Origin of the sequence: Janthinobacterium kochi (genome assembly GCF_051380715.1) — a bacterium.
Lineage (GTDB): Bacteria > Pseudomonadota > Gammaproteobacteria > Burkholderiales > Burkholderiaceae_D > Janthinobacterium.
The window spans coordinates 1-110834 of record NZ_JBNYXO010000013.1 but is presented as its reverse complement, the minus strand read 5'-3'; the positions used below and the strand labels follow the sequence as shown (position 1 = coordinate 110834).

The following is a 110834-nucleotide window of genomic DNA, read 5'->3' as shown; positions in this document are numbered from 1 at the left end:
CACGTGGGGCGGCGCCACTGGCGCAGTTTGCGCTTGCGCCATGCCCGCTGAAAACAGGGAACATCCGAACAATATTGCGCTTGCCAACTTGTGCATGGGGGACTTTCATGGCGAACCGCTCGCCGGGCTGACACGGGGCGTGCCGCCGGCAAGCTTATGTCAACCATGGCAAATTGGCAATCCCCCATTGGAACTAGATAGCAGCAAACTCAGGCAGCCAGGGCCTCGATCGAAGCGCGGCCCTTGGCGATCGCGCTGGCGACGGCCTCCTCACCCATGGCCACGCCTTCGGCTTGCACAAACGCGATGTCGGTGATGCCGATGAAGCCCAGCGCCGTGCGCAGATAGGTGCTCAGGTAGTCATACGCGGCGCCCGGACCTGTGCTGTAGACGCCACCGCTGGCCGTGAAAATAAGCGCTTTCTTGCCCGTGGCCAGGCCGACGGGGCCGGTGGCCGTGTACTGGAAAGTACGACCTGCGCGCGCCACGTGGTCAATCCACGCCTTCAGGGTCGATGGCACGGAAAAGTTGTACATGGGCGCGGCCAGCACCAGCACGTCGGCGGCCAGCAATTCATCGACCAGGGTATCGGACAATTGCACGGCAGCTGCCGCCTGCGCGCTGCGCTGTTCGGCCGGCGTGAAGAAGGCGGCCATCACCTCTTCCGTCAAGTGCGGCACCGGTTGCGCGGCCAGGTCGCGTTCGACGACGCTGGCGCCTTGCGCGGCCAGTTTCGTCACGAATTCGCCGGACAATTGGCGCGACAGGGAACCGCTGTTGCGCACGCTGCTATTGATGTACAAGACCTTGCTCATGAAGTACTCCTGTGGAAATGGATGAGGGGATGGGCCACGTTGCAGCCCTTGCACACAGCATAGTTCGGTTCTATCATCGATAAAACCGTATAAATATCAATGGTTAGCATCGAATTTTTAGATAAGGAGTTGCCATGAGAGAACCGGGCCAGCCTTCGCTCGACCAATTGCGCGTGTTCGTCGCCGTCATCGACGCAGGCGGCTTTGCCCACGCGGCGCGCCAGCTGCACCGCACGCAGTCAGTGATCAGCTACACCATCGCCAACCTGGAAGAACAACTGAATGTGGTGCTGCTCGACCGCGGCAAGCGCAAGCCCACCCTGACGGATGCGGGCAAGGCCCTGCTGGCCGATGCGCGCGCCGTGGCCCTGAAGGTGGACGGCATGCGCGCGCGCGCCAAGGCGCTGGCTGGCGGGCTGGAAGCGGAGGTATCGGTGGTGGTCGATGTGATGTTTCCCACCTGTGTGCTGGTGCGCGTTCTGGAGGCGTTCCAGGCGCAGTTCCCCACCGTCGCCCTGCGTCTGCGCATCGAAGCCATGGGCGCCGTGGCGCAGCTGGTGATGGATGGCAGCTGCCACATCGGCCTCGGTGGCTGGATGACGGCCACGGCCAGCGTCTTCGAGCGCCTGGCCGTGGGCCACGTGCGCCTGATTCCCGTGGCCGCGCCCAGCCACGCGCTGGCGCAGCTGGCAGGGCCGATTGCCTCGAGCGTGGCGCGCGAACACGTGCAGCTGGTGCTCAGCGACCGCAGCGACCTGACGCAAGGCCAGGATTTCGGCGTGCTGGGATTGCGCAACTGGCGCCTGGGCGACCTCGGTTCCAAGCACGCCTTGCTGCGTGCGGGCCTGGGCTGGGGCAACATGCCAGAAGCGATGGTGCGCGAGGATCTGGCGGCAGGACGGCTGGTGCACCTGCCGCTGGCCGTCGACAAGGGCGAGAATTATCCGATTTACCTGATCCAGCGCGCCGACACGCCGCCGGGCCAGGCGGGCAAGTGGCTGACGGAGCGCTTTGGGGAGCAGTTACCGCTGCTGGAACAGGTCTTCTAGAAGCGCGCGCGGGCAGGTATCATGCGCGCATACATTGATAAGGAACCACCATGGCCGGCATCGACGACTTCGTCAACAAACAAAAACCTGGCGCGCGCTTCGTCATCACGGCGCAGATGCTGCGCATGACGCCGCAGCAGTTCGACTCGCTGGCGCAGGAATGGATGGAAGACGGCGGCCCCGGCTTCGACGTGGCAGGCATCCCGCACCGGGTGGTCGTCGACGGGCAGTTTTATATCGGCCGGATCACCGTGCAGCGGCACGGCGAGCCGGCCTAAGGGCTAGTGGTCTAATCGACGCCCAGCACGTGCAGGCGCCGGCGCAGGCGCACCACTTCTTCCGACAAATCAACCACCAGCGCGGCCAGTTCGGCATTCGCGTCGAACACGGATTCGATTTCGTGCAGGCGGCGCGCGCGCACCAGGTCCAGGCTGGTGAAGCGCCAGGCCGTCAATTGCCCCGCTGGCGGGCCATCCTGCAGCAACACGCCCGTCTGCACGTGCTGCACCACCCAGTCCGGCTCCACGGCGCAGGCGCGCGCCAGTTCCTCCAGGCTCAGGGCACGATCTTCGAGCAATTCGCCAATTACCTTGTTTGTCATGATTTACCCTCCCAGCTTCTGGCGCGGATTGAAAGCCATCTCGCGCGCCATGGTTGCATACAGTTCGCGCGCCTTGTCGTCGTTTGCCGGCGGCAGCACCACTTCCAGCAGCAGATACAGGTCGCCCGGCTGGGCGGCGGGAATGCCACGCCCCTTCAGGCGCAGCTTGCGCCCCGTCTGCGAATTGGGCGGCACGCTGACTGCCACCGTGCCCGATGGCGTAGGCACGGCAATTTCGCCGCCCAGCGCCGCCTCCCATGGCGTGACGGGCACCGTCTCGAACACGTCGCGCCCTTCCACCTTGTAGCGTACATCGGGCTGGAAGCGTATTTCCAGATACAGGTCGCCGGCTGGCGCGCCGCCGCTGCCAGGATGGCCCTGGCCCTTCATGCGCAGCTGCTGCCCCTCCGTGACGCCTTTCGGTATCGTCACTTCCAGGGTGCGCTCGCGCGTCACCACATGGCCTCGCGCATCCGCTTCGGGCACGCGCATGACGATGTGGCGCTTGGCGCCCTGGTAGCTGTCGTGCAAATCGATGGTGATGGCGGCGTGGCTGTCCTCGCCCTGCATCTGGAAACTGCCGCCGGCGCGGCGGCGCCCGCCCACGTGGGCAAACAGGTCGGCAAAGAAGTCGCTGTCGTCGGCGCCCGACGATTCGTAGCCCGAACCCCAGTCCGGCGGCGGCCGGAACGGCTGCCCTTGGGCGCCCTGGTTACGCCCAAGTTCATCGTAAGCGGCGCGCTTCTCCGCGTCGCCCAGCACGCCGTAGGCCTCATTCAGGGCCTTGGTGCGCTTGTCGGCGTCCGCTTCCTTGCTCACGTCGGGGTGGTATTTGCGTACCAGCTTGCGGTACGCCTTCTTGATCTCGGCCTCGGTCGCCGTCTTTTCGACGCCAAGCTCCTTGTAGTAGTCCTTGTATTCCACCGTGCTTGCTCCCCATGGTTGAACTGCCTATGGGAAGAGTACACGAATTAGGCGGTGGACAGCGTATGCACAATACAACGCTGCCTGGCGGCAGAATCAGCGCACGCGGCGCAGCGAGGAAATGCGACGGTCGAGGCCACCGTGCAGGCGGTCGTAGCTGCCTGGCCCCATCACCACGCAGCGGCCACGGAAGTTGGCATCGACGCAAAATTCCCAGCGGCCGTAATTGACGATGAGCGACTCGGCGCGGTCGTTGAAGCCATAGCGGCTCAAGTCATGCACTTCGCGGTCCAGGCGCACGGGTCGGCCGCGCATGCCGGCGTCAGGAAACATCAGCACGGCGCCATTCATGTCGGGCCGGTGACCGCCGCCATGGCCTGGATAACCGGGATGAGGACGCTCCGGACGCGGCGGGTAGGGACGGTGATCGGGGCGGTGGTCGCCACCGCCATGGCCCGGGCGGCCCACTTCGCGCACCGAGGAAACGGCGTCGTTCATGCCCGGCATGCTGTCGTAGCGGCCAGGCTGCAGCACGCGGCAGTTGCCCCGGTAATTGGCGTCCTTGCACACTTCCCAGGTGCCCGCGCGCACGATGATGCTGGAGGTCTTGTCGTTAAATCCCATGCGCGACAAGTCGCCCGTGTCGGAACGCAGGGCGACCGGGCGACCGCGGAAACCGGCGTCCTGGAACAAGGTGATTTCGCCCGCGGATGCGGCAAGGGGGGCGAGGAAGGTGGCGGCGCACAGCAGCGCTGGCCGGAAAGATCGAACCATGACAACTCCAATACTGATAACATTTTCGCCAGTGTAGTGCAGGCGGCAGGCGGCGAGTGTAACAAAGGGCAAGCAAATGTCAGCGCACGGCCGCGAATGTAAAAACCGCCTGGCGGGATCAACCCGGCAGGCGGCCTGTCAGCATGTGTGCTGGAGAAAATCAGCGCACGCGGCGCAGCGAGGAAATCTGGTTTTCCATGCTGTTCAGGCGACCGTATTCGCCCGGTCCGATCACTTCGCAGCGGCCACGGAAGTTCGAATCGCTGCACACTTCCCATTGGCCTTCGTTGACGACGATGGACGAGGCGCGGTCATTGAAGTTGTAGCGCACCAGGTCTTCCGCATTGCGGTCCAGCGCCAGCGGCTCGCCGCGCATGCCTGCTTCGGGGAACAGCAGGACAGCGCCGCGTTGCTGGTACTGCGGCTGCTGGTACTGCGGATATTGCGGCTGCTGGTATGGCTGATCGTACTGCTGCTGGCGCCGCGCTTCGCGCTCGTCAACCATGCGTGCCGACGAGACGCGCCCATCGAGGCCGCGTCCCAGGTCGTCGTGGCGGCCGGGCCCGAAGATGTGGCACACGCCGTTATAGTTCGCGTCGCTGCACAGCTGCCAGTAGCCGTTGTGGATGACGATGCTGGTGGTGCGGTCGTTGAAACCGATGCTGACGAAATCGTCCGTATCGCGGTTCAGGCGCGCCGAGCCGCCATTCTGTCCCGCGCCCGAATACACCTCCAGGCTGCCGCCACGGCCATAGCCGCCATGGCCACGATCCGGATCGCGTCCCGGACGTCCCGGATTGTAGCCATCGCCGCGGCCCGACTCACGCACCGAGCTGATGGCGTCGTTCATGTCCGGCATCGAGCGGTATTCGCCCGGCCCCAGGGTCTTGCATCTGCCGCGAAAGCCGGCATCGGTACACACATCCCAGGTCCCTGAACGCACCAGGATGCTCGACACCTTGTCATTGAAGCCAAAGCGCGTCAGCTCGTCCGTCGTCTCGCGCAGGTTCACCGCGCGGCCACGGAAATCAACGTCTTCGAACAAGGTGATATCGCCCGCATGGGCGGCCGCATGGGCCCCCAGCGACAGCAGCAAGGTCGCCGCGCATGCCAGCGTGTGTTTGAAAGGGCCCGTCATGATTAACTCCATTCTTCATTCTTTGGTGATGATTTGCCTGGCCAAAACGCCAGGATGCCATTGTAACAAGTGCTCACCCGCGCGGAAGGTCGCCGGCGCTTTCCAAGGTCGATCAAGACAAATGCATGATCGACATGACAACTGATGCCAGTGTAACCATCCGCAGAAAAAACGGTGTAACAAAGTATGGGAAAAGCACAATAAATTGTTACCAAAAGCAATAGCCGGCCCACGCAAGTGCCGGCCACTCTTGCCAGCCTGGCGTCAGCGTACTTCGCGCACCGACGAGATGCGGTTGCTCAGGCGCTCCAGGCTCGCGTACTGGCCGGGACCCAGCGTGCGGCAACGGCCGCGGAAATCCACGTCCTCGCACGCTTCCCAGCGGCCCGAGCGCACACGGATGCTTTGCGCCGTGTCGTTGAAACGGACACTTTCCAGGTCGGCGACGGCGTCGCGCACGGTCTGCGAGCGGCCGTGATAATCGTCGCGCGAATACAGGGTCAGTTCGCCGGCGCCGGCCAGTTCGGCCGTCATGGCGGCGCCCAGCAACAGGGCGCAGTTCAAGGCTTTCTTCAACATGGTCTTACTCCATAGTCAGGATGATGCGGTGTGACTATTTGGTCATTTTGCCAGAGAGCGCGCAGTCTATCCGCGACTGGCTGTCTTAGCTGTAACAAATGATTACCGCGCCCGGGCTCCAGGGATGCCTCGGCGGACAAGCATGGCGAATGCCGGTAGAATCTTGTGTTTAGTTAAGCTTGCCGCCCATGCCACACACTACCTCGTTCACCCTGCCCGCCGTCCGTACCGAAATTTCTTCGCTGTGGAAGCTGGCCTGGCCTATCCTGATCGGCCAGCTGGCCACCGTCGGCATGGGTGCGGCCGACGTGGCGATGACGGGGCATACGAATCCCGAGGAACTGGCCGCCGTGTCGCTGGGCGCGGCCATCTGGTCCATCGTGCTGGTCACCGTGAGCGGCATCATGATGGCGATCAATACGCTGGTGGCGCATGAAATCGGCGCCGCGCGCCACGACCAGGTGCCGCACATCGTGCGCCAGTCGTTGTGGAAGGCGCTGCTGGTAGGCCTGGTGGCTTGCCTGCTGACGAACATGGCGGCGCTGGTATTCGACCACCTGATGCTCGAACCGGCCGTAGCAGCCAAGGCCAAGCTGTTCGTGCACATCATCAGCTGCGCCCTGCCGCCGTTCGCCGCCTACCGTGCGCTGTACGGCTACAGCACCAGCATCAACCAGACCAAGCCCGTGATGATCATCGCGCTGGCCGCGCTGGCGCTGAACATTTTCGTCAACTACCTGCTGATCTACGGCCATTGGGGCATGCCGAAGATGGGCGGCGTGGGCTGCGCCGTGGCTACCACCTGCTGCGTGTGGATGATGCTGCTGGCCATGCTGGCCTGGATCAGGATCGCGCCCGCCTACCACGCCACGTACCCGTTCACCCACTGGGAATGGCCGCAGCTGTCGTCCATCGGCCCTATGCTGCGCCTGGGCCTGCCCATCGGCGTGACCTACTTTGCCGAAGTGAGCGCCTTTGGCGTCATCAGCCTGCTGGTGGCGCGCTTCGGCGTGATCCAGGTGTCGGCGCACCAGATTGCCCTGAATTTCTCGTCCGTCGTTTTCATGGTGCCGCTCACCTTCGGCATCGCGCTGGTCACGCGCGTGGGCCATGCTGTGGGCGAAGCCAATCTGCGCCGCGCGCGTTTCATTTCATGGGTGGGCGTGGCCATGTCGCTGACGGCGGCCATCGTCTCGGCCACCGTCATCACCGTCTTCCGCCACCAGATCGCGCAAGCCTACACGTCCGACCCGCAGGTGCAGGCGCTGTGTGCGCAGCTGCTGCTGTTCGCCGCCCTGTTCCAGCTGTCCGACGCCACGCAGGTGGCGACTTCCTGCGCCATTCGCGGCTACAAGGTGACGCGCCAGCCGATGCTGATCCAGCTGCTGGCCTTCTGGGGCTTCTCGCTGCCGATCGGCTACGTGCTGGGCCTCGCGCCGCAAGGCTTCATCTGGTCGCCGGCCGAGCCGATGGCCGCTGCCGGTTTCTGGATCGGCCTGGTCACGGGCTTGACGGTGGCCGCTGTGCTGCTGACCTGGTACTTGAACCGTTTGTCGCTGCAGCGCCTGCGCGCGGCGCATTGAACACAGCGCATTGAACACAAGGCGGCGCACAATTTATGCGTGCCGCCCTTGCTGCTTCACCATACAAAGCATCACCGCCCCACTCTTTCCGCCAAAGTAAACAAGGCAATTGCCGGATTATTCCGTGGCTGGCCCTATCGCATTAAATGTCTTGCTCTGGTATCGTTTGCTGTCAAGCATCTTTCTTGACCATCCATTTACAATCACCGAGACATCCATGCGTTTTATACTTTGTTTTCTGGCCGCGATGGCCAGCGTTCCCGCATCGGCTGAAAAGCTGACCCTGGAACGCATCCATGCCGATCCGGCGCTGGCCGGCCCCGGCGTGCGCAACCTGAAGGTCTCGCCCGACGGCGAGCGCGTCACGTTCCTGCGCGGCCGCGCCGATAATCAGTTCCAGCTCGACCTGTGGGAATTCAAGCTGAAGGACAAGAGCACGCACCGCCTGGTCGACTCGAAGGCGCTGGTGCCGAATGAAACGATTTCGCCCGAAGAGCAGGCGCGCCGCGAACGCGAGCGCACGGCCAGCCTGAACGGCATTCTCAGCTACAGCTGGTCGCCAGACGGCAAGCAGCTGCTGGTGCCGCTGGCCGGCAATCTGTACCTGGTCGACGCAGCCCACCCGGACAAGGCGCGCCTGGTCGCCAAGGGCAATGTGCTGGACCCGAAAATCTCGCCGAAAGGCCGCTACGTCTCGTTTGTGCGCGATCAAAACATCTATGTGATCGACCTCAAGACGAACAAGGAACGCCAGCTGACCACCGATGGCAAGGGCACCATCCGCAACGGCGAAGCCGAATTCGTGGCGCAGGAAGAAATGGGCCAGCGTACCGGCTACTACTGGGCACCCGACGATTCCGCCATCGCGTATAAACGCTACGACGAAGCACCCGTGCCCGTCGTGCGCCGCTTTGAAATCTTCGCCGACCGCACCGACGTCGTCGAACAGCGCTACCCTGCCGCCGGCGACCCGAACGTGCTGGTGCAGCTGCTGATCGTCTCGCCGGAAACGGGCGCACAGCGCCAGGTGGACCTGGGCACGAACCCGGACATCTACCTGGTGCGCGCCGACTGGAGCTTTGATGGCAAGTCGCTGGTGTACCAGCGCCAGTCGCGCGACCAGAAGACCCTCGACCTGGTCGCGGTCGACGCGGCCACCCTGGTGCAGCGCACCCTGCTGACGGAAACGTCCAAGACCTGGGTCAGCATCCATGACGACCTGCGCTTCCTGTCGAACGGCACCTTCCTCTGGTCGTCCGAACGCACGGGCCGCAACCATCTGTACCTATACGACATGAGCGGCAAGCTGCTGCACCCGGTCACTTCGGGCGAATGGGGCATCGACAGCGTGCTGGCCGTGAACCAGAAGACGGGCAAGGTCTATGTGTCGTCGAACCGCGACGCGGTGATCGACAAGCAGACCTACGCCCTGGCCCTGGATGGCAGCACGGCCGACAAGCCGCAGCGCGTGACGAAAGCCGATGGCTGGCACGACACGACGTTCTCGCGCAATGGCGAAGTGTTTGTCGACACGTACTCCGACCCGGCCACGCCGCCGCAAGTGAGCATTCGCCGTCCGGACGGTTCGATGGTGGGCTGGCTGGAAGAAAATGCGCTCAACGCCAGCCACCCGTACGCGAAATACAAGGCGGACCATCTGCCGACGGAGTACGGCACCCTGAAAGCCAACGATGGCCAGACGCTGCATTATTCCATCGTCAAGCCGTCGAACTTCGACGCGACCAAACGCTATCCCGTCTACCTGTCGACGTATGGCGGCCCGCACTCGCAGCACGTGGCGCGCCGCTGGGGCAACAACTTCGACCAGTACATGGCGCAGCAAGGCTTTGTCGTCTTCCGCCTGGATAACCGGGGCTCGTCGCGCCGCGAGCGCGCGTTCACGGACGCCATCTATCACAATCTGGGCGCGGCCGAAGTGGCCGATCAACTGGTCGGCATCGACTGGCTGGGCAAGCAAAGCTTCGTTGACGCGAAGCGCATCGGCGTGTTCGGCTGGAGCTACGGCGGCTTCATGACCTTGCGCCTGCTGTCGGCAGCATCAAGCAAGATCGCCATGGGCGTCTCGGTGGCACCCGTCACCGACTGGTCGCTGTATGACACCCACTACACGGAGCAATTCCTCGGCATGCCGAAGGAAAACGTGGATGGCTACAAGGCCAGTACCGTGTTCGCCCACCTCGACGGCTTGAAGTCGCCGCTGCTGCTGGTGCACGGCATGGCCGACGATAACGTCTTGTTCAGCAACAGCACGCGCTTGATCGACGCCCTCGTCAACCGCGGCGTGCAGTTCGACCTGATGACGTATCCGGGCGCCAAGCACGGCATCTCGTCGCGCGCAGGCCAGCGCCACGTGTACAAGAAAATTGAGCTGTTCTTCAAGCAGAACCTGATGAAGCCAGCACAGTAAGCTTGCGCTGCATCCAATAAAAAACCGCCGCCTGTCTTGCGACAGGCGGCGGTTTTTATTTTGTACTGCACTTAATGCGATCAAGCACAGTAACGACATCTGACAGGACCGTAGCGAGCGGAAGCCACGTGGCCGAGAAGCGGAACTGTGCTCTAGCACAGTGAGCATCGCAGGCCGCAAGTCGCGACGCGCAGTAGGTCTTGTCAGGTGTCTGCCATTATGGCTTGCGCGTGATGGTCTCGACTGCATCCTTGACGTCGCCAACCTTCTTCTGCACTTTGCCTTCAACCTGGTTTGCCAGGCCCTTGGCTTGCTGTTCTTCGCTACCGACGACTTTGCCAGCGGTTTCCTGGATTTTACCGCCGACTTCCTTCAGTTTACCTTCGACTTGATCTTTGTTCATGATGGATCCTCACTGTAGTTGGTACATCTGTTGTCCAGCCCACAAGGGCCGGTACTGCGGCTCACACGCTGTTGCAAACTGCTTGCTGCGTGTCGATGTGTCCATAGTACGCAGCGGGGATCAAAGGCTCTGTACGGTTCCTAACACAGCGCCGACATCCTCGATTAGGCGACCGCGCCCTTGCGCCAGACGGTGGCCAGCCACGGCTGCTGTTCGCGCGGCAAACCCGGCGGGCGGTAGTACTGGTCGAGCAGGGTAAAACCGGCCGCCTGCACGTACGCGGCCCACGTCTGTTCGTCATGGTAGCTGCCATAGCGCGCGCCATTCCAGCCTTCCTGGTTCTGCCCGCGCGGGTTCGAGCTGAACAGCACGCCGCCCTCCTTCAGGCACGCGTGCAAAGCACTTAGCACGTTAGGCAAGGCGGCGCTGGGCACGTGGAACAGCACGGCATTGGCGAACACGCCGTCGAAGTGCGCGGCAGGTAAATCGAGGTCAACGAAATCCTGCTGCCACACGGTGCAGCCGCTGTAGGCGCGCGCCATCTCGACAAAACGGGGGCAGCCATCGACGCCCGTGGCGTGGTGGCCCATGGCCGTGAACGCCTTCAAATCGCGGCCTGGTCCGCAACCGAGATCGAGGATCGCCAACGGCGCCGGCCTGCCGATAGCCCCCAGCAGCGCGCTGATGTTCTGGCTGACGTCGTGGTCGCGCGTGCCTTCAAAAAACTGCTCGGCGCTGGCGTCGTAATGGGCCAGGGTGCGATAGGTGATGGCGTGGATGGGGTCTTGCTGATCTTGCGGCGGGGTCGGCTTCATGGCGGTCCTATCAATATGTTCCGCCATTTTACGGTGCCGGCGCGCTGCGCGCCGGCACCGTCACCATCTGCTACCAGACGCGCACGCGCTGTTCCGGCGCCAGGTACAGCTGCTGCCCCGGCTGGACGTCGAAGGCTGGATACCAGGCGTCGAGGTTGCGCACGGCGGCGGCGCGGTATTGCGCCGGCGCATGCCCATCCGTGAGGATTTGCTGGCGCGCCGCCGCTTCGCGCGCCTTGCTGCGCCAGCTGACGCCGTAGCCCGTGAAGAAATCGCGGTCCGCGCCCGGCTGCACCGGCTTGCCTTGCTGCGACAGGGTGAATGCGTCATGCGCGGCCGCAACGCCGGCCAGGTCGGCCAGGTTTTCGCTCAGGGTCAGCTGGCCATTCACGGCCAGGTCGGGAAACGGCTTGTAGGCGGAGAACTGCGCCACCAGCTGTTTGGATGCTGTCTGGAAATGCGCCAGGTCGGCCGGCGTCCACCAGTCGCGCAGCTTGCCCTGGGCGTCGAACTGGGCGCCCTGGTCGTCAAAACTGTGGCTGATTTCGTGGCCGATGGTGGCGCCGATGCCGCCATAATTGGCCGCATCGGACGCTTGCGGGTCGAAAAACGGCGGCTGCAAGATGGCGGCGGGGAAATTGAGCGCATTTTGCAGCGGCAAGTTGACGGCGTTGACCAGCTGTGCCGGCATGGCCCAGGCCTTGCGGTCGGGCGACTGGCTCAGCTTGGCCAGTTCCTGGCGATAGTGAAACTGTTCCGCCCGCTGCACATTGCCCAGCGCGTCGCCGCGCACCACGCGCAAGCCCGCATAGCTGGTCCAGCGTTCCGGATAGCCCACGCCCACATACAGGGTCTTGAGTTTTTCCTGCGCCTGCGCCTTGGTAGCCGGCGCCATCCAGTCCAGCTTGTCGATGCGGCGCGAGAAGGCGGCGACGATATTCGTCACCATGTCCTGCACGCGGGCTTTCGATTCCGGCGGGAAATAACGCTCCACGTACAGCTTGCCGACGGCGTCGCTCAGGGCCGCGTTCGTCGCGGCCAGCGCGCGCTTGCTGCGCAGCGACTGCTGCGGTGTACCGCTGAGGGCGCTGCCATAGAAGGCAAAGCGCTGGTCGGCGGCCGCCTTCGGCAAGGTGGTGCTGAAATGGTTGATCGCGTGGAAGGCGAGGAAATCTTTCCAGGCGGCCAGCGGCACGCTCGCCACCAGCGCCGCGCTACCCGTCATGGCCGTCGGATGCCAGACGATGAAGTCCGTCTGCGTGCCCAGCCCTGCCGCCTGGAAGAAGGCTTGCCAGTCCAGTCCTGGCGCCTTGCTGGCGAAGTCGGCGGCGCGCCACGCGTTGTTGCCCTTGGCGACATCGGCCGAATCCTCACGGCTGGCGTGACTGGCGGCAATTTGCTGCTCCAGCGCAAACACGCGCGCGGCGCGGGCCGGCGCATCGCTGTAGCCGGCCTGCTTGAGCATGGCGGCGATATGCGCCTGGTAGCCCGTGCGCAAGCCCTGCATGCGGGCGCTGTCGGCCTGGTAGAACGCGCGGTCGGGCAAGCCCAGTCCGCCCTGCAGCAAATAGGCCACATTGCGCGTGGTGTCGTTCAAGTCTTGCGCCACCCACAGGCCGAACAGGTTTTCCGTATAAAAATTGGTGGCGTTGAGCGGGTCGACATCGGCGCGCAAGCTCTCGCCCAGCGCGCGGGCCAGCCCTGCCTGGTCGCGGATGCCACTAATCTTTGTCAACAAGGGCTTGATCGGCGCCCAGCCTTTCGCTTCGATAGCAGGTTCATCCATCCAGGAGCTGTAAAAATCGCTGACCTGGCGCGCGGAGGCATCCGTCTGTGGCGCCGCCGCCAAGCCTTCGACGAGGCCGATGATGCGCTCGTTGGTCGCGTTGGCAAGCATGGCGAACGCGCCCCAGCTGCTGCGGTCGGCGGGGATCTCCGTACTGCGCAACCAGTCGCCATTCACGTAGTCATAGAAGTCGTCGCCGGGCAAGACCCTGGCGGCAGCGGGGACAGAGGCGCTGGCGGCCGCTGGCTGGGCATGCGCCTGGACCGGTACATAGGCCACGGTGGCGCCGGCCAGGACGAGAGCGATGGCAGCCCGGACTGGCGTCCGGGACCAGGAAAAACGCAAACCGTGCATGGCGATCCTTTCGATGAAAATAGCCAAAATCATAGCCTGAAATCATACCTTTTTCGGGCAAAAAAACGTCCCCTCACTTTTTTGCATACAGACAAACAGTCGGCCTATAGTTGCACGGCCCCCGTGCCGCGCGTATGCCAAGGAGATTGCCATGCAACTCGAAGCGCTGTTCCAGCAACCCCACGCCCTGCCTGCCGCCCCGAGGATCGTCGATGAACTGGTGCGCAGTTTCGGCAACCCCGCCATGGCCACCGAAGACATCGCGCGCCAGCTGGGAGCGGACCCGGTGCTGAGCGCCAAGCTGCTGCGGCTGGCCAACTCGGCCTATTACCACGTCTCGCGCAGCATCGGCACCGTCGAAGACGCCGTGCTGATGCTCGGTTTTGTTACCGTGCGCCCCCTCGTTATCAGCTCGGGCCTGGTCAGCGGCTACAAGACCGTGCCCGGCCTGAATCTGCCGCAGTTCTGGCGCTACAGCCTGCACAGCGCCGTGTCGGCCCGCTGGATCGCCAGGCACACGGGCGACAAGCAGGACCTGGCATTCACCATCGGCATGATGCATGCAATCGGCCAACTGGTGATCCATGCCGCCATGCCCGAGCAAGCCATGCAGCTCGACAAGATCGCGCCGCCGCTCGATGCGCGCCGGCTCGATGCGGACTGAAAGAACTCGTTAAATAATGACAAGTGCCGGCATCGTCGCTTCCAGCGTCCATGCGGGTTTGCGGGCAACGCCGGCGACCGGCAAAAAATCCTCACATTATTTTCACTTTTTTTCAAAAATACCCTCAAGTTCCCGATCAGCACGCCGTTAATCTAGACAAGCGGTAATCCATTCACTAGTTACGGGTGTGCTCATGACCTCCAACGACGTTCTCTCGATGTATGAAAATATTGCAGGAATGACCAATAAAATGGTTGTGGCCGCACGTTCGAGCAACTGGGATGGCTTGGATACCCTGGAAAACCAGTGCGCCAGCGCTGCCAGTACGACCATGACGGGCAGCGTACCGGCCCTGGCCGGCGCCTCGCGCCTGCGCAAGATCGATTTGCTCAAGCAGATCCTGGCCAATGACCGCGAAATCCGCGCGATTACGGAACCGTGGATGACGCAGCTGTCGAATGCCATGCCAGGATCGCGCGCCCGCATGTAAGTCAGCATGTAAGTGAATAAGCAAGCTTGCAGCACCAGAAACACCAAAAGCACCCAGTGGTGCTTTTTTTACGTCTGCCGCCGCGCCAGGGAGCGCGGCATCTGCGGCGCCCAGGAAGCAAGGAGGGGAATTTGGAAGGCGAACCCCAGGTATCTCCTGGCGCCGCCTCACTGCCGGTTGCATCCGGCGTTCGCGAGCACATCGTCGGCATCGCAAACCGCTTCCAGACCCAGGCGTTTATGCAACGCTACACCTGTTTGCCGCGCCACACTATCGTTGGTGACTGCGCCAGGCTGGGACTGTTTTGTCGTAGAGCAAGTCCACTAAATTAATCATATCACCATCTTTGAAAAATAGGCAACACGATAGACAGGGATTTTTCTGTCTTTTTTGAATATCTTTTTTTATATCAAATTTTTAGTGCAGCCTTGCAGCACCATTAACGCGAGAACGGCTCCGGTTCCGGCTCGGCCGCTTCACCCTCCAGCGCTTCCGTCAGCACCGGCACATCCTTCTTCTTGCGGCCGAACGGTTTGCGCAGCAAGACCCAGTATTTCGACGGCGCACCCGGCCCCGCAGCTTGCTTGCGCTTGCGCACGACATACACGATGAGCGCCGTCAGCAGCAGGAAGATCAGCGTGCCAACACCCAGCCATAGCAAGCCGTTGCCGCCCGCTTTGGTTTCCTTGTCAGCCGCTGGCGCCGCGTGCAGGGGCTTGGGCTTGGCATGGGGCACTTCCGCCACGGCAGGCGCTGCGGCAGGAGGAACGGCAGCGGTCGCAGCGACGGGCAACGCCAGCGCCTTTTGCAAGACGCCGATCTTGCCTTCCAATTCACCGAGCTTTTCATTCAGGGCCACGTTTTTCTGGTCCAGCGCCACACACTCTGCCGCCTGCTCCATGTTGGCCTGCGGCGCACAAGCGGCCACGGGCGCCATGGCGCGGCGCAACGGCGGCGGACGCAATGCAGGAGCAGCCGGCATGGGCGCGGCGGGCGGCGGCACAAACACGCGCGCCGGGCGCACCAGGCCCTCGGCGCGCGCGCGGGCCGCCAGCGCGGCGGCATCGAGCGGCGGCGCGCCGGGCGCAACGCGCGACGGCGGCAGTGGCTGCACCAGCGGCACAGGCGCCGGAATAGCAGGCCTGACTGGCGCACTGGCGGCGGCGGGCGGTGCCGGCGTCAGCCACAGCGTACCGAGGCGCACGATGGCGCCACTGCCATTGCCCAATAACAAATACAAATGCACATGACCGGCCTGGATCGCTTGCCGGGTAGTCACGCGCACATAGTGCCGCCCACCCCGTTCCAGCGGGCTGATCGTCAAGGTTTGCAGGGCCGGGTCCATGCCGATGCCGCCGCCCCGGTACACATCGGGCGAGGCCAGGCGCACGGCCACGCCGCCGGCCTCTTCGGGAGTCAGGGCCGTCAGTTCGATCTCGGCCAGCAAGGGCTGCCCCACATGCGACAGCACCGCCATCTCGCCTAGTTCGGCCGCCATCACGGGCGGCAAGGCCAGGCTGGCGGCGGCGCACGCGATCAGGGACCAACGGGGAACAACGCTGCTTTGCATGGACTGATCGCTTTGATAACAAGATAAGAAGGGGAACTCGTCTGTCTTTAACGGCAGGAAATCGCAAAAATATAGATGGGTCATGGCGAAAATGATGCAATACAGCATCATCCTGTGTCTTTTTGACGTCTGGAGTACACTCGATCCACCTCCATCGATGAAAGGGATGCCATGAGCAGCAGAATCGAACGCGACAGTTTCGGCCCGATCGACGTACCCGCCGACCGGCTTTGGGGAGCGCAGACGCAGCGCTCGCTTGAGCACTTCCATATCTCCACGGAAAAGATGCCGCCCGAACTGATCGCCGCCCTGGCCACCGTCAAGCGCGCGGCAGCCCACGTCAACCTGGACTTGGGATTACTGGATGGCAAGAAAGCCATCGCCATCACGCAAGCGGCCGACGAAGTGCTGGCTGGCAAGCATGACGCAGAATTCCCGCTGGCCGTCTGGCAGACGGGCTCGGGCACGCAAAGCAATATGAACATGAATGAAGTGCTGGCCAACCGCGGTTCCGAGCTGATCGGCGGCTTGCGGGGCGCCGAGCGCCTGCTGCACCCGAACGACGACGTCAACCTGGGCCAGTCCTCGAACGACATCTTTCCGACCGCCATCCATGTGGCGGCTGCCCTGGCTGTCGCCAACACGGTCTTGCCGCCGCTGCGCCAGCTGCGCGCCACGCTCGACGCCAAGGCCACGGAGTTTGCCGACATCGTCAAGATCGGCCGCACGCATTTGCAGGATGCCACGCCACTGACCCTGGGCCAGGAGTTTTCCGGCTATGTGGCACAGCTGGACTTCGCCGAGCACATCATCACGGCAGCGTTGCCGCCGCTGCTGCAGCTGGCCGCCGGCGGCACGGCCGTGGGAACCGGATTGAATGCCCACGTGGAATTTGCCGGCCGCATCGCTCTTGAACTGGCGCGCCTGACGAGTCAGCCGTTCGAGACGGCCAGCAACAAGTTTGCTGCCCTGGCCGCCCACGATGCGCTGGTGGCCGCCCATGGCGCGCTGAAAACCCTGGCCACGGCCCTGATGAAAATCGCCAACGACGTGCGCTGGATGGCGTCCGGGCCGCGTTCCGGCCTCGGTGAAATCACGATACCTGAAAACGAGCCGGGCAGCTCCATCATGCCGGGCAAGGTCAATCCTACCCAGTGCGAAGCGCTGACCATGCTGTGCTGCCAGGTATTCGGCAACGATGTCGCCATCACGGTGGGCGGCGCCTCGGGCAATTTCGAGCTGAACGTCTTCAAACCCCTGATCGCGCACAATTTCCTGCAAAGCGCGCGCCTGCTGGGCGACGGCATGCGCAGCTTCGACGCGCATTGTGCGCACGGCATCGCGCCGAACCGTGGTCGCATCGCCGAACTGATGGAACGTTCCCTGATGCTGGTCACGGCGCTGGCGCCGCACATCGGCTACGACAAGGCGGCGCAAATCGCCAAGCAGGCCCAGCACGAAGGCACGACCTTGAAGGAAGCCGCGCTGGCCCTGGGCTTTGTGACGGAAGAGCAATTCAATGCATGGATCGTGCCCCTGGAGATGACGCGGCCCAATAAAATCTGACTTCCACCCTGCATCCCTGGCGGCTTCAGCTAAACTATGGATTAGTTGAGGTCGTCATCAAGTGTTTAAAACACATTATTGCAATAAGGGATACAATGCAAAAAGTAAGCTTTGATTTAACATCCGAGTTCGTCGAGCTGAACCAGCTATTGAAGTTGGTCGGCTTGTGCGACAGCGGTGGCGCAGGCAAGGTCATGGTCGATAGCGGCGTGGTGAAGGTCGATGGCAAGAAGGAATTGCGCAAGACCGCCAAGATCCGCGCCGGCCAGGTCGTCAGCGTGGGCGATATTCGTATCACGGTCGTCGCTCCAGTCTGACCCGGTATGGGGCGCGAAAGCAGCCCCATGCGTCCAGCCAGCATGCCTGCCAGCCCGGCTGCCCGGATGAAGCTGCAACATGTCGTTATTGTCAGATAAATATCGATTGCAGAAGGGAAGCGCCATGGACCATCCCGAACAAGGTACGCGCAGCCAGGAACGCCTGATCGGCGACTTGCGCCAGGTGATAGAAAACGCGGAAGAATTACTGCGTAACACAGACAAATACACTAGCAGCTTGTACCAGAGCGCGCGTGCCAGGCTGGAACTGGCCCTCGTCGCGGCCACTGCCGAACTGGCCCGCTTTGAAGAAGAACAAGTGACGCGCATGATGGACGCCACCCTGGCCGCGAATGCCCTGTACCGCGATCAGACGGGCGAAGCGCGCTTGCTGCGGGCCTTCGAATAAAGCGTCACGCCGCCAGCACCGCATGCGCCAGCCACTGGCGCAAGTGTGCCGCCAGGTCAAATGCCGGGTCCCGCTCGAACGCCGCATCGAGCGCGGCGCCAAACGTTTGTCCTTGCTGCAACGCCAGCAAGGCCGCGTGCGCGGCCGCATCCACTAGCAGCACCTGCGCCTTCCAGCGCGGCCGGCATACGAGCGCCCAGCTCGCCACCTGCATCTCTTGCGGAAACCTCCCCTGCCCTTCACCTTCCTGATGCGCCTGCCACAGGGCCGCCACTTGCCAGCGCGACGCCAGCAAGGCGCAAGCGGGATGCAAGGCAAAACGGCGCGTTTCCAGCTGATCGGGATGCAAGGCGGCCAGCGCCTCGGGCACCAGGCCCTGCGCATCGGGCGCGTAATGGGCCAGGTGCACGCCCCATTCCAGGCGCGCCATGTCTGGCAGGTAGGGTAACTCGTCCACGGGCGGGAAGGCAGCGAGAAAATCGGCGAAACGGGCGCCAAACTGGTTCAAATCGGCGCTATCTGACGGATACTGACGACCGTAGGCGCGCGCCAGGCCGCCAAAAAAATCCTCGCCCACCAGCGCCAGCACGACGGGATAAGCCTGGCCCAGGGTGTGGCGCCAGGTGGCGCTCAAGTTGCCGCGGTACAGTGAAAAACGCTGCGGCACCGCCTCTCCCACAAACGATGGCAGGACTGCCGCCCCTTGCGCGGGATCCAACAAGGCCGTGGCAAACGCTTGCTGCTGCTGCGCCAGTGCTTCGGCGGGAGCGGCAGGAACGGTCGGCGACGGCGCCCTTCCCTGCCACGGCGCCTGTGACGCATGGCGCGCCAGCATGGCCTGTGCCTTGTCCGCCTCGCCCAGCAAGATATCGAGCGGCGGCAAATACGTATCCCATTCGACCAGGGTGGGCACGGCGCCAAAGCGCAGCAGCGCGGCCGCATACAAGTCCCAGACAGGATCGGCGACGGCGGCGCCATGGTGGTCGATCACGGCGTGCGGCGCCACCAGATGGCCGCCCAGGTGCAGCTCGCCAACGCTGCCCGGCGCGATACTTTGCAGGGCGAGCAGGGCATCTTCACCGTGGTTGCACTGGTTCACATACAGGTTATTAATATCGAGCAACAACCCGCAGCCGCTGCGGCGCGCCAGTTCCGCCAGGAATTGCGCCTCGCTCATGGCATCGTCGGCAAAACGCAGATAAGTGGAGACATTTTCCAGCAAAATCGGCCTTTTCAGCACATCCTGCACACGGCCCACCCTTGCGCACAGCAAGTCCAGGGCCGCGCCATTCAAGGGCAGTGGCAACAGATCATTGAGTTGCTGCTGCATCACGGCGCCCCAGCACAGGTGTTCCGACACGAGAGCCGGCTCAATGCGCTCGACTATGGCGCGCACGCGCTGCAAATGCGCCTCGGAAAACCCGTGCGCCGATCCGAGACCCAGGCCCACGCCATGCAGGCTGATGGGGTAATCCTGGCGCAGGGTCTGCAACACATGACTATCCCAGCCCGACGGCTGCAGATAATTTTCGGTATGCACTTCCAGCCAGCCCACGCGAGGCCGGCGCGCCAGGAAGTCGCGGTAGTGCGCGGCGCGCAAGCCGACGCCGGCAAGCGCTCGAAGTGGCTGCGGCATGGGCAAGCGGCGAGAGCTTACGGCTGGGTGGCCGGTTTGGTGGCCTTGCCGGCCTTGATGGGCTTGACGGAGCCGCCCGCCTGCTCGCACGTGCCCTTGGCAACATAGGTCCATTCCGTGGGCAAGTTGTCCGCCTCCGCCTGGCCCGCGCAGGAATGCGCGCCATCGGACGAGGCGCAATCGTTCTGCCCTGCCTTGGCCACGCCATAGCATTTTTCCTTGTCGCCAGGGGCGGGACCATCGTGCGCGGCCGCGTTGACGGAGGTACCGGCGCAGATGCCCGCGAGGGCAGCGGCGATGAGAGCTTGACGTTTGTTCATGAGAAATCCTCTTGCATGGGTCAAAGTAATGGCACGCCCCGGGTTGCACCATGGGCAACGCGAGGTAATGGGCACCATTTTACTGAATCGGCCGCGCCATGGCGAACCATGGTCAGTTAATCAACTTGTCAGGGGGCGGGAAGGAAGGCGAAAGGAAGGCTGGAAGACAGCAGACAAAAACGCCCACTCGCCACCGTCGATGACGGTGCTGTGGGCGTAAATGTGGCGAGCGCCGGACTGGCGCTGCGGGACTACTCAGGCGGTCGTGTTGATGCGGTTACCGAGGTGAGCCGGCAGACTCGGCGCCGACTGTACCGGTGGCAGCGCTGCCAGCAAGGCAGTGGCAGTCGAGCTTTGGATATCCTGGGCTTTTTTCAGGACAGTCAAGCCGACGGCTTGCCGCGTGCCTGTCTCCGCCATCGTGGTTGACAGTTGAGCAATGCTTCCGACGTCCATACGTTTCTCCAATGAGGTTCTACCAGTATTAACGGATGGCCGCAGCAAACCTTTAACTTATTTTTCCAGCTTATTTTCCAACTGCAGCAGCAGCCAGGCCAGCACCTGCTCGCGCGCATTCAAGTCCAGCCATTGCACGCCCTCGCGCAAGTCGGCCGGCGCCGGGCTGTCGGAGGCGACGGCGATCACCTGCGGGTCATGCGGATACAGGGGCGCCTGCCCCACTTCCGGGCGGAACACTTCCAGCTTGGGGATGGGGTCCGTCTTGAAGCCTTCCACCAGGGTCAGGTCTGCCGGCCCCATGCGAGCCAATTGCTGTGCCAGGCTCGGCTCGGGAGCGCCGCGCAGCTCATGCACGATGGCAAAGCGATACGGCGACGCCACCAGCACTTCCGCCGCCCCGGCCAGGCGCAAGCGGGCGCTGTCTTTTTGCGGCGGCTCCAGCGCCAGGTCATGGTGGCTGTGCTTGACCAGGTTGACGCGCAAGCCGCGCGCCGCCATTTCCTTCACCACAAACTCCAGCAGGGTCGTCTTGCCGCTACCGGAACGGCCGATCACACCCAGTACCGGGTGGGCGGGCATCGCATCGTACATGGTCACTCCTTGATTGAGAAGCAGTGATTATACGCAGCCCCACCGGCGCCAGCGCCTTGTATTGCCCAGCTCATCACACAGGTCAAGCGCCGCCGGGCTTCCCCCCATTCCTGGCGCCGGCAGGCGCCGGCTTGCCGCCCTGCCACCGGCGCCTGCCCGCCGGCTTCGGCACTGTCGCGCCCGTCGTTTTGCCCGCTGTCTTGCTATTCACCGCCTGCGCATTCCTGGCCGTGCGCGCCAATTGCCGGTGGGCGGCGATTGTGCCCGCCTCGGCATCGGACTGGGAGGGGATGGCGACAGCGACCGCCAGCTCGCCAGCCAGCGCCAGCGGGGCGAAATCCTGCGCCCGCACATCCGCTTCCCATGCGGCGCGCTGCGCCAGCACAGCAGCGGGCACGGCGGGCGCTGCGCGCGCTTGCGCCAGGGTCAGCACGGCGCCCAGGCCGCTGGCGGCCGCCACGCGCGCGCCCATCTGGGGCAAGGCGCCATCGGCGGCGCGGCAAAAGCGCTGCAAGATGGTCTTGATGATTGACGTGTGGTCGAGCACCTCGTGGCTGACGCTGCCTGGCGCGATCAGCGGCGACACCAGCAACATGGGCACGCGCACGCCGTACTGGCGAAACGCGGGCTCGTCGTCCACAGCGGCAGGCGGCGGCACATGATCGAAAAAGCCGCCGTGTTCGTCATAACTGAGGATCAGCAAGGTGCGCGCCCAAGCCGGTCCACGCGACAGGGCCTGGTAGACCTGCGCCGCCAGTGCCTGGCCGGCGCGGATATCGGCCGGCGGATGGTCGTCATTATCAAAGAAATGCGGATCGATCCAGCTGACCGAGGGCAAGGAGCCCGCCAGCGCATCGCCGATGAATCCATAGCGGCGTGCGAAAGAGCCGAAAGGCTCGTAAAACTCGGACGAGCGGTAATGGTCGTCCGTCAGCGCCAGGCTCCAGGGTTTCCAGGCGGAATAAAATTTCCAGCTGACCATGGCATGCTCGAGGTGGCGCACGAAGGACTTATTCGCATACAGGGGCACGCGCTTGCTATCCTTGCTGCCGGCCGCCTTGCCGCTGACCGCATACAGGCGGTTGGGCCAGGTGGCGCCCGGTACGGAGCTGTAGCAGCGGTCGCAGACGCAGAACTGCTGCGCCAGGAAATCATACATGGGCAAGTCGGCCCCATTGTAGTACCCCATCACCAGGTCGATGTCGGGGTCGCCCGGATGCGTTTGCGCATAGTCGTCGATGAAGCCGCCGTTATTGTTTTGCAATTGCTGCGCCACCGACAGGCCAGTATGCGACGGATCTTGCTGGGGGCCGAAGGCCGTGCGCCGCAAATGGTGCACGGGGTAGGTCACGCCCGCGTGCACGTTGGCATGGCTGGCCTGCAAGCCATCGATGTCGGTGCGCCCGCCTTCCAGACTCAGGTAGCCAAGCATGTGGTCGAACGAGCGGTTTTCCATCATCAGCACGACGATATGGTCGATACGCGCCAGATTTTCCGGCACATCCATATCAAGCGCACCCTCACCAGCAGTTGCGGCAGCAATCATCGGAACTCCCCGGCCGCGCACACGGACGCAGCGACTCTGGTTCGACCAGGCCAGGCCGGGTTGGTTCAGCGACTGCGGCCCGGCCTTGATGCGCAACAACTCAGTACGGCACGCGGTAGCGGTAGCCCTTGAAGCTGAAGATGGCCGCCTTCGGCTGCAACTTTTCCAGCACCAGGCCCGGTGCCAGTTCCTCGCCTTCATGGCGTAGGACCTTGTCGATCAGCAACAGGCGGTCGGCCGGATTCTTCGAATAGATATAGCCGCCGATGGCAATGGCGGGGATTTGCCGCTGTATCGGCTCGGGCAAGTCGCGCATGCCGGGTACGCTTTCCTCGGCGGCGGGCGTGGGCGGCACTGCAGGCGCCGGGGCCACAACGGGCGGCGGCGCGGCCTGGCCGGGCGTCTCCTGCTTCGGTTCCGCCACGGGCCTGGCATGATGCACAGGCGCGGCGGTGGCCGCTGGCGGCACGAAGGCCGCCACAGGCGCGGGTGCGACCGCCGCTGGCGGGGCAGCCACGGGCAAGGGCGCGGGCACGGCCTGGGCCAGCACGGCAGGGACGACAGCAGCGGCAGCAGGCGCAGCCGCGCCCGCCTGCCAAGGCTGCCACAGCAGCAGCGCCGCAGCCACGGCCACGGCGACGCCGCCCAGCGCCAGCCAGACTGGCGCGCGCCGCGCAGCAGAGGACGCCGCGCCATCGTGCAGCTGCACTTGCGGCGCGTGGATCGACGGCAACTCGCCCAGTTGGCGCTCGGCCTGCGATTTTTTCAGTGCTTCAAGTATGTAGGACATCTTATTTCCCCGCCACCATCGCCGTCGCAGCGGACGCTGCCACGGCAGGAGCTGCGCTGCTCAGGCGCGGCTCCGCGTTGTCACCCAGTTGCATCAGGCGTATGTACGTTTTCGGTCCCGCCAGGCCATCGGCCCGCAAGTTCTGGCTTTGCTGGAACGCGCGCAGCTTGCCTTGCATCTCGGCATCGAGCGGCAGGTTGGCGGACGGTGCCGGCAAACCCCGCTGCTGCGCCAGGCGCTGCGCCAGCCAGTCCACGTCGGCGCCGCGGGCACCCAGCGGCACCTCGTCGCGCCAGGCGCGCGGGGCGCGCCAGAAAGTGGTAAAACTGCCATCGCTGCGCTGCGCCAGCTCGGCCAGCGGCAGGCTTTGAGGCTTACCATCGAGCATCAGCGTGGCGGTCTCGCCCTGCAGCCGCGTCAGCAGCGCCAGCCGTTCCGCCCCTTGCGCATCGCGCAAGGCCAGCATGGCGGGACGGTCCAGCACGCGCAGTTCGGCGATGCCGCTCCGGCTGTGCAGGCAACGCAGGCCGGCGCGCGCGCCCGCCTGGCAAGCGTCGCCGACCGGCAACTGCTCGCCCCACAAGGCGGCCAGCTGGCGCAGCACGGCGTTGCGGTCCGGCACGCTGGCGGGCGCGGACGTCGATGCGGCGGCGGCCACCGCTGCAGACGCCGCCGGCACGGAGGGTGCCAAGGCCGGTGCGACGGCCGCCGGTACAGGCATACTGGCGTGCGGCATGAAATGCCAGGCCAGTGCGGCCGTGACCACGGCGCCGGCCAGCACGCCGACCGCCACATGCGGCCAGCGCAGGCCCCGTCCGGCAGCCGGCTTCCCCTCTTCCGCAAACACTTCCTCGGCGGCACGGCGCAATATCTGGCGCGTCACCTGCGGCTGGTTTTCCACATAGGCGCCCAGCAGCGCGCGGTCGCACAGCAGGTTGATGCGGCGCGGCACGCCATGGCTCAAGGCGTGAATTTGCGCCATCAAACGGGGCGCGAACGGCGTCTGCGCCGTGCTGCCTGCGACGGCCAGGCGGTGGCGGATATAGCTGGCCGTTTCCTCGGCCGTCAGCGAGCCCAGGTGATAACGGGCAATCACGCGCTGCGCCAGCTGCTCGAGTTCCGGCCGGGCCAGCATGGCGCGCAATTCCGGCTGGCCGATCAGGATGATCTGCAGCAGCTTGCGCTCGCTCGTCTCCAGGTTCGTCAGCAAACGCAGCTGCTCCAGCACGGCGGCGGACAGGTTTTGCGCTTCATCAATGATCAGCACATTGTTCTTGCCCTGCGCATGGCTGGCCAGCAGGTGTGCATTGATGGCGTCAACATAACCTTTCACGCTGGCCACGCCAGGCGCCATGGCGATGCGGAATTCCTCGCAAATCGACAGCAGTAATTCCTCGACGGACAGTTTCGGATTGAAGATATACGCCAGCTGGCAGTTTTCCGGAATCTGTTCCATGAAGCAGCGGCAGACGGTGGTCTTGCCGGCGCCGATTTCTCCCGTCAGCAGCACGAAGCCGCCGCCGCTGCCCACGCCATACAGCAGGTGCGCCAGCGCTTCGCGGTGGCGTTCGCTCATGAACAGGTAGCGCGGATCGGGGGCGATCGAGAACGGCGATTGCTTGAGCTGGAAATAATGCGTGTACATGGAGACCCTGCGGATGAAACGATCAAAATGCGCGGCGGCAAGCCGAACCCCTCATCGGGTGCGGGCGGGCGGCAACGGCTTGTATTTGGCGCAATACACTTTCGCCTTGCTACGGAAGTAGACGATTTTACTGCCAGGCATGGAGCCGCGGACGGGAAAGGCGGAATTGTCGAGCTTATTGAAACGCAGGCCCGAGGCGCTGCGGATGGCCGGCTCCAGCTTTTCCGGCGTCGCGTCCGCCACCACGCCCATGAAGACGAGGGGACTGGTATCGTCGCTGACGATCACGTCGGTAATCGGCGCGCCCCACAGGCTGGCGTCCGTGCGGAACCAGTAGGCGCCCCCTTCATGCTTGTAGGCAGGACCGAAGGCCGTCAGCAAATAGGCATAAAAGGCCTTGTTGTCGATCTGGTCGATGCACAGCACGGCATTGCCCACCACTTGCCCGAACGTGGACGGCGCTGCCTTTTGCTGCGCCAGCACGCCAGACACGGGAACACTTAAGGCCAGCAGGGCGAACGCCGCCATCAGGGCCGGCGCACGCCACGGGCGCATCAATGCACGACGCACGCGCATGATCAGCGCTTGCGCTCTTCTTTCTTGACCTTCTTGGCTTCCTTCTTTTCCTTCATGCTCTTGGCCGGTTCCTTCTTGGCTTCCTTCTTGCTGTCCTGTGCCTTGCTCATCATTTACTCCATACCTGGGCGAAAATGCCTTGGCCATTATGACACTCCCCCATGAAAATGCCACCGTAAAAGCAAAACGGCCGCACAAGGCGGCCGTTCCAGTCGCACGTCAGTGCCAGATCAATGCAGGCACAGGCGGCGGCGCGTCTTTTCGATCAGTGCTGCATCGTAGGGATACAGGTTCTCGATAAAGAACAATTCCGTTTCGGCCTCGTCTTCCAGACACATTTCAATCATGACCGGGCCATCGCTTTCGCGGCCCAGGAAATCCTTCGGCCAGCGGTTCTTGCGGTGCGTGCGCATCATTTCCATGCCCAGCGCAGCCAGCGGCGCCGACACGCCGGCGGCCAGCGCCTCTTGCTGCCAGTCGTCCCAGTACTCGCTCTTTGCTGCCTTGTCGTTCATCATGCTCTTCCAACTCAGGTGTAAAAGGCGGACTTTACTCTTCATGGCGTCCCTTGCCAAGCATGCATACAAGCAATAGCGCAACACCAGACATAGACCACTCGGAAAAAATTGGCATTAAACAAGGCCAATTTCAATACCATTCACCATACAGAAAAAATCCTTTAGTAACAAACACTTGCAATCAATCCATCGGGCATGGCGCGACATCGATCAAGGCATTTATCAATACCACTTAAATACCTGTTGACAAGCCATTGAGGCGACAATATAGTGCCTTCAGCTTTTTCGCCGCCCGACAAATAAAAGAACCGAGACAGGCGCAATCAACCATATGCGGGACTGCACAACATGATCGAATACACAATCGGCGTCGACGGCGGGGGCAGCGGCACCCGTGTACGCCTGGCGCGCCTCGATGGCTTAGAACTGGCACAGGGACAAAGCGGCCCTTCCGGCCTGGGACTGGGCATCGAACGGGCCTGGACGTCCGTGGCGCATGCCGTCACCCTGGCCTTTCGCGCCGCCGGCCTGGAACAGCCATCGCTGCAGCGCATGGCCATCGGCCTGGGCCTGGCCGGCGTGCACAACAAACAGTGGGCCGCCAGCTTCGTCGAACACAATCCCGGCTATGCCTTTGTCGCACTCGAATCGGATGCCCTGACCACCCTGCTGGGCGCGCACGCGGGCCTGCCGGGGGCCATTGTCGCCATCGGCACCGGCAGCGTGGGCGAAGTGCTGCACGCGGACGGCAGCCGTCACGAAGTGGGCGGCTGGGGCTTCCCCTCCGGCGACGAAGCGGGCGGCGCCTGGATCGGCATGCGCGCCATCAACCACGCGCAGCAGGTGGTCGACGGGCGCGTGCCCGGCAGCGCCTTCGCCACGGCCGTCATCGACGCCTGCGGCGGCCAGCGCAACGCCATGCAAGTGTGGCTGGCAGCCGCCAGTCAGACCAACTTCGCGCAACTGGCGCGGCTGGTGCTCGAACACGCGGCCAGCAATGTCGTGGCGCGCACCATCCTGGTCGACGCGGGCAAGCAGATCGCCCTGATCGCCAGGGCGCTCGACCCGGCCGGCACCTTGCCCGTGGCCCTGTGCGGCGGCCTGGCGGCACCGTTGTCGGCCTACCTGCCGGCGGAACTATTGCAACTGGTCGTGCCGGCACAGGGCGATTCGGCGGCAGGCGGCCTGCGCCTGATACGCAAGCACTTGCAGGAGCAATGACCATGCTGGCCAAACTGTCTGCCTTCAAACCCAATCCGGCCAGCGACACGCCACTCTACATGCAGCTGGCGAACATGCTGTCGGACGGCATCGCCAGCGGCGACTGGCGCGCCAACCAGGCCTTGCCTTCCGAGCGCGTGCTGTCGGACATCCTCGAGATTTCCCGCGTCACGGCGCGCAAGGCCATCGACATGCTGTGCGACCGGGGCATGCTGACGCGCAAGCGCGGCTCGGGCACCTACATCACGCCCAAGCTGGAGCAACCGCTGTCGCGCCTGACGAGCTTTTCGGAAGAACTGCGCCAGCGGGGCTTCACGGCCGGCTCGCGCTGGCTGCAGCGCGATATCGGCGCGGCCGCGCCGCTGGAATTGCTGTCGCTGGGCCTGTCGCCGCACATGCCGGTGGCGCGTTTGCGCCGCCTGCGCACGGCCGATGACGTGGTGATGGCGATCGAAACGACCACCATCCCCGCCCTGTACATGCCGGATCCGCAGCAGGTGACCGATTCGCTGTACGGCTACCTGGAGTCGCGCGGCACCATCCCGATGCGCGCGCTGCAGCATATCCGCGCCGTCAACGCCACGGTGGAACAGGCCAAGCTGGCCAATATCAAGACGGGTGAAGCCATGCTGCACATCACCCGTGTCAGTTATCTCGACAACGGCGCAGCGGTGGAACTGACCCACTCGTATTGCCGCAGTGATTATTATGAATTCGTAGCGGAGTCGCGCAGATGAGCAGCACTATCAAAGGCAATATCCTTACCCCCGGCGGCTGGATCCACGGCGCCATCGCCTTCGGCGAGCGCGTCGACAGCATCACGGGCAATTCCCTCCACCCGTCGAGCAACAGCGACGATTATATTTTGCCCGGTTTTATCGACCTGCACGTGCATGGCGGCGCAGGCAAGGACATCATGGAAGGCGGCGACGCCGTCTACACCATCGCGGCCATCCACGCGCGCCATGGCACTACCAGCCTGCTGGCCACCACCATGACGGCGCCGCCGGAAGATATCGACATGGCCCTGACGGCCATCGGCATCGCCGCCAACCACCGCCGCCCGAACACGGCGCGCGTGCTGGGTGCCCACCTTGAAGGCCCGTACATCAATTCCGGCAAGCTCGGGGCGCAGCCCAACTATGCGCGCGCCGCCACGCTGTCCGAAATCGAGCGCCTGCAAACCCTGGCCAAGCTGCGCGTCATCACCGTGGCGCCGGAAATCGCGGGCCACCTGGATCTGGTGCGCGCCCTGGCCGACGCTGGCGTGCGCGTGCAGATCGGCCACACGCTCGGTTCGTACGAGGACGGCGTGGCCGCGCTGGAACACGGCGCCATGGGTTTCACGCATTTGTTCAACGCCATGAGCGGCCTGCACCACCGCGAACCGGGCATGGTCGGCGCCGCCCTGGCGCACGCCGAATACGCGGAACTGATACCCGACCTGCTGCACGTGCATCCGGGCGCCATCAAGGTAGCCCTGCGCGCCATCCCGCGCCTGTACTGCGTCACCGATTCGACCGCTGCCACCGGCATGCCGGACGGTGAATACATGCTGGGCCGCCACGCCGTGCAGAAATGCATGGGCGGCGTGCGCCTGCCCGACGGCACCCTGGCGGGCAGCACCCTGACTCTGGACCAGGCGCTGCGCAACCTGGTGGGACTGGGACTGGACCTGGCCGACGCGTCCAAGCGCGTCTCGACCAACGCCGCCGATTACCTGGGCCTGGAAGAACGCGGCCGGCTGGCCCCTGGTACTTACGCCGATCTGGTGGTACTCGATCGCGATCTCAAACTCAAAGCTGTGTATATAGAAGGAGAAATCTGTGACCTCAATGATGCTTAAAGAAGCCGTTTCCGCCGCCGAATGCGTCGCCCTGCAACTGGCCAGCGACACGGAACGCTACGCGGAACTGGGCCGCAAATTGAGGAGCACCTCGTTCTCGACCGCGCTGACCATCGCGCGCGGCAGCTCGGACCACGCCTGCAACTACGTCGCCTACCTGATCATGGCGCGCCTGGGCCGTGTCGTCGCGTCCCTGCCGATGTCGCTGGTGACCCTGAACAAGTCGCCGCTGGTGACGCGCGACACCCTGGCCATCTCGATTTCGCAATCGGGACAGAGCCCGGACGTGGTCGAACCGATCCGCTACTTCCGCGACGGCGGCGCCACTACCGTGGCCCTCGTCAACGACATCGATTCACCGCTGGCGCACGCCGCCGAGTGGGCCATGCCCCTGCGCGCCGGCAAGGAACAAAGCGTCGCCGCCACCAAAAGCTTCATCACCAGCCTGGTCGCCGGCGCGCGCATGGTGGCCCAGTGGCAGAACGACCCCGAACTGCAGGCGGGCCTGGAAGCGCTGCCTGAAGCGCTGCTCGAAGCGACCCGCGTCGACTGGTCGCCGGCGATTGACGTGCTGGCGCCGGCGCGCAACATCATGGTCGTGGGACGCGGCATCAGCTTCCCCGTGGCGCTGGAAGCGGCGCTGAAATTCAAGGAAACCTCGGCCCTGCAGGCGGAAGCCTTCAGCGGCGCCGAAATCAAGCACGGCCCGATGGCCCTGATCGAAGACGGCTACCCGCTGCTCATTTTCGCCACGCGCGGCCCGACCCAGGCCGGCCTGCTGCAGCTGGCGACGGAAATGCGCGGCCGCGGCGCCAAGGTCTTGCTGGCGGCGCCAAGCGATGTGGCCGAGCGCGACCTGACGCTGCCCGTGGCGGCCACGCCGGACCTCGATCCTATCGTTGCCATCCAGTCCTTCTACGTGATGGCGGCAAAACTGTCGGCCGCGCGCGGCATGGACCCGGATGCGCCGCGTCACTTGAGCAAGGTCACCAAAACGAATTAACAGGCAGTACCCGGCAGCTGCGCCCCCGGCACGGGGCGTGACTGCCGGTAGCGGAACAAGAATATAAGCGACGGCAAGGGCATGTACCCGCGCCGCGGACTCATGGACATTGGAGCGCCACGCTCCAGGATAAAAATGACGATCAAGAGACTGTTGGCAGTGTTTGCCTGCGCGGGCCTGCTCGCGCCACAGGCATGGGCGGCCGAAAAAATCGAATTCTGGACCTTCAGCATGAAGCCCAAGTTCACGCCGTATTTCAATGCGGTGGTGGCGCGCTATGAGGCGCAGAATCCCGGCGTCAAAATCGAATGGATAGACTTCCCGTGGGACGTCATCCAGACCAAGCTGGTCACGCGCATCGTGGCCGGCACGCCGCCCGCGCTGGTCAGCCTGAACGTGCCCTGGGCCGACGAATTTGCGCGCGACGGCTTGCTCACGCCCGTCGATGGCCTGATCGCGCAAGCGCGCGCCAGCTACATCCCCAGTGCCCTGGAAGACCTGCGCTTCAAGGGCCGTACCTATGGCTTCCCCATGTACAGCAATGTCGCGGTGATCGCCTTCAATACCGCCATCTTCAAACAGGCGGGACTCACGCGCGGCCCCGCCAGCCTCGATGAACAGCTGGCGTTCGCGCGCCAGATCGCGCAACGCACGGGCAAGGCCGGCATCGCTCCCGCCCTGTCGAAGATCGACGGCCTGTTCATGCAGCAGGGCCTGGGCGTGATCGTCAACAACCGCGCGGTCTTCAATTCGCCGCAGCACGTGGCGCTGGTGCAAAAGCTGGCCGACACCTATAAAGTGGGCGGCCTGCTGAAGGAAAGCCTGTTCGCCGAAGATAACTTCCCGGCCGTCATCGACGCCTACAAGGGCGGCCGCCTGGGCATGCTGCTGGCGCCGCCCACGGCCATGCAGCGCATCCGCGGCGACGCGAAGGACATCTACGCCATCACCGACGTGGCGCCCGCGCCGCTGGGCCCCACCGGCATCGCCGACGGCGGCTGGCTCGTGCACTTCGCCATCCCGAAAGGCGTACCGGCGCGCCAGCTGCCCTCAGTCGGCAAGTTCGCGCGCTTCCTGACGAATGATGAAAACCAGCTGGCGTTCGCGCGCCAGGCCAGCGTCTTCCCCACCACGATCAAGGCGGCGGCCGACCCGTTCTTCCTGTCCACGCCGCGCAACGCGGGCGCGGCCGAAAAGGCCGTGGCCGCAGGCGCCCTGTCGATGGGCCACTCGCGCACGCTGTACGTAGCCGGCATCGACGACTACGACGAATTGCGCCGCTCGCTGGTAAAAGCCGTCGAGGCGGGCGTGACGGGCAAGCAGGACGTGAAACAGGCGCTGGACCAGGCCGTCGCCATCTGGAACCGCAAGCTGGCCATCCTGCCGCGCCACTGAGGACATGATGAAACTCGCCCACCGCCATACCGTGCAAGCCTGGCTGTTCCTCGCCCCCGCCCTGCTGCTGCTGGCCGCCTTTTCCTTCTGGCCCGTCGGCTACGGCTCCGTGCTGGCGTTTACCGACTACAGCCTGATACGCGAGACGCGCTTCGTCGGCCTGGACAACTTCCGCTACATCTTCAATAACGAGATGTTCGTTTCGGGCCTGAAAAACTCGCTGATGTTTTTGCTGATGGTGCCCTTCGTGCAGGTGGGCGCCATCGTGCTGGCCGTGCTGGTGAACAACCGCCTGCCCGGCATCCGTCTGTTCCGCGCTGCCTTCTACGTGCCGGTGGTGACCACCGTTTCCGTGGTCGGCATCATGTGGGGCTTCATGTTCCACGAACAGGGCGCGCTGAACTACGTGATGATGACGTTAAAACTCGTGAACGCGCCCGTGGGCTGGCTGTCGGACGACAGCCTGGCCCTGTTTGCCGTGATGTTCGTCACCCTGTGGCGCGGCCTGGGCTGGTACATGGTGATGTACCTGGCGGCGCTGCAGTCGATTCCGTCGGACATGCAGGAGGCGGCCATGCTCGATGGCGCCAACCGCTGGCAGCGCTTCTGGAAGATCACCGTACCTATGCTGCGCCCCACCATCATGCTGTGCTCCATCCTGTCCGTACTGGCGGCATTGAAGGCTTACCAGGAAGTCGACGTGCTGACGCAGGGAGGGCCGATGAACTCGACCTTCACGGCGCTGTACTACGCCTACGACCAGGGCCTCAAACACTTGAAGCTGCCGCGCGCGCTGGCGGCCAGCTTCGTCGTTTCGCTGTTCTGCATAGCCATCGCCCTGCTATGCCTGCGCTATCTGAAACCCAAGCACCGCTGACCATGACAAGCCGTTCCCGCCCCCTGAAAACCCGCCTGCAACGCATAGGCCAATATGCCGGCCACTATGCCGTGCTGTGCGCGATCGCCGTCGTCTGCGTCTTCCCTTTCTGGTGGACGCTGGTGACGGCCATTTCCACGGAGGGCAATATCTTCGCCTTCCCGCCCACTTTCTGGCCGAAGGCGCCGTCCTTTGACAACTTCATCGAAGTGTTCAGCGCCATCCCGATCTGGTCGTTCTTCAAGAATTCCGTATTGATCGCCGTGTTCACCGTCTTCTGGAAACTGCTGCTGTGCTCATTGGCCGCGTATCCGCTGGCGCGCCTGAAATTCCGTGGCCGCAAACTCGTGTTCGGCCTGATCCTGGCCACCCTGGTGCTGCCGTCCGAGGTCAACTTCCTCGTCAACTTCATCACCATCACGCAAATGAGCCTGGTCGACACCTACACGGGCGTGATCCTGCCGAACGTAGTGACGGCCGTGGCCATCTTGCTGCTCAAGCAGGCGTTCGAGGAAGTGCCGCAAGACCTGATCGACGCGGCGCGCGTCGACGGCGCCAGCGAATGGGTCATCTTCAGCCGCATCATGCTGCCCCTGATTACGCCATGGCTGGCCACGGTCGGCATCCTGACGGCCGTCGAATCGTGGAATGAATATATCTGGCCTTCCATCGTCATGAGCAAACCCGATGAATTCCCCCTGTCGGTGGGCGTGCTGTACTTGCGCGGCACCTTCGGCAGCAGCACGCGCGTGATCGCCGCCGGCACCCTGATCACCATCGTGCCGACCCTGCTCGCCTTCCTGTTTACCCAACGCTTCTTCATGCGCGGCATGGACGGCGCAGTCAAATGAAAACGTCTCTCGATAAGGAAGCCTCCATGCACGACCAGCGCATCAGCATCAGCAAACGCAGCCCGATTTCCTGGGTGCCCACCTTGTACTTTGCCCAGGGCTTGCCGTTTTACGCGGTCGCCCTGGTGGCCGGCCTGATGTTCAAGAGCATGGGCGTGCCGAATGACCAGATCGCCCGCTGGACGGGCCTGATCGGCTTTGCCTGGGTCTTCAAGTCGCTGTGGAGCCCCTTCCTGGAGCTGGCGTCGAGCAAGAAGACCATGGTGGTACTGTTCCAGTTCCTCGGCGGCCTGAGCCTGGGTCTGATCGCACTGGCCCTGCAAACGCCGCTGTGGTTCGCCGCCTGCATCGCCGTGCTGTTCGTCGCCGCGCTGGCGTCGTCCACGCACGACATCGTCTGCGACGGCCTGTACATCGCCAGCCTGTCCGACAAGCAGCAAGCGGCCTACGCGGGCTGGCAAGGCGCCTTTTTCAACGCTGGCAAATTCATATCGCTGGGCGGCCTGGTGATCTTGGCCGGCTACCTGGAGAAAAAAATCGGCATCAAGCCCGCATGGTCGGTAATCTTCCTGATCATCGGCGCCATGATGCTGTCGCTGGCCGCCTACCACCTGTGGGCGCTGCCGCAGGTGCGCAATGCCGCCGTGACCGACAAGAGCGTGGCCGGTGTCAGCCGCACCCTGTGGGACGTGCTGGTGGACTTCCTGAAAAAGCCCGGCATCTGGGGCATGATCGCCTTCATCATCCTGTTTCGCGCCGGCGAGGCGCAAGTGCAGACCATCGGCCCGCTGTTCCTGCGCGAAGCGCGCGAGCTGGGCGGCCTGGGCCTGTCGACGACGGAAGTGGGCGCCGTGTACGGCACGGCCGGCACCGTGGCCTTTTTGCTGGGCAGCATAGGCGGCGGCTATTTCACATCCTGGCTGGGCCTGAAACGCGCCATGTTCTTCCTGATCCTGGCCATGAACTTGCCGAACCTGGTGTTCTATTATCTGAGCCACAGCATGCCGACCGATTTGACCCTGATCACGGCCGCGCTCAGCGTGGAAATGTTCGGCTATGGCTTCGGCTTCGTCGGCCTGATCCTGTTCATGATGCAGGTGGTCTCCGTGGGCAAGTACCAGACGGCCCACTATGCGTTCGCCACCGGCGTGATGCAGCTCGGTTTCGTGCTGTTCAAGATGATCAGCGGCGACATCCAGACGGCGCTGGGCTACAAGACCTTTTTCCTGTGGGTGCTGGTGTCGGCCGTGCCCGTATTGATCCTGTCGCGCTTCATGCGCATCGGACCGAAGGATATCTCCGACCAGGCTGACGCCGACGCCACGTCCGCGCCGGCCAGCGCCAGCTAGGAATCGCACAGTCCATGGCACATATCGCTTTAAAGAATATCGTCAAGCTGTATGACGACAAGCACCCGGTCATCCACGGCATCGACCTCGATATCCGCGACGGCGAATTCGTCGTCTTCGTGGGACCGTCCGGTTGCGGTAAATCAACCCTGCTGCGCATGATCGCCGGGCTGGAAGAGATCACGGACGGCGAGTTGCATATCGGCGGCAAGCTGGCCAACGATATCGCGCCGGCCGAGCGGGGCCTGGCTATGGTCTTCCAGAGCTACGCCCTGTATCCGCACATGACGGTGTACGAGAACATGGCCTTCGCCCTCTCCCTGGCGGGACACAAGAAGGCGGAGGTGCGCGCCGCCGTCGAGCGCGCGGCCGAGATCCTGCAGATCACGCCTTTGCTCAAGCGCAAGCCGAAGGACCTGTCAGGCGGCCAGCGCCAGCGCGTGGCCATCGGCCGCGCCATCGTGCGCAAACCCAAAGTCTTCCTGTTCGACGAACCGCTGTCGAACCTCGACGCCTCGTTGCGCGTGCAGATGCGCGTGGAAATTTCGCGCCTGCACCAGGAGCTGAAAACCACCATGATCTACGTCACGCACGACCAGGTCGAGGCCATGACCCTGGGCGAGCGCATCGTGGTCTTCAACGGCGGGCGCATCGAGCAGGTAGGCAGTCCGCACGAGCTGTACAACCATCCCGGCAACCTGTTCGTGGCCGGCTTCCTGGGCGCGCCGAAGATGAACTTCATCGCTTGCGAGGCCGTCGCCTGCGGTCCCGGCTCGGTGGCCGTGCGCCTGCCCGGCGGCGCCGTGATCGAGGTCGAGGCGCACGGTGATGGCGTGGCGCCGGGCGGGCAGCTGACCCTGGGCGTACGGGCCGAGCATGTCAGCCTGCGCGAGCATGCCAATGCGGGCAGCAATGCGGAAAACAACGTGCTCGATGTGGCCGTCAGCCATGTCGAATACCTGGGCGACGTGGCCATCGTCTACGCCAGCATGCCAGGTGTGGCCGGGATGCTGGCCGAGATGCTGGCCGTCAAGCTGCCGGCCGAGGATGGCTTGCGCCAGGCGGGCGACGCCATGCGCCTGCATCTGCCGCCGCAGCGCTGTCTGCTGTTCGATGCCAAAGGGCAAGCCCTGGCGCGCACGTTTGCCGCACCAGCCCAGCAGTTTATGTGACAATAGCCGCTCTGTATCATGCCGCTTCTGTTTGACTTATGCAGACAGAATGGCAGAGTGTGTGTTTTTCGAGCTTCCTTGCCCCTCTGGCTATGCCACTGCACGATGTTGCGGCTGCCAGTGCCGGTGCGTATTTTTGTTATTGATTGAAGGATAACCCATGTCCCAATTCCGTCTTGCCCGTCTTAGCCTGATCCTGGCCGCCATCGGCCTGAACGTCCTGCCAGCCCTGTCGCACGCGCAGGATGCCAAGCCAGCTGCCGCTGCCGCTCCAGCTGAATCGGTGCGTCCTGAAGTATTCAAGCTGCTCGATCCGACCGTCGTGAAGGCATCGATGGATGCCAAAAACTACGCCGACGTGCAAAGCCGCATCGACCAGGCTGCCGCCATTCCGGCTCTGACGCCCTACGAATTGTTCGTGCTGAACCGCCTGCGCGTGGCGCTGGCCTCGACCACCAACAATGCGCCGATGGCCATGACGGCGCTGGAAGCGGTGATCGAATCGGGCAAGCTGGACAAAAAATCGGAAGGTGACTTCATCCAGGCGCTGGCAAACTATCACTACAACGCCAAGGATTACCCGAACGCCATCAAATGGTTCACCCGCTACCAGACGGCAACTGGCGACGTGGCCACCGTGCGTCCCTACATCATCCGCGCCTATTACTTCAGCAATGATTTCGCGCGCGCGAAACAGGAACTGATGGCCGACGTGACGGCCAAGCAGCAAGCGGGCAAGGCGCCGAGCATCGAAGAACTGCAATTGCTGGCCAATACGGGATCGAAGAGCAAGGATCCGGCCACCTACCTGGTCGCCATGGAAAACCTGGTGCGCTACTACCCGTCGGACGACTACTGGAGCGACCTGCTGGGCCGTCTGCAGGGCAAGGCCGGTTACTCGGACCGCTTCGCGCTGGACGTACTGCGCCTGCAATTCAAGGCCGTGGGCACCATGCCGCCACAAGACTACAGCGACATGGCTGAAATTGCCCTGCAGAACGCCTTCCCGACGGAAGCGAAAAAAGTCATCGACGCGGGCTTTGCCAATGGCGTGCTGGGCACGGGTGCGAATGCCGCCAAGCACAAGAAACTGCGCGACCAGGCCAGCAAGGCGGCCGCCGACGATGCGAAAAACATCGCCAGCGGCGAAGCGTCGGCCATGAAGAGCAAGGATGGCACGGGCTTGATCAACCTGGGCTACGCCTTCGTGACGATGGACCAGTTCGACAAAGGTATCGACCTGATCCAGAAAGGAATCGCCAAGGGCGGCCTGAAGCGTCCAGAAGACGCCAAGCTGCGCCTGGGCTATTCCTACGCCATGGCCGGCAAGAAAGACGACGCCATCAAGGTCCTGGAAACAGTCAAGGGCGGCGACGGCGTGGGCGACCTGGCCCGCTACTGGATCCTGTGGCTGAACCGTCCTGCCACGGCAGCGGCGGCACCGGCAGCAGCGGCGCAGTAATTCCTGCTCCCCGCACCATGCGCAAAGCGGTTCCCGGCTCAGGCCGGGGCTGCTTTTTTTTCGACCTTTTCATCCTTCCATGCCGCCAGCCACCGCCACCGCCACCGAACGATTAACCAGCCTGGACGCCTTCCGCGGCTGCGTGATCGTCACCATGATCTGGGTCAACTACCTGGCCGGCATGCCAGGCATTGCCTTCTGGCTCGAACATGCGGGGCCGCGCGCCGACGGCATCACCGTGCCCGACCTGGTCTTTCCCGGCTTTCTGTTCATGGTGGGCATGGCCATTCCGCTGGCCTTGCAGCGCCATTGCGGCCACGTCACGCCAGCCTTGCTGGGACGTTTGCTGTGGCGCTCCGCCAGCCTGATGCTGGCCGGCGTGGTGCTGGCGAATGCCTACCGCTATGATGCACGGGCGGCGCTGCTGCCACAGGCCGTGTACTTTCTACTGTTTTATATGGCCATGATCCTGCTGTGGCGCCAGGGCGCGGGCAAGCTGGAGCTGGCCGCCGGCGGCGCGCTGATGCTGTTCCTGCTGGCGACGTTCCGCGGCGAATTGAATGCGGAATTTTCCAGCACCTGGCTGCAACCGTCATGGTGGGGCATGCTCGGCATGATCGGCTGGTCCTACTTGCTGTGCAGCCTGCTGTACCTGGCGTGCCAGGGTAACGGCACGGCGCTGATGGGCGTGTTTTCCCTGCTGATCACGCTGTACATGGGCGGCACGGCGGGTAGCCTGGATTTCCTGCCGGCTGGTCTCAACGGGATTGTCAACGTGCCGCAAGTGCTGGGCTCGACGGCGGCCAATGTGCTGGCCGGCATCCTGGTGGGGCAGCTGTTCCTGCGCGGCGCTGCCTTGAATCATGCCCAGCGAATACGTTTCATGGCGTGGTTCGCGCTGGGCCTGCTGGCGGCCGGCCTGCTGCTGCGGCCGTATCACCACATCAACAAGATCGCCGCGACGGAATCGTATACCCTGGTCTGCAGCGCCATCATCCTGGCCCTGTTCCTCGTGTTTTATGTCGTCATCGATGTCTGGCGCTGGCGCGCCTGGGCGGTGGTGCTGTTGCCCGCCGGCACCAATGCCCTGTTCGCCTACATTGTGCCCGACCTGTGGCAGCAGTTGGCGGCCGTGCTGCACCTCCCGCGCTTCTGGTGGCCCTACCTGGAGACGGGCGGCGCGGCCGGCCTGTGGAATGCCGCCGCTGTCACCGCCCTGATGCTGCTCTTCACTGCCCTGGCCACGCGTTACGGGCTGAAACTGAAGTTCTAGCGCTAGACCTTGATATAGATCTTGCGCTTGTCCATGCCGTAGGCGATCAGCCAGCACAGCAGCATGAAGCTGACGGCAAACAGCATGGATCCCACCCGCGCGGGCGCCCAGCCTGTATACCACTGCTGGTACAGCCACTGGTACAGGTTGCCTCCGCCGACGCGCACGGTAAAGGCGATGATCACCAGCACTTCCGACACTAGGTAGATGAACAGGGTGTTCTTGCCGAAGACTTCAAAAAAATATGTCCAGCCCGTGATCTTGCGCACGTCGATGACGAACATCAGCAACGCCAGCAGCAGCAAGTCCAGGCCGATGCCCAGCATCACGTAAGAGCTGGTCCATAGTTTCTTGTTGATCGGGAACACTTCATTCCAGCACAGGGCCACCGCCACGCAGAGGACGCCAGCCACGGCCAACTGAACCAGGCTGGAGCGCAGCCGTGCCGGCGTCGCCTGGCGTAAAAAACTGCCCGCCAGATAGCCGGCAATCACGTTGACGATGGCCGGCAAGGTGCCGAGAATACCTTCCGGATCGAAGGCGATGCCTTCGCCGTGGTACAGGTGGCTGTCGCCCAGCAGGATCAGATCGAGCTTGGCCGGCGCATTGCCGTGCAAGCTGTAGTCGCCAAAGCATGCCAGGATGGCCCAGTAGCCGAGCAAGGCGCAGGCGCAAAAGACCAGCGCGCCGCGTGTCTTCCAGTAATGCAGGACCAGGGCGGCGGCCAGGTAGCACACGGCGATGCGCTGCAGCACGCCGGGAATGCGCGTGTGCGACAGGGGCGACCAGGCGAACTGGCCCGCATCGTCGAGCTTAAAGAAGGGGAACCAGTACAGCAGGAATCCCAGTAAAAAGATCAGCGCGCTGCGCTTGCACAGCTTGGCCAGCACGGCGCCATGGCCCAGATTTTCATATTTCCCCAGCGCAAAAGCCAGCGCATTACCGACGACAAACAAAAAGCTGGGAAACACCAGGTCCGTGAGGGTAAAACCATGCCATTCGGCATGCAGGAACGGCGCATACACGCTGCCCCAGTCACCGGGCGTATTGACGACGATCATCAGGGCGACGGTCAGGCCGCGCAGGACGTCGAGGGCGAGGTAACGTTGAGGTGCACTAGTCATAATAATGCCATGTAAAAAGATAAATACCCGCCCGTTGCTGGCAGAAGGGCGGTACCGCTGAAGGCTAGGTACGATGTGCTGGCAAGCACCGATAGCGTAGCCTGCCATACGGAGACTGTTGCTGGGCAGCGATAACGGAAACAGCACACCCACTCAGCAAAAAAGGCAAGGCCCTGATGCAGGGACTTGCCTTGAAAAGACCGAGGAAGACCTGGCCCTGTGCATGTGCACCAGGCCGGATCGTATTGCTTACAGTTTTGCGCGCAGGCCCAGGTAAAAGGTACGGCCATTGCTGTAGAACGCGCGCGGCTGATCGCGATTTTCAGCGTACATTTTGATGGTCGTGTTCGTCAGGTTAAGCGCATCGAACGTGATCGTGAAGTGTTCATTGATCTTGTAATTGAGCGAACCGGCCAGGCCGCCCGCTCCTTCGACGTGCTGGCTGGCGCCACGATCCACGCCCGCCTTGTAGGACGAACGGTAGTTGTAGGCCAGGCGTGCACTGAGGGCATTGGCTTCGTAGAACGCCGTCAGATTGTACGTGCTGCGCGATGCGTTGACCAGCTCGTCACCGTTGTCCAGTTTGCCATCGGCATAGGTGTAGTTGGCTAAAATGCCGAAGTCGCCGAACAGCGGTTGCTGATAGCTGAACTCAGCACCTTTGTTCTTGCCGCTGGTGTTAAATGGCGACGTGATCTGGTAAACGGCGTCGGTACCGCGCTTGCTATTGTAATAAGTTCCGCTAACAGTTCCATTGGATACGACGGACTTCAGGTCCATGTAGAACAGCCCCACCGAGAATGCCGATTTTGGCGCAAAGTACCATTCCGCGCTAATCTCAGCATTGTCCGACTTGACAGGGTCAAGCTTGACGTTTCCGCCTGCACCGCTCAATGCATCGTCGTTCAGCGATACCGAACCACCGAGCGCGCTGTAATCAGGACGGGCGATGGTGCGGGCAACAGCGCCACGGATGACCAGATCGTTGCGCACATCGAATTTGATGTTGGCGCTAGGCAAGTAGTCATTATAGGTGCGCTCAAACAGGCTCTGCGAGTACGGTTTCCAGTCGGACCCGATGATCGGGCCGCCGAGCTTGTTGACCAGGGTCGACTGCTTGGTCTGCACGGCACGCAGGCCGAAGTTACCGCTCCAGTTGTCGCCCGTCACATTAGCCATGGCATAGATGGCCGAGGTTTTTTCCTGCAACTTGAATTCATCGGTCCAGTTGTGGCGTTGCACAGGGTCGAGATTGCGGTTACCAGGGATCGCGGCCCAGGCGGCCAGCGCTGCACCGTCATACTTGAAATAATTGCTCGACAGGTTGCCACCCAGATTCTTGCCGAAATCGCTAGGATACTGGGTGCCGTTCCAGACAGGGCCCGGATTGGCGATACCCAGAGGACCCGGTTTGGCATCAATCGGATGCTCGGCAGCACGCTTGTGATCGGTCATGCGGCCACCGAACTTAATCGAATCCCAGATACCGGACGACAGGCGCAGTTCTGCGTCGATCTGGGCATATTTTTCCTGGTCGACGGAACGCGATTCGCCGCCGCCGATCCAGGCCGTCGAGCCTGGTTTGGTGGTCGTGCCGCCAGGATAGGAAACGCTGGCCGGGCTCATGCCGTTCAATTGATACACCATGCCGCCATCGACGTTGTTCTGGTAGTAGACATCGTTGCGGTCATAGCCGACGCCGTGGGTCTTGCCCAGCTTGCCGGTCAGGGTCAGGTCCTTGGTAGCGCGGTACTTGAAATTGAAATCGAGGTAGTACGATTCGCCACCGGCGTCAGGACGGTAGATATTGTCGACTTCGCCCGCGTTCCTGGCAAAGGTGGCGCCTGTCATGGTGCCATTCTTGACGGTGTAGTTGGTCGGTATCTGGCCGTTCGGCACACCGTTATTGTCCGTGCTGTTAATCGAGTTTGCGGGCGCGGCCAGCCAGTTGGTGTTTTGATGCGGCGCCTTCAGTTGCGAATAGAAGCCGTTCACGTCCAGGGTCAAGTCCTTGCTGGGCTTGAATTCGAGGTCGAATGCGCCGCCTTCGCGGGTTTTCTTTTGCTCGAACAGGGTAGCGCCGATAAAGGTCGGGACTTTCACCCCGGCCAGTTCAGGACGGGCCTGGGCAGCGACGCTGTTGGCAAGGATAGGCGTGTAGCCGAGGACTTCCTGGCCATCGCGACGCACGGTCGATTTTTGCGAGAAGCCCTGGACCATGATGCCCAAGGTATTCGCGTCATTCTTCCAGTTCACCAGGCCGGAGAACTGAGGATCGGTCTTGCCGGCCAGGTCGTTGTAGAAACCCTGGATCGAACCTTCGGCCGTGAGCTGCTTCTTGAATTCCAACGGACGGCGGGTAATCACATCGATCACGCCAGAAACGCCGCCTTCAGGCAGGTCGGCCGTGGCGCTCTTGTGCACGACAACGGAACTCACCAGTTCCGATGGCAGCAAGGAGAAGCTGCTGCTGCGGCCGACGTTGCCGCCGAATTGGTTCAGCACGAACCAGTCGCCGGTGCTGATGGCGTGGCCATTGAACAGGGTTTGCTGGAAACTTGGGCTGGTGCCGCGCAGGCTGACGCGGTCATTTTCACCGAAGCCGCCTTCACCGCCGGCCGACGATTGGGTATTCACACCTGGCAGGCGTTGGATCGCGTCAGCCACGTTACGGTCAGGCATCTTGCCGATATCTTCGGCGGTGATCACTTCCACCACGGAATCCGCATTGCGTTTTTGCTTCAGCGACTTTTCCAGCGAGGCACGCACGCCGGTCACCGTCACGGTAGCCACGTCGTCGGCGGCTGCTTCCTGCGCCTGTGCCGAAAAGGCCAGACCGGCGACCATCACGGCAACGGCCGCGGCGATCGGCGTACGGCTACGCGATCCGGATTTCACGACGGCAGCTGCAGGTGTCAAATTGCGTTTCATGTACTCCCCCTTGATTTAGGCTCCAGGATTGGAACCTTTTCATTTTTAACGTAGGTCTTCTTTCCAGCCCGCCCACTCACGCCGGCATGCTGCAGACCCTTCGGCACAACCGCTTACAAAACCAATTCAACGCCAATATACTACTATCCAATACCAGAACACTACCAGTTGCAACTTTTTTTTTATAACGTTGTTTGAATCACACAGACCACTTCATCTGAATCAATCTGTAGCCCGTATGAGCGGTGTAAATACCAGCGAGGCCGGGCATAAATTGCCGGCCTGATAATTCAAATTGGTTTTATAACGGTCTTTTTTGGTATTATCCAGCGACACAAAACAGATACAGAGCGCGTCTGCAACGCGCCGTAACGGAGACCCTCAGCGTATGACAACCCTGGCTCACATCATGCAAGGCCTGGGGCAGACGAGTAGCCTGCCCCTGTACCAGCAACTGCAGCGCGCACTGCGCGAAGCGATCGACAAGCGCATCCTCGGCCCCGACGAAGCCTTGCCGGCCGAGCGCCAGCTGGCCAGCGACCTGGCCGTCTCGCGCATCACCGTACGCAAGGCCATCGATGGCCTCGTCAACGAGGGCTTGCTGGTGCGCCGGCCCGGTTCGGGCAATTTCATCAATACGCGCATCGAGAAAAACTTCGCCAAGCTGACTTCGTTTTCCGAGGACATGCGCGCGCGCGGACGCACGCCGCGCAGCGTGTGGCTCAAGCGCGCTGAGGGCACCGTCACGCCGGAAGAAGCCTTGCGCCTGCGGCTGTCGCCGGGCGCGCCCGTGTACCGATTCCACCGCATCCGCTATGCGGACGAGATACCGATGTGCCTGGAGTACGCGACCATCGTCGCCAGCTGCCTGCCGGCGCTCGACGCTGTCGACGTATCGATGTATGACGCGCTGGAACAGGCGGGCAACCGGCCCGTGCGCGCCTTGCAGCGCCTCAGCGCGCTTTTGCTGACGGGGGAGCAAGCCAGCCTGCTGCAGGCGCAGGAAGGCGACGCGGGCTTGTCGGTGGAAAGGCTGGGATTTTTGCGCGATGGCCGCGCCGTGGAATTTTGCCGTTCCTATTTCCGCGGCGATATGTATGACTTCGTGGCCGAATTAAGTACCAATTAATACCGGATGCACGTAATTCTCAATACCAGATAACACCACTTATTGCAGTGCAATATATATGTCGGCATCACGCCTATATATGCACGGCGATGGTGCAAGAATTGGCGGCGATTATGTGGCCGCATGCCGAAAATATAGAAAAGGCGACGCAATGCGCTTTTGCGCATTGCAGCAAAACCTGACATTTCTCGTCAGGGAGCAGGCACAGCTCGGCGGCCCAGGCACAGCAAAATCACGCTCAGCGCCACGCACAGCCAGCCGAACAACGGCCCCAGCCAGCCGGCCCAAGTGGAGACGGTCGGGTGCGCCGGCAGCGGCGCCAGCAAGGTGCTGCCCGGCATGGCGCTGCTGGCCCGCTCCGCCAGCACCCGTCCGTACGCATCGCTGACCGTCAGCATGCCTTCGCGCGCCGCGCGCAGCACCGCATAGCCGTTTTCCACGCCGCGCACGACGGTCATGCGCGCGCCCATCCAGGCGTCCAGCTGGAAATCCCAGGCCGGCACCAGCATCGTTTGCGCGCCGGCCGCGCCATACGCCTGGCCCAGAGGCGCGAAATGCATGTCCTTGCAGATGGCCAGACCCATGGCCTGCCCCGCCACCGGCTGCACGGCATACGCGCTGCCAGCAAGAAAATCGCGCTCGGGCGGCGCCAGATGGTGTTTTTGATAGCTGATGGGTGCGGCGCCGTCGGGCGCGAACAGCCAGGCCAGGTTGCGCCGGCCGGCTGCGTCTTGCACGCCGAGCCCCACAGTGACCCACGCGCCCGTGCCGCGCGCCAGCGCCTGGAAACGCTGCCGCACGGCATCCGCCTGCGCGGGGGACAGCACGGCTATCTTTTCCGGCAACAGCACCAGCCTGGCGCCCTGCCCGGCCAGCTCTTCGACGTGGCGCGCATACTGGTCCCAGATGGCTTGCGCGCGTGCCGCTGGCGTGGCCGGGCCGATAAAGTCATCGATGGCCACCAGTCCCGCCAGCGGCCCGCCTGGCGCAGGCCCGCTTGAGGCCGACGCGCCCTGCACACGCCAGGTGCCACCTGCCCACGCGGCCAGCAGCAATAACACGGTCGCGCCCGCCGCTGGCGCATATGCGCGGCCGCCCGCCAGCAGCAAGGCCAGCGCGGATGGCGCCAGGCACAGCACAAACAGCAAGCCGGGCACGCCCGCCAGAGCAGCCAACTGCAATATGGCAACATTGTCCGCTTGCGAATACGCGAGGCTGCCCCAGTTACCATCCGGCAGCAAGGCGGCCATCAAGGTATCGATGGCCACCCACAGCACGGGATAGGCGAGCACCGTCCAGCCGGAGCGGAAGCGCAGCACGAGGCGCCGCGTGGCCAGCACCACCAGCAGCCACAGCAGTGTCTTGACGAGCAGCACGGCCAGCACGGCCGGCAAGGGCATGAGCAGGCGGAAATAGGCAACGTTCGATGACAGACCCAGCAAGGCGGCCAGGAACGTCATCCAGGCGGCATCGCGGCGCGACGAGCGCAGGGCCAGCCACAGCACGGGCAGCGGCGCGCACCAGGCTAGCCAGCCTAGCGGCTGCGGCCCCAGCACCCAGTACAGGGGCAGGCCCGCCGCCAGCGCGGCGGCGGTTTGCAACAGGCGCTGGCGCAGCGCGGTGCCGCCGGCAGACGTGGCCGGCGTAGTCAGGGTTGGGAACATGCTCATGCTTTCAAGGGTAGCCAGATTTCCACGCCGCCGATGCCGCTGACGGGATCGAATTGCTGGTCGTAGCGTTCAAAATCGGGCGCGTCGGCCACTTCCAGGCCGGACTGGGGCAGCCACTCGTTCCACACCGTATACCAAGTGGCGCGGATGGTGGAAATATGCCCGCGGTGGTGAAACACGGCATAGCGCTGCGGGGCAATGCGCAGCCGCGTCCAGCCCTCTGGGGCCAGGGAGAAATCGCTCACCGGCATGGCGCACAGGTAATCGAAATTGCCCGCATCGTCATTGTTGCAGCACACGCCATACACGAGCTGGCCGGGCGCCACATGGGGCAGGAAGCGCTGCCACAGGGCGGGAATGCCGGCCGACGTTTCCGCGCGATAACGTTCAACGAGACCCGCCACCAGCAAAGCGGGCCCCTGCTCGAAACGGGGCGGTTCCAGGACCGCGCCCGGCGCCACATCGATTCTGATGGCCTCCACCAGCGCGAGGTTAGCGACGTGGCGCTGGGCCCTTACCTTTTCCGGCGTGATCTGGAACTGCTCGCGGAAGGCCCGCGTAAATGCTTCATGCGAACTGTAGCCGGCCTGCAGCGCGACGGCGAGGATGTCTTGCGCGCCCTGCGCCAGCACCAAGGCGGCCTCGCTAAGCCGGCGCGCCCGCACATAGCGCATCACGGAGTGGCCCGTGGCCAGGCCAAACGCGCGCGTCAGGTGACATGGCGAGGCGCCGCCCACATGGGCGATATCGCCGAGCGAGATATTCTCCGCATAATGCGATTCGATATACCAGAGTGCCTTGGCCAGATAGTGCATGAACGCTTCCCGTTGAACGAGCAGCGACTGTAGCATTTTCGGGGGAAGAGGATTTGACTGGAATTGCGCAATACGGGCTTACTTCCGGGTGCGCTTTTCGTGAACCAGCTGGCCACTGCTGATGCGGGCCAGCTCGGCCATCTCCTGGGCCAGGAAGGCCAGCAGGTCGTCGATGCTGACGACGCCGGAGAGCGCGCCCAGGCTGTTGACCACAGGCAGGCGGCGGATGCCGTTGACGCGCATGCGTTCGATGATGTCGTAGACGTCTTCGTCTTCGCTGGCGGTGAGCAGCTGCGCGCTCATGATGTCGCCCACCAGCAGGCTGGCGGGGTCAAGGCCCAGGGCGATGACGGAAATGACGATGTCGCGGTCGGTGAGGATGCCGATGGGGACGCGCTCGCCGTTCGGCTGTTCGGCCACGATCAGGTCGCCCACATGATGCTGGCGCATCAGCAGCGCCGCATCCTGCACGCTGGTGTCTCGCTGGCAATGGAAGGTTTGCAGGGTGCAGATGTCGCCGATACGCATGTCGCCACTCCGTTTGAGGCAAAGTGTCTACGCTACGCTGACCCGCCGTGGCGGGCTTTGCGCTAGATCAAATGGACGGCTGTTACTTTTCTTCGGGGGGCGGCAGGAAGCAGGCTTCGACGATCTGCAGGTCGTTATCCTTGGCAAACTCGCGTACGAAGTGAAACGCCATCGGCTCGATCTCGCGCAACTTGGTGTTGACCACCACCGACTTGACGCCATTGACGACGGTCGGGCGCACGTAGGGCGAATACTGGAGGTGCGCATTGCGCCCGCCACCTTCGGGATTGAAACAGGACATCACTCCACAAAGGCGCTCGGCCCAATCGCTGGGTCGGAACTGCTTGCCATTGCTGGTGAGACCAAGGATGAAGAACTCGTCTGAGAGTTCCCCTGTTTTTTGAGATAACTCGGCCATGTGGCTTGTCGGGACTGGATTGCGTGAATGGCCCCGGCGGGTAAGCCGGGCTGGTAATTCAACTACGTTTGCTGCGGTAAGCCAGTATTATATCTTATAGAAGACTTGGGTTCTACCTCGATCTGCCCTGACGATGCAAACAGGGGCCGGCACGCGTAACGCGCCAGCCCCTATTTTAACCTTGTTCCACGCGCAAGGCGCATGGATGGCGCGTGTGCGCCCGCGTCAGCCGAGGAAAACGGCGCCCGACATCAACAGCAGCAACAGCATCCACAGCAGCAAGGCGCGCCATACGAGGCCCACCGTGCTCTGCAAAGCACGCGCGCCCGGCTCTTCCCCGGGCAGGATATCGCTTTCGCTGTCGCTGTCATCGACGGCCAAGTCCGGCGTCGTCAGCACGCGCGCCGCCGTTTCGGCTGGCGTGCCCAGGCGTACGCCCATGGCGCCGCCGCCAGCCGTCAGGATGATGCCGATGGCTTCGTCCTGCCAGCGCTGGGCGAAATTGCGCCAGGCGTAGATGGCATCCTCGAAATTGCCGACCACGGCAAACGCCACGGCTGTCAGGCGCACGGGGATCCAGTCGATCCAGTAGAAAGCGCGCGCGGCGAACTGGCCGAAGGCTTCATTGCGCATGTGCTCGGGCTCGTTCCAGGCGCGCGCCAGGTATTCGGCCACGCGGTACATCACGGCGCAGGCGGGGCCCAGCGGCATGAGGAACCAGAAGAAGACGCCAAATACATTGCGATGCGTGGTGATCAGGGCTTTTTCAACGGCGATGCGGGCGATTTCACTCGCTTCCATGCCCACCGTGTCGAGCTTGGTCCAGTCGGCCAGCAAGGTACGCGCAGTCGCTTCGTCTCCGGCGCTCAGGGCCAGTTGGATGGAAGTGAAATAGTGGCTGTAATGGCGGAAGCCCAGGGTCAGGTAGACGATGAGGACGTTCCAGGCAAACGCCAGCAGGGTCAGCTGATAATGACGCAAGAGCCAGTACACGCCCGCCGTCGGCACCATCAGCACGCCGATCATGAGGAACCAGCCCATGCGGCCATGGTTGGCGTGGCCGGCATTGAACCAGGTCTCCATGCGCATTGCCAGGCTCTTGATTTCGGCGTAGATCGGATTGTCCGCGCGCAAAGGTTTGAGCTGCTCGATCAGCAATGCGCAAAGTATGGAGAGAAATGTCATCAAACGTCCTTTTTGTCTTTTTCAGCAATACCGCAATGCCCGCTACGATAGCGCAGTGCAGTGCTGGAATCAAACTTATTACGCGCGGGGCACCATTTTACGCGCGCAAGAGGTGAAACAGATTGCGCAGCATGCCAGCGGTGGCGCCCCAAATGTAGAAGCGCTCATACGGCATGGCATAGAACGAGCGCCGTCCGCCAGGCAATTCCACCGACAGGCGCTGATGGTTGAGGCCATCCATGAGGAAAGCCAGCGGCACCTCGAAGATTTCCGCCACTTCAGACGGATCGGCGCGCAATTCGAACGGTGGCGCCACCAGGCCCACCACGGGCGTGACTTGGTAGCCGGTGCCTGTCAAGTAGTCGGGCAGGCAACCCAGCACTTCGATGTGTTCGCGCGCCAGGCCCACCTCTTCCTGCGTTTCGCGCAGGGCCGTGGCCATGGGCGAGCCATCGAACGGTTCGCTGCGCCCGCCGGGAAAGCTGACCTGGCCCGCATGACTGCTCAGGTGGTCCGTGCGCATGGTCAGCAAGATGGTCAAGCCCTGCGACCGTTGCACCAGGGGAATGAGCACAGCGGCGCGCACGGGCACGGCGCGGGCGGAAAGAAAATCCTGGGTAATCTCGGGCTGCCAGTCAGGCTGGTCGGCCAGGCGCTGGCGCAGCCAGTCGGGCGTCAGGCGCACGGCGTCCAGCGCCGCCTCGCCGGCGATACTATCGATGGCAAGTTGTTGTGGATCAAATGCGATGGTGGCCATGCAGCTTGTCCCATTGGCAATTCAGAATAAAAAAAGGGGCACCAATACGGCACCCCTTTTCCCAACGCAGACGCTGATATTACGCGCTTGCTTTCGCCACAACGCGGCGATTTGGCAATTTTTCTTTGATACGCGCCGATTTACCCGAACGCTCACGCAGATAGTACAGCTTGGCGCGGCGAACATCACCACGGCGTTTCACTTCGATCGAAGCGATCAGCGGCGAGTACAGTTGGAACGTACGCTCAACGCCTTCGCCGGACGAGATCTTACGAACGATGAAGTTCGAGTTCAGGCCACGGTTACGACGGGAGATAACGACGCCTTCGTAAGCCTGGGCGCGCTTGCGCGTACCTTCGACTACGTTGACGCTGACGATAACGGTATCGCCTGGTGCGAATTCAGGAATGGTTTTACCCAGACGAGCAATTTCTTCCTGCTCTAATTGTTGAATCAAGTCCATTTTTATAACTCCGAAAACCATCATGCCGGCGCACTGTGGATAGCAAGTATCCGCCCGGTAGAGGATGGGTAACACAATTTGGGCAACATGCCCGGCACTACTGGCCACCCTGCCGCCCATCCGGAGACGGCTTACAGGCTGGCCAAGAATTTCTCGTCGGTCTTGCTGAGCAAGCCGGCGGCACGTGCACTGACCAAGAGGTCAGGCCGCTTTGTCGCGGTCGCTTCCAGCATGCGCTGGCGGCGCCACTTGACGATCTCGGCATGATTGCCCCCCATCAAGACGGGCGGCACGGCCATGCCTTCATATGTTTCCGGCCGCGTATAGTGCGGCGAATCGAGCAATCCATTGACGAAGCTGTCCTCGATGGCCGATGCCTCGGTGTTCAAGACACCCGGCAACAAGCGGATCACCGCATCCATCAGCGCCATGGCAGGCAATTCACCGCCCGACAGGACAAAGTCGCCGACGCTGATTTCTTCATCGACGCAGCGGTCCAGCAAACGCTGGTCCACGGCTTCATAGCGGCCACACAGGATCACCAAACCAGGTTCGGCTTTCAGCTGCGTGACGCGCTCGTGCGTCAGCGGACGGCCTTGCGGCGACATGAACACCACGCGGGGCGCCGCCAGTCCCAATGCGGTCTGGCGTTGCTTCGCGGCATGAATTGTCGCTTCGAGGGGACGCGCCATCATCACCATGCCGGGGCCGCCGCCATACGGGCGGTCATCCACGGTACGGTGATTGTCGGTCGTGAAATCACGGGGATTCCACAGCGACAAGCCACATTTCCCCTGCTCGAAGGCGCGCCGGGTCACACCCGACTGCGTCAGCGCGGCAAACATTTCCGGGAACAGGGTCACGACATCAAATTGCATCGCTCACCATCCTGCAAAGTTTGCCCGGCGCAAAGTTAAGCGCAGGCGGTTTAATAATCGAGGCCCCAGTCGACCGTGATCTTGTTGGCGGTCTTGTCAACGTTAATGACAAACTGGCCAACAAACGGGATCAGGCGCTCAGGCGCCTTTTCAACGGTCTCATCGGCAGTGGCGACGGGCGTAACGCGCAAGATCGACTGCGGACCATTGCTCATCATGTCGTGCACTGTGCCGAGGCACTCGCCTTGCAAATTCTCGACTGTCAGTCCGATCAGATCGGACCAATAAAATTCATCGGCCGTCAGCGTCGGGAAATGGCTACGCGGAATTTGCACAGAGACGCCTTTCAGCGCTTCTGCGGCATCCCGCCCGACCACACCCACCAGCTGGGCCACGACGTCGCCGCCGTGTAACTTCGCTTGCCTGACTTGAACATCATGCAAGGTCGGTTTATCAAACCACCAGGTTTTGACGCTTAATAATGCATCCGCGTCGTCGGAGAAAGGAGTGACCCTGATTCCGCCAGCAATGCCATAAGCACCGGAGACATAGCCTACCTGTACCAGGTCATCGGGGACTTTCACCCCGGATGCAGTCTTGACCGTCAAACCAGTGATCTAATTAAGCTGCTGCTTTGTTGTTGCTGGCTACCAAGCGAGCAACGGTTGGCGACAATTGTGCGCCAACGCCTTGCCAGTAGGCCAGACGGTCTGCGGTGATACGCAGTGGAACTTCGCCACCTTGCGCCATCGGGTTGTAAAAACCGATACGCTCAATGAAGCGACCATCGCGGCGATTGCGCGAATCAGTAGCGACGATGTTGAAGAACGGGCGCTTCTTGGCGCCTCCACGAGCTAAACGAATAACGACCATAATATTTCCAAAAAGTGTGCTGAGGCGGAAAAAGCCGCAAATTATAGCGCGCTTTACCGCCAGGCAGCAAGCGTTATGATGACGGGCGTGTAATTTGGGCTAATCAAACATTATGACCAGTCATGGCCGAAGACGCAATAGGCGCGTGCGTCTATCGTGCCGTCCAGGCCACGCACGGTCGATGACATGGCGCAACAGCATTGCCTGAACGGCGCATGAAAGTGCTATCGTTGCGGCAGGCAATGACCGATACTGACAATCTTTACCGATGAGCAACTCTGGAGTCCCATGACCACCGCTACCATTTTGCAACAGTCGCACAAGAACAAGGCATTCACGGCACTACTAGCCTTCCTGCTGGGCATGCTGGGCGTGCACCGCTTCTACCTGCATGGCGCCAAAGACCGCTGGGGCTGGTTGCACCTGGCCGCCCTGCCCGCCTCCTTGCTGCTGCGCCAGCTGTTTCCCGAAGCCGACTGGTTTTACCAGATATTGCCACTGACCCTGTCCGCCCTGGGCGGCTTCCTGGAAGCGCTGGTGCTGGGCCTGATGCCGGACGACAAGTGGGATGCGCGCTACAACACCGCCTCCGGCCACCTGTCGGACACGGGCTGGCCCCTGGCCGTGGTGCTGGTCGCTACCTTGATGCTCGGTGCAGGCGTGCTGATCGCCACCATGGCGCGCCTGTTCGACTTGCTGTACACGGGCGGCGCCTACGGTTAATTTCCATGCGGGCATGGCATCCGATTGCGCACGCCGCACGCACATGTAAGTGTTGGTAAGCAATCATGATTTTCCTCTATACTGCATTCACAATGCCGACATTACTGGCACACTCAACACCCCTAGGAGAAGATCATGATTCGTCGCCCACTCATCCTCGCAGTCGCCATCACGGCCCTGTTCAGCACCTCCGCCTTCGCGCAAAACCTGTCGCCGAAGGCGCAATACACCTACGACACGAAGCAAGCCAGTACGCGCTATGCGGACGACAAGAAACTGTGCGCGGAAGAAACCAGCTCGAAAGCGCGCATGCAATGCCTGCGCGATGCCAAGAGCGAATACGACCAGGCCATCATCAATGCCAAGGCCGCGCAAAGAGCGGGCAATTCCTACGCCAGCCAGCCTTCCAAGCAGCCACAGCATCAGATCTGCGCCGATTGCGGCAAGGTACTGGCAGTCAACGTCACGGAAAAAGCGGGTGAAGGCGGCGCGCTGGGCATGATCGGCGGCGGCGTGGCCGGCGCCCTGCTGGGCCGCCAGGTGGGCGGCGGACGCGGCAAGGACCTGGCCACCCTGGCCGCCGCCGCCGGCGGCGCGTATGCCGGCAAGCAAGTCGAAGGCCACATGAAGAATGCCAAGACCTGGACCGTCACCGTGCAATACGAGACGGGCGCCAAGGCTGACTTCGCGTTTGATCAGGATCCGGGGCTGGCCACTGGCGACTTGGTGCGCAATTCGGGTAACGGCATTACCCGCCGTTAAGAGCGCAGAGTAAATCTGGGGTCAGTCCCTGCGGGATCGGAATGCGCGCCATTGGGGCACATTCCCCCGGCGGGTCTGACCCCGGCACTTACGTTTGGGGTTAAAAAAAGCGCTGGAGAGTGATCTCCAGCGCTTTTTTGCATTCAACCTGCCTTCAGCAAACTGCTGGGGTCAGACCCTCGCCAACGCTAACATCGAAGCGCGGCGTTAGCGGACGAGGGGGTCTGCCCCCGGTTAAAACTGCTCTTCCGACAAGGCCATCACACCGGCGCTGCCGTCGATGATGGTGGCGCGCAGTCCTGGCGCTTGCGACAGGATATGGTCAGCAAAGAAGCGTGCCGTGGCGATTTTTGCCTTGTAGAACGAGGCGTCGCCGCTGCCTTCTCCCAGCCTTTGCTGCGCCACCACGGCCGCGCGCGCCATTTGCCAGCCGCCCAGCACGATGCCGGCCAGTTTCAGGTACGGCACGCTGCCCGCAAACACGGCCTTGATGTCCGTCTTCATGTTCGCCACCAGGTATTCCACCACCGCTTCGAGCGCGGCGCTGCCTTCGGCCAGGTGGCGCTGCATGGCCTGGAAGTCGGCGCCGGTCAACTCGCCCAACTGGGCTTCCGTGGCGCGCACCTGGGCGATGATGGCTTTCGCGACGGCGCCACCGTCGCGCACCGTCTTGCGGCCCACCAGGTCGTTCGCCTGGATGGCCGTCGTGCCTTCATAGATGGTGAGAATCTTGGCGTCGCGGTAATGCTGGGCGGCGCCCGTTTCCTCAATGAAACCCATGCCGCCATGCACTTGCACGCCGTCGCGCGTGACGTCCTGCGACATTTCCGTGGCCCAGCCCTTGATGACGGGCACCAGGTACTCATACGTCGCCAGGCTTTCCGCGCGCACTTCGGCGTCCGGATGGTGGTGCGCCACGTCGCTGATAGCCGCGCCCACGTAGGCCAGCGCGCGCGCCGCCTCCGTTTGCGAGCGCATCGACATCAGCATGCGGCGCACGTCCGGGTGGTGGATGATGGAAACCGGGCCGCCAGACCCCGCCAGGTCGCGCGACTGCACGCGGTCCTTGGCGAACGCCACGGCCTGCTGGTAGGCGCGCTCGGCCAGGCCGATGCCTTGCAAGCCGACGCCGAAGCGGGCCGCGTTCATCATGATGAACATATATTCGAGGCCGCGGTTTTCCTCGCCCACCAGGGTGCCGATGGCGCCGCCGTGGTCGCCGAACTGCAGCACGGCCGTCGGGCTGGCCTTGATGCCCAACTTGTGCTCGATGGAAACACAGTGCGCGTCATTGCGCTCACCGAGACTGCCGTCCGCATTGACGAGGAATTTCGGCACGATGAACAGCGAGATGCCTTTCACGCCAGCAGGCGCGTCCGGCGTGCGGGCCAGCACCAGGTGGACGATGTTTTCCGCCATGTCGTGCTCGCCATACGTGATGAAAATCTTCGTGCCGAAGACTTTATACGTGCCATCATCCTGCGGCACGGCGCGCGTGCGCACGGCGGCCAGGTCGGACCCGGCTTGCGGCTCCGTCAGATTCATGGTACCCGTCCACTTGCCCGACACCAGGTTTTCCAGGTAGACCGCCTTCTGTTCATCGCTGCCGGCCGTCAGCAGCGCTTCGATGGCGCCGTCCGACAGCAGGGCCACCAGGGCAAAGGAAATGCTGGCGGAGTTGAGCATTTCGATGCACGGCGTTGCCAGCAGCTTGGGCAAGCCCTGGCCGCCGAACTGCGTCGGATGCTGCACGCCCTGCCAGCCCGCCTCCCCATACGCCTTGAAGGCTTCCTTGAAGCCTTTCGAGGTGGTGACCTGGCCATCGTGCCAGAAGCTCGGCTCCTTGTCGCTGGGCCAATTCAAGGGGGCCACCACGCTGCCGCAGAATTTGGCATTCTCTTCCAGCACGGCCTCGGCCGTGTCGGGCGTGGCGTCTTCGCAGCCCGGTAAAGTGTGGATTTCGGCCAGGCCGGCCAGTTCGTTCATCACGAACAACATGTCTTTCAGCGGGGCTTGATAGCTCATCTATTTCTCCAAGAAAAAAGCCACGCGCGGCTCGCCGTGTGGGGCGGGCCGGCGTGGCTCTGTCATTAACAAAACCGGAAAGGGTGTGACTTAACCCAGTTCTTTGACCAGTTGCGGCACGATCTCGAACAGATCGCCCACGATGCCGTAATCGGCCACGGCAAAGATCGGTGCTTCAGGATCCTTGTTGATGGCAACGATGGTTTTCGAATCTTTCATGCCGGCCAGATGCTGGATCGCGCCCGAGATACCGACGGCGATATACAGCGATGGCGCGACGATCTTGCCCGTCTGGCCCACTTGCCAGTCGTTCGGCACGAAGCCGGCGTCGACGGCGGCGCGCGAAGCACCCATGGCGGCGCCCAGCTTGTCGGCCAGCGGTTCCAGGATGTGGAAGTTCTCGGCCGAACCCATGCCACGGCCGCCCGACACGATGATTTTCGCAGCGGTCAGTTCAGGACGGTCGGACTTGGCCAGTTCGCGGCCCACGAAAGTGGACTTGCCATTGTCGCCAACGGCGGCGACGGTTTCAGTGGCAGCCGAACCGCCGGTGGCGGCAGCGGCGTCGAAACCGGTGGTGCGCACGGTGATGACCTTGACCTTGTCGCTAGATTGCACGGTGGCAATGGCGTTACCGGCGTAGATCGGGCGCTCGAAGGTGTCAGGCGAATCGACCTTGGTGATTTCCGAGATTTGCGCCACGTCCAGCTTGGCAGCCACGCGCGGCAGGATGTTCTTGCCGTAGGCGGTGGCGGGAGCCAGGATGTGGCTGTAGTTGCCGGCGATGGCCAGCACTTGCTCGGCCACGTTTTCGGCCAGGCCGTCGGCAAAATAGGGTGCGTCGGCGACGATGACTTTCGTCACGCCGGCGATTTGCGCGGCGGCAGCGGCGGCAGCCGAGGCGTTCGAACCTGCGACGAGCACGTGCACGTCGCCGCCGCACTGGGCAGCCGCGGTCACGGTGTGGTGGGTGCTGCCCTTTAAGGTAGCGTTGTCGTGTTCAGCAATAACTAATGCGACCATGATTATTCCTAGTAATGTGCAAGTGCCGGGGGTCGGACCCTCAGGGTCTGACCCCAGCTTTTGTCTTGGGGTATGTTTAAATAACCTTGGCTTCGGTACGCAGCTTGGCGACCAGCGTGGCCACGTCCGGCACCTTGATGCCGGCCGAGCGCTTGGCTGGCTCGACGACTTTCAAGGTCTTCAGGCGTGGCGCAACATCGACGCCCAGGTCTTCCGGCTTGACGGTCTCGAGCGGCTTTTTCTTGGCCTTCATGATGTTCGGCAAGGTCACATAGCGTGGCTCGTTCAAACGCAAATCGGTGGTGATGATTGCTGGCAAGGTCAATGCCAGGGTTTCCAGGCCGCCGTCGACTTCGCGCGTGACGGTGACTTTGCCGTCTTCCAGCACGACTTTCGAGGCGAACGTGGCTTGCGGCCAACCCAACAGGGCTGCCAGCATCTGGCCGGTCTGGTTGCTGTCGTCATCGATCGCTTGCTTGCCCAGGATGATCAGTTGCGGCTGTTCTTTCTCGGCCAGGGCTTTCACCAGCTTGGCCACGGCCAGCGGTTCCAGTTCAGTCGTCGTTTCCACCAGGATGCCGCGGTCGGCGCCGATGGCCATGGCGGTGCGCAAGGTTTCCTGGCACTGCGTCACGCCGCAGGAGATGGCGACCACTTCAGTGACCTTGCCGGCTTCTTTCAGGCGCATCGCTTCTTCCAGCGCGATCTCATCGAAAGGGTTCATCGACATTTTGACGTTGGCGGTATCGACGCCAGTGCCGTCACTCTTGACGCGGACTTTGACGTTATAGTCGACCACGCGTTTGACGGGTACCAAGACTTTCATAGCTATGCCTTTGGGAAATTATAAAAATGACGGATCAAGTGCTGATTGTGCGTTCGATTATAAGAGAAATTTGAATCCTGAACCGAATTTAAGCACGATCGTGCGATTTTTTGTTAGAACAATCCATCTAAACTGTCCAGCTTCGAGGATTTCAGGGGAGTTTGCCGCTACGCTGCAGGGCAGCAAAAGGACGTAAAAACGGCACGGCAAGCGCTCAAGCAGGCCGCGCCACGGCGGCCCCGGCTGGCAGAATTATTTGCGTTGCATCAGGAAGACGAATTCGGTGCCCGTCTGCACGTGCGACAGCAGGGCATTGCCCGTTTGTTTGGCGAAAGCCTGGAAGTCGCGCACGGAACCGGGATCGGTTGCCATGATGCGCAGCACTTCCCCGCTCTGCAGCTCTGACAAAGCCTTTTTCGCCTTCAGAATCGGCAGGGGGCAATTCAAGCCGCGCGCGTCGAGTTCTTTGTGAAATTCCATAATCTCGGTATCAAGTAGTGTGTCGCTCATCATCAATATCCCGCCATTTTTGTTGTACTGATTTTCGACATACTACTCTAAATCAGGGGCATTGACGCGCTGCACCAAAATAGTTCATGGGCTGTTGTGGGGTCACAACGAGATTCCACACGACAAAACGGCCCGCAAACAATGTCTGCGGGCCGTTTTCAAGGGGCTGTGGGGCGAAAACCCCGCATGTCCTCTAGCTTACGCCTTATTTCGCACGTTCGCCGACCCAGGCCGGCACGCCGGCCAGGGCATTCGCCAGACCGCTAGCATCGGTGCCGCCGGCTTGCGCCATATCGGGGCGTCCGCCGCCTTTTCCGCCCACTTGCTGTGCAACGAAGTTCACCAGCTCGCCCGCTTTGACCTTGGAAGTCGCGTCCGCCGTGACGCCGGCGATCAGGCTGACCTTGCCGTCAGTCACGCTGGCCAGCACGATGGCAGCCGTCTTCAGCTTGTCCTTCAGCTTGTCCATGGTTTCGCGCAAACGGGCCACGTCGGCGCCTTCGAGCACGGCGGCCAGCACCTTGATGCCGTTGACATCGACGGCTTGCGTGACCAGCTCATCGCCCTGGCCCGAGGCCAGTTTCGATTTCAGCGCGGCCAGTTCCTTCTCCAGCGCCTTCACATGGTCCTGCACCTGGACGATGCGGGCCGTCAGTTCTTCCGGCTGCGCCTTCAGCGCATTGGCCGCTTCGACCAGGCGGCGGTTGATGGTTTGCACCAGCGCCAGCGCGCCCTCGCCCGTCACCGCTTCCACGCGGCGGATACCGGCGGCCACACCGCTTTCGCCGATGATCTTGAACAGGCCGATGTCGCCCGTGCGCTGCACGTGGACGCCGCCGCACAGTTCTTTCGAGCTGCCGATGTCGAGCACGCGCACTTCGTCGCCGTACTTCTCGCCGAACAGGGCCATCGCGCCATGCTTGACGGCATCGTCAAACGACATCAGGTGGGCTTGCGTGGCGCGGTTTTCCAGGATCTCTTTATTGACGATGGTTTCCACGGCGGCAATTTGCTCGGCCGTCATCGGCGCATGGTGGCTGAAGTCGAAACGGGTTTTGTCCGGATCGACCAGCGAACCCTTTTGCGCCACGTGGCTGCCCAGCACTTCGCGCAAGGCCTTGTGCATCAAGTGCGTGGCCGAGTGGTTGCGGATGGTGCGCGCGCGTTTGGCCGTGTCGACTTCGGCCGAGACGGCGTCGCCCACCTTCAACACGCCCGATGCGAGCACGCCGTGGTGGCCAAACACGTCAGCCTGGATTTTCAGGGTGTCGCTGACGGCAAAGGTGCCCGCGCCCGAGGCGATCACGCCCTGGTCGCCCACTTGGCCGCCCGATTCCGCGTAGAACGGCGTGGTGTCGAGCACGACGATGCCATCCTGGCCGGCCTTCAGTTCCTGCACCGGCGTGCCGGCCGCGTACAGCGCCACGACTTTGCTGCTGAACGTCAATTGATCGTAGCCGACGAATTTGTTTTTCTCGCCCGTGTACTCGACCTTGCTGTCCTTGTGCGTCTTGCCGCCCTTGCGCGACAGTTCCTGACTTTCCTTCAGGGCTGCATCGTAACCCACCTGGTCGAAACTGATATTGCGTTCGCGGCAAATGTCGGCCGTCAGGTCTGGCGGGAAGCCGTAGGTTTCGTACAGGGTGAAGGCGGTGGCGCCGTCGATGCCCGTGGCATCCTTGGCCAGCTGCGCTTCCAGCACTTTCATGCCCGTTTCCAGGGTTTCGCCGAAACGCTCTTCCTCGGCTTTCAGCATGTTGGCCACGTTGTCCTTGGCTTCTTCCAGCTCCGGATAGGCGCCGCCCATCTCGATGGCGAGATCCGCCACGAGCTTGTAGAAGAACGGTTTCGTCTGGCCCAGCTTGTGGCCATGGCGCAAGGCGCGGCGGATGATGCGGCGCAAGACATACGCGCGGCCTTCGCTGCCCGGAATGATGCCGTCGACAATCATGAAGGCGGCGGCGCGGATATGGTCGGCGATCACGCGCAGCGACTTGTTTTCCAGGTCCGTGGCGCCCGTTTCGCGCGCGGCGGCGCGGATCAAATGCTGGAACAGGTCGATTTCATAGTTCGAATGCACGTGCTGCAGCACGGCGGCCAGGCGCTCCATGCCCATGCCCGTGTCGACGCACGGCTTGGGCAGCTTGTGCATGACGCCCGCTTCGTCACGGTTGAACTGCATGAACACCAGGTTCCAGATTTCAATGAAACGGTCGCCATCTTCGTCCGGCGAGCCCGGTGGGCCGCCAGGGATGTCGGCGCCGTGGTCGTAGAAGATTTCCGTGCATGGACCGCATGGGCCCGTGTCAGCCATCTGCCAGAAATTGTCGGACGCGTAGCGCGCACCCTTGTTGTCGCCGATGCGGATGATGCGCTCGACAGGCACGCCGATTTCTTTCGCCCAGATGTCGTACGCTTCGTCATCTTCGATGTACACGGTGACGGTCAGCTTGTCGGCCGGCAAGCCATACACCTTGGTCAGCAGTTCCCACGCGTATTGAATAGCGTCGCGCTTGAAATAGTCGCCGAAGCTGAAATTGCCCAGCATTTCAAAGAAGGTATGGTGGCGCGCCGTGTAGCCGACGTTTTCCAGGTCGTTGTGCTTGCCGCCGGCGCGCACGCAGCGCTGCACCGAGGTGGCACGCGTGTACGGACGGCTGTCCGTGCCCGTAAACACATCCTTGAATTGCACCATGCCGCTGTTCGTCAACAGCAAGGTCGGATCGTTGCCTGGCACCAGGGAGCTGGAACGGACGATGGAATGGCCCTTGGACTCGAAAAATTTGAGGAACTTGTCGCGGATTTCAGATGATTTCATGTTTTTTTGGCAAAGAGTGGCGGCAGCTTTAAAGGGAAGATTATACGTGATATGGGGTGTGGCAATTGCGGCGGGCACGGGCATTGTTGCGCCCGAGCCAACACGGAAGGCTGGACCGTTCAGGCCGGGTCGTGGTGGCTGGCGCAGGCGTGCACAGTGGCGGCAACTGCGGCGCTCCCCACTTTGGCCGTGGCGCCGGAGGCGGCGTTGCAATCGGCGCAGCGGCCATACAGGGTCAGCTCGTGGCGCTCGACGACAAAGCCTTGCGGCGCCATGCGTTTCAAGTCGCCCGGGCAATCATGCACGTCGAACACGCGCTGGCAGGTGGTGCACTGAAAATGGTGGTGGTGGTGATTGGCGGCCGTGTTCGATTCATAGCGCGGGTTTTCGCCCGGCAAGGTTACCACGTGCACCTTTTCTTCCAGCACCAGCGATTTCAGATTGCGGTAAACGGTGGCGATGCCCAGCTGCGTCACCTGCAAGCTGGCCTGTTCGAGGATTTCCTGCGCCGACAGGGGGCGCTGGGCCGACTCGATAGCGGCTTGAATAGCGGTTTTTTGACGTGTTGTGCGTTCCATAGCCGACAGAATACACCATCCGCCTTCTTCCACTGCCCGGAAAAACTGTCACACAGTAATGATAATGGGTTATCATTATCATCTTCGGGCAGTCCACCCATCCGGCAACAGCCTGCCCAAACCCCGCCAACACCGATAGCCGATAAAGGAATTCTTGCCCATGTCCGTCCGTCCTCAACAACCAACTCCCCTCGCGCTGGCCATCATGCTGGCCTTTGCCACCCCGGCCAGCGCCCTGGCGCAGCAGGCGGCCACCTTGCCTGCCGTGACCGTCTCGGCCAGCGCGCTGGCCCTGGGCAGCGACGACATGAGCACGCCCGTCACCGTGCTGGAAGGCGAGGCACTGGTGCTGGCAAGGGCAGCGACCCTCGGTGAAACCCTGGCCGGCCAGCCCGGCATCACGTCCAGCCACTTCGGCGCCGGCGCCAGCCGTCCCATCATCCGCGGCATGGATGGCCCCCGCGTCAAAGTGCTGTCCGATGGCGCCGAAGTGCAGGATGCCTCGACCATCAGCCCCGACCATGCTGTCGCGGCCGAACCGATGCTGTCGGAACAGATTGAAGTCTTGCGCGGCCCGTCCGCGCTGGCCTACGGCGGCGGCGCCGTCGGCGGCGTCGTCAATGTGATCGACAAGAAAATCCCCACGCGCGTGCCGGCGAAAGGTTTTGAAGGCAGCGCGGAAGTGCGCGCCAACTCGGCGGCACGCGAAAAGGCGGGCGCCTTTGAAGTCACTGGCGGCTCCGGCAACATCGCCTTCCACGCGGAAGGCGTCAAGCGCGACGCGAAGGAATACAAGGTCGGCAGCGGCTGGGAAGGCGGTTCCAAAGTAGCCGGCAGCTACAACAAGACGGACACGGGCAGCGTGGGCGTGTCGTGGGTGGGTCAACGCGGTTTCCTGGGCCTGGCCTTCACCAGCCAGCATGCGGAATACGGCTTGCCCGGCCACAACCATGAATTCGAGAGCTGCCACCCGCACGGCACGCACCTGCATTGCGGCGGCCACGACGGCCATGACCACGGTGCTGAAGAGGAACATGACCACGAGCACGGCAGCGTGCCGTTCGTGAAGCTGAAGAGTGAACGCTGGGATGTGCGCGGCGAATTGCGCGATCCCGTGCCCGGCTTCGCCAAGCTGCGCCTGCGCGCCGCATTCACCGATTACAAGCACGATGAAATCGAAGGCAGGCAAATCGCCACCACGTTCAAGAACAAGGGCCACGACGCGCGCCTGGAAATGGAACACCATCCCGTCTTCGGCTGGCGCGGCGTAGTCGGCCTGCAAACGTCGAAGCGCGATTTCTCGGCCCTGGGCGAGGAAGCGTACGTGGCGCCGACGGTAACGAAGAAACACGCAGCTTTCCTGGTGGAAGAATACAAGCTGGACCAATGGCGCTTCGAGGCGGGCTTGCGCCACGAATGGCAAGACATCACGGTCGACAGCGCCACCCTGCAAGACCGCAGCGCCAAGGGCACCTCGATCTCCCTGGGCGCCGTGTGGAAATTTGCGCCCCAGTATTCGCTCGGTTCGACCCTCTCGCGCACGCACCGTTTGCCCAGCGCCGAGGAACTGTATGCGCAGGGCGTGCACATGGCCACGGCCACGTATGAACTGGGCAATCAAAACCTGGGCAAGGAAACGTCGAACAATATCGACTTGACCTTGCGCAAATATGCGGGCGCCACGACCTTCTCGGCCAGCGCCTACCGCAACAAGGTCGACAACTACATCTTCGGTTCTACCCTGGACAACCACGAAGGCTTCCAGCTGATCCAGTACGCCCAGCGCGACGCCACGTTCACGGGCGTGGAAGGGCAAATCCGCCAGCAGCTGAACCCCATGTTCGGCGCCAGCGTGTTCGGCGACTATGTGCGGGCCAAGCTGGCCGACGGCGGCGGCAATTTACCCCGCATCCCCGCCCAGCGCGTCGGCGTGAAGGTTGACGCCAACTGGCAGGCATGGAGCGGCGTGGCCGAGTTCTACCGCGTGGGCAAGCAGGATAAAGTGGCGGCGTTCGAAACGGCAACCCCGGGCTACAACATGCTGAACCTGTCCGCCAACTACGACACCCGCATCGGCAGCACGCCCGCCCAGCTCTACATCAAGGCGAACAACCTGACGAATGAACTGGCGTACAGCCATACTTCGTTCATCAAGAATGCGGCGCCGTTGATGGGGCGCAATATCACAGTCGGCATGCGCGTGACTTTCTAAGCTGTTTGAAACGTAGGTCGGCTTAGCGCGCAAGCGCGTAAGCCGACAACACCAATAACGTCAAGAATGTTGTCGGATTACGCGGGGCTTTGCCCCGCCAATCCGACCTACGCCATGGATGGAATAATATCTATCCGGTCCGTACAAAACCCATCCACACCCCAGGCCAGCAGCTCGCTGGCCCGTTCCGGGGTGTTGACGGTGTAGCAGAACAGCCCGTATCCCGCCTCCTTTACCTCTCGCGCCAGTTCCGGCGTCAGCTGCTGATGGTCGCAATGGATGGCCACCACGTCCAGTTCCTTTGCCTGTTGCTCCCAATCAGAAGGTATCGCTTCGACCAGCCAGCCGCGCGCCAGTTCCGGCGCCGCCTGGCGCGCCGCTTCCAGTGCGGCGATGCTGAACGACGATAGCAGCGGCAATAACTCTCCTGCAGCAATTTCCTTTGCGAAATAATCGCGCGTGGCCCGCGCCACCGCCTCGCCCGTGGCCCCGTCAAAGCCGGGCTCTGGCTTGATTTCGATATTCATCCAGATGCGCTGCGCCTTGCAATACGTCACCACGGCGTCAAACGTGGGCACGCCTTCGCCCGCGAACGCGGGGCCGAACCAGGCACCCGCTTCCATGGCCCCCAGTTGCGCGGCCGTGTAATCGTGGATACGGCCGCTGCCAGCCACCGTGCGCCCCAGCTCGGGGTCGTGCACGACGACAGGCACGCCGTCGGCCGCCAGCATGACGTCGAATTCCACGGCGCGGTAGCCGTAGGCCAGGCCGCAGCGCAGGGCGGCCAAGGTGTTTTCAGGCGCCAGGGTGCCGCCGCCGCGGTGCGCCAAGGTACGTGGATAGGGCCACATGGTGTTCCTTTATCGTGATGAGGTTGTCGATCAAGACGTCTTGCCATCATCGCGTGCGAGCGCCGCCGTGTAAAGGACGCGATCAGGCGATTGGCGCCACGCCTGGCCTGTTTCGTCGCAGCGGCGTTGCGCCCGCATGCAGAGCCGCCCATAATTGCCGCATGACCAACCCGAGCGCCCACCTGAAGGCAGTCCCGTATGCACACTACCGACGCAGCTCCCCGCAAAACGGGCTTTCCCTACCGGCGCCTGCTGGGCGATGCCCGCTATGCGCTGCTGCTCAATGTCCTGTGCGCCCTCTTCATCACCTACGTGCTGAGCGGCGGACAAAGCTTCTGGCTCAACCTGCTTGCGTCCATGTGCATAGGCGGCATCGCCTTCCTGCTTATCGACGGCATCCGCCTGGCATGGTGGGGAGAAGGACGCCGTCCCCAAAAGCTGCCTTTCACTGTCCTCATCATCGTCAGTGCCGCCGTGGCGCAAGTAGGCGGCACCATGCTGTTCGGCTGGCTGGCCAATATCGACGTTCCCGCTCCGATTGCCATGTCGCCCCGTAATGTCAGCATGACGGTGTTCACACTGGCGGCGGCCAGTGCGGCCATCCTGTTTTTTAGCAGCCGCGAAAAGATTGCACGCCTGCAAATGGAAGCAGCCCAGGAAAAGGCCCGCGCCGAATCCATAGCGCGCCAGGCCATGCAAGCACAGCTGCAATTGCTGCAGGCGCAGATCGAACCCCACATGCTGTTCAATACCCTGGCCAACCTGCAAGGCCTGATCAGCTTTGACCCCGACCGTGCCCAGCTGCTGCTCGATCAATTGATCCAGTATTTGCGCGCCACCCTTTCCTCCTCGCGCGCCGAATCCACCACCCTGGAGCAGGAATTTTCCCTGATGCAAGCCTACCTGGGCCTGATGTCGATTCGCATGGGCGCGCGCCTGCGCTTTACGCTGGACTTGCCCGTGGCCTTGCGCCAGATCAAGGTGCCACCCATGCTGCTGCAGCCGCTGGTGGAAAACGCCATCCAGCACGGCCTGGAACCGAAGATCGAAGGCGGCCATATCCACGTGCAGGCCGCCACCGACGGCAGCGTGCTGCTTCTCACTGTCAGCGACGATGGCCTGGGCCTCGACCATCAGGGCCAGAGCAAGGGCACGCACCTGGGCGTGGCGAATATCCGCGAACGCCTGCGCGGTATGCATGGCGATGCCGCCAGCCTGTCACTGGCCGCCAACCATCCGGCAGGCGCGACCGCCCGCCTGACACTCCCCCTTTCACCCACCATCACGAGCCCCCTCGCATGAGCCACCACACCCCGCGCGTGCCACGCGCCCTGATCGCCGAAGACGAACCCATCCTCGCCGCCGCTCTCGCGCACGCCTTGCAGCGGCTGTGGCCGGAACTCGACATTGTCGCCACCTGCCCCAACGGCGTGGAGGCTTTGCGGCAAGGCCTGGCGCTGCAGCCCGACATATTATTTCTCGACATCAAGATGCCAGGCAAGACGGGCCTGGAAGCTGCCGAGGAATTGGCAGAACAGTGGCCCGACAGTATCCCTTTCCCCCAGATCGTGTTTGTCACGGCCTATGATGAATACGCGCTGGCCGCTTTCGAACATGCGGCCGCCGACTACGTGTTGAAACCGGTCAACGATGCACGCCTGGGCAAGACGGTGGAACGCCTGCAGCAGCGCCTGCGCGACAGCGGCAACGCTACAACAACAGCAACCCCAACGGCAGGGGCAGCCACCACGACGGCACCCTTGGCGGCGACGGAAACAGCCTCCGCCAGCGACGACAACCTGGTCCGCTTGCTGAGCCAGCTGCAAGCCATGCTGCCACCCGCCCCGCGCCTGCAAATGATACGGGCGGCCGTCGGCAACAGCGTGCGCATGATCGCCCTGGCCGACGTCGTGTATTTCGAAGCGCTGGACAAATACATCAACGTCGTCTGCCAGGACAGCGAAGCGCTGATACGCACGAGCCTGAAGGAACTCTTGCCCCAGCTGGACCCGCAACAGTTCTGGCAAATCCACCGGGGCACCATCGTCAACGCCAGCGCCATCGCCACGGCCGTGCGCGACGAGGCGGGCAAGCTGTCCCTGACCCTGCGCCAGCACCCGGCGCAACTGCGCGTCAGCCCTTTATATGCCCATTTGTTCCGCCAGATGTAAAACGGTTACAACACCTGACAAAACCTAATGCAGCTGGTGCTTCAGGTCCGACAATTCATCATGCACTTTGAGCACGGCGCTCTTCATTTCCGGCGTCACGCTGGTCGCCGTGCCGCACGCCCGCTTGGCGCGGTCGCCCAGCGATTCCATCTGGTCGACGGCTTGCCGGATGCGCGCATCGTCTTGCGTGTCGATGGCTTGCCGCACGGCGCTCTTTTGCTGGTCCAGCTGGTTGATGCAATCCTTCAAATCCATGGGCATGCCCTGCTGTTTGCCGCACAGCTGGGCCGCCTGGCCGATCGCGTGTTCGATGGCGCCAAAGCGCCGTGCCACTTCCTTTACCTGCATCATGATGATCTCCTGTTCGCGTGGTATCCGGGTTGGATCGCCAAACTGGCACAGGGTTCCCCGCCAGCGGCCATGGCGTCGAAATTTCCGTGTGGCACTTTTTTGTAAGCACGTGTGACATTTTAGATAATTATCAAATCCTTCAGATACATTGCCGTACCTGAACAGCCATGCCATCCATGACCTCCTTGCCACCCCTGCCCCGCCGCGCTCCTGGCCTGCTGCTGATCGTGCTGCTGCACGCGGGGCTGGCATATATTGTCTTGCAGTCGCGGCCACGCGCTATCACGGACGAAAACCTGCCGCGGGGCCCGGCCATCGCCTGGCTGCGCTACACCGCCCCGACGCCGCCCAAGCCCGTACCCGTACCGTTGCCCAGCACAGCTGCCGCAAGAGTGCCGCGCCTGCCAATGCCGGCGTCCATCAGCCGCCCTCTGCCCCCTCCCGCCGTCGAGCAGGCGCCAGCGCCAGCAACGCCAGAAGCGATCACGCTCGTCACGCCACCCGGCGCAGCCGATATCCTGGCGCAAGCCAAACGCGACGTGGGCAAGATCGACAGGGAACTGCGCAAGCAATTCCCGCAGCGGGGCGGGGAGAAATTTGACGACACGGGCTTCAAGCGCATGCAGCAAGGCTTTGCCGAGGCCTACGCGGCCGTGCCGCCAAAATGGTATGAAGCGTCAAGAATCGAGGAAGTGGGCGCGAATGCGGCCAAGGGCGGCCGCACCTACAAGATCACCAACGCACTGGGCACTTTGTGCGTGACCACGGGCGCGGGCAGGAATGGGGAAACGATGATCGGCAACTGCCCCAAATAGCCGCCTCAGCCCACCGCTTCGCGCGCGCCCAGCGGCTGCAAATGGCGCAGGCGCAAGGCGATCAGCACGCCGCCCCCCAGGCATAGGCCCAGCATGATGATCACGCCCGTCCAGCCGTCGAAGCCCCACATCATGCCCGAGGCGGAACCGATCAGGCTCGAGCCCAGGTAATAGAACAGCAGGTAGAAGGCCGAGGCCAGGGCCTGCGGCGCGCGCGCGCGGCGGCTGACCCAGCTGCTGGCGATCGAATGGGAGGCGAAGAAGCCGAAGGTGGCCAGCGCCATGCCGATGACGATCAGCGGCAAGGAATCGAACAGGGTCAGCAAAATGCCGGAAAGCATCAGCGACAGCATGATCCACAGCACGCCCCGGCGCCCCAGCCGGTCCACCAGGCGGCCCGCCCAGACGGAGCTGAAGATACCGATCAGGTATAGAAAAGCCAGCAAGCCGACCGTGCTCTGGCGCAAGCCAAATGGCGCGGCCAACAGGCGGTAGCCGATGTAGTTGTACAGGCTGACAAAACAGCCCATCAGCACAAAAGCCAGGCAGAACAGCCACGGCAAGCCCTGGTCGGAAAAATGCTGGCGAATCGCATGCGGCAGCGCATTCCAGCCACGGGTACTGGGCACGAAGTTTTTCGATGCGGGCAGGCTGCGCCAGAATTCGGCTGCCGCCAGCACGCCAGCCACACCCAGCACGCCCAGGGCCCAGCGCCACGAGAGGAAATCGCTGAGCATGGAAGCGATCAAGCGCCCGGACATGCCGCCAAACGCGCTGCCGGCAATATACAGCCCCATCGACAGCCCCAAGGACGGCCCCTCGATTTCCTCGCCCAGGTAAGCCATGGCCACGGCCGGCATGCCGCCCAGGGCCACGCCCAGCGCCGCGCGAATCGCCAGCAGTTGCGCATAATCCTGGGCGAAGGCGGACAAAATGGTGAGTATTGCGGCGGAAAACATCGACGCCACCATCAGCGGCTTGCGGCCGATGCGGTCCGAGACGGCGCTGAGCAGCACCAGCGAGATGGCCAGCAAGCCGCTCGACACGGACAAGGACCAGCTGCTTTGCGCCGGCGTCAGGTGGAACTGCTGCGACAGCAGGGGAAACAGGGGCTGGATACAGTACAGCAAGCTGAAGGTGGAAAAGCCGCCGAAGAACAGCGCGCGGTTGCTACGCTTGAATTCCACCGTGCCCTTGGCGATGGCCGTGCGGGGTGCGGGAGCAGGAATCGGGATGGAGGATGGGGCGGCGGAGACAAAAGCGAGCGATGAATCAGACATGGCCATGTTTCGAAGAGGAAGCGAGTCTTCATCTTAAGATTGCCAACTCATATCGTCCAATATATATTCAAGGCCCAACTCATACTTTAAAACGATTACTGGACGAATATGGAACTGCGCCACCTGCGTTACTTTGTTGCCGTCGCCGAAGAATTGCACTTCACGCGCGCGGCCGAGCGCCTGCACATCGGCCAGCCGCCGCTGAGCCAGCAAATCCAGGCACTGGAAGCGGAATTGGGTGCGCAGTTGTTCGAGCGCAACAAGCGCTCCGTGCGCCTGACGCAGGCGGGCGCGCTGTTCCTCGACGATGCGCGGCGCATCCTGGCCCTGTCGGAACAGGCGGCCGTCACGGCGCGCCGGGCGCAGCGGGGCGAGGCGGGCGAATTGCGCATCGGTTTTACGTTTTCCACGCCGTTTACGCCGTATTTCGCCACCGTCATCAACCGCTACCGCCAGCAATTCCCGCACGTCACCCTGACCTTGCACGAAATGGCCACATTGCATCAGCTGGAAGCGATCTCGGGCAGGACGATGGACCTGGGTTTCGTGCGCCCGCCGGAAACGACGTATCCGGACGACATCCGCCTGACGCAACTGCGGCAAGACCCGCTGTTCCTCGTGCTGCCTGTCGCCCACGCGCTGGCCGCCAAGGAGGCGATTGCCATTGCCGACATGGCGGGCGAAGGCTTTGTCATGTACCCCAAGGATGCCGGCACGGGGATTTATCCGCAGATTTTCCGCCTGTGCAAGGCAGCCGGCTTCGTGCCCCAGGTGGCGCAGGAAGCGGGCGAAGCGTCGACCATCATCGGCCTGGTGGCGGCCGGCTGCGGCATTTCCGTGCTGCCCGCCTCGTTCGACCGCATCCGCATGGATGGCGTGTGCTACCGCCCAATCGCCGACCCGCAGGCGACCACCAGCCTGCTATTGGCACAAAGGGAAGAAGAGACGTCGCCGCTGGTGGCGGCATTCGTGAAACTGGCCGAGGAAGCGGCGCAGGAAGAAAAAGAATAGGCCGGCGCGTGCCGGCCTGCGCTGACCTACATCAGGAGTAATCCGCGTCCAGCTCCGAACCCGCATAATTTTCCAGGTCCTCGAACAGGCTCTTCATGCTGGCCCGCGTGAGGATTTTATGCACGACGGTGCAGCTGCGGCGGTACGATTCTATGCGCTCGAGCAACACCGGGTGATGCTGCACGGGCACCTTGGCCACCAGGGCGGCCCAGCCTTCCTCGAAGTCGGGCTTGTTCTTGCGCACGGAACGCACAAAGCGTTCAAATTCCTTCTGCCCCGTGCGCGCCATGATGCGTCCGCCGCCTTCGATGGCGAAGATGATGGCCACGGCAATCACACCCTCGGCATTCAAGTCGCTGTCGCTGACGGGGCCGTTGTCATGGTGGCGGCGCAGCCAGCTGGCCAGGCGCACCACGGCTTGCACTTCCTTGCGCTGTTGCAATTGCAGCGCGTACTTTTCATAGCCGGCCCAGTTCTGGTTCGGGTCGGCCTGGCAAATATCGATGAACAGCTCGCGCAGGCGGCGCTGCAAGTAGACGGGGTCCTGATCGTATTCACCGACGAGTGCGTCTTCCGGCAGCTGCGACAATTCCTTGATCAGGCGAAAGCCCACCTGGAATGCGTGCTCGGCGCCGTGCTCGACGAGGAAATCGAGCGCGGCCTGGTCGCCTTCATGCGTGACGGCCTGCTCCAGGCCCAGCGACACGCCGCCCACCGTCAAATACAACGCTTTCTGGATGCCGTCGGCCGTGCGTTCATTCGTGAACTTCTCGGCCACCATGGCCGTGATGCCCGTCAATTCGTCGGCCAGGTCCAGCGCCGCGTCTTCGCGCGGATCGTTCGGCAACAGCTTGATGGCGCGCACCAGGCGCGGAAGATTCTCTACAACAATTGCTGGCAGCATTAGACGTTCCCTGCTTTCATCACGAGAAAATGCCCGTGCCCAGGCTGCGGCGCGTGCTGGAGCGCGGTGCACTGCGCGTGCTCGGCACTTGCTTGCGCAGGCGGTACAGCAATTCCTTGGTACTGCGCTGCAACATGGTCGGCTCTTCGTCCGGGTCGTCCGAGTATTCGGCATCGGCCAGGTCGGCGCTGTGGCGGAAATCGGGGAACAATTCGAACAGCGAGCGGTCCCAGCCGTCTTCATTCGCTTGCGCCAGTTCAATGGCCAGCGGCACGACGTCGTTGTCGGACGAAGTCACGCCCGTCACGTACGGTCCCTTGATGACGATTTCGCCCGCCACTTCGAGGATCTCCTTCGGCGCCATCGAGAACAAAATGGCAAACGCCGTGGCGCCCCAGTCGGTGGCGGACGCTTCAAGCAGCAGCTCGCGGCGGCGTTCGGCGTCGTCGGTGGAAAACACCACGCCGTGGATGTGCGCGAACAGCGACTCGGCGATGCGTTCCGGGTCGTCCTCGATCTGGTCATCGCTCCAGGTAGCGGCGATGAAGGCCAGGCTGTCGGCCCAGGCTTTCGGCGGTACCAGCAAGGTTGCCAGCGACATCTTGCCGCCGTCAAAGCCGGCCAGGTGCAGGGCTGTCACTTGCGGCGGGATGGCGCTCAACACTTCCACCACGGCAAGATCGCCATACTGGTCGGCCGCGTCGGCAAACGCCTGCTCGGCGTGCCCCAGCGAACCGGACAGCACCAATTCCGTGACCTGCTTGGTCAGCGCGGGAAGATTGCTCTTTTGATCATCCTTGTTATCGGCCATGGTCATCTCCATCCTGGTCAAACATCTGGGCGAAATCGTCGGTGGCTTCGTCCTCGTCGCGCTCGTCGTCGCCGTCGTCATTGGCGGCCAGCTGGTCGAGCGACTGGTCGTCGTCGTCCCACAGGCGCGGATTCTTGTGCAAAAAGGCCGTGATGATGGCCTGGCGCGCCAGGTCGGGGAAGCTCTCTTCGATGGCGGCGTACATCTTCGCCGCTTCCGGCGCGGCGCAGGCAGCCATGGAAAACACGCGGGCCGGGTCGCCGAACTCGTAGTCTTCGCTTTCGGCCAGCAAGCCCTTCGGGTCGCTGAAGGTGATGTGGTCGACCAGCGCGAAGGCCAGCATGTTCACGTCTTCGATGCCGCCGCCGCTGGCGTACTCGCTCACCAGCGCGTCGACCATGCTTTTGTAGTTCTTGCGGTTTGGCGGGTCGCCGAGGATGCCATCGATCTGGCCTTCCAGCTCGCGCGACTGGTACGCGAATTCAGGGTGTACTCTTCTCATGCTGTGCTTTCCAATGTGATGCGCGGTACTTTTACATAAAAGTAAAAGCACCATTGTTTGTTGTTTTTCAAATCATTCAGGCTGGCCGGGCAGCCGCCTGCAGGCTTAATCTGCCGGCAGAACGGTGCCATGCAGGCGAAACACGCCGCACCACAGGGCATACGCTTCCGCTTCCGGATCGATGATGATGCGGTGGTTCACGCTCTGGTCGTATTCGGCGCGCTTGACCGGGTCGGCCAGGATTTCATACGCCTTGGTGACGCTCTTGAAGCGCGCCTCGGCGCCGGGGGCCTGGTTGCGGTCGGGGTGGAAGCGCATGGCCAGCGAACGGTAAACCTTCTTGATTTCATCGTCGCTGGCATTGGGCGCGACACCGAGGACGTTATATAAATTTTCCATAAATGGCTCCGGGGTCACGATTTGTTTGCTAATTAAAGGCAGATTATCCTATAGAACGGCGCCCGCGTCGCTTGCATGCTGGGATATGGGGGCAAATACGTGCTTATAAAGCGCTTGCGGTACGGTAAAATGCTTTTTACTGTCACTCTTCCGCATTGATCAATGAGCAACGATAAACCGAATACCGCCGCGCCAGCGCTGGCGCCCAATTTCTTGCGTAACATCATCGAAGCCGACCTGGCTGCCGGCGCCCATGTGCGTCCCGGCCTGCCCCAGGTGATCACGCGTTTTCCGCCGGAGCCGAACGGCTACCTGCACGTGGGCCATGCCAAGTCGATCTGCGTCAACTTCGGCCTGGCGCGCGATTACGCCGGCCAGTGCAACCTGCGCTTCGACGATACCAATCCGGCGAAGGAAGAGCAGGAATACGTCGACACCATCATGGACAGCGTGAAATGGCTGGGCTTTGACTGGGAACCGAAGCATGCCGATGGCCAGAGCCACTTGCACTACGCGAGCGACTATTTCGACCAGCTGTACGCGATGGCCGAGTACCTGATCACGGCCGGCTTTGCCTATGTCGACAGCCAGAGCGCCGAAGACATGGCCGCCAACCGCGGCAATTTCGGCCAGGCCGGAAAGAATTCGCCGTTCCGCGACCGTCCGCGCGACGAATCGCTGGCCCTGTTCCGCGCCATGAAGGCAGGCGAATTCAAGGATGGTGAGCACATCCTGCGCGCGAAGATGAGCGAAGATGCCATGCGTTCGCCGAACATGAACTTGCGCGACCCGGCCATCTACCGCATCCGCCATGCGCACCACCACCGCACGGGCGACGCCTGGTGCATCTATCCGATGTACGACTACACGCACCCGATCTCGGACGCGCTGGAAAACATCACGCATTCGATCTGCACGCTGGAATTCCAGGATCACCGCCCCTTCTACGACTGGCTGCTGGAAACCCTGTCGGCCGGCGGCTTCTTCCAGCAACCCGTGCCGCGCCAGTTCGAATTCTCGCGCCTGAACCTGACCTACATCGTCACCAGCAAGCGCAAGCTGCGCCAACTGGTGGAAGAGCACATCGTCGACGGCTGGGACGACCCCCGCATGCCAACCCTGGTGGGCATGCGCCGCCGCGGCTACACGCCGGAAGCGATTCAACTGATGTGCGAACGCACGGGCGTCACCAAGTCCGACGGCTGGATCGACTACAGCGTGCTCGAAGGCTGCTTGCGCGAAGACCTGGACCCGAAAGCGCCGCGCACGGTGGCCGTGCTGCGTCCGTTGAAATTGATCATCGATAACTTCCCCGAAGGCGAAAGCGTGGCATGCACGGCACCCGTGCATCCGCACTTCCCGGAACGGGGCTTGCGCACCTTCCCCATCTCGCGCGAGCTGTGGATCGAGGAAGACGATTTCATGGAAGTGCCGAACAAGGGCTATTTCCGTCTGTATCCGCCGATCGACGACAAGCCGGGCAGCAAGGTGCGCCTGCGCTATGGCTACGTGATCGAATGCACTGGCTTTGACAAGGATGCAGACGGCAAGGTCATCGCCGTGCATTGCACCTACTTCCCGGACAGCAAGTCGGGCACGGAAGGTAGCGCCAATTACAAGGTCAAGGGCAATATGCACTGGGTCAGCGCGCCGACGGCCATTCCCGCCGAAGTACGCCTGTACGACCGCCTGTTTACCGACCCGCAGCCGGACGCGGGCGGCAAGGACTTCAAACTGGCCTTGAATCCGCTGGCCAAGGAAGTGGTGCAAGCGTGGCTGGAACCGGGCGCGGAACTGGCCCTGCCGGAACAGCGCTTCCAGTTCGAGCGCCACGGCTATTTTGCGGCCGACCGGGTCGACAGCCAGCTTGGCAAGCCCGTCTTCAACCGCATCGTCACCCTGAAAGACAGCTGGCAGCCCGCCAAGTAAGGCGCCGGACGCTCCACGAAAAAAACCGCTGCGGCGGTTTTTTTTCGTTCTAGCAATATACGTCAGCAGAGAAATATTGTCTGTTGACTATATTCACGATAATTTTGTATATTAGGCAGCTATTAAGCAATTTACAATGTCGATAGTGCTTGTGCAACTCAGTACAGCCTCCAGCACACAGGCGGCACCCGATTCCTCTTCCTGATGCGGATGGCGATGTCTTCTACTGCCGGCGAACACCCTTTATCTGCTGAAAAAAGACCGCTGTGGCTGCTCGGTTTCGTGATGTCGCTGATGGTGGGCCTGCTGTTCTACATGGCTGCCTCGCTGTCGATCGAAAACGATGCCAGCGAGCTGTTCAACAATCTGGCGCGCAATACCCAGAAAAACATCACTTCGCGCCTCAAGTCGTATGCCAACCTGCTGCGCGGCACGGCCAGCCTGTTCCACGCCAACGAACACGTGAGCCGCGAGCAATTCCACCGCTACGTGGCGAACCTCGCCTTGCAACAGAACTACCCGGGCGTGATGAATCTCAATTACAGCCGGGAACTCGACGAGTCGCAGCGCGCCACCTTCGAAGCGGCCATGCTGCGCGACTATCCGCCCGGGCGCGACGACTATCCGGCGTTTGCCATCCATCCGCCCGGCCCGCGCGCCCATTATTCCGTGCTGGTGTACATCGAGCCAATTGCCAGCACCCCGGAAAAGTATGGCTATGACATCGCTTCACGCCCCCTGATCGCCGAAGCGCTGGCGCAGTCGCGCGATACCGGGCAGATCAGCAATTCCGGCGCACCCGTGCCGATGGAAGGCCGGCCGCAGTTGACGGGCATGGCCATGCGCCTGCCCGTGTACCGCTTCGGCATGCCGACTGGCACGGTGGAACAAAGGCGCGCGGCCTACCAGGGTTCTGTCGGCATCGGTTACGACCTGGTGACGATGATGCGCAGCGCGCTGGCGGACATGCCGGTACGCAATGTTCGCCTGACCCTGTTCGATATCGGCCCGCAGGTGCTTGAACAGCCGGACTTGCCGCTGCAGCTGCCGCACGACATGCGCCCCATCTTCGACAGCACGGCGGCGGGCGGGCATGCGCCATGGTGGCAACCCGGCAACTCGGGCCGCTACCCGAGCAGCACGCTGCTGATCGAACACAATGGCCGCGTGTGGCAAGCGCTGTTCAGCGTGCGCAAGAGCGACCTGTATACGCGCTTCGAAGCCTTCCTGCCGTGGCTGGCCCTGCTGATCGGCTTTGCCAGCACCATGCTGCTGTACATGCTGTTTCATGCCCTGGCGTCGTCGCGCCGGCGCGCCATCCAGATGGCCACGGGCATGACGGCGGAATTGCGCGCCAGCCAGATCCGCCTGCAGCTGTCGCACCAGAAACTGCGCCGCCTGGCAGCCCACGCCGACCGGATCAAGGAAGAAGAGCGCAAGCGCATCGCGCGCGAAATCCACGACGACCTGGGACAGAACCTGCTGGTCTTGCGCATCGATGCCGACATGCTGGCCTCGCGCACGCAGCGCCGCCACCCGCGCCTGAACGCCCGAGCCCGCTCGACCCTGGAGCAGATCGACGCCACCATCAAGAGCGTGCGGCAGATCATCAACGACTTGCGCCCTACCGTGCTGGACCTGGGTGTGAATGCGGCCGTCGAATGGCAGGTGGCGCAATTTCGCCTGCGCACGGGCATCGTCTGCGAAATCAGCGAAAGCCATGACGACATCTGTCTGAGCGACCAGTGTGCCACGGCCCTGTTCCGCATCCTGCAAGAGTCGCTCAGCAACATTTCCCAGCATGCCAATGCCAGCCGCGTGCAAGTCAAGCTGGAAAAGTGCCACGACACTGTTTCGATGAGCGTCAGCGACAACGGCGTGGGCGCCGCCATCGACGGACGCAACAAGCTGGGCTCATTTGGCCTGGTAGGGATCGAGGAGCGCATCAAGTTACTGGGTGGCACTTTCTACATCGAAAGCAGCCCCGGCGCGGGCATGAGCGTGCATGTCAGCGTACCGCTGGGTGCGGACGCCACCGCGTTCCCCTACCAGGAAGACAGCCGGACCAACACCTGACAGCCACGCCGCACTAAAGCAAGCTCAGCTTGCATATTTCGTAATTAGATGCAATATTAATGTGGAACAACTTAGCGCCTGCCCGCCCTGGGCCAGGCATTCCTCGACTACTTGCCAGGAGTACACACCCGCCCCTTCCCTGTTTCACCGTATTTCCCACAACGCTCTTTACCAAAGGACATTCATGGATACGAACGACAGTTTCAAGGCAATTGCCGATTTGAATTTGGACGCGATCAAGGTCAAGCTGATGCACCGGGAGTCAGGCGAAGGATGGAGTCTCGAGAAGGCGAACGCAGTGGAATTCGAATATCGCCGCTTCCTGATCCTGATGAAACAGTTTCCGGAAGAAGAAACAGCGCCACTAATGGACGTCGATACCTTCTGGCATTACCACATCCTCGACACCCTGAAATATGCGGCGGACTGCGAACAGGTCTTCGGCTACTTCCTGCATCACTTCCCCTACATCGGCCTGCGCGGCGAAGACGACGAAGCGGCGCACCAGCGTGTGGGCGAGCGCATGAAGCAGCTATATGAGCAAACGTTCGGGGAAGATTATATCCGCGCAGAAACGGCGTATTCGGGGCGCGCCGTACAGGCGGCGTATTCGGGACGAGCCGTGCAGGCTGCGTATTCAGGACGGGCTGTACAAACAGCATTTTCCAGTGCAGCGGTGCAGGCGACGGCTTACTCGGGCCGGGCCGTGCAAACGGCGTTTTCCAGTGCGGCGGTGCAGGCGACAGCGTATTCGGGCCGCGCGACCGGGGCTGCCAACACCGCATTCTCCAGCGCGCCTGCCTCACTGAGCGCAGCGGTCGTCAAGTCGTCCACGACTGGCCTGGAAATAGGGCGTTTCTATGTCGATCGTCCGGTACTGAACCGCGACCCGCAATAGAAAAGCGGAAAACAGCTGTGGCTGCCGCACGCGGCAAGCCTGACGTACCCAGACGGCACCTCTCAGTTTGCCGTCTGTCAGGCGCTCTTAGGCAGCCATCAACTCGCGCAGTTCACGAATGCTGAAATCGCTGATTTCATGCATGCGGATGAGGATCGTGGCGCCGATCGGCAAGGTGTTGTGACGAATCTTGCTGATGACCGGTGGCGCCACTTCCAGCGCGCGCGACAAGGCAGCATCATTTTTCAGTTGCAGCTTGTCGATGATCGCATCGAGGACGCGATTCGGGTTGTAGGTAGGCAAAGAGGTAATTTGTTTGAGAGACATGATCAAAAATCCGTACTTGTTGTATTAGAGCACAAAGAAACAGAATGTCTCTTCTGCAATAATTCAGGGTAAACACACTAAAAAGCGCCATCACTTATGCGGCTTTTACACCACAAACAATATAATACACGCTATTGTTGATTTTTGCGTAACTTAAAGCAAAATTGTGATAATTGAAGAGAATTTACGCACTTGGAATGTGCTAGAGGATAACTCAAATCGGAAAAATTTGCTGCACGTCATCAATTTTTACGATGAGCAACACCGCTATGCATGAACCAGGCTATGGCCATGAGGGTGCTCAGGCGGGCCATGTCCGCTGACAAATGCCAACCTTGCGCAGCCACGCCGGCCGGTGTGGCCGGAAGGCAAATGCCGGCGAAGGCATCCGCGCGGTACCAGGCCAGTTGCCGGCGGATTTCATCGGGCGGCGGCGGCGGCTGCAGCGCACGTTCGCGCCGGCGCATGTAGGCGCGCACTTGTTCCTTGCTGGGGTGACTTGTAGCTTGCATGGCTCGCTCCTGCTGACGGGAAACAGCGTCGCGCTAACTGTAGAGCCCGCCACAAGAGCCCAGACGCGTGGCGACATTGCTCACCATATCGCCAGCGCGCCATGACGCGTTTGCGCTGCATCAAATGGCACGGCCCCGGTGTTGCGCAGAAGCCCGTACTGCCCCACGGCCTGGTGGCCGCTGGTCCAGCGCCCCGTCCTTACTTCTTTTGCTGGCGCACGCGCTGTTGCTGTTTTTCCTGCGTTTGCTGGCGATTCTGCTTGCGCTCGAACAGGGTGACCGCATCCTTCTTGGCTTGCTCGGCGGTACGCATTTCCTCATGCGCATCGTGCGGGACAAAAAATTCGGCGTCCTGCGCCGCCACGACCAGCTTGATGGCGGCGTCGTCGTCGAGGTCATACAGTTCCGTCAGGACGGTGGTGACCTCGTCCAGGTATGCTTCGTAAGTGAGGGTGGTCATGCTGTAGTCCTTAAGTGAATGGCGCACCGCCGCAACGGCGCGCTGCGCGCCGGCCCAGCAAAGTGCGCAGATAACCGGCCATTTTACCCGATGCCGGCGCCGTCGGCAGACAGCGACTGCAAGGCATCGGCCACGCGCGCGTAGCACAGGCGCACGCCCAGCTCGCGCTTGAGGCGCACATTGTGCAGGCGGCGCGATTCGGACATGAACGACAGCAGCATCGGCGTGACCACTTGCTGCAGTTCGGCACGCGGCAGGCGCGGCGGGCGCGGCAGGCCGAAGGTATCGGCCACGGCATCGAAATACTCGGCCATTTTGAGTTCGCTGTCATCGCTGGCGTGGTACACGCGTCCCGGCTTGCCACGCCACAAAGCCCGTTCGATGATGCGCGCCAGGTCATCGGCATGGATATGGTTGGTGTACACATCGTCGCTCGCGGCCAGGGCTGGCGTGCCCTCGCGCAGGCGCTTCAAAGGCAGGCGGTCGTCCGCATAAATGCCGGGCACGCGCAAGATGGCGACGCTGGCGCTGCGGCGCGCGCCCCAGGCACGCAAAACCTGTTCGGCATCCACGCGCCGCTTCGCGCGCGCATTCGCCGGCGCGGGTGGCCGCGTCTCATCGACCCAGGCGCCGGCGCAATCGCCATACACGCCGCTGGTGCTCACATACACCAGGCGTGCATGCTCGGGTAAAATGGCGGCCAGATTGCGCGTGCGCTGGTCAAGCAAGCCCGACGACCGGGGCGGCGCCAGGTGCACGATCAGCGTCGCCAGTCCCGCCAGCCGTTTCAGGCTGGCGCGGTCGTCGAGGTTGGCCACGATGGGCACGGCGCCGGCGGCCCGCAGCTGCGCGCAGCGCGCCGGCTGGCTGGTGACGGCAAAGACGCGAAAGCGCGCGCGCAGCAGGGGCAGCAGGCGCAGCAGGCGCAGGCCGACGTCGCCGCAGCCCAGGATCAGCAGGCGCGGCAAGCCCACCGGTTTGCGCAAAGAGTGCATTAACATATTTTTCATCTCAAGGATTGTATGACTTTTCAAATTACTGTTCAGCCCAGCGGCCACCAATTCAGCTGCGAAGCGGACGAAACCGTGCTATCGGCAGCGATCCGCGCCGGCGTGGGCTTGCCGTATAGCTGCAAGAGCGGCGCCTGCAGTTCCTGCAAGGGCAAGATCGTGTCCGGCAGCGTACAGCATAAGCCATACCAGGCCCGCTCCCTGACGGAAGATGAAGCGGCGGCCGGCTACTCGCTGCTGTGCTGCGCCGTGCCCCAGGGCGACCTGGTGGTGCAGGCGCGCGAAGTGGCGGGCAGCAGCGACTACCCGATCAAGAAAATGCCGTCGCGCGTGACCACGATTGAAAAGGTCGCGCCCGACGTCGTCGTGCTGACCCTGCAGCTGCCGGCCAGCGAGCGCCTGCACTACCGCGCCGGACAGTATATCGAAATCATGCTGCGCGACAACAAACGCCGCAGCTACAGCATGGCCAGCGCGCCCGTCGACGGCGGCCCCGTGAGCCTGCACATCCGCCACATGCCGGGCGGCCTGTTCACCGACCAGGTATTCGGCAGCATGAAAGAGCGCGACATCCTGCGCTTCGAAGGCCCGATGGGCACCTTCTTCCTGCGCGAGGATTCCGACAAGCCCGTCGTGCTGCTGGCCTCAGGCACGGGCTTTGCCCCATTGAAAGCCATCGTCGAGCACATGATCAACGAGCAATCCCCACGCCCGATCACCCTGTACTGGGGCGCGCGCCGTCCGCACGACCTGTACATGGATGCGCTGTGCCGCCAGTGGGCCGCCGACTTGCCGCAGTTCACCTATGTGCCCGTCGTCTCGGGCGCCTTGCCGGAAGACGCGTGGGAAGGCCGCACGGGCTTCGTGCACCAGGCCGTCATGGCCGACTTGCCCGACATGTCCGCTTATCAAGTGTATGCCTGCGGCGCACCGATCGTCGTCGAATCGGCCAACCGCGATTTCGTGCAACTGTGCCAGCTGCCAACCGACGAGTTCTACGCAGACGCCTTCACCACCGAAGCCGACCTGGCCAAGTAAGCCTCCAGACAGCGGGGCTGCTGGCGCGGCATCCGCTGCCACCACCCGCCTCACCCCGCCGTGCCCTGGAAAGTGTTCATGTCCCTCGCGTCCGCCGACAACGGTTTCAGTATCCTGCGTCACCGCAACTTCGCCTGCTACCTGTCCGCCCGCGTGCTGGGCACCGTGGCCGTGCAGATGCAAAGCGTGGCCATCGGCTGGCAGGTGTACCAGATCACGGGCAGCCTGTTCGACCTGGGCTTGATCGGCCTGGCGCAGTTCGCGCCCTTCCTCGTGCTGATCTTGCCGGCTGGCCATGTGGCCGACCGCTACAACCGCCGCAACATCATCGCCTGGTGCCTGGCCGCACAACTGGCTTGCGCGCTGGCCCTGCTGGCGTTTACGTTAAGCAATATTTCCATCATCTGGCCCGTGTTTGCCGTGCTGGTGCTGTTCGGCAGCGCGCGCGCCTTCATGATGCCAGCCACGCAAGCCGTGCTGGTGAACATGGTGCCCACGCAACACTTCAGCCGCGCCGTCGCGCTCAGCTCATCGAGCTCGCATGTGGCCATCATCCTGGGGCCTACCCTGGGCGGCGTGCTGTATTACTTCGGCCCCAAGGTGGTGTATTTAATCTCGTCCGCGCTGCTGGTGGTGTCCGTCTTGCTGATGCGCGCCACCACGCCGGCGCCGCAAGTGGTGCAGCGCGCTCCAGTCAGCTGGCACACCCTGCTCGAAGGCTTGCGCTTCGTCTGGTCGAAACCCATCGTGCTGGGCGCCATTTCGCTCGACCTGTTTGCCGTGCTGTTCGGCGGCGCCACGGCCCTGCTGCCAGCGCTCGCGCATGACGTGCTGCATATCGGCCCCAGCGGCCTGGGCCTGCTGCGCACGGCACCGGGCGCCGGCGCTGCCCTGTGCTCGATCGCGCTGACCATCTTTCCCATCACGCGCCGCGTGGGCGCCTGGATGTTCGGCGGCGTGGCCGTCTTCGGCCTGGGCACCCTGGTGCTGGGCAGCACCAGCTATTTCCCGCTGGCCCTGGCTGCGCTGTTCCTGATGGGCGCCGGCGACATGGTCAGCGTCTACATCCGCCACTTGCTGGTGCAGTTCGAGACGCCCGACGAGATCCGCGGCCGGGTCAGCGCCGTGAACGCCGTCTTCATCGGCGCCTCGAACGAACTGGGCGAATTCGAATCGGGCCTGACGGCCGGCTGGTTCGGCCTGGTGCGCGCCGTGCTCTTCGGCGGCGCCGCCACCCTGGCCGTGACGGGCGTGTGGGCCGTGCTGTTCCCCGTGCTGTCGCGCATGGACCGCTTCCCCCACCACGAGAAGGAAGCGGCTGCCAGGACGGCCACCGCGGCAAGCGCATAAGGACTAAGATGCGCTATCGCTACTGACGACACGGCACCATGAAAATCACGCTTCCCTTGCACAGTTTCATCCGCAGCCGCCCCCACCTGAGCATGGCCACGGCCATCGGCGTGGTGGCAGGCCTGCTGCTGCCTGCATCCTGGCAACAGATGACGCGTTTGCTGACGGCGTGGAACGTCGCCGTCTGGTTCTACCTGGTGACGATGGCCTGGATGATGATGCGCGCCAACCATCACAAGGTAAAGGCGATGGCGCAGCGCCAGGATGAGCGCGCTACCACGGTCCTGTCGGCCCTGTCCGTCGCATCAGTGATGAGTCTGGTGGCCATCGTTTCGCAGCTCTCCTCGATGAAAGACATGGCGCCGGACGAGCGCGCGCTGCATTACGGCCTGACGATCCTCACCCTGGTCGGTTCCTGGTTCCTTGTCGGTACGCTGTTCTGCTTTCACTATGCCCACCTGTATTACCAGGCCGACCCCGCACTACGCCCCCTGAAATTTCCCGACGATGAGCAAAACCCCGATTACTGGGATTTCTTGTATTTCGCCTTCACCATCGCCGTGGCCGTGCAAACGTCGGATGTCTGCGTGCAGACGCGGCTGATGCGGCAGATCGTGCTGGGACAATCCGTGCTGAGCTTTTTCTTCAACCTGGTCGTGCTGGGCCTGTCCATCAATATCGCCGCCGGCCTGATCAATGGGTAAGCAGGGGGCAAAAGAATTCCGCAGGGAAACTTGACCTGGCTGAAGGGTTAAGCGCATCTTAATCGTACAGACCCCTTGAAATTGTGGAAACTGGAGTAAGATAAGTTCCATGCACGAGGTCATGTGCATGAGGCAGCAACCAGGCCGCAGCACGCCTGAGATGGGTTTTTTTTGAATTGACAGGAGTAAGCATATGCAAATCAATATTCATACCGACAGCACCATCGCCAACACCGCTGGACTGAACGAACATGTGCAATCCGTACTTGAAAGCGCACTGAGCCGCTTCCGCGACAACCTGACCCGCATCGAAGTCCACATCAGCGACACGAATGGCCCGAAAGGCGGCGCCGACGATATTCGCTGCGTCATGGAAGCACGCGTTGCTGGCTATCAACCGATTGCCGTGACCGAACAGAACGCCACCGTGCATCAAGCCGTTGCCGGCGCCACCGACAAACTGAAACGCGCCATCGATAGCGCCCTGGGCCGCCTGCAAGACAGCAAGCGCCACGCCACCGGCAAGAATGCCGTGATCGATACGGCCGAAGCGGAAGAAACCGCCGAGTAATCGCCCAACAGCACGATTTCCAGAGACTGAGGCAGCCGTTCAAGGCTGCCTTTGCACATCCGGCCCCGCCTTTCGCGCGCGGCAACAACAAGGTTAAAACCAGCATCATTCCAGCTGATTAACGCGACCATGAAATAATTGTCGTATTTCTCACAGTAAGTGACATCAAGCAAGCCTTTGGCGTTACAGCCAAGGCCGCTTTAAGCTATCATGAAGCTACCGGCCCTCTGCTCGCGCGCGCCGGCTTTTTGAAAGTATGATTGTGGAACAGATCGGCAACTTCGGGGCTTCAGGCTGCAACATCGGCGATTTACAGCTATTTAGCGATGCTGCGGACAGCCAGACGGCCGCCATGCTGGCGCCCTGCCCCGTCATGCGCCTCGAAGCAGGCGAAGCCATTGCCGACAACCAGGGCACCAGCCTGTACATCGTCCTGCGCGGCTCGCTGGCCGTGGCGGCCGACACCCACACGGGCATGGATGACGGCACCGTCAGCAAGGTCTTGCCCGGCGAAAGCGTGGGCGAACAATCGGTGCTCGATGAAGCGAGCAACCTGGCCGCCATTTCCGCCCTGGAAGAAACCGATTTGCTGGTGATCGACGCGGCCGTCGTCTGGGAATTGATCGAGCAATCGAACGGCCTGGCACGCAACCTGCTGCGCCTGCTGTCCTTCCGCATCCGCGCCGCCAATGCCCTGCTGCGCCGGCGCCAGAAGCTGGGCGAATTCTACCGCCAGCTATCGATGGTCGACAGCCTGACGGGCTTGTACAACCGCGCCTGGCTGACCGATTTACTGCCGAACATGATCGTCACCGCCCACGCCAGCGCCTCGCCGCTATCGCTGGTGATGATAGATCTCGACCATTTCAAGCGTTTCAACGACACCCACGGTCACCAGGCGGGCGACCAGGCGCTGCGCATCGCCGCGCAAGTGCTGGGTGCTGCCCTGCGGCCCACGGATTTTGCCGTGCGCTATGGTGGCGAGGAAATGATGGTGATCTTGCCCGATACCAGCGAACACGTGGCCCTGCGGGTCGCCGAGCGCTTGTGCGAGCGCATGCAGCAAGCCGTCATCTTCGCCGACATGCGTAGCGCGCTGCCGCACATCACGGGTTCCTTCGGCGTGGCCAGCCTGGCGGCCGAACAGGACGACGAGGCGCTGATCGCCACTGCGGATGCGGCGCTGTACCGCGCCAAGGCCGGCGGCCGCAACCGCGTAAGCACCTGATATTCTCAGGCGCTTCCGGCGCGTTACGTAATGATGATCAGGCAGCCTTGCTGTCGGCCGGTTTGGCCGCATCCGGCTTGGCGGCCTCATCCTTCTTGCTGCTGTGCGCGGCGATGAAATCCGCATAGCCCTTCTGCACCAGCTCGTATGTCTTGTCGATATTGCCGGCGATATCGCCATTCAGCACTTTCAATCCACCGAGGATGTCGCGCGCTTCCTTGAAGCCTTTTTCCATGCCACCGCTGATGGTGTCCATGAACTTTGTCAGGGCCGTATCGTCATCCATGCCGGGATTCTGTTTTTTGAAGGCGTCAAAAAAACCCGTCGACAGCGATACAATGCGGCTCGCCGTTGCTTCGGCGCTATTGTCTTGCGACGCGGCGTTCTGGATCGCGTCCTCGCCGTACTGGCCCTTCAGCGCTTCATTGATGTTGGTGATGGCCGTCTTGTACAGCAGCGCCAGCGGCTCGTTTTCCGAACCGATCGAGACGTTCAGCGACGCCTGCATGATGGAAGCGTTCAATTGCAGCTTGCTGCGGTCGTTAACGCTCATTGCAGCGTTAACGCCGTCCTTTTGCTGGACTTTCTCGTCCTTGCCGGCAACGCCCGTACTGACGGAAGTCACGGAAGGGGTGGAATTGCTGCTTGCAGCGATGGGAATTGACACGATAGACCTCCTTGAACGGGCAATATATGCCACCATGCGGGAAACGCAATGATGACCATCCTCTCGTGTAGTATCGGCAGGTTTTCAGAAAACTGTAGCTGCGACGCTTTGAGCGGCCCAGATAACCAATCAAGTAACGACCATCAATGACTACCCAGACCTTTCTTTGGCACGACTACGAAACCTTTGGCGCCCAGCCGCGCCGCGACCGCCCGGCCCAGTTCGCCGCCATCCGCACGGATGCCGAACTCAACGAGATCGGCGAGCCCATCATGCTGTATTGCCAGCCTGCCAATGATTTCCTGCCCGACCCGCAATCGTGCCTGATCACGGGCATCACGCCGCAGCAGTGTCTGCAGCTGGGCGTGCCCGAGCACCAGTTCGCCGCCACCATCGAAGCGGCCTTTTCGGAACCGGGCACTATCGGCGTGGGCTACAACACCATCCGTTTCGACGATGAAGTCACGCGTTTCCTGTTCTGGCGCAACCTGATCGACCCGTATGCGCGCGAATGGAAAAACCATTGCGGCCGCTGGGACATCCTCGACGTGGTGCGCATGACGCACGCGCTGCGCCCGGAAGGCATTCAATGGCCGAAGCGCGACGATGGCCAGACCAGTTTTAAACTGGAACACCTGAGCAAGGCCAATGGCCTGGTCCACGAAGCGGCGCATGATGCGCTGTCCGACGTGCGCGCCACCATCGCCCTGGCCCGCCTGATCCGCGAAAAACAGCCAAAACTGTTCGAATTTTGCCTGGCACTGCACAAGAAGGACAGGGTCGCCAGCGAAATGGGCATGCACCTGGCCGCCAGCGAGCGCCAGCCCTTCCTGCACGTGTCCGGCATGTTCCCCGCCGAACGGGGCTGCCTTGGCATCGTCTGGCCGCTGGCCACGCATCCGAGCAACAAGAACGAAATCCTCGTCTGGGATTGCGCCTACGATCCGCGTGAACTGTTCTCGCTGGACGCCGACACCATCCGCACGCGATTGTTTACGCGCAACGATGCCATGCCGGAAGGCATGACGCGCCTGCCCGTCAAAAGCGTGCACCTGAACAAGTCGCCCATGCTGGTCGGCAACCTGAAAACCCTGTCGCCGGCCATGGCAGCGCAGTGGGGCATCGATCTGGATGCGGCGAAAATCAACGCCCAGCTGGCCGCCACGGCGCCGAACATGGATGCGATCTGGGCCGAAGTGTTCCAGCGCCCGGGCGCGAACGTCACGCTGGACGTGGATGAGGATTTGTACAACGGTTTCGTCAGCAACGACGACCGCCGCCTGCTCGAATCCCTGCGCCGCGACACACCAGCCAAGCTGGCCACGGCCCGCCCCTCGTTTGCCGACGAACGCCTGCAGGAATTGCTGTTCCGCTACCGCGCCCGCAATTTCCCGCAAACCCTGAGCGAAGCGGAAAGCCTGCGCTGGGAACAGCACCGCGCCGCCCGCCTGTTCGACGGCGACGGCGGCGCCCGCACCATCGAAATGCTGTTTACGGAAATCGACGTGCTGTCGGAATCGGTCGATGAGCGGGGAGAGGAAATTCTGGGCGAACTGTACGATTACGCGGAGATCGTTGCACCACAGCGCGATTAGTCGCACCTAACCAAACCTACTGCGCGTCGGTATAGGTGGCCTGCGATGCTCACCGTACTCCAGTACGGTTGCGCTTCTCGGCCACCTCTCCCTTCCGCTCGCTACGGTTTTGTTAGGCGCTGTGAGGCCAACTGTATATCGTTTTTAAACCGAACGATGCGCATTGATCGCATCGCGCGTTTCAATGGCCACGCGGCGCGCCGCATCGGCCCAGTCTTCGCCAGGCTGCGGCGTGGCGTAGATGATGGCGCGCGACGAGCTGATCATCATGCCCATGCCGTTCGCCGTCTGGCCCGCGCCGACGGTAGCAGCGATATCACCGCCCTGGGCGCCGATGCCGGGCACCAGCAGCGGCATGTCGCCCACGATGGCGCGCACTTGCGCCAGTTCTTCAGGGAAAGTGGCGCCGACGACAAGCGCGCACTGGCCATTCTTGTTCCATTTCTCGGCCACCAGGCACGCCACGCGCTGATACAGGGGCACGCCATCCGTGTCGAGAAATTGCAGATCGGAGCCGCCCGGGTTCGAGGTGCGGCACAGGATGATCACGCCGCGGTCTTGCCACGCCAGGTAGGGATCGAGCGAATCCTCGCCCATGTACGGGTTCACGGTGACAGCGTCGGCGCCATAGCGTTCGAACGCTTCGCGCGCGTATTGCGTGGCTGTAGCACCGATGTCGCCCCGTTTCGCGTCGAGGATCAGCGGGATGTGCGGATAGTTCTCGCGCACGTAGCGGCAGATGTCTTCCAGCTGCTTTTCCGCGCCCAGTGCGCCGAAATAGGCGATCTGCGGCTTGAAGGCGCAGGCCAGATCGGCCGTGGCATCGATGATGCGCGTGCAAAAGGTGGTGATTCCATCAGGCAGATCGCGCAGTTCGGCCGGCAGTTTCGCCAGGTCGGGGTCCAGTCCCACGCACAGCAGGGAATTATTGGCCGTCCACGCGGCGGATAATTTATTGATGAAATTCACGGCACACCTTCTCTATATTCAGTTGCAAACCCCGTATTGTAACGCGGCGCAGGGTTGCCACGGCGCGCCAAGGCAGCCACGGGCGGCGGCCAGCGCTTATTAAACCGACATCCCGGGCCATTTCAGGTATATTTGTCTCACCTCTTTTACTCTGCACGGAACCCATCATGCAAATCACCAATCAATTCACCAAATGGCTGCGCCTGGCGCTGAGCGTCACCGTCCTGACCGGTATCCTGACAGGCTGCGGCTACAACGACTTCCAGACCAAGGACGAAGCCACCAAGGCCGCCTGGGGCGAAGTGGTCAACCAGTACCAGCGCCGCGCCGACCTGATCCCCAACCTGGTCAATACCGTCAAGGGCTATGCCACGCACGAGCGCGAGACACTGGAAGCGGTGACCAAGGCGCGCTCTGCCGCCACCAGCTTCCAGATCACGCCCGAAGTGCTGAACGACCCGGCCGCGTTCGAAAAGTTCCAGCAGGTGCAGGGACAGCTGTCGTCGGCCCTGTCGCGCCTGATGGTGGTGGCCGAAAAATACCCGGACCTGAAGGCCGACACCAGCTTTCGCGACTTGCAGTCGCAGCTGGAAGGCACGGAAAACCGCATCACCGTGGCGCGCCAGCGTTACATCGTCGCCGTGCAGGATTACAACGTGCATGCACGCAGCTTCCCGAACAACCTGACGGCCATGGTCTTCGGCTACAAGGTCAAGCCATCGTTCACGGTGGAAAATGAAAAAGCCATATCGACCGCACCGACCGTCAACTTTGGCAAATAAGATGAAAGCCTGGTCTTATCTGGCGGCGCTGGCGACGGCGCTGCTGCTGTGCACCAGCGTGCCCGCCAGCGCACAAGGCTTGCAAGCCGTGCCGCCGCTGGCCGCGCGCGTGACGGATAACGCCGGCATGCTCGACGCCAAGCAGAAAGCGGCGCTGGAAGGCGTGCTGGCCGACTACGAAGCCAAGACAGGCAGCCAGATCGCCGTGCTGCTGGTCAAGAGCACGGAACCGGAAGCCATCGAGCAATACAGCATCCGCGTGACGGATGCCTGGAAGCTGGGCCGCAAGGGCGTCGATGACGGCGTGCTGCTGATGGTGGCGAAAGACAATCCATCGTCCTTGCGCCGCCTGCGCATCGAGGCGGGCCGCGGCGTGCAGGGCGTGCTGACGGATGCGCAATCGAAACGCATCCTGCAAGACGTGATCGCGCCGCATTTCAAGCAAAACGACTATTACGGCGGTCTGGTCGCTGGCATTGGCGCGATTGCCACATTGCTGAACCAGGAGCAATTCCCCGCTCCCGCACAGCAAAAGACCCCGGCGACCGTGGAAGCGGGCGGCCTGACCTTCTGGCTGCCGCTGCTGTTCTTCGGCTTTCTGGTCGTGCTGACCGTGTTCCGCTCGCGCGGCGGACCTACCCGCCTGCAGCGCGGCAGCAACTGGTCCAGCGGCGCCACGGGCGTCGTGCTGGGCAGCATTTTGAGCCAGGCGCTGAACAACCGCGGCGGCGGCAGTGGTGGTTTTGGCGGTGGCGGTGGCGGCGGTGGTTTCGGTGGCGGCGGCGGCGGTTTTGACGGCGGCGGCGCCTCGGGAGATTGGTAATGACGAAACAACTATCATTTGGACAACGCTGCGGACGCGCTTTGAAGCATTTGCGCGGCACGCCCGCGACGGCGCGCCAGGCATTTCCCGAACGCACCCTGAAAGCCATCGAGACGACCATTGCCGATGGTGAGGCGATGCACCAGGCGGAAGTGCGCCTGATTGTCGAGGCGGCCCTGACACCGGGCATGGCTTACCAGGGCGTGAGCAACCGCGAGCGGGCGCGCGAACTGTTTGCCCAGTATGGCGTGTGGGATACGGAAGATAACGTTGGCGTACTGATCTATATCAACCTGGCCGAGCACCAGGTCGATATCGTCGCCGACCGCAACGTAGGCCGGCGCGTCACGCCGGAACAGTGGCAAGGCGTGTGCCGCACCATGACCAGGGGTTTCAAGGACAGCAATTATCACGACAGCACGCTCGACGCCTTGCAGCAACTGAATACCTTGTTGCAAAGCCACTTTCCCGCCGACGGTACGCGTGGCAACCAGTTGCCGAACGAACCCATCCTCCTCTGATTCCTGCCCAGGGATTAAAATCTGCCCATTGCCGCGCAGCCTGGCAGGCTGGGCAGCGCGGCCCCTATTACCGCCGAGGAGCACACATGAAACTGGTCAATAAAACCGCCATCGTCACGGGCGCCACGCAAGGCATCGGCCTCGCTTGCGCCACGCGCCTGATCACCGAAGGGGCGCAGGTGATGCTGGTCGACATCAAGGAAGAAGGCGCGCAGGCGGCGGCTGCCCTCGGCCCGCAAGCGCGCTTCTTTTGCGCCGACGTCAGCCAGAAGGCGGACGTGGATGCCATGCTGAAGGAAACGCTGGCGCAGTTCGGCCACATCGATATCCTCGTCAACAATGCAGGCGTCACGCACGCGGCCGATTTCCTCGATGTCTGCGAAGACGATTTCGACCGCGTCATGCGCATCAACCTGAAATCGATGTTCCTGTGCGGCCAGGCCGTGGCGCGCGAGATGGTCAAGCGCAACACCGGCTGCATCATCAATATGTCCAGCGTGAATGCGGAGCTGGCGATTCCGAACCAGGTGCCGTATGTGGTGTCGAAAGGCGCGATCAACCAGCTGACCAAGGTCATGGCCTTGAACCTGGCACCGCATGGCGTGCGCGTGAACGGCATCGGGCCGGGCACCATCCTGACGGAACTGGCTAAACAAGCGGTATTGTCCAGCCCGCAGGCGCGCCACACGATCCTGTCGCGCACCCCATTGGGCCGCTGCGGCGAACCGGAAGAAGTGGCCGGCATCGCCGCCTTTCTGGCCAGCGACGACGCCACCTACATGACGGGCCAGACCATCTATGTCGATGGCGGACGCATGGCGCTCAACTACACAGTGGCCGTGAAGGAGTGAGAGTGAAACAGCAGAGTTATATCAAAAAAGAATAATGCATATTTAAAAAGATCATTAGACACATATCGTGCGACGCAGCATAATGCACCTGTCTCCACTATTCTCCTCCAAGAAAATAGTTTTAAGCCCGCTTTCACCAGCGGGCTTTTTTTTTGCCGTCGCTCCTGAAACATGGCCATTCTTGCCATGATGCACAATCCTTCCACTCATTCTGCCTGCCGCAAAAAAATGTTGCGGCGTGTCATCGGCCCGTCATCTTCGCCCCCTATACTTGCTTCATCTGCTGTACAGGCAACCGATATGCCTGACTACAGACAGGTGTGCTGCGATGGCACACCACTCCCCTTTCATGACTGTGGCGCGCGCCGGCAAGGCGGGCGACATGGCAAGTACCGAGCAACTCTCAACTCTTGACCCATTTCATTTGGGTTTTTGGCCCGCGTCCCCGCGGGCCTTTTTTTGCCTGTACGGCGGGCTCTTGCGCAAAAACACAGCGGCCCGCCATGCACATGATATTGTGACTGCCTTTCCACCTATCCTGACGCATCATGCCTGCACCATTACTCGAACTCTGTTTTGCCGACCGCCACGAACGCCTGCGCTACCGTACAGCACTGCTGTTGTATGTCCTGGTAATCCTGATCGGCGACATACCGGGCGTGCGCGCGGACGTGGGCCAATATGCCTCGGGCGGCGTGCTGCATTCCTTCGGCTATGGCGTGCTGGCCCTGATCCTGTTCAGCGGCACGGGCGGCGGCATGGCGCGCCGGGCGCTGCTGTCGGTGTTGATGGTGGCGGCCATGGGCGCGCTGGACGAATTCATCCAGAGTTTCCTGCCTTACCGCCATGGCGCCGTCAGCGACTGGGTGGTCGATATCACTGCCGCTGCGGCTGTCTGCCTGCCGCTGTATTTCTTCTGGCCGAAAATGGTCGCCACCGCCCTCGGCAAGGGTACGCCGCTGCCCGATGCCTGAACTGGCGCGTGACAGCCCGTCAGGCGCGGTCCGCTTCGCTATCGAGCAATGCCAGCCGCAACTGTCCCTGGCTGCGCGCGGTGCGCGTGCCCAGGCGCCGCATCAGGGCGCGCACCTCGCGCCGGCTGCCGGCCCCCATGGCGCGTGCAGCATCGCGCTGCATGTCCAGCAACTGTTCCGAGCGCGCCAGCCGCACCAGGCCATGCAAGGCCTGGGTCAGTACATGGCGTGCACGGGCATCGCGCGCAGTGCCGACTACGGCCAGCACCAACTCATCGATCAGTTTTGCGGTAGGACCAGATGACATTTTTTCTCCCTATTCGACAGTGAGGAAACGTGCGGGTGCACAAAATGGTGATTGCCAGCATCGTTTATACCAAGCACGGCAAGTAGCCGCTTGATCTAGCGCAATCGACAATGACGGCTGCAGAATATCCCGGCGCCGCCATGCTCTTACCTGAAGCAATCGCTGCTATCCGCATCACCGCGGGCGCCTTGCTGCAGCGCTATTGATAGGTGCCGATGCCTGCCGATGTTTTCCGCACATGGCCGCATCAGACCAAGGCCAGGGTCAGCGGCCGGCTGCGCCCCTGCACCACGGCCGAGGGCCAGGCCGGGTCGTGCGTCAGGTTGTGCAATTGGTTGCCGTCGAGCAAAAACGTGTCTTCCACCGTGCTGCCGGGCAAGCTGGGGTGGAAGGCCAGCGCCATGCCACGCTTGAGGATGATTTCCGTGTGCGCGCCGGCGGCCACTTCGGGCGCCAGGTAGCCATGGATGCCACCCTGCCGGCTGGTGCGTACCGTGTCGGGCTGGCCGGCATACGCGTAGGCGCTATCGAGCGCGTGATACACCATGCTCAGCGCATGGCCCGTTTCGCAAGCGTCGAGCGCCACCGCTTCCAGCGCCAGCATGGCGGCATCGGCATCGTCCATGGCCACCGCCGCGCCATCGGCGCGACGCTGCGCCGGGCTGAAGCGCCGTTGACGACTGAGGCTGGCGCACAGGCCGAAACGCCGAGCGCACAAGGCCAATACGGCTTGCGTGCCCAACACCACCTGGGCCGGCGGCGCGCGCCGGTACCGCTGTTGGCGCTCCTCGCCGCTGACCAGCACATGCACAGCCTGCAAGCCCCGCAGCCACAGCGCGCGCACGCACGCGGCAGCCAGTTCCTGCTCGCTCCAGTCGGGGCGGGCCTGGCGCAGCGCATCGGCGGCCGCGCCGGCAGCCAGCTGTCCTACCTGGCGATAGCGCTGCTGCTCCGATTCCAGCAGCACCAGCCGCTCTTCACGCAGGGCCACGGGCAGGCTGCGTTCGTGCAAGCCCGGACGGTCGGACAAGACAGGCGCACCACCGGCCGCATGCTGCACGAAATGTTCGCGCAATTCATACAACTGCGGCTGCATCCAGGGCGACACTTGCCACGTCCACGGCCCGCGCACTTCTTCCTCGCGCATGCGCATGGCTTCGGCTTCGTCGGTCAGTATGTAGGCGGCGTCGCGCGTCACCAGCACTTCCGCGCAGCCGCACTCGGCCGTATGGCTATGGCTGTTCGACGCGCCCGCCGTGGCCCACGCAAACCAGTCCACGCCGCGCAGGCGCACGGCACCGGCACGTTCCTGCTCCAGCCAGCCCCGCATCCGCGCCAGCTTGTGCGCCACTTCCAGTTCCAGCGGCCAGTTCATGGCCACTCCTCGTCCGGGTTCAGGCGCGGTACCAACCCGCCTGCCCTGCCTGGCGCCAGCCGGGCGTCCTGTTGTTCATGCATAGCTGCTCCCTTCCTACATGGAAACGTCAGACCCGCATGCGCATAAAAAGTTCGGCACCCGGATTCGTCTCAGGCTTGCAGTCTATGACTTCCCTCTGTTTTTGCAAGCGGCCATTTCGCCGGAGCGAGCAAGATAGCCGTGTACATCGGCAGGGTCAGACGCAGCTGCTTTTCCAAAATGAACGCATGTTCGGCATACCCCGCGTAGTGCTCGCTAACGGACAATCGCGGCAGGCGAGCTGGCCGAAGCGCTTGCTCAGCGGCACCTGTGGCACCTGTTTGTACCGGATGGCTTTCATCGCATACAGAGCCGTGGCAATCGGCCACTTGTCGTCTTCCGTCCCCGTCCCGACAAGGCACAAAGCAGGGAACACGCTCTGGCATCGACCACTCCGATTTCCAATCGAGACGAGTTTTTTACCGATCAGTACGCAAATTCCCGATTCGCATTATCATGTGCACAGCCTGTCATCCCTGCCGCTTCCAAGGCCGACCCTATTGTCGTCAGGGGATAGACAAATCGTCCATTGTGATTTTCCACCACGTCCCGATATCGCTACCATGATTCCATTTTCCATACTCGACCTCGCACCCATCGCCGAAGGCAGCAACGCCAGCCAGTCGTTCAAGAATACTTTGGACCTGGCGCAGCACGGCGAACGCTGGGGCTACAACCGCTACTGGCTGGCCGAACACCACGGCATGCCCGGCATCGCCAGCGCCGCCACAGCCGTCGTCATCGCCCATGTGGCGGCCGGCACGACGACCATCCGCGTGGGTGCGGGCGGCGTGATGCTGCCGAACCACTCGCCGCTGGTCATCGCGGAACAGTTCGGCACGCTGGAAGCGCTGCACCCGGGCCGCATCGACCTGGGCCTGGGCCGCGCGCCCGGCTCCGACCAGACGACGGCGCGCGCGCTGCGCCGCGACCTGCAGTCCGACGCCGAGCAATTCCCGAAAGACGTGCTGGAACTGATCGATTACATGTCCGACGAGCCGCGCCAGCGCGTGCTGGCCGTGCCCGGCAAGGGCGCCAAAGTGCCCGTGTGGATACTCGGTTCGAGCCTGTTCGGCGCCCAGCTGGCAGCCCACCTGGGCTTGCCGTACGCCTTCGCCTCGCACTTCGCGCCGCAAATGATGCTGCAAGCCGTGGCCTACTACCGCGAACATTTCAAGCCATCGAAGCAATTGGCGAAACCGTATGTGATGCTGGGCTTTAACGTGTTCGCCGCCGACACGGATGCGGAGGCGCACCTGCGCGCCACCTCGATGCAGCAAGCCTTCGTCAACCTGCGCACGGGCCGTCCCTCGCGCTTGCAGCCGCCCGTACCCGGTTACCTGGAGCAGCTGGGGCCTCAGGAACGCGCCATGCTCGATTCCGTCCTGTCCTGCACGGCCATCGGCGCGCCGGACACGGTGAAGGCGAAGCTGGCCGCCTTCATCGCCGAAACAGGCGCCGACGAACTGATGATCACCTCGCAGATCTTCGAGCACCAGCACCGGCTGCGCTCGTATGAAATCACGGCGCAGGTGCATGCGGAGCTGACGCAGCAACAGTAACTGAACAGTTCCTCCCTCGGTATATCCCCGTATACCCTTTTCCCGGCCGTCGGCACCGATCGCCGGGATTTTTTTGACTGGCATTTTCACCTGCCACCAGCCGCAAAATCGGCCGCGCCCGGCAAAAAATGCGCAGCCCCGCTATCATGCTGATCCAAAAGCGTCATTCCAAGAAAGTTGTACAGCATGAAATCTGCACCATCTTCCGTCGATGCCAGCGCCCTGCTGAGCTCCACCCGCATCCTGCTATTTGCCCTGTCCGCCGGCGTGCTCGTCGCCAGCCTGTACTACGTCCAGCCGCTCACGTCCATGCTGGCCGCCTCGTTTGGCGTGAGCGTGCCGCAAGCGGGCTACCTGGTCACGGCCACGCAGATCGGCTATGTGCTGGGCATCGTATTTTTGGTGCCACTCAGCGACGTGCTGAACCGCCGCCAGTTGCTGACATGGATGCTGATCGCCAAGATCGGCGCCCTGCTGCTGGCCGCCACCAGCCAGAATATTATCGTCTTCGCCATCGCCAGCGTCTTGATGGGGATCACGGCCAGCGCCTTGATGGTGGTCACTGCAATGGTGGCCTCGTATGCGCCCGATCACAGCCGGGGCCGCATGGTGGGCACCGTCATGACGGGCTTGTTGTTGGGAATTCTGCTGGCGCGTACCGTCTCCGGCACGGTGTCGCAGATCAGCGGCGGCTGGCGCACCGTCTACGTGCTGGCGGCCATCGTCGTGGCCGCCCTGCTCGTCATGCTGCGCCGCATCCTGCCGAACGAGGCGCCGCGTGGCAAGCTGCAGTACGGCAAGCTAATGGCGTCACTGGCCGATATCATCCGCCAGGAACCCTTGCTGCGCCAGCGCGCCCTGTTCTCGGGCCTGGGCCTGGGCACCTTCAGCGTGTTCTGGACGGGCCTGACCTTCTTGCTCAGCGGCGCGCCGTATCACTATTCGGAAATGCAGATCGGCCTGTTCGGCCTGGCGGGCGCCACCGGCGCCTTTGCCGCCAACACGGCGGGCCGCATGGCCGACCGCGGCTACGCGCGCCAGGCCACGTGGCTGCTGGCCGTCGCCTCGATCGCTGGCTGGGCCTTGATCGGCTTTGGCGCCCATTCGCTGGTGCTACTGCTGATCGGCATCGTCCTGCTGGACATGGGCGTGATGGGCTTGCAAGTGACGCACCAATCCATCATCTACAAGCTGGCGCCGCATGCGCGGGCGCGCGTGACCACCGTGTTCATCGCGGGTGGCTTCATCGGCGCCTCGGCAGGTTCGGCGCTGGCCAGCGCCAGCTTTGCCGCCGGCGGCTGGCCCGTCCTGTGCATGGTGGGCGGCGCCATGCCGCTGTTGCTGCTGCTGGTGTGGAGCAAGTACCGATTCGAGCAGCGAAGGCTGGGGTCAGACCCTCGGGGGAGTTAACGCTAATCTTGCTGTTGGCGGTGTTGAGGGTCTGACCCCGGGTTTACTTCGCCTGCGCGCGCGCCTTGCCAAACGCATCACCCGCCTTCCAGGCCGGCATCCTGGCCGCATTCGCCACGGCTTGCCCCAGGTTCAGCGTAAATTGCGCCTGCTGCGTCATGCCGGATAAATCCCAGCTGGCGTCGTACTCATCGGTAACTTGATGGTAGCGGGGACCGTAGGCAGCCGCCTTGGCTTTCGACGCGGCCACGTCCTTGATGTAGTCGCGGCCGCCATTGATGGAAAACGCGGGCACGCCCGCCTTGGCAAAGCTGAAATGGTCGCTGCGGAAATAGCCGCCGGCCAGGTCGGGACGCGCCTGGGCGATGTGCATGCCCATGGCTTTGGCGGTTGCCGCCGCCATCGCCCCCAGCTCCGTGCGCTCGCTGCCTTGCGCGCCAATGTCATGCGTGGCGCCGACAAAGTTCAGGCTATCGAGGTTCAGCGCCGCCGCCGTCTTGTTCAAAGGCCACAGCGGATCGGCCGCGTAGGCAGCGCTGCCCAATAAACCCTGTTCTTCGGCCGCCACCCACAGGAAGATCTGCGTGCGCTTCGCCGGTTTCTTGACGGCTTCCTGCGCCATGGCCAGCAAGCCTGCCGTACCGGAAGCGTTGTCGACGGCGCCGTTGTAAATCGTGTCGCCCGCTTTTCCGTCATCCTTACCCTGCTTGCCCAGGTGGTCCCAGTGGCCGCTGTAGATGACGGCTTCATCCTTCAATGCCGGGTCGGTACCCGGCACCATGCCGGCGATATTGAACTGCTCCACCTTGCGCACGATGGACTTCATGTCGCCCGACAGCTTGGCATCGAGCGCGACGGCCTTGAAGTCCTTGCTTTCGGCTTGCGCGCGCAAGGCGTCCAGGTCCTGGCCACCGGCCGCAAACAGGCGGCGCGCCGCGTCTTCCGCGATCCAGCCCTGCAGGGGAGTGCCGGCAGTGCGATCGGCCAACTGGAAGCGCTCGCTGCCGCTCCAGCTGTTCTGCACCACGCTCCAGTCGTACGAGGCCGACGGTTTCGTATGGATCAGCAACACGCCAGCCGCGCCCTGGCGCCTGGCTTCCTCGAATTTGTAGGTCCAGCGGCCGTAATAGGTCAGCGCCTTGCCGGCGAAGCGGTTCGGATCAAGAGTAGTGGGTTGCGGGTCGTTGACCATCATGACGACGATCTTGTCTTTGACATCGGCGCCCTTGAAATCGTTCCAGCCCTCTTCCGGCGCCGTGATGCCGTAGCCGACAAACACCAGCGGCGCATCGAACGTGTGGGCGGCAACAGAGTCGCCCGTGGCCCAGACCCAGTCCGGGCCGAACGCCAGCGGCACGGTCTTGCCACCGGCCAGCGCCTGCAGGCTGCTCTCGGCAGGCAGCGACTTCACGCCGGCGATGTGCACGCTCTGGCGGTAGCTGTTGCCGCGCACGGGGCGCAAACCGGCCATCTGCGCCTGGGTTTCCAGATACGCCACCGTCAAGTCGGCGCCCCGTTGGCCCGTGCCCCGGCCTTCCAGCAAATCGTTGGACAGGAAGGCCAGGTGGGCGCGCAGCGGCGCTTCCTGCACCACGGGCAAACCGGTAGCGGCGTGCGCGGAAAACGCCAGCGCGGTCAATGTCAGGGAGGAAAACAGCTTCTGCATAAGATCCTTTGGGTAAGAGGAGAAAAGCGGTACGGCGGATAGCCGAGCCGGCGATTGTATGCCATGGGGAAAGGCGCATCAAAATGCGGACGAAAAAAATCCCCGCAACCAGGGCGGGGATAGCAGGTAGAAGAACGTCAGACCAGCAAGGCAGCCGCCAGCGATTCGATCTCTTCGGCCGATTCATCGAGTATCGTGTGCAGGGTGCTGCCGCCAATCCCAAAATCAATCTTGGCCGCTGCCAGGCGCCGCGCGGCGCTTTCCGGCGGGTGCAGGGGCGAGCCAACAGGCGACAGATCGTTGGCCAGCACCAGGGTCGCGCCCAAGGTGCGGGGCGGGAACGGGCTGCCGCCATGCCACATGCCTTCCACGGCTTGCAAGACCATGTCGGGCACTTGCAGCTGGCGCAGCACGCCGCGGCCGATCAATTTTTCGCCGTATTCGATCCAGTCTTCGGTATTGTCGTCCAGCAAGCCCGGATATTCCTCGGCGCGCGACAGCAGATAAAAGCCGCCCACTTCATGCACGATGGCGGCAAACATGGCCGTTTCCACGTCCACATGCGTGACTTTCTTGGCGATGACCTGGCTCAATGCCGCCACGTGGGCCGTGTGCTCCCACAGCTTGGCCCCTTTGGCGCGCAATTTCGGGTCCGTGATCTGGCTGCCCAGCTGGCGCACGATGACGGACGCCACCATCGATTTCAAGGTGGCAAAGCCCAGGCGCGAGACGGCCGCGCGCACATTGGCGATTTCATTGCCGGAACGGTTGTAGGCGGCCGAGTTGGCCAAGGCCACGACCCGCGCCGACAGCAACGGCTCGGCCATGACCATACGTGCGGCCGCTTCGATATGGCAATCGGGGTCGTCCAGCGCTTCCTGCAGCTTCAAGGTGGCCTTGACGTTGGCGGGGAACGTCAGCTCGCCCTTGCTCGCTTGCAACGCGATAATTTTGAATACTTCCAGTCTGTCCATGGGTCAATCTCCGGTACGGGCCTATTCAGGCTCTGCAGTGTGGATGGGCCGGGAATGCGCTCCCGGCCCGGCTCCCGTTTCCGGCAATATTACAGCATGTTTACAGCCACTCCTATTACTTTCCGGAAACTTTCCCTGCCACGCCTTCGACAAAATAATCCATCTTCGTCAGCGCCGCATCGTCCAGCACGCCTTTCTCCAGGCGCACCTTGCCATCGTTATCCTTGATCGGTGCACTGAAAGGATTGAGCTTGCCAGCCACCAAATCTTTCTCACGCGCCAATACAAACTGTTTCACATCGGCGGGCACGGCGGCGTTGATGCCTTCCAGCTTGACCATACCATCCTTGATGCCGCCCCAGGTGCTGCTGGACTTCCACGTACCGTCCAGCACGGCTTGCGCCTGCTTCGTGTAGTACTCGCCCCAATGGTGGGTGACGGCGGCCAGCTGCGCCTTCGGCCCGTACTTTTTCATGTCCGAGTGGTAGGCGATCGCATACTTGCCCTTCTCTTCCGCTGCCTGCACCACGGCGGTCGAGTCCGTGTGGTGGGTGACCACGTCGGCGCCCTGGCCGATCAGGGTGATGGCCGCGTCGCGTTCCTTGCCCGGATCAAACCAGCTATTCACCCACACCACTTTCACTTCCGCCTTCGGGTCGACGCTGCGCATGCCGCGCGTGAAGGCGTTAACGCCCTGCAACACTTCCGGGATGGGAAACGCCGCCACATAACCGGCCACATGCGTCTTGCTCATCTTGCCTGCCAACACGCCAGCCAGGTAGCGGCCTTCGTAGAAACGCGCATTCGTGTTGGCCACGTTGACGGCCGTCTTGTAGCCAGTCAGGTGGATGAACTTCACATTAGGAAATTGCTTCGCCACTTTCAAGGTGGGATTCATGTAACCGAACGAAGTCGTGATGACCAGCTTGCTGCCCGTTTGCGCCAGGTCGCGGATCACGCGTTCCGCATCGGCGCTCTCCGGCACGTTTTCCACAAACTTGGTGGTGATCTTGTTGCCCAGCGCCTTTTCCATTTCCTTGCGCGCCTGGTCATGCTGGGTGGTCCAGCCCGCGTCGCCGATGGGGCTGATGTAAACAAAACCGACATTCAATGGAGCGGCGGCGGGCGCGGCGGCCATGGCAGGCATCAGAATGGCACTACAAACGGCGGCGCACAGTAATTTCTTGGACATGGTTTTCCTTGTGGTGAGTGATTAATTTCCGGGATTGAAATTTTTCCCCAGTGAAGCGGGCATGTTGAGCTTGATGTAATTGGCATTGCTGGAAATCAGGACCAGCACGACGATGGCCGCCAGATACGGCAGCATCGACAGCAGTTGCGAAGCGATGGGCACGCCCAGCGCCTGCGCATGGAAGGTCAGAATCGTGATGCCGCCGAACAGGTAGGCGCCGCCCACCACGCGCGCGGGGCGCCAGGTGGCAAACGTGGTCAGCGCCAGCGCGATCCATCCGCGCCCCGCCACCATGCCCTCGACCCACAGCGGCGTGTACACGAGCGACAAGAACGCGCCGGCCAGGCCGCAGCAAGCGCCGCCGAACAGCACGGCCGCCAGGCGGATGCGGCGCACGGGATAACCGAGCGCATGCGCGGACGCGGGAGATTCGCCCACGGCGCGCAGCACGAGTCCCGCCCGCGTGCGGTACAAAAACCAGGCGATGGCTGTGCACAGCAGCAGGGACAGATACACCATCGGATGCTGGCGGAACAGGGCCGGGCCCAGCACGGGAATGTCTTCCAATAAAGGGATGCCGAAGCGGCCGTTCTGCAAGCTGTTGCCAACATACTTCAGGCCGATGTAGGTGGAGGCGCCCGCGCCGAACAGCGACAAGGCCAGACCCGTCGCATACTGGTTCGTGCCCAGCCATACGGTCAGCCAGGCAAAGAAGCCGGACAAGACCATGCTGGCGCCCGCCCCCGCCAGGAAGCCCAGGGTGGGGCTGCCCGTGTTGACGGCCACGGCAAAGCCCGTGATGGCCGACACCAGCATCATGCCTTCCGCGCCCAGGTTCACCACGCCCGCCTTTTCATTGACCAATAAACCGAGCGCGGCGAGCATCAGCGGCGTGCCCGCATTGATGCTGGCGGCGATCAATGGCGCTATCGTCAGAGCCAGGTTATCCATGTTTTCTCCAGCGCAATTTGTATTGGATCAGCACATCGCAAGCGAGCAAGGCGAACAGCAAGATGCCCTGGAACACGCCCGTAATCGCGCTGGGCAGCCCCAGGCGCGATTGCGCCAGTTCGCCGCCGATATAGAACAGGGCCATGACGAAGCTGGAAAAAATCACGCCGACGGGATGCAGCCGCCCCACGAAGGCGACGATGATGGCGGCAAAGCCGTAGCCGGGCGAGACCGTGGGTGTGAGCTGTCCCATCGGTCCCAGCACTTCGCAGGCGCCCGCCAGGCCGGACAGGGCGCCGCAGATCAGCAGCGACGACCATAAAGTCTTGCGCGAAGAAAAGCCCGCATACCGCGCGGCGGCCGGCGCCATGCCGCCCACGCGCAGGCGAAAACCCGAAATACTGCGCGACAAATACAACCAGCCGCCCAGCGAGGCCAGCAAGGCAAACACGATGCCCACATGCAAGCGCGTGTCGCTGATCACCATCGGCAACAGCAAGCCGTCGGACAGCAGTTTTGATTGAGGGAAGTTGAAGCCTTCCGGGTCGCGCAGCACGCCGTACACGAGATAGCTGAGCAGCAATTGCGCGATATACACCAGCATCAGCGAGACGAGGATTTCGCTGGCGTTGTAGCGGTCGCGCAGCCACGCCACCAGGCCCGCCCACGCCATGCCGCCCGCCATGCCCGCCAGCAGGGACACGCCGATGATGGCCGCGCCGCCCACGCCATCGTCCAGGTACAGGGCCGCCGCGCCGCCGCAGATGGCGCCCAGGGTCAGCTGCCCTTCCGCGCCGATGTTATAGATATTGGCGCGAAAGCAGATGGCCAGGCCCACGGCGATCAAGAGCAGCGGCGCCACCTTGATGCCCAGCTCGGACCAGCCGTGCGCATCGCGCAAGGGTTCCACGAAGAAGACGGCCAGTCCCGCCAGCGGATCGTGTCCCAGCGCAAGAAACAGCAAAGCGCCGCACAGCACGGTGAGCAGCACGGCCAGCACGGGCGAGAGCCACGACATCAGGCGCGACGGTGTCGGACGGGCTTCCAGGCGCAAGGCAAACTTAGCCATGGGCTACCTCCTGTGGCCACAGCCCGCTCATCCATTGCCCCACCTGAGCCACGCTGGCCTCGCCCACATCGAGCGATGGTGAAATCTTTCCTTTCGCCATCACCAGCAAGCGGTCGCTGATCTCGAACAATTCATCGAGTTCCTCTGATACCACCAACAAGGCGCAGCCCGCGTCGCGCAGCGCCAGCAATTCGGCGCGGATTTGTGCGGCCGCGCCCACGTCCACGCCCCAGGTCGGCTGCGCCACCACCAGCACGGTGGGTTCGCGCATGACTTCGCGTCCGACTATGTATTTCTGCAAATTGCCTCCAGACAAGCTGCGCGCCAGTGCCTGCGGCCCGCCCGCCTTCACCTGGAAGCGCTCGATGATGGCGGCCGCCCGCTGCGCGATGACGTGATGACGCACGAAGCCGTGGCGGATGGTGGCGGGGGTCTGCAAGCTCAGCAGCACATTGTCGGCCAGCCCCATGTCGGGCACGGCACCGCGTCCCAGCCGCTCCTCCGGCACGAAGCCGAAGCCCAGGGCGCGCCGGCGGCCCGGCGGCAAGCGTCCCGCCTGGGTGCCGTTCAGCACGATACTGGCGGGGGCCGCGCGCATGTCCTCGCCCGACAGGGCGGCCAGCAATTCCTGCTGACCATTGCCGGACACGCCCGCGATGCCGACGATCTCGCCCGCGCGCACGTCGAAACTGATGTCCGTCAACTGCGTGGCAAACGGGTGGCTCTTCGCCAAGTCCAGCTGCCGCACGCTCAGCATGACGGCACCGGGCGTGCGCGCCACGCGCGTGACGGCGGGCGGTTCGGCGCCGATCATCATGCGCGACAGGCTGGCCGCCGATTCCTGAGTGGGGTCGCACACGCCCGCGTTCTTGCCGGCGCGCACCACCGTGCAGGTATGACACAGGGCGCGGATTTCGTCGAGCTTGTGGCTGATGTACAGGATGCTGCAGCCTTCGGCCGCCAGCTGGCGCAAGGTAGTAAACAGTTTCTCCACGGCGCCCGGCGTCAGCACGGAAGTCGGTTCATCGAGGATCAACAGTTGCGGCTTGGCCAGCAGGGCGCGCACGATTTCCACGCGCTGGCATTCGCCCACCGACAAGGTGTGCACGTGGCGCTGCGGTTCCAGGTCCAGGCCATACTGGCGCGCCGTCGCCTCGATGCGCTGCGCCAGTTCCGCCATGTTGGTGCCGGCGGGCAAACCGAGGGCGATGTTTTCCGTCACGGTGAGCGTGTCGAACAGGGAAAAGTGCTGGAACACCATGGCGATGCCCAGCGCGCGCGCAGCCGACGGGTTGGCGATCTCGACCTCGCGGCCATTCCACAGGATGCGCCCGCCATCGGGTTGCACAGCGCCATAGATGATTTTCATCAAGGTCGATTTGCCGGCACCGTTTTCGCCGAGCACGGCGTGAATCTGTCCGGGCGCCACGGTAAGGCGGATGCCGTCATTCGCCACCACGGACGGATAGCGCTTGCTGATGTCGTGTAATTCGAGACGTGCCGTCATTGTTTTTTTCGTGCCTCGCTAAGTTGTCCGTCTATTGATCGGCGCGGCGTCAAGCCATCGCGATAGCTATCGTATCGGCATCCGCGGATGCTTGGGGGCTGGCGTTTGGCAGTCCATTTCTATTTCTGCAAAAAAACAACACCTGTATACAATTTTGAAAAAAATTAGCTGCTTTGCAGCCCCCGCCTTGCCCCACAAGGGCTGGAAGATGCGATGATTATATGCAAGAAATGATAGTAGGTATGTAAATACTGCATATTGTCTGATGCCGCGTCTCTCGCATCATGGATTGAACGGCGCGCATTCTGCGGCAACGCAGCGCATCATGCGCCCTACGCGCCCCGCCATCCCTTGTATCCGTTTTCCAACACCGCCATCAGGAGCCGAAAGTGCCAAAAACCATACCGTGTCTATTGCTCTGCCTCACTACCACCCTCGGCGTGGGTGCAACCGCCCAGGCTGCCGAATGGAGCGATACCGCGCTGAGCTGGCGCGCCGGCAATGATTACCGCGAACCGTTCAATCCGGACGACATCAAGAAAAACATCTTTGCCATCACGCACGCCAGCGGCTACAAATACGGCAGCAACTTCGTCAACCTCGATTTCCTCATGTCCGACAGCAAGGACCCTGGCGCGCTGGGCAAGACTTCCGGCGCGCAAGAGGCGTATCTGGTGTACCGCAACACCATCGACATCGGCAAGGTGCGCGGCAGCGACATCAAGTTCGGCCCCGTGCGCGGCGTCGGCGTCACCCTGGGCTTCGACGTCAACACGAAAAATGACGTCGGCTACAACTCGCGCAAGCGCATGCTGGTGGCCGGCCCCACCCTGATGTGGGACGTGCCCGGTTTCTTCAACACCAGCCTGCTGTTGCTGCGTGAAAGCAATGCCCCCAGCGGCGCCTTCCCGCCCATCTCGCAAGTGACGGGGCGCTACACGTATAAAACGCACGCCATGCTGACGGGCGCCTGGGGCATTCCCCTGTCGCCGCTGTTCTCGTTCGAAGGTTTCTTTAACCTCATCGATTCAAAAGGCAACGATGAAGTGGGACGCAAGACGGCGGTGGAAACGAATATCGACATGCAGGTGATGTTCGACGTGGGCGCGGCCCTGGGCAGTCCGAAAAATACCTTCCGCGTTGGCCTGGAATACCAGTACTGGAAAAACAAGTTCGGCAACTCGGCCGCCACCACGGGCAATGTGGGCCAGACGGCGAAGACGCCGATGATACGCGCGGAGTACCATTTCTAAGAATCATTGTCACGCATCAACATCCTCGGTCGCGCCTGATGCCAGCATGAAGCTTTCCAGCTGGCGGAGAGCGCGACCGTGGAACAACTGCTGCCGTATTACGAGCGTGAGCTGGGCTTGTTTCGCCAGTACACGCGCGAGTTTTCCAGCCGCTATCCGAAAGCGGCCGGGCGCCTGCTGATCGCCGGCGACACCTGCGAAGATCCGCATGTCGAACGCCTGATCCAGTCCGTCGCCCTGCTCACGGCCAGGGTCGCCAAGCGCCTCGACGACGCCTATCCGCAATTCACCCACGCCCTGCTCGACACCCTGTACCCGCACTATCTGCGGCCGTTTCCCGCATGCTCCATCGTGCGCATCGCCGCCGACGAGGTGCCCGGTGGCGGCCAGCTGGCCCAGCTTGCGCATGTCCCGCGCGGCACCGTGCTGCGTTCGCAACCGGTGCAAGGCGTGGCCTGCAAGTTCACCAGCGCGTATGACGTGACCCTGGCGCCGCTGGTCATTTCTCGCCTGCATTTTTCAGCCATCATCGACGCGCCGCCAGGCCTGCGCCTGCCTGCTGGCGCCAGCGCCTTGCTCAGCATTCAATTCACCAGCAGCAGCGACAACTATCATCTGGATCAGCCGGGTTTTGCCAGCCTGCGCCTGTTTGCAGATGGCGAACCGTCCGTGCGCGCGGCCCTGCTCGACGCCCTGTTCCTGCGCGGCGCGGGCGCGTACGTGGCGCTGGATGAACACAGCCCGTGGCTGGCCGTCGATGGCACGCCGCTGGCGCCGGCCGGCTATGCCCAAGACGATGCACTGATCCCCATTTCCGCCCGTTCGCACCCGGCCCTGCGCCTGCTGACCGAGTACTTCGCCTTTCCGGAAAAATTCCATTTCATCGATATCGCCTGGTCCAGGCTGGCGGCCCTGTTGCCGAAGCAATGCCGCCAGTTCACCTTGCACCTGCCCCTCAAGGGCGTGCGCAGCGACAGCCACGAGGCGCGGCTCTTGTCCGGCGTCAGCCCCGATAATCTTTTGCTCGGCTGCACGCCTGTCGTCAACCTGTTTGCCAAGTCCGGCGTGCCGATCCGCCTCACGCATACCGAACCCGACTACGCCCTGCTGGCCGATGCCACGCATGCGTTTGCCTACGATATCCACAGCATCGAGTCCGTCACAGTGGTGCGCAAGGACGAGGCCGGCGAGCGCCTGAGCACCTTCTTGCCGCTGTATGCCTCGCTGCAAGGTACCCAGGCCAAACACGGTCAAGAGCATGGCCAGGAGCATGGCCCAGAGCATGGCCAATATTGGCTGGCGCGCCGTGACGAAACCGTGGCGGCCATCAGCCCCGGCCATGAAATGCGCCTCAGCCTGATCGACCCGCAATTTTCGCCGGGCAGCGCGACCTGCGCCACCGTCTCGACGCAGCTACTGTGCAGCAACCGCGACTTGCCCACGCAGTTGCATTACGGCTTGCCCGGCGGCGACCTGCTGGCCGAAGACGTGCCTGACGGCATCCCCGCGCGCTTCCTGCGCAAGCCCACGCCCAGCATGCGCTTCCTGGCGGACACGCACTGGCGCCTGATTGCGCACCTGTCGCTCAATTACGCCAGCCTGACGCAAGCGGGCCTGGGTGAATTCCAGAAAATGCTGAACCTGTACGACCTGCCCCGTTCGCCCACCACGCAGCGCCTGATCCAGGGCATCGTCACGCTCGACCACGGCAGCACGCGCGCGTGGATGCCAACCGTGCCGTTTCCCACCTTGATGCCCGGCATCGCCATCCGCATGGGCATCGACGAACAAGCCTTCGTCGGCAGCAGCATCTATATTTTCGCCCAGGTGCTGCAGCGTTACTTCGCCCTGAACAGCCAGCTCAACTGCTTTAGCCAACTGACGCTGCTGTCACAGCGCAGCGGCGAGGAACTCATCCGATGCCCGGAACGCAGCGCCGACGCCACCCCAGCGTGATCCAGCAATTGCTCGACGCGCCGCAGCGCTTCGAGTGCTTCCAAGCGCTGCGCCTGCTGCTGGCGTGGCTGGCCGAACACGGCATCGATGAGCACACGGCACTGGCAAAGATCCTGCGCTTCGACAACAGCGTCTCGCTGCGCTTTCCCGCCAGCCAGGTCGAGGCGCTCACGACAAACGGCATAGCCGATGCGGATGCTCTGCTGCAAGCGCTGCTGTCCGGCCACAGCCAGCACCTCCACCTCACGCCCGCCTTCATGGGCCTGCTGGGCTGCCAGGGCAGCTTGCCCAGCCACTATTCGGAGCGCATCGCCGCGCACCAGCATAGCGAACGCGACACCAGCGCGCGCGCTTTTCTCGACCTGTTTTCCAGCCGTGCCGTCGCCCTGTTTTACCAGGCGTGGCAAAAATACCGCATCGAGCAGGCCAGCCACAGCGGCGCCTTCCTGTCGCGCCTGCTGGACCTGGCCGCGTGCCAGCCGGGCCAGGGCCAGGACGAGGCGGCGATCGGCCTGTACAGCGGCTTGCTCCAGCAACGCAACATCTCGTCCCTCGTCATGGCGCGCATCCTCGGCGACCACTTTGGCGTGCCTTGCCACATCGACGAAGCGACGGGCGCCATGGACGCGCTGGCACCGCGCGAACAAACAGCGCTGGGCATGGCCAATGCCGTGCTGGGCCAGCGCGCCACCATCGGCGCGCGCTGCCGCCGCCCGGACCTGGCCGTACGCCTGCGCCTCGGCCCGCTCACGGCGCAGCAGCACGCCAGCTTCCTGCCGCGCGCGCCTGCTAGCCAAGCGCTGCGGCACATGCTGATGCTGTTCGGTCAGCCGCTCGTGCGCTACGAGATCGTGCTGGTGCTGCGCGCCAGCGAGGTGCGGGGACTGGCATTGACGAGCGCGCCACAAGGCGGACTCGGCTGCAACAGTTTCCTCGGCGCTGCAGCATCACCGCGCCACCGCGACGACATGCATTACGAAATGCAATTGATGCCCTCACTCAAGGATTGAAGCTTGCGGCGGCGCAAAACGCCTGTGTTCGCTATTGCTACAGTCGGTCAACGATTCCTACCGTGAAGCGATGCGCGATGAGCCAGTTCCCCGATACGACGGCGGCATGGACGGCATTAACGGGCGACATGCAGGGCCAGCGCCTGCTGCGCCTGCACTTTCCGCATGGCGACGGCCCCGCCGGCATCCAGTTGCTGGCCAACAGCCTGGATGCCAGCGAAAGCCTGTCGCGCGACTTTTCCCATGTGGTGGAAGTGCTGTCCGACAACGCCGCCATCGCGCTCGACAAGGTGATGGGCAAGATGGTGGCCATCGAACTGGTGCGCGAAGACGGTACTTTGCGCTACTTCAATGGTTACGTGTTCGAGTTCCGCTTCCTGCGCACGGACGGCGGCTTCGCCTTTTATGAAATGGTGCTGGAACCGTGGCTGGCGCATCTGCACTTGCGGCAAAACAATGCCGCCTTCCACGGCCTGACGGTGGCGGCGCTGACGGACAAGGTCTTCGATGACTACCTGATGCGCGACTACAAGCTGGCCGCCAGCGGCCTGGACCCCGCCATCACCTACACGTGCCAGCACAACGAGAGCGACCACAACCTGCTGCACCGCCATTGGGAACAGCTGGGCTGGCACTACCGCTACGAACACCGCCTTGATGGCCACACCTTGTGGCTGGACGACGACAGCACTACCGGCAAGCCCATCGATGGAGAATCGAGCGCCATGCCCTTCCAGCACCAGGCCGGTTCCCTGGAGGACGATGGCGTGCATCAATGGCGCACGGTGCGGCGCATGGCCCCGGCCCAGATGACGGTGGCCAGTTTCAACTTCAAGAATCCGCGCAGCGCCCGCGCCAGCCGCGACTCGCTGAACCGGCAAGGCGCCGTGCCGTCCCTGGAAGTGTATGAAAACACGGGCAGCTACGGTTTTAAAAACATCGACGATGGCGAAGCCCTGGCCCAGCGCCGCATGGAAGAGCGTGACGCCCAGGGCCAGCTGTTCGAGGCGCAGGGCAATGACCGCACGGCGCAGCCGGGACGCTGGTTCACCCTGGACGGGCATTTCGACAGCGCAGCTGGCGAATACCTGATCCTGTCCGTGCACCACTACGCCAGCAACAACTACCAGCAAGGGCACGGCGCCACCTCGCACTACAGCAACACATTTACCTGCATCCCCCGCGCCACTCCCTGGCGCCCCGGCCGCAATTTTCATAGCCGCGAACCGAAGATCTACGGCGTGCAGACGGCGACCGTCGTCGGGCCGCCCGGCGAGGAAATCCATACGGACGGTTATGGTCGAGTGAAGGTGCAATTCCACTGGGACCGCCTGGGCACCTTCGACGACAAAAGTTCGCCGTGGATACGCGTGATATCGAACTGGGCCGGCCCGAATTTCGGCCACATCAGCCTGCCCCGGGTGGGCATGGAAGTGGCCGTCCAATTTCTCGACGGTAACGTCGCCATGCCCATCATCATCGGCTGCGTCTACAACGCGCGCAATATGCCGCCGTGGGAGCTGCCGGCCAACAAGACGCAAAGCGGCATGCTGAGCCGTTCCTCGAAAAAAGGTTCCGCTGCGCATGCCAACGCCTTGCGCTTCGAAGACCGCAAGGACGCGGAAGAGCTGTGGCTGCATGCGGAAAAAGACCAGCGCATCGAAGTCGAGCATGACGAATCGCACTGGGTGGGCAATGACCGGCGCAAAACCATCGACCGCGATGAAACGGTGCACATCAAGCGCGACCGCACGGAAACGGTGGACCACGATGAAGACATCACCGTGCACAACAACCGCCGTGAGCGCGTCGATCATGACGAACACATCGACATCGGCGACAACCGCCGCGAACACGTGGGCGGCAACGAGCAGGTGCAGATCGACGGCCACCGTTCGGAACGGGTGACCCTGGCCAAGGACGAAACGATCGGCCTGGCCAAGGTGCTGACCATCGGCGCCGCCTACCAGACCACCGTCATCGGCGCCATGAACACCACCGTGGTGCTGGCGCAGGCCGAGCAGATCGGCCTGACGAAAAGCGTCATCGTCGGCGCCGACAGCACGCTCACGGCCACCGATTCACACACGATGACGGTCGGCACGTCGAGCATCACCATCACGCCGGGGCGCATCGAACTGGTTGCCGATGAAATCATCATCCGCGGCACATCGAAAGTGCAGATCCATGGCGACGACATCGACAACAACCCGGGCTGACGATGAACGACGCCGGCACAGCCCATTTCAACATCCCCAACCTGCTCTTCGACAACCGCACGCCGCACGCGGCCAGCCAGTTCGACATGGTCGACCAGTTTGGAGAGGCCTTTCATGTGGTAGTAGCGCGCATGGGCTACACGCTTGGCCCCTGCGGCGCGGACGGCCTGGCCAACCTGCTGCCCATGGCGCGCCCATCGCCGCTGGCCACGCAAGACCGGCACCTGCACGATGACACGCAGGCGGGCACGCTGCAGGAAAGCGACTTCGCGCCGTATAAACCGCGCTGCGACGTGATCGTCAATGGCGTGGCGCACGCGCCGCGCGGGCAGGCGATGCCGCAATTTCTCGTCAACCTGAAGGTGCGGTCAGAAAAGAAGACCCTGATCGACAAGACCTTGCAAGTGTGTGGCGAGCGCGCCTTCCGCAAGAAAGCTGTCCTCACGCGCCTGGCGCAGGGCTGCGCCCGCATCGCCACCGTGGGCTTGCTGCGGCCCAATCCGTGGCAGCTATCCGCACCGGTAGCGTTCCTGCAACTGCCGCTGCACTACGCCTACGCGTATGGCGGCCAATGCCGCATCGAGGCCGATGACTGCAACGCGGCGGCGCACGATTCCTGCCAGGCCAATCCGCTGGGACGGGGTTTTGCGCGCCACTGGTACCTGGACGTGAAACAGATCGATGAGGTGCCCGCACCGCGCATCATGGATGCATCTCTGCCATGCACGGCAGCCCAGTTCTGGCATGGCGCCGGCGGCAAGGTGAGGTGTACTGTCAATAGCGGACACTCTTGTTTCAAGCCACCCGTGGCTGTTTGCTGAATTTCTCAGCGAACAACGCGGGCGGAACATTGCCAAGGCGCGAATGGCGTCGCTGGCG

107 protein-coding genes and 1 pseudogene (1 of these 108 running past the window's edge) are annotated in these 110834 nt (G+C 62.7%); 49 read left to right on the top strand and 59 right to left on the bottom strand.

Annotated features, from left to right (window positions below):
• Positions 1–42, bottom strand: partial view of a nuclear transport factor 2 family protein gene (locus ACQ4WL_RS22990; RefSeq protein ID WP_436511826.1) — the beginning only. It extends 450 nt beyond the left edge of the window; 42 of the gene's 492 nt are visible here — the first part of the coding sequence; its start codon is at positions 40–42; its stop codon lies beyond the left edge, outside the window.
• Positions 43–209: 167 nt separating this feature from the next.
• On the bottom strand, positions 210–815 hold the full coding sequence (locus tag ACQ4WL_RS22985; RefSeq protein ID WP_436511825.1) for an FMN-dependent NADH-azoreductase: 606 nt from the start codon (positions 813–815) through the stop codon (positions 210–212).
• Positions 816–949: 134 nt separating this feature from the next.
• Here ACQ4WL_RS22985 and ACQ4WL_RS22980 point away from each other — a divergent pair, with 134 nt between their 5' ends.
• Both ACQ4WL_RS22980 and ACQ4WL_RS22975 read left to right on the top strand, forming a co-directional pair.
• The gene (locus ACQ4WL_RS22980) at positions 950–1864 is read left to right on the top strand and encodes a LysR family transcriptional regulator (protein ID WP_436511824.1); all 915 of its coding nucleotides are present in this window, start codon (positions 950–952) and stop codon (positions 1862–1864) included.
• 50 nt (positions 1865–1914) lie between these two features.
• Complete coding sequence (locus ACQ4WL_RS22975) at positions 1915–2142, top strand: hypothetical protein (RefSeq protein WP_219329284.1); 228 nt, start codon at positions 1915–1917, stop codon at positions 2140–2142.
• Positions 2143–2153: 11 nt separating this feature from the next.
• Here the strand turns inward: ACQ4WL_RS22975 and ACQ4WL_RS22970 are convergent, their stop codons facing one another.
• From ACQ4WL_RS22970 to ACQ4WL_RS22950, 5 genes are all read right to left on the bottom strand, one after another.
• A complete protein-coding gene (locus ACQ4WL_RS22970) occupies positions 2154–2465 on the bottom strand; it encodes a chaperone modulator CbpM (RefSeq protein WP_436511823.1) in 312 nt (103 codons plus the stop codon).
• A gap of 3 nt (positions 2466–2468) precedes the next feature.
• A complete protein-coding gene (locus ACQ4WL_RS22965; protein WP_436511822.1) occupies positions 2469–3389 on the bottom strand; it encodes a DnaJ C-terminal domain-containing protein in 921 nt (306 codons plus the stop codon).
• A 96-nt stretch (positions 3390–3485) separates the two neighbouring features.
• Positions 3486–4163, bottom strand: a complete 678-nt coding sequence (locus ACQ4WL_RS22960) for a beta/gamma crystallin-related protein (RefSeq protein WP_436511821.1) — start codon at positions 4161–4163, stop codon at positions 3486–3488.
• A gap of 160 nt (positions 4164–4323) precedes the next feature.
• Positions 4324–5301, bottom strand: a complete 978-nt coding sequence (locus ACQ4WL_RS22955; RefSeq protein WP_436511820.1) for a beta/gamma crystallin family protein — start codon at positions 5299–5301, stop codon at positions 4324–4326.
• A gap of 264 nt (positions 5302–5565) precedes the next feature.
• A complete protein-coding gene (locus tag ACQ4WL_RS22950; protein WP_436511819.1) occupies positions 5566–5880 on the bottom strand; it encodes a beta/gamma crystallin-related protein in 315 nt (104 codons plus the stop codon).
• Between the two features lie 188 nt (positions 5881–6068).
• Between ACQ4WL_RS22950 and ACQ4WL_RS22945 the strand changes: the two genes are divergently transcribed.
• The gene (locus ACQ4WL_RS22945) at positions 6069–7463 is read left to right on the top strand and encodes an MATE family efflux transporter (protein ID WP_436511818.1); all 1395 of its coding nucleotides are present in this window, start codon (positions 6069–6071) and stop codon (positions 7461–7463) included.
• Between the two features lie 217 nt (positions 7464–7680).
• Complete coding sequence (locus tag ACQ4WL_RS22940; protein ID WP_436511817.1) at positions 7681–9891, top strand: S9 family peptidase; 2211 nt, start codon at positions 7681–7683, stop codon at positions 9889–9891.
• Between the two features lie 217 nt (positions 9892–10108).
• Here ACQ4WL_RS22940 and ACQ4WL_RS22935 read toward each other — a convergent pair whose 3' ends face one another.
• The 3 genes from ACQ4WL_RS22935 to ACQ4WL_RS22925 all read right to left on the bottom strand — a co-directional run bounded on the left by ACQ4WL_RS22935 (position 10109) and on the right by ACQ4WL_RS22925 (position 13249).
• The gene (locus ACQ4WL_RS22935; protein WP_131689109.1) at positions 10109–10294 is read right to left on the bottom strand and encodes a CsbD family protein; all 186 of its coding nucleotides are present in this window, start codon (positions 10292–10294) and stop codon (positions 10109–10111) included.
• 164 nt (positions 10295–10458) lie between these two features.
• On the bottom strand, positions 10459–11109 hold the full coding sequence (locus ACQ4WL_RS22930) for a class I SAM-dependent methyltransferase (RefSeq protein ID WP_436511816.1): 651 nt from the start codon (positions 11107–11109) through the stop codon (positions 10459–10461).
• 70 nt (positions 11110–11179) lie between these two features.
• A complete protein-coding gene (locus ACQ4WL_RS22925) occupies positions 11180–13249 on the bottom strand; it encodes a M13 family metallopeptidase (protein WP_436511815.1) in 2070 nt (689 codons plus the stop codon).
• Between the two features lie 151 nt (positions 13250–13400).
• On the opposite strand from ACQ4WL_RS22925, the pseudogene ACQ4WL_RS22920 reads away from it, so the two are divergent.
• Both ACQ4WL_RS22920 and ACQ4WL_RS22915 read left to right on the top strand, forming a co-directional pair.
• A pseudogene (locus tag ACQ4WL_RS22920) lies at positions 13401–13910 on the top strand (HDOD domain-containing protein); the annotation flags it as partial.
• Positions 13911–14106: 196 nt separating this feature from the next.
• Positions 14107–14403 carry a flagellar protein FliT gene (locus ACQ4WL_RS22915; RefSeq protein ID WP_495542731.1) on the top strand — a complete coding sequence of 99 codons (297 nt, stop codon included), beginning with the start codon at positions 14107–14109 and terminating at the stop codon, positions 14401–14403.
• A 439-nt stretch (positions 14404–14842) separates the two neighbouring features.
• Here ACQ4WL_RS22915 and ACQ4WL_RS22910 read toward each other — a convergent pair whose 3' ends face one another.
• Positions 14843–15973, bottom strand: a complete 1131-nt coding sequence (locus ACQ4WL_RS22910; protein ID WP_436511813.1) for a type IV pilus assembly protein FimV — start codon at positions 15971–15973, stop codon at positions 14843–14845.
• A gap of 171 nt (positions 15974–16144) precedes the next feature.
• Here ACQ4WL_RS22910 and fumC point away from each other — a divergent pair, with 171 nt between their 5' ends.
• The 3 genes from fumC (at position 16145) to ACQ4WL_RS22895 (ending at position 18265) form a co-directional block, all read left to right on the top strand.
• Positions 16145–17539, top strand: coding sequence for a class II fumarate hydratase (gene fumC, locus ACQ4WL_RS22905; protein ID WP_436511812.1), 1395 nt, complete (start codon positions 16145–16147; stop codon positions 17537–17539).
• 95 nt (positions 17540–17634) lie between these two features.
• Positions 17635–17856 carry an RNA-binding S4 domain-containing protein gene (locus ACQ4WL_RS22900; RefSeq protein WP_035825476.1) on the top strand — a complete coding sequence of 74 codons (222 nt, stop codon included), beginning with the start codon at positions 17635–17637 and terminating at the stop codon, positions 17854–17856.
• 124 nt (positions 17857–17980) lie between these two features.
• Positions 17981–18265 (top strand): hypothetical protein, encoded by a 285-nt coding sequence (locus tag ACQ4WL_RS22895; RefSeq protein WP_034759786.1) that lies wholly within the window; start codon positions 17981–17983, stop codon positions 18263–18265.
• A gap of 4 nt (positions 18266–18269) precedes the next feature.
• Here the strand turns inward: ACQ4WL_RS22895 and bufB are convergent, their stop codons facing one another.
• From bufB to ACQ4WL_RS22850, 9 genes are all read right to left on the bottom strand, one after another.
• Positions 18270–19901, bottom strand: a complete 1632-nt coding sequence (gene bufB / locus ACQ4WL_RS22890; RefSeq protein ID WP_436511811.1) for an MNIO family bufferin maturase — start codon at positions 19899–19901, stop codon at positions 18270–18272.
• Positions 19902–19918: 17 nt separating this feature from the next.
• Positions 19919–20221 (bottom strand): BufA1 family periplasmic bufferin-type metallophore, encoded by a 303-nt coding sequence (locus ACQ4WL_RS22885; protein WP_436511810.1) that lies wholly within the window; start codon positions 20219–20221, stop codon positions 19919–19921.
• Positions 20222–20476: 255 nt separating this feature from the next.
• Positions 20477–20677, bottom strand: a complete 201-nt coding sequence (locus ACQ4WL_RS22880; RefSeq protein WP_034781856.1) for a YjfB family protein — start codon at positions 20675–20677, stop codon at positions 20477–20479.
• A gap of 57 nt (positions 20678–20734) precedes the next feature.
• The gene (gene mobB, locus ACQ4WL_RS22875; RefSeq protein ID WP_436511809.1) at positions 20735–21271 is read right to left on the bottom strand and encodes a molybdopterin-guanine dinucleotide biosynthesis protein B; all 537 of its coding nucleotides are present in this window, start codon (positions 21269–21271) and stop codon (positions 20735–20737) included.
• Positions 21272–21353: 82 nt separating this feature from the next.
• Entirely contained in the window at positions 21354–22817 is a 1464-nt protein-coding gene (locus ACQ4WL_RS22870; protein ID WP_436511808.1) for an alkaline phosphatase family protein, read from the bottom strand.
• Between the two features lie 100 nt (positions 22818–22917).
• A complete protein-coding gene (locus ACQ4WL_RS22865; protein ID WP_436511807.1) occupies positions 22918–23607 on the bottom strand; it encodes a general secretion pathway protein GspB in 690 nt (229 codons plus the stop codon).
• Position 23608: 1 nt separating this feature from the next.
• Positions 23609–25252, bottom strand: coding sequence for an AAA family ATPase (locus ACQ4WL_RS22860; protein WP_436511806.1), 1644 nt, complete (start codon positions 25250–25252; stop codon positions 23609–23611).
• A 51-nt stretch (positions 25253–25303) separates the two neighbouring features.
• Positions 25304–25828: a hypothetical protein gene (locus ACQ4WL_RS22855; protein ID WP_436511805.1), complete on the bottom strand. Its 525-nt coding sequence runs from the start codon at positions 25826–25828 to the stop codon at positions 25304–25306.
• 230 nt (positions 25829–26058) lie between these two features.
• Entirely contained in the window at positions 26059–26346 is a 288-nt protein-coding gene (locus ACQ4WL_RS22850; protein ID WP_034759823.1) for a hypothetical protein, read from the bottom strand.
• A gap of 348 nt (positions 26347–26694) precedes the next feature.
• Between ACQ4WL_RS22850 and ACQ4WL_RS22845 the strand changes: the two genes are divergently transcribed.
• The 11 genes from ACQ4WL_RS22845 to ACQ4WL_RS22795 all read left to right on the top strand — a co-directional run bounded on the left by ACQ4WL_RS22845 (position 26695) and on the right by ACQ4WL_RS22795 (position 38795).
• Positions 26695–27567, top strand: a complete 873-nt coding sequence (locus tag ACQ4WL_RS22845) for a glucosamine kinase nucleotide-binding domain-containing protein (RefSeq protein ID WP_436511804.1) — start codon at positions 26695–26697, stop codon at positions 27565–27567.
• A gap of 2 nt (positions 27568–27569) precedes the next feature.
• Positions 27570–28304: a GntR family transcriptional regulator gene (locus tag ACQ4WL_RS22840; RefSeq protein ID WP_436511803.1), complete on the top strand. Its 735-nt coding sequence runs from the start codon at positions 27570–27572 to the stop codon at positions 28302–28304.
• On the top strand, positions 28301–29413 hold the full coding sequence (nagA, locus tag ACQ4WL_RS22835) for an N-acetylglucosamine-6-phosphate deacetylase (RefSeq protein ID WP_436511802.1): 1113 nt from the start codon (positions 28301–28303) through the stop codon (positions 29411–29413). The genes ACQ4WL_RS22840 and nagA overlap by 4 nt, the downstream gene beginning before the upstream one ends.
• Entirely contained in the window at positions 29403–30416 is a 1014-nt protein-coding gene (locus ACQ4WL_RS22830; RefSeq protein WP_436511801.1) for an SIS domain-containing protein, read from the top strand. The genes nagA and ACQ4WL_RS22830 overlap by 11 nt, the downstream gene beginning before the upstream one ends.
• Positions 30417–30551: 135 nt before the next feature.
• Complete coding sequence (locus tag ACQ4WL_RS22825) at positions 30552–31811, top strand: ABC transporter substrate-binding protein (RefSeq protein WP_436511800.1); 1260 nt, start codon at positions 30552–30554, stop codon at positions 31809–31811.
• A gap of 4 nt (positions 31812–31815) precedes the next feature.
• On the top strand, positions 31816–32688 hold the full coding sequence (locus tag ACQ4WL_RS22820; RefSeq protein ID WP_436511799.1) for a carbohydrate ABC transporter permease: 873 nt from the start codon (positions 31816–31818) through the stop codon (positions 32686–32688).
• A gap of 2 nt (positions 32689–32690) precedes the next feature.
• A complete protein-coding gene (locus ACQ4WL_RS22815) occupies positions 32691–33539 on the top strand; it encodes a carbohydrate ABC transporter permease (protein ID WP_436511798.1) in 849 nt (282 codons plus the stop codon).
• Complete coding sequence (locus ACQ4WL_RS22810) at positions 33536–34888, top strand: MFS transporter (protein WP_436511797.1); 1353 nt, start codon at positions 33536–33538, stop codon at positions 34886–34888. Before ACQ4WL_RS22815 ends, ACQ4WL_RS22810 begins: the two co-directional genes overlap by 4 nt.
• A gap of 14 nt (positions 34889–34902) precedes the next feature.
• On the top strand, positions 34903–36060 hold the full coding sequence (locus tag ACQ4WL_RS22805; protein ID WP_436511796.1) for an ABC transporter ATP-binding protein: 1158 nt from the start codon (positions 34903–34905) through the stop codon (positions 36058–36060).
• A 160-nt stretch (positions 36061–36220) separates the two neighbouring features.
• On the top strand, positions 36221–37522 hold the full coding sequence (locus tag ACQ4WL_RS22800) for a tetratricopeptide repeat protein (RefSeq protein ID WP_436511795.1): 1302 nt from the start codon (positions 36221–36223) through the stop codon (positions 37520–37522).
• A gap of 79 nt (positions 37523–37601) precedes the next feature.
• Positions 37602–38795: a DUF5009 domain-containing protein gene (locus tag ACQ4WL_RS22795; protein ID WP_436511794.1), complete on the top strand. Its 1194-nt coding sequence runs from the start codon at positions 37602–37604 to the stop codon at positions 38793–38795.
• 2 nt (positions 38796–38797) lie between these two features.
• Here ACQ4WL_RS22795 and ACQ4WL_RS22790 read toward each other — a convergent pair whose 3' ends face one another.
• Both ACQ4WL_RS22790 and ACQ4WL_RS22785 read right to left on the bottom strand, forming a co-directional pair.
• Positions 38798–39919 carry an acyltransferase family protein gene (locus ACQ4WL_RS22790; protein WP_436511793.1) on the bottom strand — a complete coding sequence of 374 codons (1122 nt, stop codon included), beginning with the start codon at positions 39917–39919 and terminating at the stop codon, positions 38798–38800.
• 249 nt (positions 39920–40168) lie between these two features.
• Positions 40169–42850 (bottom strand): TonB-dependent receptor, encoded by a 2682-nt coding sequence (locus ACQ4WL_RS22785; RefSeq protein ID WP_436511792.1) that lies wholly within the window; start codon positions 42848–42850, stop codon positions 40169–40171.
• 388 nt (positions 42851–43238) lie between these two features.
• Here ACQ4WL_RS22785 and ACQ4WL_RS22780 point away from each other — a divergent pair, with 388 nt between their 5' ends.
• The gene (locus ACQ4WL_RS22780; RefSeq protein WP_436511791.1) at positions 43239–43979 is read left to right on the top strand and encodes a GntR family transcriptional regulator; all 741 of its coding nucleotides are present in this window, start codon (positions 43239–43241) and stop codon (positions 43977–43979) included.
• A 191-nt stretch (positions 43980–44170) separates the two neighbouring features.
• Here ACQ4WL_RS22780 and ACQ4WL_RS22775 read toward each other — a convergent pair whose 3' ends face one another.
• The 10 genes from ACQ4WL_RS22775 to rpsP form a co-directional block, all read right to left on the bottom strand.
• On the bottom strand, positions 44171–45649 hold the full coding sequence (locus tag ACQ4WL_RS22775; protein WP_436511790.1) for a nitrilase-related carbon-nitrogen hydrolase: 1479 nt from the start codon (positions 45647–45649) through the stop codon (positions 44171–44173).
• Entirely contained in the window at positions 45646–46464 is an 819-nt protein-coding gene (locus ACQ4WL_RS22770) for an AraC family transcriptional regulator (RefSeq protein ID WP_436511789.1), read from the bottom strand. Before ACQ4WL_RS22770 ends, ACQ4WL_RS22775 begins: the two co-directional genes overlap by 4 nt.
• Before the next feature lie 78 nt (positions 46465–46542).
• The gene (locus ACQ4WL_RS22765) at positions 46543–46992 is read right to left on the bottom strand and encodes a CBS domain-containing protein (RefSeq protein WP_436511788.1); all 450 of its coding nucleotides are present in this window, start codon (positions 46990–46992) and stop codon (positions 46543–46545) included.
• 82 nt (positions 46993–47074) lie between these two features.
• Entirely contained in the window at positions 47075–47410 is a 336-nt protein-coding gene (locus ACQ4WL_RS22760; RefSeq protein WP_029496213.1) for a DUF3579 domain-containing protein, read from the bottom strand.
• A 225-nt stretch (positions 47411–47635) separates the two neighbouring features.
• The gene (locus tag ACQ4WL_RS22755; RefSeq protein ID WP_436511787.1) at positions 47636–48595 is read right to left on the bottom strand and encodes a CobD/CbiB family protein; all 960 of its coding nucleotides are present in this window, start codon (positions 48593–48595) and stop codon (positions 47636–47638) included.
• A gap of 97 nt (positions 48596–48692) precedes the next feature.
• A complete protein-coding gene (locus ACQ4WL_RS22750; protein WP_436511786.1) occupies positions 48693–49352 on the bottom strand; it encodes a CoA pyrophosphatase in 660 nt (219 codons plus the stop codon).
• A 79-nt stretch (positions 49353–49431) separates the two neighbouring features.
• Positions 49432–49815, bottom strand: coding sequence for a 50S ribosomal protein L19 (rplS, locus tag ACQ4WL_RS22745; RefSeq protein WP_010395528.1), 384 nt, complete (start codon positions 49813–49815; stop codon positions 49432–49434).
• Positions 49816–49946: 131 nt separating this feature from the next.
• Positions 49947–50693, bottom strand: a complete 747-nt coding sequence (trmD, locus tag ACQ4WL_RS22740) for a tRNA (guanosine(37)-N1)-methyltransferase TrmD (protein WP_436511785.1) — start codon at positions 50691–50693, stop codon at positions 49947–49949.
• 50 nt (positions 50694–50743) lie between these two features.
• Positions 50744–51301, bottom strand: coding sequence for a ribosome maturation factor RimM (gene rimM, locus ACQ4WL_RS22735; protein WP_436511784.1), 558 nt, complete (start codon positions 51299–51301; stop codon positions 50744–50746).
• Positions 51302–51314: 13 nt separating this feature from the next.
• Complete coding sequence (rpsP, locus tag ACQ4WL_RS22730; protein WP_010395524.1) at positions 51315–51566, bottom strand: 30S ribosomal protein S16; 252 nt, start codon at positions 51564–51566, stop codon at positions 51315–51317.
• Positions 51567–51854: 288 nt separating this feature from the next.
• Between rpsP and ACQ4WL_RS22725 the strand changes: the two genes are divergently transcribed.
• Both ACQ4WL_RS22725 and ACQ4WL_RS22720 read left to right on the top strand, forming a co-directional pair.
• Positions 51855–52289 carry an NINE protein gene (locus ACQ4WL_RS22725; protein ID WP_436511783.1) on the top strand — a complete coding sequence of 145 codons (435 nt, stop codon included), beginning with the start codon at positions 51855–51857 and terminating at the stop codon, positions 52287–52289.
• A 135-nt stretch (positions 52290–52424) separates the two neighbouring features.
• Positions 52425–53051 (top strand): glycine zipper 2TM domain-containing protein, encoded by a 627-nt coding sequence (locus tag ACQ4WL_RS22720; RefSeq protein WP_436511782.1) that lies wholly within the window; start codon positions 52425–52427, stop codon positions 53049–53051.
• 234 nt (positions 53052–53285) lie between these two features.
• Here the strand turns inward: ACQ4WL_RS22720 and ACQ4WL_RS22715 are convergent, their stop codons facing one another.
• The 6 genes from ACQ4WL_RS22715 to ACQ4WL_RS22690 all read right to left on the bottom strand — a co-directional run bounded on the left by ACQ4WL_RS22715 (position 53286) and on the right by ACQ4WL_RS22690 (position 60831).
• Entirely contained in the window at positions 53286–55076 is a 1791-nt protein-coding gene (locus ACQ4WL_RS22715; protein ID WP_436511781.1) for an acyl-CoA dehydrogenase, read from the bottom strand.
• Positions 55077–55166: 90 nt separating this feature from the next.
• A complete protein-coding gene (locus ACQ4WL_RS22710; RefSeq protein WP_436511780.1) occupies positions 55167–56099 on the bottom strand; it encodes an electron transfer flavoprotein subunit alpha/FixB family protein in 933 nt (310 codons plus the stop codon).
• Positions 56100–56175: 76 nt separating this feature from the next.
• Complete coding sequence (locus tag ACQ4WL_RS22705) at positions 56176–56925, bottom strand: electron transfer flavoprotein subunit beta/FixA family protein (RefSeq protein WP_099379460.1); 750 nt, start codon at positions 56923–56925, stop codon at positions 56176–56178.
• Between the two features lie 252 nt (positions 56926–57177).
• Positions 57178–57405: a sulfurtransferase TusA family protein gene (locus tag ACQ4WL_RS22700; RefSeq protein ID WP_010395510.1), complete on the bottom strand. Its 228-nt coding sequence runs from the start codon at positions 57403–57405 to the stop codon at positions 57178–57180.
• Positions 57406–57640: 235 nt separating this feature from the next.
• Positions 57641–60253: an alanine--tRNA ligase gene (gene alaS, locus ACQ4WL_RS22695; RefSeq protein WP_436511779.1), complete on the bottom strand. Its 2613-nt coding sequence runs from the start codon at positions 60251–60253 to the stop codon at positions 57641–57643.
• A 119-nt stretch (positions 60254–60372) separates the two neighbouring features.
• On the bottom strand, positions 60373–60831 hold the full coding sequence (locus ACQ4WL_RS22690; RefSeq protein ID WP_436511778.1) for a Fur family transcriptional regulator: 459 nt from the start codon (positions 60829–60831) through the stop codon (positions 60373–60375).
• Between the two features lie 160 nt (positions 60832–60991).
• Between ACQ4WL_RS22690 and ACQ4WL_RS22685 the strand changes: the two genes are divergently transcribed.
• A complete protein-coding gene (locus tag ACQ4WL_RS22685) occupies positions 60992–63043 on the top strand; it encodes a TonB-dependent receptor domain-containing protein (protein WP_436511777.1) in 2052 nt (683 codons plus the stop codon).
• A 107-nt stretch (positions 63044–63150) separates the two neighbouring features.
• On the opposite strand, the gene ugpQ is transcribed toward ACQ4WL_RS22685, so the two are convergent.
• Positions 63151–63894: a glycerophosphodiester phosphodiesterase gene (ugpQ, locus tag ACQ4WL_RS22680; protein ID WP_436511776.1), complete on the bottom strand. Its 744-nt coding sequence runs from the start codon at positions 63892–63894 to the stop codon at positions 63151–63153.
• Between the two features lie 198 nt (positions 63895–64092).
• Between ugpQ and ACQ4WL_RS22675 the strand changes: the two genes are divergently transcribed.
• Together ACQ4WL_RS22675 and ACQ4WL_RS22670 are read left to right on the top strand one after the other, a co-directional pair.
• Complete coding sequence (locus ACQ4WL_RS22675) at positions 64093–65196, top strand: sensor histidine kinase (RefSeq protein WP_436511775.1); 1104 nt, start codon at positions 64093–64095, stop codon at positions 65194–65196.
• Positions 65193–66065, top strand: a complete 873-nt coding sequence (locus tag ACQ4WL_RS22670; RefSeq protein WP_436511774.1) for a LytR/AlgR family response regulator transcription factor — start codon at positions 65193–65195, stop codon at positions 66063–66065. The genes ACQ4WL_RS22675 and ACQ4WL_RS22670 overlap by 4 nt, the downstream gene beginning before the upstream one ends.
• A 24-nt stretch (positions 66066–66089) precedes the next feature.
• Here ACQ4WL_RS22670 and ACQ4WL_RS22665 read toward each other — a convergent pair whose 3' ends face one another.
• On the bottom strand, positions 66090–66416 hold the full coding sequence (locus ACQ4WL_RS22665; protein ID WP_070221866.1) for a hypothetical protein: 327 nt from the start codon (positions 66414–66416) through the stop codon (positions 66090–66092).
• Between the two features lie 167 nt (positions 66417–66583).
• On the opposite strand from ACQ4WL_RS22665, the gene ACQ4WL_RS22660 reads away from it, so the two are divergent.
• Positions 66584–67231 carry a hypothetical protein gene (locus ACQ4WL_RS22660; protein WP_436511773.1) on the top strand — a complete coding sequence of 216 codons (648 nt, stop codon included), beginning with the start codon at positions 66584–66586 and terminating at the stop codon, positions 67229–67231.
• 5 nt (positions 67232–67236) lie between these two features.
• Here the strand turns inward: ACQ4WL_RS22660 and ACQ4WL_RS22655 are convergent, their stop codons facing one another.
• Positions 67237–68511, bottom strand: coding sequence for an MFS transporter (locus ACQ4WL_RS22655; protein ID WP_436511772.1), 1275 nt, complete (start codon positions 68509–68511; stop codon positions 67237–67239).
• A gap of 108 nt (positions 68512–68619) precedes the next feature.
• Between ACQ4WL_RS22655 and ACQ4WL_RS22650 the strand changes: the two genes are divergently transcribed.
• Entirely contained in the window at positions 68620–69522 is a 903-nt protein-coding gene (locus ACQ4WL_RS22650; RefSeq protein ID WP_436511771.1) for a LysR family transcriptional regulator, read from the top strand.
• A gap of 31 nt (positions 69523–69553) precedes the next feature.
• Here the strand turns inward: ACQ4WL_RS22650 and ACQ4WL_RS22645 are convergent, their stop codons facing one another.
• The 4 genes from ACQ4WL_RS22645 to ACQ4WL_RS22630 all read right to left on the bottom strand — a co-directional run bounded on the left by ACQ4WL_RS22645 (position 69554) and on the right by ACQ4WL_RS22630 (position 72138).
• Positions 69554–70426, bottom strand: coding sequence for a hypothetical protein (locus tag ACQ4WL_RS22645; RefSeq protein ID WP_436511770.1), 873 nt, complete (start codon positions 70424–70426; stop codon positions 69554–69556).
• Between the two features lie 19 nt (positions 70427–70445).
• Positions 70446–71237: a hypothetical protein gene (locus ACQ4WL_RS22640; RefSeq protein WP_353658604.1), complete on the bottom strand. Its 792-nt coding sequence runs from the start codon at positions 71235–71237 to the stop codon at positions 70446–70448.
• Entirely contained in the window at positions 71227–71739 is a 513-nt protein-coding gene (locus ACQ4WL_RS22635; protein ID WP_436511769.1) for a hypothetical protein, read from the bottom strand. Before ACQ4WL_RS22635 ends, ACQ4WL_RS22640 begins: the two co-directional genes overlap by 11 nt.
• Positions 71740–71844: 105 nt before the next feature.
• The gene (locus ACQ4WL_RS22630) at positions 71845–72138 is read right to left on the bottom strand and encodes a DnaJ domain-containing protein (RefSeq protein ID WP_096234166.1); all 294 of its coding nucleotides are present in this window, start codon (positions 72136–72138) and stop codon (positions 71845–71847) included.
• Between the two features lie 162 nt (positions 72139–72300).
• Between ACQ4WL_RS22630 and ACQ4WL_RS22625 the strand changes: the two genes are divergently transcribed.
• The 3 genes from ACQ4WL_RS22625 (at position 72301) to ACQ4WL_RS22615 (ending at position 77041) form a co-directional block, all read left to right on the top strand.
• Complete coding sequence (locus tag ACQ4WL_RS22625; protein ID WP_436511768.1) at positions 72301–74067, top strand: glutamine--tRNA ligase/YqeY domain fusion protein; 1767 nt, start codon at positions 72301–72303, stop codon at positions 74065–74067.
• Between the two features lie 216 nt (positions 74068–74283).
• Entirely contained in the window at positions 74284–76143 is a 1860-nt protein-coding gene (locus ACQ4WL_RS22620) for a CHASE domain-containing protein (protein WP_436511767.1), read from the top strand.
• A 184-nt stretch (positions 76144–76327) separates the two neighbouring features.
• A complete protein-coding gene (locus ACQ4WL_RS22615) occupies positions 76328–77041 on the top strand; it encodes a glycine-rich domain-containing protein (RefSeq protein ID WP_436511766.1) in 714 nt (237 codons plus the stop codon).
• Positions 77042–77128: 87 nt separating this feature from the next.
• Here ACQ4WL_RS22615 and ACQ4WL_RS22610 read toward each other — a convergent pair whose 3' ends face one another.
• The 4 genes from ACQ4WL_RS22610 to ACQ4WL_RS22595 form a co-directional block, all read right to left on the bottom strand.
• A complete protein-coding gene (locus tag ACQ4WL_RS22610; RefSeq protein ID WP_029496207.1) occupies positions 77129–77368 on the bottom strand; it encodes a hypothetical protein in 240 nt (79 codons plus the stop codon).
• A 242-nt stretch (positions 77369–77610) separates the two neighbouring features.
• Positions 77611–77880: a hypothetical protein gene (locus tag ACQ4WL_RS22605; protein ID WP_436511765.1), complete on the bottom strand. Its 270-nt coding sequence runs from the start codon at positions 77878–77880 to the stop codon at positions 77611–77613.
• A gap of 199 nt (positions 77881–78079) precedes the next feature.
• On the bottom strand, positions 78080–78340 hold the full coding sequence (locus ACQ4WL_RS22600; protein WP_426072619.1) for a hypothetical protein: 261 nt from the start codon (positions 78338–78340) through the stop codon (positions 78080–78082).
• A gap of 83 nt (positions 78341–78423) precedes the next feature.
• Positions 78424–79350 carry an SDR family oxidoreductase gene (locus ACQ4WL_RS22595; RefSeq protein ID WP_436511764.1) on the bottom strand — a complete coding sequence of 309 codons (927 nt, stop codon included), beginning with the start codon at positions 79348–79350 and terminating at the stop codon, positions 78424–78426.
• Positions 79351–79362: 12 nt separating this feature from the next.
• On the opposite strand from ACQ4WL_RS22595, the gene ACQ4WL_RS22590 reads away from it, so the two are divergent.
• From ACQ4WL_RS22590 to ACQ4WL_RS22570, 5 genes are all read left to right on the top strand, one after another.
• Entirely contained in the window at positions 79363–80388 is a 1026-nt protein-coding gene (locus ACQ4WL_RS22590) for a CDP-6-deoxy-delta-3,4-glucoseen reductase (protein ID WP_436511763.1), read from the top strand.
• Between the two features lie 78 nt (positions 80389–80466).
• The gene (locus ACQ4WL_RS22585) at positions 80467–81738 is read left to right on the top strand and encodes an MFS transporter (RefSeq protein WP_436511762.1); all 1272 of its coding nucleotides are present in this window, start codon (positions 80467–80469) and stop codon (positions 81736–81738) included.
• A 38-nt stretch (positions 81739–81776) separates the two neighbouring features.
• Positions 81777–82442: a DUF1345 domain-containing protein gene (locus tag ACQ4WL_RS22580; RefSeq protein WP_436511761.1), complete on the top strand. Its 666-nt coding sequence runs from the start codon at positions 81777–81779 to the stop codon at positions 82440–82442.
• A 193-nt stretch (positions 82443–82635) separates the two neighbouring features.
• On the top strand, positions 82636–83013 hold the full coding sequence (locus ACQ4WL_RS22575) for an HPF/RaiA family ribosome-associated protein (protein ID WP_436511760.1): 378 nt from the start codon (positions 82636–82638) through the stop codon (positions 83011–83013).
• Between the two features lie 262 nt (positions 83014–83275).
• Positions 83276–84241 carry a GGDEF domain-containing protein gene (locus tag ACQ4WL_RS22570; RefSeq protein ID WP_436511866.1) on the top strand — a complete coding sequence of 322 codons (966 nt, stop codon included), beginning with the start codon at positions 83276–83278 and terminating at the stop codon, positions 84239–84241.
• 37 nt (positions 84242–84278) lie between these two features.
• Here ACQ4WL_RS22570 and ACQ4WL_RS22565 read toward each other — a convergent pair whose 3' ends face one another.
• Positions 84279–84908, bottom strand: a complete 630-nt coding sequence (locus ACQ4WL_RS22565) for a DUF5610 domain-containing protein (RefSeq protein WP_436511759.1) — start codon at positions 84906–84908, stop codon at positions 84279–84281.
• A 146-nt stretch (positions 84909–85054) separates the two neighbouring features.
• Here ACQ4WL_RS22565 and sbcB point away from each other — a divergent pair, with 146 nt between their 5' ends.
• Positions 85055–86503: an exodeoxyribonuclease I gene (sbcB, locus tag ACQ4WL_RS22560; RefSeq protein ID WP_436511758.1), complete on the top strand. Its 1449-nt coding sequence runs from the start codon at positions 85055–85057 to the stop codon at positions 86501–86503.
• A gap of 144 nt (positions 86504–86647) precedes the next feature.
• Here the strand turns inward: sbcB and pyrF are convergent, their stop codons facing one another.
• Positions 86648–87472: an orotidine-5'-phosphate decarboxylase gene (pyrF, locus tag ACQ4WL_RS22555; RefSeq protein ID WP_436511757.1), complete on the bottom strand. Its 825-nt coding sequence runs from the start codon at positions 87470–87472 to the stop codon at positions 86648–86650.
• Positions 87473–87639: 167 nt separating this feature from the next.
• Between pyrF and ACQ4WL_RS22550 the strand changes: the two genes are divergently transcribed.
• The 5 genes from ACQ4WL_RS22550 (at position 87640) to ACQ4WL_RS22530 (ending at position 91423) form a co-directional block, all read left to right on the top strand.
• The gene (locus tag ACQ4WL_RS22550; RefSeq protein ID WP_436511756.1) at positions 87640–88254 is read left to right on the top strand and encodes a LemA family protein; all 615 of its coding nucleotides are present in this window, start codon (positions 87640–87642) and stop codon (positions 88252–88254) included.
• Between the two features lies 1 nt (position 88255).
• Entirely contained in the window at positions 88256–89077 is an 822-nt protein-coding gene (locus ACQ4WL_RS22545) for a TPM domain-containing protein (RefSeq protein ID WP_436511755.1), read from the top strand.
• Positions 89077–89598, top strand: coding sequence for a TPM domain-containing protein (locus tag ACQ4WL_RS22540; protein ID WP_436511754.1), 522 nt, complete (start codon positions 89077–89079; stop codon positions 89596–89598). Before ACQ4WL_RS22545 ends, ACQ4WL_RS22540 begins: the two co-directional genes overlap by 1 nt.
• 86 nt (positions 89599–89684) lie before the next feature.
• A complete protein-coding gene (locus tag ACQ4WL_RS22535; RefSeq protein ID WP_436511753.1) occupies positions 89685–90449 on the top strand; it encodes an SDR family NAD(P)-dependent oxidoreductase in 765 nt (254 codons plus the stop codon).
• Between the two features lie 548 nt (positions 90450–90997).
• A complete protein-coding gene (locus ACQ4WL_RS22530) occupies positions 90998–91423 on the top strand; it encodes a VanZ family protein (protein ID WP_436511752.1) in 426 nt (141 codons plus the stop codon).
• Positions 91424–91442: 19 nt separating this feature from the next.
• Here the strand turns inward: ACQ4WL_RS22530 and ACQ4WL_RS22525 are convergent, their stop codons facing one another.
• Both ACQ4WL_RS22525 and ACQ4WL_RS22520 read right to left on the bottom strand, forming a co-directional pair.
• Complete coding sequence (locus ACQ4WL_RS22525; RefSeq protein ID WP_436511751.1) at positions 91443–91730, bottom strand: hypothetical protein; 288 nt, start codon at positions 91728–91730, stop codon at positions 91443–91445.
• A 247-nt stretch (positions 91731–91977) separates the two neighbouring features.
• Positions 91978–93105: a M24 family metallopeptidase gene (locus tag ACQ4WL_RS22520; RefSeq protein ID WP_436511750.1), complete on the bottom strand. Its 1128-nt coding sequence runs from the start codon at positions 93103–93105 to the stop codon at positions 91978–91980.
• 644 nt (positions 93106–93749) lie between these two features.
• Between ACQ4WL_RS22520 and ACQ4WL_RS22515 the strand changes: the two genes are divergently transcribed.
• Both ACQ4WL_RS22515 and ACQ4WL_RS22510 read left to right on the top strand, forming a co-directional pair.
• A complete protein-coding gene (locus tag ACQ4WL_RS22515) occupies positions 93750–94748 on the top strand; it encodes an LLM class flavin-dependent oxidoreductase (RefSeq protein ID WP_436511749.1) in 999 nt (332 codons plus the stop codon).
• Positions 94749–94934: 186 nt separating this feature from the next.
• A complete protein-coding gene (locus tag ACQ4WL_RS22510; protein ID WP_436511748.1) occupies positions 94935–96158 on the top strand; it encodes an MFS transporter in 1224 nt (407 codons plus the stop codon).
• Positions 96159–96201: 43 nt separating this feature from the next.
• On the opposite strand, the gene ACQ4WL_RS22505 is transcribed toward ACQ4WL_RS22510, so the two are convergent.
• The 6 genes from ACQ4WL_RS22505 to ACQ4WL_RS22480 form a co-directional block, all read right to left on the bottom strand.
• Positions 96202–97824, bottom strand: coding sequence for a M28 family peptidase (locus tag ACQ4WL_RS22505; protein ID WP_436511747.1), 1623 nt, complete (start codon positions 97822–97824; stop codon positions 96202–96204).
• Positions 97825–97961: 137 nt separating this feature from the next.
• Positions 97962–98798, bottom strand: coding sequence for an HDOD domain-containing protein (locus ACQ4WL_RS22500; RefSeq protein ID WP_436511746.1), 837 nt, complete (start codon positions 98796–98798; stop codon positions 97962–97964).
• A gap of 115 nt (positions 98799–98913) precedes the next feature.
• A complete protein-coding gene (locus tag ACQ4WL_RS22495; protein WP_071079118.1) occupies positions 98914–99990 on the bottom strand; it encodes a BMP family ABC transporter substrate-binding protein in 1077 nt (358 codons plus the stop codon).
• Between the two features lie 21 nt (positions 99991–100011).
• A complete protein-coding gene (locus ACQ4WL_RS22490; RefSeq protein WP_436511745.1) occupies positions 100012–100941 on the bottom strand; it encodes an ABC transporter permease in 930 nt (309 codons plus the stop codon).
• Entirely contained in the window at positions 100934–102010 is a 1077-nt protein-coding gene (locus ACQ4WL_RS22485) for an ABC transporter permease (RefSeq protein WP_436511744.1), read from the bottom strand. The genes ACQ4WL_RS22490 and ACQ4WL_RS22485 overlap by 8 nt, the downstream gene beginning before the upstream one ends.
• Positions 102003–103517 (bottom strand): ABC transporter ATP-binding protein, encoded by a 1515-nt coding sequence (locus ACQ4WL_RS22480; protein WP_436511743.1) that lies wholly within the window; start codon positions 103515–103517, stop codon positions 102003–102005. Before ACQ4WL_RS22480 ends, ACQ4WL_RS22485 begins: the two co-directional genes overlap by 8 nt.
• Before the next feature lie 389 nt (positions 103518–103906).
• Between ACQ4WL_RS22480 and ACQ4WL_RS22475 the strand changes: the two genes are divergently transcribed.
• The 5 genes from ACQ4WL_RS22475 (at position 103907) to ACQ4WL_RS22455 (ending at position 110776) form a co-directional block, all read left to right on the top strand.
• Entirely contained in the window at positions 103907–104770 is an 864-nt protein-coding gene (locus tag ACQ4WL_RS22475; protein ID WP_423245172.1) for an outer envelope protein, read from the top strand.
• Positions 104771–104848: 78 nt separating this feature from the next.
• Positions 104849–106726 (top strand): type VI secretion system baseplate subunit TssF, encoded by a 1878-nt coding sequence (gene tssF, locus ACQ4WL_RS22470; protein ID WP_436511742.1) that lies wholly within the window; start codon positions 104849–104851, stop codon positions 106724–106726.
• Entirely contained in the window at positions 106690–107736 is a 1047-nt protein-coding gene (tssG, locus tag ACQ4WL_RS22465; protein ID WP_436511741.1) for a type VI secretion system baseplate subunit TssG, read from the top strand. The genes tssF and tssG overlap by 37 nt, the downstream gene beginning before the upstream one ends.
• Before the next feature lie 77 nt (positions 107737–107813).
• Entirely contained in the window at positions 107814–109955 is a 2142-nt protein-coding gene (locus ACQ4WL_RS22460) for a type VI secretion system Vgr family protein (protein WP_436511740.1), read from the top strand.
• Between the two features lie 2 nt (positions 109956–109957).
• Complete coding sequence (locus tag ACQ4WL_RS22455; RefSeq protein ID WP_436511739.1) at positions 109958–110776, top strand: DUF2169 domain-containing protein; 819 nt, start codon at positions 109958–109960, stop codon at positions 110774–110776.
• Positions 110777–110834: the final 58 nt, after the last annotated feature.

What these genes read in the sequence shown, in the direction of transcription:
- ACQ4WL_RS22970 (WP_436511823.1), bottom strand. Translation starts at nt 2,465, where the DNA reads ATGACAAACAAGGTAATTGGCGAATTGCTCGAAGATCGTGCCCTGAGC.
- ACQ4WL_RS22900 (WP_035825476.1), top strand. Translation starts at nt 17,635, where the DNA reads ATGCAAAAAGTAAGCTTTGATTTAACATCCGAGTTCGTCGAGCTGAAC.
- ACQ4WL_RS22960 (WP_436511821.1), bottom strand. Translation starts at nt 4,163, where the DNA reads ATGGTTCGATCTTTCCGGCCAGCGCTGCTGTGCGCCGCCACCTTCCTC.
- ACQ4WL_RS22980 (WP_436511824.1), top strand. Translation starts at nt 950, where the DNA reads ATGAGAGAACCGGGCCAGCCTTCGCTCGACCAATTGCGCGTGTTCGTC.
- ACQ4WL_RS22705 (WP_099379460.1), bottom strand. Translation starts at nt 56,925, where the DNA reads ATGAAAGTCTTGGTACCCGTCAAACGCGTGGTCGACTATAACGTCAAA.
- ACQ4WL_RS22510 (WP_436511748.1), top strand. Translation starts at nt 94,935, where the DNA reads ATGAAATCTGCACCATCTTCCGTCGATGCCAGCGCCCTGCTGAGCTCC.
- ACQ4WL_RS22665 (WP_070221866.1), bottom strand. Translation starts at nt 66,416, where the DNA reads ATGATGCAGGTAAAGGAAGTGGCACGGCGCTTTGGCGCCATCGAACAC.
- ACQ4WL_RS22840 (WP_436511803.1), top strand. Translation starts at nt 27,570, where the DNA reads ATGCTGGCCAAACTGTCTGCCTTCAAACCCAATCCGGCCAGCGACACG.
- ACQ4WL_RS22585 (WP_436511762.1), top strand. Translation starts at nt 80,467, where the DNA reads ATGTCCCTCGCGTCCGCCGACAACGGTTTCAGTATCCTGCGTCACCGC.
- ACQ4WL_RS22940 (WP_436511817.1), top strand. Translation starts at nt 7,681, where the DNA reads ATGCGTTTTATACTTTGTTTTCTGGCCGCGATGGCCAGCGTTCCCGCA.
- ACQ4WL_RS22685 (WP_436511777.1), top strand. Translation starts at nt 60,992, where the DNA reads ATGTCCGTCCGTCCTCAACAACCAACTCCCCTCGCGCTGGCCATCATG.
- ACQ4WL_RS22535 (WP_436511753.1), top strand. Translation starts at nt 89,685, where the DNA reads ATGAAACTGGTCAATAAAACCGCCATCGTCACGGGCGCCACGCAAGGC.
- ACQ4WL_RS22645 (WP_436511770.1), bottom strand. Translation starts at nt 70,426, where the DNA reads ATGCTGCCAGCAATTGTTGTAGAGAATCTTCCGCGCCTGGTGCGCGCC.
- ACQ4WL_RS22640 (WP_353658604.1), bottom strand. Translation starts at nt 71,237, where the DNA reads ATGGCCGATAACAAGGATGATCAAAAGAGCAATCTTCCCGCGCTGACC.
- ACQ4WL_RS22595 (WP_436511764.1), bottom strand. Translation starts at nt 79,350, where the DNA reads ATGAAAAATATGTTAATGCACTCTTTGCGCAAACCGGTGGGCTTGCCG.
- ACQ4WL_RS22885 (WP_436511810.1), bottom strand. Translation starts at nt 20,221, where the DNA reads ATGAACAAACGTCAAGCTCTCATCGCCGCTGCCCTCGCGGGCATCTGC.
- ACQ4WL_RS22800 (WP_436511795.1), top strand. Translation starts at nt 36,221, where the DNA reads ATGTCCCAATTCCGTCTTGCCCGTCTTAGCCTGATCCTGGCCGCCATC.
- ACQ4WL_RS22715 (WP_436511781.1), bottom strand. Translation starts at nt 55,076, where the DNA reads ATGAGCTATCAAGCCCCGCTGAAAGACATGTTGTTCGTGATGAACGAA.
- ACQ4WL_RS22830 (WP_436511801.1), top strand. Translation starts at nt 29,403, where the DNA reads ATGATGCTTAAAGAAGCCGTTTCCGCCGCCGAATGCGTCGCCCTGCAA.
- ACQ4WL_RS22625 (WP_436511768.1), top strand. Translation starts at nt 72,301, where the DNA reads ATGAGCAACGATAAACCGAATACCGCCGCGCCAGCGCTGGCGCCCAAT.
- alaS (WP_436511779.1), bottom strand. Translation starts at nt 60,253, where the DNA reads ATGAAATCATCTGAAATCCGCGACAAGTTCCTCAAATTTTTCGAGTCC.
- ACQ4WL_RS22925 (WP_436511815.1), bottom strand. Translation starts at nt 13,249, where the DNA reads ATGCACGGTTTGCGTTTTTCCTGGTCCCGGACGCCAGTCCGGGCTGCC.
- ACQ4WL_RS22750 (WP_436511786.1), bottom strand. Translation starts at nt 49,352, where the DNA reads ATGGCCACCATCGCATTTGATCCACAACAACTTGCCATCGATAGTATC.
- ACQ4WL_RS22790 (WP_436511793.1), bottom strand. Translation starts at nt 39,919, where the DNA reads ATGACTAGTGCACCTCAACGTTACCTCGCCCTCGACGTCCTGCGCGGC.
- ACQ4WL_RS22530 (WP_436511752.1), top strand. Translation starts at nt 90,998, where the DNA reads ATGCCTGCACCATTACTCGAACTCTGTTTTGCCGACCGCCACGAACGC.
- ACQ4WL_RS22575 (WP_436511760.1), top strand. Translation starts at nt 82,636, where the DNA reads ATGCAAATCAATATTCATACCGACAGCACCATCGCCAACACCGCTGGA.
- ACQ4WL_RS22845 (WP_436511804.1), top strand. Translation starts at nt 26,695, where the DNA reads ATGATCGAATACACAATCGGCGTCGACGGCGGGGGCAGCGGCACCCGT.
- ACQ4WL_RS22610 (WP_029496207.1), bottom strand. Translation starts at nt 77,368, where the DNA reads ATGTCTCTCAAACAAATTACCTCTTTGCCTACCTACAACCCGAATCGC.
- rpsP (WP_010395524.1), bottom strand. Translation starts at nt 51,566, where the DNA reads ATGGTCGTTATTCGTTTAGCTCGTGGAGGCGCCAAGAAGCGCCCGTTC.
- ACQ4WL_RS22975 (WP_219329284.1), top strand. Translation starts at nt 1,915, where the DNA reads ATGGCCGGCATCGACGACTTCGTCAACAAACAAAAACCTGGCGCGCGC.
- ACQ4WL_RS22545 (WP_436511755.1), top strand. Translation starts at nt 88,256, where the DNA reads ATGAAAGCCTGGTCTTATCTGGCGGCGCTGGCGACGGCGCTGCTGCTG.
- ACQ4WL_RS22860 (WP_436511806.1), bottom strand. Translation starts at nt 25,252, where the DNA reads ATGTACACGCATTATTTCCAGCTCAAGCAATCGCCGTTCTCGATCGCC.
- ACQ4WL_RS22460 (WP_436511740.1), top strand. Translation starts at nt 107,814, where the DNA reads ATGAGCCAGTTCCCCGATACGACGGCGGCATGGACGGCATTAACGGGC.
- ACQ4WL_RS22825 (WP_436511800.1), top strand. Translation starts at nt 30,552, where the DNA reads ATGACGATCAAGAGACTGTTGGCAGTGTTTGCCTGCGCGGGCCTGCTC.
- ACQ4WL_RS22820 (WP_436511799.1), top strand. Translation starts at nt 31,816, where the DNA reads ATGATGAAACTCGCCCACCGCCATACCGTGCAAGCCTGGCTGTTCCTC.
- ACQ4WL_RS22855 (WP_436511805.1), bottom strand. Translation starts at nt 25,828, where the DNA reads ATGCGCGTGCGTCGTGCATTGATGCGCCCGTGGCGTGCGCCGGCCCTG.
- ACQ4WL_RS22480 (WP_436511743.1), bottom strand. Translation starts at nt 103,517, where the DNA reads ATGACGGCACGTCTCGAATTACACGACATCAGCAAGCGCTATCCGTCC.
- ACQ4WL_RS22515 (WP_436511749.1), top strand. Translation starts at nt 93,750, where the DNA reads ATGATTCCATTTTCCATACTCGACCTCGCACCCATCGCCGAAGGCAGC.
- ACQ4WL_RS22660 (WP_436511773.1), top strand. Translation starts at nt 66,584, where the DNA reads ATGCCATCCATGACCTCCTTGCCACCCCTGCCCCGCCGCGCTCCTGGC.
- fumC (WP_436511812.1), top strand. Translation starts at nt 16,145, where the DNA reads ATGAGCAGCAGAATCGAACGCGACAGTTTCGGCCCGATCGACGTACCC.
- trmD (WP_436511785.1), bottom strand. Translation starts at nt 50,693, where the DNA reads ATGCAATTTGATGTCGTGACCCTGTTCCCGGAAATGTTTGCCGCGCTG.
- ACQ4WL_RS22655 (WP_436511772.1), bottom strand. Translation starts at nt 68,511, where the DNA reads ATGTCTGATTCATCGCTCGCTTTTGTCTCCGCCGCCCCATCCTCCATC.
- ACQ4WL_RS22605 (WP_436511765.1), bottom strand. Translation starts at nt 77,880, where the DNA reads ATGCAAGCTACAAGTCACCCCAGCAAGGAACAAGTGCGCGCCTACATG.
- sbcB (WP_436511758.1), top strand. Translation starts at nt 85,055, where the DNA reads ATGACTACCCAGACCTTTCTTTGGCACGACTACGAAACCTTTGGCGCC.
- ACQ4WL_RS22710 (WP_436511780.1), bottom strand. Translation starts at nt 56,099, where the DNA reads ATGGTCGCATTAGTTATTGCTGAACACGACAACGCTACCTTAAAGGGC.
- nagA (WP_436511802.1), top strand. Translation starts at nt 28,301, where the DNA reads ATGAGCAGCACTATCAAAGGCAATATCCTTACCCCCGGCGGCTGGATC.
- ACQ4WL_RS22915 (WP_495542731.1), top strand. Translation starts at nt 14,107, where the DNA reads ATGACCTCCAACGACGTTCTCTCGATGTATGAAAATATTGCAGGAATG.
- ACQ4WL_RS22780 (WP_436511791.1), top strand. Translation starts at nt 43,239, where the DNA reads ATGACAACCCTGGCTCACATCATGCAAGGCCTGGGGCAGACGAGTAGC.
- ACQ4WL_RS22690 (WP_436511778.1), bottom strand. Translation starts at nt 60,831, where the DNA reads ATGGAACGCACAACACGTCAAAAAACCGCTATTCAAGCCGCTATCGAG.
- ACQ4WL_RS22760 (WP_029496213.1), bottom strand. Translation starts at nt 47,410, where the DNA reads ATGGCCGAGTTATCTCAAAAAACAGGGGAACTCTCAGACGAGTTCTTC.
- ACQ4WL_RS22635 (WP_436511769.1), bottom strand. Translation starts at nt 71,739, where the DNA reads ATGAGAAGAGTACACCCTGAATTCGCGTACCAGTCGCGCGAGCTGGAA.
- ACQ4WL_RS22775 (WP_436511790.1), bottom strand. Translation starts at nt 45,649, where the DNA reads ATGAGCATGTTCCCAACCCTGACTACGCCGGCCACGTCTGCCGGCGGC.
- ACQ4WL_RS22490 (WP_436511745.1), bottom strand. Translation starts at nt 100,941, where the DNA reads ATGGATAACCTGGCTCTGACGATAGCGCCATTGATCGCCGCCAGCATC.
- ACQ4WL_RS22870 (WP_436511808.1), bottom strand. Translation starts at nt 22,817, where the DNA reads ATGATTGCTGCCGCAACTGCTGGTGAGGGTGCGCTTGATATGGATGTG.
- ACQ4WL_RS22700 (WP_010395510.1), bottom strand. Translation starts at nt 57,405, where the DNA reads ATGGAATTTCACAAAGAACTCGACGCGCGCGGCTTGAATTGCCCCCTG.
- ACQ4WL_RS22500 (WP_436511746.1), bottom strand. Translation starts at nt 98,798, where the DNA reads ATGGACAGACTGGAAGTATTCAAAATTATCGCGTTGCAAGCGAGCAAG.
- ACQ4WL_RS22520 (WP_436511750.1), bottom strand. Translation starts at nt 93,105, where the DNA reads ATGAACTGGCCGCTGGAACTGGAAGTGGCGCACAAGCTGGCGCGGATG.
- ACQ4WL_RS22815 (WP_436511798.1), top strand. Translation starts at nt 32,691, where the DNA reads ATGACAAGCCGTTCCCGCCCCCTGAAAACCCGCCTGCAACGCATAGGC.
- ACQ4WL_RS22670 (WP_436511774.1), top strand. Translation starts at nt 65,193, where the DNA reads ATGAGCCACCACACCCCGCGCGTGCCACGCGCCCTGATCGCCGAAGAC.
- ACQ4WL_RS22615 (WP_436511766.1), top strand. Translation starts at nt 76,328, where the DNA reads ATGGATACGAACGACAGTTTCAAGGCAATTGCCGATTTGAATTTGGAC.
- ACQ4WL_RS22455 (WP_436511739.1), top strand. Translation starts at nt 109,958, where the DNA reads ATGAACGACGCCGGCACAGCCCATTTCAACATCCCCAACCTGCTCTTC.
- tssG (WP_436511741.1), top strand. Translation starts at nt 106,690, where the DNA reads ATGCCCGGAACGCAGCGCCGACGCCACCCCAGCGTGATCCAGCAATTG.
- ACQ4WL_RS22485 (WP_436511744.1), bottom strand. Translation starts at nt 102,010, where the DNA reads ATGGCTAAGTTTGCCTTGCGCCTGGAAGCCCGTCCGACACCGTCGCGC.
- ACQ4WL_RS22770 (WP_436511789.1), bottom strand. Translation starts at nt 46,464, where the DNA reads ATGCACTATCTGGCCAAGGCACTCTGGTATATCGAATCGCATTATGCG.
- rplS (WP_010395528.1), bottom strand. Translation starts at nt 49,815, where the DNA reads ATGGACTTGATTCAACAATTAGAGCAGGAAGAAATTGCTCGTCTGGGT.
- ugpQ (WP_436511776.1), bottom strand. Translation starts at nt 63,894, where the DNA reads ATGTGGCCCTATCCACGTACCTTGGCGCACCGCGGCGGCGGCACCCTG.
- ACQ4WL_RS22755 (WP_436511787.1), bottom strand. Translation starts at nt 48,595, where the DNA reads ATGACATTTCTCTCCATACTTTGCGCATTGCTGATCGAGCAGCTCAAA.
- ACQ4WL_RS22650 (WP_436511771.1), top strand. Translation starts at nt 68,620, where the DNA reads ATGGAACTGCGCCACCTGCGTTACTTTGTTGCCGTCGCCGAAGAATTG.
- ACQ4WL_RS22580 (WP_436511761.1), top strand. Translation starts at nt 81,777, where the DNA reads ATGAAAATCACGCTTCCCTTGCACAGTTTCATCCGCAGCCGCCCCCAC.
- ACQ4WL_RS22590 (WP_436511763.1), top strand. Translation starts at nt 79,363, where the DNA reads ATGACTTTTCAAATTACTGTTCAGCCCAGCGGCCACCAATTCAGCTGC.
- mobB (WP_436511809.1), bottom strand. Translation starts at nt 21,271, where the DNA reads ATGTACGATGCGATGCCCGCCCACCCGGTACTGGGTGTGATCGGCCGT.
- ACQ4WL_RS22630 (WP_096234166.1), bottom strand. Translation starts at nt 72,138, where the DNA reads ATGGAAAATTTATATAACGTCCTCGGTGTCGCGCCCAATGCCAGCGAC.
- ACQ4WL_RS22895 (WP_034759786.1), top strand. Translation starts at nt 17,981, where the DNA reads ATGGACCATCCCGAACAAGGTACGCGCAGCCAGGAACGCCTGATCGGC.
- ACQ4WL_RS22675 (WP_436511775.1), top strand. Translation starts at nt 64,093, where the DNA reads ATGCACACTACCGACGCAGCTCCCCGCAAAACGGGCTTTCCCTACCGG.
- ACQ4WL_RS22765 (WP_436511788.1), bottom strand. Translation starts at nt 46,992, where the DNA reads ATGCGTATCGGCGACATCTGCACCCTGCAAACCTTCCATTGCCAGCGA.
- ACQ4WL_RS22985 (WP_436511825.1), bottom strand. Translation starts at nt 815, where the DNA reads ATGAGCAAGGTCTTGTACATCAATAGCAGCGTGCGCAACAGCGGTTCC.
- ACQ4WL_RS22525 (WP_436511751.1), bottom strand. Translation starts at nt 91,730, where the DNA reads ATGTCATCTGGTCCTACCGCAAAACTGATCGATGAGTTGGTGCTGGCC.
- bufB (WP_436511811.1), bottom strand. Translation starts at nt 19,901, where the DNA reads ATGCCGCAGCCACTTCGAGCGCTTGCCGGCGTCGGCTTGCGCGCCGCG.
- ACQ4WL_RS22805 (WP_436511796.1), top strand. Translation starts at nt 34,903, where the DNA reads ATGGCACATATCGCTTTAAAGAATATCGTCAAGCTGTATGACGACAAG.
- ACQ4WL_RS22880 (WP_034781856.1), bottom strand. Translation starts at nt 20,677, where the DNA reads ATGGACGTCGGAAGCATTGCTCAACTGTCAACCACGATGGCGGAGACA.
- ACQ4WL_RS22725 (WP_436511783.1), top strand. Translation starts at nt 51,855, where the DNA reads ATGACCACCGCTACCATTTTGCAACAGTCGCACAAGAACAAGGCATTC.
- ACQ4WL_RS22540 (WP_436511754.1), top strand. Translation starts at nt 89,077, where the DNA reads ATGACGAAACAACTATCATTTGGACAACGCTGCGGACGCGCTTTGAAG.
- ACQ4WL_RS22495 (WP_071079118.1), bottom strand. Translation starts at nt 99,990, where the DNA reads ATGTCCAAGAAATTACTGTGCGCCGCCGTTTGTAGTGCCATTCTGATG.
- ACQ4WL_RS22910 (WP_436511813.1), bottom strand. Translation starts at nt 15,973, where the DNA reads ATGCAAAGCAGCGTTGTTCCCCGTTGGTCCCTGATCGCGTGCGCCGCC.
- ACQ4WL_RS22795 (WP_436511794.1), top strand. Translation starts at nt 37,602, where the DNA reads ATGCCGCCAGCCACCGCCACCGCCACCGAACGATTAACCAGCCTGGAC.
- ACQ4WL_RS22865 (WP_436511807.1), bottom strand. Translation starts at nt 23,607, where the DNA reads ATGTCCTACATACTTGAAGCACTGAAAAAATCGCAGGCCGAGCGCCAA.
- ACQ4WL_RS22850 (WP_034759823.1), bottom strand. Translation starts at nt 26,346, where the DNA reads ATGATGAACGACAAGGCAGCAAAGAGCGAGTACTGGGACGACTGGCAG.
- ACQ4WL_RS22930 (WP_436511816.1), bottom strand. Translation starts at nt 11,109, where the DNA reads ATGAAGCCGACCCCGCCGCAAGATCAGCAAGACCCCATCCACGCCATC.
- ACQ4WL_RS22935 (WP_131689109.1), bottom strand. Translation starts at nt 10,294, where the DNA reads ATGAACAAAGATCAAGTCGAAGGTAAACTGAAGGAAGTCGGCGGTAAA.
- ACQ4WL_RS22720 (WP_436511782.1), top strand. Translation starts at nt 52,425, where the DNA reads ATGATTCGTCGCCCACTCATCCTCGCAGTCGCCATCACGGCCCTGTTC.
- ACQ4WL_RS22600 (WP_426072619.1), bottom strand. Translation starts at nt 78,340, where the DNA reads ATGACCACCCTCACTTACGAAGCATACCTGGACGAGGTCACCACCGTC.
- ACQ4WL_RS22945 (WP_436511818.1), top strand. Translation starts at nt 6,069, where the DNA reads ATGCCACACACTACCTCGTTCACCCTGCCCGCCGTCCGTACCGAAATT.
- ACQ4WL_RS22785 (WP_436511792.1), bottom strand. Translation starts at nt 42,850, where the DNA reads ATGAAACGCAATTTGACACCTGCAGCTGCCGTCGTGAAATCCGGATCG.
- ACQ4WL_RS22955 (WP_436511820.1), bottom strand. Translation starts at nt 5,301, where the DNA reads ATGACGGGCCCTTTCAAACACACGCTGGCATGCGCGGCGACCTTGCTG.
- ACQ4WL_RS22505 (WP_436511747.1), bottom strand. Translation starts at nt 97,824, where the DNA reads ATGCAGAAGCTGTTTTCCTCCCTGACATTGACCGCGCTGGCGTTTTCC.
- ACQ4WL_RS22810 (WP_436511797.1), top strand. Translation starts at nt 33,536, where the DNA reads ATGAAAACGTCTCTCGATAAGGAAGCCTCCATGCACGACCAGCGCATC.
- ACQ4WL_RS22620 (WP_436511767.1), top strand. Translation starts at nt 74,284, where the DNA reads ATGTCTTCTACTGCCGGCGAACACCCTTTATCTGCTGAAAAAAGACCG.
- ACQ4WL_RS22950 (WP_436511819.1), bottom strand. Translation starts at nt 5,880, where the DNA reads ATGTTGAAGAAAGCCTTGAACTGCGCCCTGTTGCTGGGCGCCGCCATG.
- ACQ4WL_RS22550 (WP_436511756.1), top strand. Translation starts at nt 87,640, where the DNA reads ATGCAAATCACCAATCAATTCACCAAATGGCTGCGCCTGGCGCTGAGC.